Here is a 112,549-nt window from a genome sequence, read left to right as displayed (position 1 = left end):
GCGCGGAGGGACTCACCCGTGACCCCGGGGACCGCCTTCGCACTGCACGTGGCGAGGATGCCGCGGGGCATCGGCGCGAGGTTCGGCGTGAACGAGACGGAGACCCGCTCGCCGGCCGCCGCGCTGAGGTTCTGGACGATCTCCGGGGTGTGCCGGTGGCCGCCGCCGACGCCGTACGGCGACATGGACCCCATGACCTCGCTGCCCAGCAGGTGCGGTTTGGGGGACTTGCCGGCGCCCGAGGTGCCGGACGCGGCGACGATCACGGCCTCGTGCTCGGCGAGGGAGGCCGCGTAGGCCGGGAAGAGGGCCAGCGAGACGGCCGTGGGGTAGCAACCGGGCACCGCGATGCGCTTGGACCCAGTAAGCCGGGCGCGGGCGTCCGGCAGTTCGGGAAGGCCGTAGGGCCAGGTCCCGGCGTGCGGGGAGCCGTAGAACCGCTCCCAGTCGGCCGGGTCCTTCAGCCGGAAGTCGGCGCCCATGTCGACGACCAGGACGTCCGGGCCGAGCTGTTCGGCGACGGCGGCGGACTGGCCGTGGGGCAGGGCGAGGAAGACGACGTCATGTCCGGCGAGGACCTCGGCGGTGGTCTCCTGGAGCACCCGGCCGGCCAGCGGCAGCAGGTGCGGCTGGAGCGCGCCGAGCTGCTGGCCGGCGTTGGAGTTGCCGGTCAGGGCCCCGATCTCGATCTCGGGGTGCGCGAGCAGCAGACGCAGGAGCTCACCGCCCGCGTATCCGCTCGCTCCGGCCACCGCCGCACGTACCGCCATGTCATCCTCCTCCTGGATGGCATGACTATACGTTTCTCTGCACGTTTATGCAATCTGGCTGGGCCGGGCCTCCACCAGGTGCGACGGAGAATTTTAGTTGGCACATGGAGAACCCTGGTTGGCAAATCTTGGTCCCGTCACGCTGTGTTGCGGGCAGTACCGGCGAAACGCCCCCGTCGCCGGTCGAGTGGTGCTTCTCTGGATGAGTGGGCGCGGCAGCGAGAGCGAAGATCCCGTCGGATTCAAGTCAACTGGACCACCTTGTCACGGCGTACGACGGGGACATCGGACTGCGGGATCGGCTGCGGCTCGGGGACGACTGGCCGCGTCGGTGGAGTTCGACGTGGCAGGTGGGCGCTGACGAGGTCTGCTGGCCGGTCCGGGACATGGCTCACGTACCGGTGATGTCGTCCCGGCCGATGCGGGGGTTCACGTGGCGGGCGAAGCAGCGGCACCGCCCCGGCCTGGAGGCGATGGCGTCAGCGGGCGGGAAGCATGGCTTCGAGTCGCTGAAGGAAGTGAGCCTGCTGGTCGCGCTGGACTTCTTGAGGGCATCGGAAGTGCTGTCGCAGCCGTTCCGGCTGGACTTCGAGCATGCGGGCGGGCATGCCTGGCACATCCCGGACTTCCTGGCCGTGATCGGCGGTGGGATGTGGTTGCTGGACGTCCGCCCGATGGAGCTGATCAAGGAAGAGGACGCGCTGAAGTTCGCGGCGGCCAGGGAAGTGGCGGCTGCCTGCGGCTGGCGGTACTCGGTGGTCGCGGGCTGGCGACCGCATGTCTGGAGCGTCCTTGACCACCTGTCCTCGCGCCGGCGGCCGGCGAGGGACCTTCTCGGCATGCGCGAGCAGCTGCTCACCGCTATCAGCGGGCAGCAGGGGCAGGCGATGACGTTCTCCGACCTGGCGGAGGCGACCAGCGTGCCTTCCGTTGGCCGGGCGAACATCGTCCGGCTGCTCTGGCACCGCGAGCTCGGCGTAGACCTGGGCAGTCCCTTGCGCCACAGCTCACTGATCTGGGCGGTGTGATGGCAGCGAGGGGGTTCTTGCAGATCGCGCCGGGTAGGCGGGTCGCGCTCAATGGCGTCGAGTGGACGGTTGACGACGTCCACGGCCAACTCGGCCGGCTCGTCCTCGTGGATGACGACGGCCGCGCGGAGACCCGCTCGTTCCGTTGGCTCATCAACCACGCTGACCTGCGGCTTCTTCCGGCAGTCGAGTCAGGGCGCCCGCCGCCGGTCGCCCGGCAGCCGAGGACCCTGGCCGACCTGACCAAGGACCAGTTAGAGCGGGCACGGCTGCGGGCTGCGCACGTACTGGAAGCCGAGACGGGGTTCCGGGAGGGCCACCCGGCTCGGGCCCTGCCGGGTGAGCCCCGGCCGGCCTACGACCCGGACCGCACGACGTTGACTCAGCGTCGGTACGCAAAGGCTGCGGAGATAGAGGCGATACCCCGTCCGGAGGCGGTCCGGTGCGGTCTGCAGCACCTCAGCTACCGGACGCTGGTACGTCTGTCGGGACTGGTGGGCGACAGTCTCCTGCTGGCCTGCGCAGACGGGCGCTGGACGCGGCGACGCAGCGGGCACCGCACCATCACGAAGGAGGTCCGGGAGGCGATCTTCGCAGTAAAGGCCGAGTGCGGCCCACGCGCCCGCCTGAGCCAGGGTGCCAAGCACCGGTTGATGCATCAGTACATGCGTGAGCGGTTCCCGACGTTTCCCACTGAGAAGATCCCTTCCCGCTGGACGCTCGCGGCCGTCTGGAAGGAGTGGTTCGGGCCCGGCGGAGCCCGGCCGCGTTACGGGCGGACGGCGGAGGCGGCCGCGGAGGCCGGGGTCTCCGGCCGGATGGTGGTCCACCGGCCGGGCCAGGTTCTGGTGCTGGACTCGACCCCGATGCCGGTGAAGCTGCGCGAGACCGTGTTCGGCGACGCGATCACCGCGACGCTGACCCTCGCACTCGATCTCTACACGCACGGGCTGCCGGCCTTCCGGCTTACGCTCCAGTCCGACACCTCGGTCGACATCGCGATGCTGCTGCGGGACGTGATGCTGCCGCTTCCGATGCGGGACGGCTGGGGCGAGGACATGGAATGGCCCTACGCAGGGGTGCCGGCCGAGGTGATCGCCGAGTTCACCGGGCACCGGGTCGCCGCTCTGCCGTTCTTCGCCCCCGAGACGGTCACCACCGACCACGGCGGCCCCTACAAGAATCACGACCTGGTGGAAGCCGAAACGGAGATCGGCTGCCGGATCCTGCCTGCTCGCGTCCTGCGGCAGACTGACAAGTTCGCGGTCGAGCGCCAGTTCCTCACCATCCAGACCATGCTCTTCGAGCACCTGCTGGGATTCACCGGCGGTGACGTCGCGGATCGCGGGGCCGACCCGGAACGCGATGCGAGCCTCACGCTCACGCAAGCCGAGCACATCATCGCCACCTGGATCGTCCAGATCTGGCAGAACCGTAAACTAGGCGAATACGCCCCGAGTTGGGCGCCGGGTGAAGACCACAGCCCCAACACCCTGTTCGCTGCCGCGATGGAACAGGGCGGCTTCGACCTGGACTTCCCCGAACCGAGCTTCTACTACAGGGTCCTGCGCAAACACCACGTGAAGATCCATCCTCGTCGCGGGGTGAAGATCCTCGGGCTCTGGTATCACCACCCGGTCTTCGACGAACCGCGCTTCCAGCAGCCCTCCGCCCGGGGCGGCAAACACGCGGGCAAGTGGGTTGTCCGCAGTGACCGGAGGGACCGCCGGCAGGTGTTCTTCCAGGACCCTGCAGACCACGAGACCTGGCACATTCTGCGCTGGAGAGGACTGCCGCCCGAAGGTGAGATCCCTGCGTTCTCGGACAAGACTGCCGACGCCCTGCTGACACGCGTGAGGGCGAACAAGATCAGGATCCATTCCGAGAGCGAGCTCCTGGAACATCTGCTCGGAATCCTCGGCTCGGTCACCCCAGTCGACCAATGGCCCAGCCAGGCCAAGAGGAAGGCCGGAAAGAAGCAGCGCATCGCCCAAGCCCGCGAGATCACCCGCGCACAGGCTGCGGCCGCTGACCGCCCCGCCGCACCCGCCATCGCAGGTGAGCAAGCTCCGGCTGAGATGCCCGCGGCCTGGGCCGAGCACGCCCGCACGATCGACCACGCGGTCGACGCCGACCGCCGTCGACGACGCGAAGAAGCCCTCGCCGACGTCAAGCCCGTGGCCCCGGCAACGCTGCACGAGGCCCTGAACCGGCGTCCCATGTTCCGGCTTCCGCCCCCCGACGACTCGGAAGCCGATACACCTGTCCAGGAGGACGACACGTGACCCGAGCCCTCTCTCACGATGGTCCGCTGGACGGTCTGCCTTCACGAACCAGGATCGCCGAGCTGATCCTGGGCAGCCGCCCGCCCCTCGACACCTACGTCGGCTGGCAGCACTACCGCACCCACTACGACCTACTCGTCCCCGCTCCGACAATCTCCCCGCAGCGGTGGTCGATGCTCCCTGAGGGCCGCAAGTACGACTACGACCTCTACCGGGAGCTGACGAACGCGAACCTCCCGCTGCAGGACACCCCCATGCACGACAAGGTCGGCAACCTGATCCGGCGCCGGTTGAGCGGCAACACTAGGAAGAAGAACGACCCGACCCGCGCCGGCGTCATGATCAGCGGCTGGGGCAACTACGGCAAGACCGCGTCTGTCTGCTCAGCCGGAGCCGTCTTCGAAAAGCAGTGGCTGGAACTCCACAGCCACCTCAACCCTCAGACTCTGCCGGGCACCCGCGATCTCCACGCACCGGTCGTCTATGTCTCGACCCCGGTGACAGCAACCCCGAAAAGCCTTTGCACGTCGATCTTAGGCTTCTTCCGGGCCCCGACCCGCAAGTCGGCCACGCTGCCGGAACTGGTACGGCAGGTCGCCGACTCCCTTTATGACCATGGCGTCAAAGCTCTGATTCTGGACGACATCAGCCGGCTGCGGATGCACAGAGCCGACGACCAGGACGTCCTCGACCTAATGCGGGCCTTTATGAGCCTGGACGTCACTCTGATCCTGACCGGCGTCAACATCTCCGGCATCGGGCTGCTGCGTGAGGCCAAGTGGAACAAGAAGACCCGGCAATGGGAGATGCCAGCGCTGGAATCGACCCGCATCCACGGTTTGGAGGTCACCCAGACGGAACACCGATTCGAGCTCATCGAGATCGACCGGTTCCGCTACACCACCCCGACACAGATCGCGGCCTTCGTCAATCACCTGAAGGGAATCGAGAAGCACCTGCGGCTGATGAACGCGACGCAGGGCATGCTCACCGGCGGCGGTATGCCGGAGTACTTGATGCGTCGCACCGGCGGTGTCATCGGCCTGCTGGGACGCCTGCTCGAAGACGGCGCCCAGGAAGCCATGGAGTCCGGGAAGGAAATGATCGACGAGAGCCTGCTGGACGAGATCGTGCTCCGGCGGGACGAGCCCGAGCAGCCGCCGGACGAGCCCATCATCCCGGCCGCCCCGCGGACCGCCGTCAAGAAGGCCACGCAGGCGAAACGACGCCGGAACACCGTTTTCGATGACCCTGGCCCGGCTGCCCGCACAGGCGCCTGACGGATGGAGCCGTAATGCATCCACTGCCCCGGAGTCTCGAACCTGCCTCAGGAGAGTCCCTTGTCAGCTACCTGCTTCGGCTAGGGCATCGCCTCAGCCTCCCGCCTCTGCAACTGATCCGTGCGGCGGGCTGGACCGATCGCGTCCAAGCTCATCACATCCCAGGCAGTCTGCTTCTGAATCTCACCGGGCCGGAGGCCCAAGGATTCGCCCGACTGACCCGCCAGACAGCCGAGGAAGTGTCGGCACTAACACTGACACAGTGGCGAGACCGGTATCCCCCCATCGCCTTGTCCGTGCCCGGACCGGGACCGAAGAGGCCGGACCCATGGCTCTTCGTCGGCTCCCCGCGGTATTGCCCCTCCTGCCTGGCGGGCGACGGGACCCCGGCCCAGCAACTCCACGGCGGCTCCTGGCACAAGCTCTGGCACCTACCCTTTGTCTTCAGCTGCGTAGAACACCAGACCTATCTGGAAGCAGGCTGCCCGCACTGCGGGCAGCCGCGCGCCATATCAGGGCGCCTGATCGAGCGGGCCAACGATCACAGCCTGCACCCAGCACAATGCCGGTGGACGATCGACACCCCAACGCAGAAACGAAAGTCCCGCGCCTGCGGCGGCAGACTCGATCAGCGAGTTACTACGGATCCCGGCCGTCAGCCACACCCGACACCGAGCATCCTTCGCTTCCAGCAGTCCCTGCTTGCCCACCTCGAACCGCCGACTCCGGCCACGGACGCATCCGAATACTTCACGGATCTCCGGCTGGCCACCGCACTGATCGGCCTTACTTGGCCAGTAGGGCAGCATCTTCTCGACACCACCCTCTCCGGGTATGTGACCGCGTACCTCCACTCCACTTCAGAGAATTTCGGCACCAGCAACGGTCTGCAGCACCATCGCTTGCGCGATGTACCGCCCCGTGACCCGATCGCCTGTGCCGGACTCCTACGCGCCGCACACTCCTTACTCGAAACAAACGATCTGTCCGAGCACCTTTCCCAGCTCGTCCACACCCCTGGAGAGCGGCCGACACGCACGCCCTGGGTACGCATCTACGCCCGCCATGAAAACTCATGCTCGCGGCGATTCCGAGACGCGGCCGAACCATTGACACGCACCTACCGCAAAATCGGCGGCCCACAAGGACTCCGAGCACCACTGCGGGACGACTACCGACCAGAACACATCCCGGCATACCTGGAACCGGACTGGCATGAAAGATACTTCGCACCCATTGCCGGAATCGCCCCGAAGGTCTTGCGTCGAACCGCTGCGGTCCGGCTCGTCCAGTGGGCCATAGGCGGACCCCTCGATGAGGCCGCGACTTACCTCGGCATAGCCCCGGACCGCGTGCGGTTCAGATCCAACACCGACTTCCAACGCTGGGAACGCGCGGGCCGCAACCCGGCCGAGTTCGAACGGGTCCTCCGCGAGCTCAGCACCGAACTCCGAGCACCCCACCGACCACTCATCGACTACCAGCGCCGACGTGAGGCACTCAGAGACTGGGCTCTGCCTCCTGACGAATGGGACGCCCTGGTCAGCGAGTTACCACCCATCCCCGGCCCCATTCGGCCGGCAGTCGGCGACCGCAAACGTCAGGACGCCTCCGTATTCATCTGGGTACAGGTCACACAAGGCGAGCACCTCTTCGCCCCGCGCCCCATTGAGGCCGAACAGCCTCAAGACGTCCAACGCGAATGGGCTCTTCGCCGCAACACCACCTGGTACAACCTCGTCCGGCCAGATACCTTTCGGCACTACGCCGACCTACGGAAACTCCTCGCCGAATATGCCCAACAGCTCGCCCGGGACATCGACTCGGGTGCAGGCAGATAACCTACGGTCAACCAGTCGGGTGGCCCGAGGGGATCTCACCCTCGGGCTCCCACCGTCCGGCGACGCACACGACTTCCACGACGCAGGCGTTGATGCGGCCTTCAGCAGCATCCCAGACAACCACTGCGCACATGCCCGGGCCGCGGCACCGCCCAGACCTCCCACGCGCCGCGGTCCGCGCCGGCCAGGAGCAACGGCAGCCCTCTCCGAGCCAGCCGTGGACGCCGGTCAACAGCTCACGGGCCTCGACGAGACCACCGCCTCAGCGGACCGCGCCGCAGGGCGGTGCCGTCCGCCGTTACGGCTGGGCGTGCGGATACGTCGTGCCGTGTGACTGGTCGTGGTGTCGCGGTGGATGGAGCCGTTGGGCCATCGTTGTCGGCCCTCGCTCGCGTTGGTCGGCCCGCCTGTCACCGGGACTGAAGGTGTCTGCCGGTCAACAGCCCCGTGCATCCCGACGGGCCGTGCCGGCCAGGCGCCGGTGTCATCCTGCCGGTCAGGGCAGGATGACCGTCTTGCCGCGGGAGTGGCCGGAGCGGGCGCGGGCCACGGCGGCGGGGGCGTCGGCCAGGGGGATCTCGCTGTCGACGGTGATGCGGAGCTTTCCGGCGGCGGCGAGGTCGGCGAGTGCCTCCAGTTCGGCCCGGCTGGGGTTGCTGGAGAGGTTGACGCCGTGGATCTCGCGGGCCGCCAGCCCCTCGACGTCGGCGGCGTGGTTGGTGCTGATCAGTCTGCCGCCGGGCTTGAGCAGGGTCGCGAGGGCGTCTATGCCGTCGTCGCCCGGGTGGCTGACGAGGTCGAGGACGGCGTCGATGCCCTCGGGGTGGGCGGCGAGCACCTGCTCGGCGACCGGCGCGGCGGTGAAGTCGAGGGTCTCGTGGGCGCCGAGGTCGCGCAGACGGGCGGCGACGTCGGGGGCGGCGGTGGCCAGCACCCGGGCTCCCTGGTGGGCGGCGAACTGGATCGCGGACTGGCCGACGCCTCCGGAGGCGCCGTTGACGAGGACGACCTGCCCGGTGTCGAGACGGGCGGCTTCGATGGCCTGGTAGGCGGTGGCGCTCGCGGTGGGCAGGGCGGCGGCGACGGTGAACGGCAGGTCGTCCGGTATGCGGGCGATCTTGCCGTCCTCGGAGACCAGGGCGTACTCGGCGTAGGAGCCGCGTCCGCGGGCTACGTTCATGAACTGGCCGTAGACGGTGTCGCCCTGCCGGAACAGGTTCACCCCGGCTCCGACGCGCTCGACGACACCGGCGCCGTCGGAACCCATGACCAGCGGGAAGTCGTGCTCGACCGCGCCCTTGAGGGCTCCGTCGGCGACCTTCCAGTCGAAGGGGTTGAGCGCGGCGGCGCGCAGGCGGACCAGCACCTCGCGCGGTCCCGGTTCCGGAACGGGCAGATCGCTGAGGAGCGGCTCGGCTCCGAAGGCGGTGATGACGACGGCCTTCATGACTGCTCCCAGACGACCGTGAGTTCGTTGCGGCGGCCGAAGCGCTCGAGGTGGCTGCCCACGACGCTCTCGATGGCAGTGAGGGAGGACGCGTCGGGTGCGGTCACGCGGATGAGCAGGTGGTCGTCGGCGGGCTCGAGCAGGACGTCGGTCTGCTGGAAGGTGAGGCGGTGCCCGCCGTCGCGGGTCTCCTCGGTGGGGATCTTGCCGCCGAAGTGGGAGGCGAGTTGCTTGGCGTAGCGCGGGGCGGCGTCGGTGGCAACGCGGCCGAGGGATGTGGGCATGACGGAACTCCGGGGTGAGAGAGGGGTGGGGTCGGGGTCAGCCGGCCAGGGGGGCGAAGGCGGCCGTCTCGGGCAGCCGGATCGTGTGGTGGGTGTGCTCGGCCTTGGCGTGCAGATAGCGGATGTTGCTGTCGGTGGCGAAGACGCCGGTGGGCTCCACGAAGCGCACCGGGACCCCGAGGTCACGCAACTGGCGTGCCTTGTCGGGGTTGTTGGTGAGCAGGTCCAACTCGGCGAGGCCGAGCGCGGCGAGCATCTGCGCGGCGGCGGTGTAGTCGCGGCCGTCCTCGGGCAGACCGAGGGCGGTGTTGGCCTCGTACGTGTCCAGGCCCGCGTCCTGCAGGGCGTAGGCGTCCAGCTTGTTGTAGAGGCCGATGCCGCGGCCCTCCTGGCGCAGGTAGAGCAGCACCCCGCCGGTGGCCGCGATGCGCTCGACCGCCTCGCGCAGTTGCGGACCGCAGTCGCAGCGCGCCGAGCCGAACACGTCGCCCGTCAGGCACTCGGAGTGCATCCGCACCAACGGCGCCGGGGCAGCCGCGGGGTCGCCCAGGATCAGCGCGACGTGCTCCTTGCCGTCGGCCAGTCCGTGGAAGGTGACCGCCTCGGCGGTGACCTCGTAGCCGTCGGCGAAGCGCAGCGGGATGGTCACCCGGGAGCGCACCGAGGCGTCGGCGAGCAGGGTGTGCGCGGCGGAAGGCGTGGTGTCCATGGCTGCTCCTGGGGAATGATGCGAAGCGAGTGCAAGTTCAAATTTGAAGCGACATCCTGGACCATACCCTGCATGCTTCAAATTTGAAACAGGCGGCCCGGTGTGGCCTCTGTCACATCGATTCGAATTTGAACTGACGAGGTAGCGTGGATGCATGACGGACCCCGGGTTGTTGAACGAGCATGAGGCGCGAGCCTGGTACGCCTTCGTGGGCGCCGCGGTGTCGCTGGACCGGCGGCTGGATCAGCAGCTCAAGGAGGATTCGGGGATCACCCACCTGCAGTACGTGGTCCTCGTCCGCCTCGACTCCGCCCCCGACCGCGAGATGCGCATGGGCGCGCTCGCCGAGACGCTCCACACCACCAAGAGCGGACTGACGTACCAGATCGCCCAGCTGGAGAAGGCCGGTCTGGTGCGGCGGCGCGGGTGCTCCGGTGATCCGCGTGCGGTCTACGCGGTCCTCACCGACGACGGCCGGCGCATGCTGGAGCAGGCGGCCCCGGGGCACATCGCAGCCGTGCGGGAGTTCTTCCTCGAAGCCTTCACTCCGGAACAGCTCGGCGTTCTGGCCGACGGCCTGAACGAGGTCGCCCGCCGCGCACGGGGCGAGGGAGCCCCCTCTGTGACGCGGTAGTCCGGGTGTCCGGCCGAGGCGGCCGGGAGTTGGTAGTTCAAATCTGAACACTGTGCTACCTTGCGCATGTTCAAATTTGAACGCCTTCTCCCTGCCTCTCGCCGGAGTGCTCTGTGAACGTTTTTTTGTGGATTGTTCAGTCCCTGCTCACCGCCGCGTTCCTGGCCGTGGGCGCGATGAAGATCTTCACCGACAAGAAGAAGCTCGCCTCCACCTTCGGCTGGGTCGAGCAGTTCTCCGACCCGGCCGTGAAGGCGATCGGCGCCCTGGACGCGCTGGTCGGCCTCGGGCTGATCCTGCCGGGCGCCACCGACATCGCTCCGGTGCTGGTCCCGTGGGCGGCACTCGGCGGGATCGCGCTCGCCGGCGGCGGTTCCGTGGTCCATCTCCGCCGCTCCGAGACCTCGCTGGCCGCCGTGAACCTGATCTACATAGCCCTGCTCGTGCTGGTCGCCTGGGGTCGCTTCGGCCCGTACGCGTTCTGATCGGCGACGCCGACCCCGGGGGCAGGGCCTCCGCCTGTTGCCCCCGGGGTCACCCTTCGTAAGGGGCACTTGCCAGGCTGCGGCCATGGACAGGACGGCGCTGGCCCGCACGCTGCTGGAACCGATACCGGCGCATCGCACGGCCGACATCGAGGTCGTCCGCGGCGCCGACGGTGCCGCCGAGATCGCGACGCGGACGCCTCCGGAGCTGACCAACGTCATGGGCTCCCTGCACTCCAGCGGGCTCGTCGCCCTGCTCGACGCGACCGGCCTGGGCGCGATCATCGCGGCGAGCACGGTACGACGAACTGCTCACGGCCCACCTGGGACAGGTGGTCGACGAGGCTGCCGCCGGCGTCACCGGTGACGGACGCAAGACGCGGCGCGACGGTCACACCCAAAACAAGGCCCCCAACGGGGGCCGACATAAGCCACCCAACGAATTCCCCGATGGGGAATTCCCCTGCACATTCAGTCGAAAGGCTGAATGAATAAGGCCTTTCAGGCCGTCCATGTCCGCGTCGCAGGGCTTGGTCAGCCGCTTCGTTCTGCTGATCTCGTCGTACTTCGGCGGCACGGGCCAGGTCCGACCATCCCGGGATCTGGGCCAGTCGTTGGGCGATGTCGTCGAGTCTGGCGGCCACAGCAGCTGTTTCGGACAGGGCTGCGAGGGACCAGGCGGGTAGCTCTCCCGCCATGTGGCGATCCGGTGCCTGAGTGCCTCGTCCCTGCGTTTGGAGGCCACGACCTCGGCGAGGCGCTGTATACGTCGGGAGCACCGCTCCTCAACGGCCCGGTGTTCGGTTTCGGCTGCGGCGTGGTCGTACAGCGCGGGATGGAAGGGGAGAGTGAACGCGACGCCGTTCGGTTGCCCGGCCTGTAGGGATTCGAGTGCCTCGCTGGTGCCCACGGCAACGTAAGCAGTGGGCTGGGGTGTCAGCGCGGCGAGGATGTCACGGGCTTCACTCACATCACCACCAGAGTTCAGCAGGACCCCGCTGACGAGATGGGGAGCCCTGGCTGTGAACTCCTCGCGCTTGCGCTGGGGGTAGTCCGCAAGACGTTCCCAGCCCGGCCAGGCGTCGATCTGCCGGTCCCTCAGGATCCGGCAGGCTTCGGTCACGACGGCCGGCGGAGGCAGCAGCCGCCCATCGGCCAGGGCAAGCCGGGCTTGATCGTCACGGGCGTCCTCGATCCGCAGCGCAACGTGTTCCCGTTCGGCTTCGGCGATCGCTCCGGCAAGACGCTCGACCAGGAGGTGCGCGTCCTGGTCGAGGTCGACTCGTTCGCCGTCGAGGAGCTCAGTCAGCCGTGGCTCGGATTCCAGTGCCGTCTTGGGTCCCGTGGCCTGTTCCAGCCTGTCCTGGAGGCGTTCGGCAGACTGACGTGCCTCTCCCTCGTTCTCCTTCGCCTCGTCCAGGAGCCGCTGGACCTCGATGTGTTCTTGGGCGAGCGCTTCCGCCTCCTCTGTCAGCGCGTCGACCCTTTGCGTGCGGCTTCATACGTGCGCTAGGAACTGGGTCTTCTCATAGTCGATGCCCGCACGCCACGGCCGCTTCAGAGACGTCCTTCACACGGATCGCCCAACTCCAACGGGGCCGGTACTGTCTGTCGGTTCACTCCGGCCAACTGCCTTTTCTCTATGCGCTCGTTGAGCGATGGGAGGCATGGCCGAAAGGCCTCTTGGTAACTCCCGGTTGTCGAATCCAGCGAGAATCGAGAGGCCCTGGTGTTGAACTGTTGCGTGATGGTGGCAGACGGGTCCAGCCGGTCCCACTGGGGGTGCCTGTCTCGCCAAGAGGCGCCAGTGCGTCGGCGGGAGCGGGCATGCCGAGCGGCGCGCTGTATACCCGTCCGGTGTGCTTCCACGACGTCGTGGTCAGCACAACGTCTTGATCGACAGCTCAGGCTGGAGCACGAGGACTCCGGCGGATTGCAGGGCCTGAGCATAGTTGAGCAGTTCGATCGCACTGATCGCCACCCACGCAACCAGCGACACTGCGGCGCGGAACCGCCTCGGCCAGACCGAATGGATCAGTTTCCCTGAACCGTTCAAGGTCGTGGTTGACGAGACGGTACCGCGCCCACCTCGAGGCGTCTTGATTCATCCGACGTGAAATGCCTCGAGCGCAGGTGACTCCGTCCCGCTTCGATTCTGGCACCCACGGTCGATCACCCCGCGAGGAATGGGGTTCTGCAGCACCCGCAACTACATGGCGTGTACGGACACCTCTGGTCAGGCGCCCCGTGTGGACCGAGCCGCGAGCAGGTCGAGTGCTATGTCCACGATCATGTCCTCTTGGCCGCCGACCAGGCCGCGCTGGCCGACCTCCAGCAGCAACTCGCGGGCATCCACGCCATAGCGCTGGGCGGCTATCTCGGCGTGGCGCAGGAAAGAGGAGTAGACGCCACCGTAGCCGAGGGTGAGAGTCTCCCGGTCGACCTGGACGGGGCGGTCACGCAGGGGGCGTACCAGGTCGTCGGCGGCGTCCTGGAGCGCGAACAGGTCGCAGCCGTGCTTCCAGTCCTGGAGGTTGGCCACCGCGATGAAGGCTTCGATGGGGCAGTTGCCGGCGCCGGCACCCTGTCCGGCGAGGGAGGCGTCGACCCGGGTGACGCCCTCCTCGACGGCGATGACGCTGTTGGCCACCGACAGCGAGAGGTTCTCGTGCGCGTGGATGCCGATCTCGGTGGTCTCGTCGAGCACGTCCCGATAGGCGCGGACCCGCTCGCGCACCCCGTCCAGAGTGAGGCGGCCGCCTGAGTCGGTGACGTACACGCAGTGCGCGCCGTAGGACTCCATCAGCTTGGCCTGTGCGGCGAGTTCGGTCGCCGGGGCCATGTGGCTCATCATCAGAAAACCGGAGACGTCCATGCCGAGCTCGCGTGCCTTGGCGATGTGCTGGGCGGAGATGTCGGCCTCGGTGCAGTGGGTGGCGATGCGGACCGAGCGCACGCCGAGGGCGTGGGCGCGTTCCAGTTCGGCGATGGTGCCGATACCGGGCAGGAGGAGTGTGGTGAGGACCGCGTTGTCGATCGCGTCGGCCGCGGCCTCGATCCACTCCCAGTCGGTGTGGCTGCCCGGGCCGTAGTTCAGCGACCCGCCCGCCAGGCCGTCGCCGTGGGCGACCTCGATGGCGTCGACGCCGGCCGCGTCGAGGGCGGCGGCGATACGGCCGACGTCGGCGGGGTCGATGCGGTGCCGGATGGCGTGCATGCCGTCCCGCAGGGTGACGTCCTGGATGTAGATCTTGCGGTTCATCGCTTGGCCTCCGCGAAGGACTCGGCGACGCGCAGGGCGGCCGACGTCATGATGTCGAGATTCCCGGCGTAGGCCGGGAGGTAGTGGGCGGCGCCCTCGACCTCGAGGAAGACCGACACCCGGGTGGTGACCGGACCGGCTCCCTGCGGGACGAGCGTGTGCACCGGCTCGGCAGCGTCCACCGGAGTGAACTGCACCTCCTGCTTCAGGCGGTAGCCCGGCACGTACTGAGCGACCTGTTCGGCCATCTCCTTGACGGAGGTGCGGATGGCGTCCTGGTCGGCGTCGCCGATGAGGCAGAACACCGTGTCCCGCATGATCAGCGGTGGTTCGGCCGGGTTGAGGACAATGACCGCCTTGCCGCGCGCCGCGCCGCCGACGGACTCGATAGCGTGCGCCGTGGTCTCGGTGAACTCGTCGATGTTGGCGCGTGTGCCGGGGCCGGCCGACTTGGAGGCGATGGACGCCACGATCTCGGCGTAGTGCACGTCTGTGACGGCGGAGACGGCCGCGACCATGGGAATGGTGGCCTGTCCACCGCAGGTGACCATGTTGACGTTGTCCACGCCCGCGTCGAGCTGGGCGCCCAGATTGACCGGAGGCACCACGAACGGGCCGATCGCGGCGGGCGTGAGGTCGATGAGCTTCTTGCCGTACGGCCCGAGCTTGTGGGCGTTGGCAATGTGCGCCTTGGCCGACGTCGCGTCGAAGATCACCTCGATGTCGTCGAAGTGCTCCATGGCGATCAGGCCGTCGACGCCCTCGTGGGTCGTGGGCACCTTGAACCGGGCGGCACGGGCAAGGCCGTCGGAGGCCGGGTCGATACCGACCATGGCGGCGACCTCCAGCGTGTCCGACAGGCGCAGGATCTTGATCATCAGGTCGGTGCCTATGTTGCCCGAGCCGATGATGGCGACCTTGGTCTTACGGGGTGTCATGCGTCCCTCTTCTCGGAGAATGCGGCGGTGACCTCGCCGAGCGAGCTGATCTCGGCCCGGATGCGAGTGCCAGGAGGCGCCGGGACCATCGGGCCCAGAGCGCCGGAGAGGACGACCTGCCCGGCACGCAGCGGCTCGCCGAACTCCCGCGCGGTGCGGGCCAGCCAGGCCAGAGCGTTGAGCGGGTCGCCCAGGCAGGCGGCGCCTGAGCCCTCGGAGACGAGGACGTCGTCGGCGTACATCCGCATGGTGGTCTCCCGCGGCTCGAACTCGTCGAGCGTGAGCCGGCGTTCGGCGAGGACGTACAGGCCGCTGGAGGCGTTGTCGGCGACCGTGTCGGCGAGGGTGATGTCCCAGTCGGCGATGCGGCTGTCGACGATCTCCAGCGCGGCGACGGCGTAGTCGACCGCGGCCCGCACCTGCGCCGGGTCCAGGTCGCCGCCGGCCAGGTCCTCCCTGAGGACGAAGGCGATCTCCGCCTCCGCTTTGGCCTGCAGCAGCCGCGCGGACGGCACCTCCGGCTCGGCGGAGACGTCCATGTCGGCGAACAGCACACCGAAGTCCGGTTGATCGACCCCCAGTTGGCGTTGCACGGCGGGCGAGGTCAGGCCGATCTTCCGGCCAACCATCACAGCTCCTCGGCGCAGCCTGCGCCGGGTCAGTTCCTGCTGTACCGCGTAGGCGGCACCGATGTCCTGGGCGCCGAGCAGATCGCGGACCGGGGCGACAGCGCGGCCTCGTTCCGTGGCGCCGGTCAGTCGCGCGGCGGCCTGCGCGATCACTTTCGAGTCCACTGCCATGCCGGTTTCACAGTCCTTTCGCGGTAGTTGTCGCGACCCCGGCGATCCGCGCCGGGATCGCCTCGTAGAAACGGGAGGTCATCGCGTACGGTCCCGACGTCGCGGCCGCGGAGGCACAGGCGGCGATCCAGGTGCGGACCTCGTGGGCGGAGCCACTTGGACCACCCCCTCGGCGGTCCAGCCGTGGCGACAGCAGCAAGCACAAGAGCACGTTCGCCCCTGGACCGCCTTCCGTCCTAGCGGGCGTTCCGCTGGCCAGTACGCGCGTCGCGACGGTGGCCTCGCGGCCCGCTCCACGGAGGTGCGGTGGGTGCTGAGCGGCACGGGATCGCGCGCCCCGCGGGGTGCTGCCCCTTCACCGCCGAGCCGTCGTGCGGAACGCGTTGCGCTACGCCGGCCCCCTCAAGGCGCCGGACGGCGACGCCGTCCAGGGCCCTACGGCGTGCGGGCTGACGGCAGTGGCCTTGCCGTGTTGCCGTTGTAGGCGAACCTGTGGGCCACGGCGATCAGGCCCGCGAGCCAGGAAGTGCCTGCGATGAAGACGAAGCACAGAACATAGTCGTGCAGAGTCGCCGCGCTTCCACCCAGAACAGCCCCGACCGCCGCGCCGGAGATCGCTCCTCCCGCCGTGCGCACCAGGGAGTTGATCCCGCTGGCGATTCCGCTCTGGGCCAGGGGAACATGCTCGACGGCCAGGACACCGAGGGCCGCTTGGGAGATCCCGAGACCGAGCCCCTGGAGGGCCCCCTGCCCGAGGAAGTCGTAGCCATGGGTGTTCGACAGCGCGAGCCAGAGGAACGAACATCCGGAGATCACCGCGCCCACGGCGATGGTGAACGCCTGGCCGATCCGGCGGGCGAGACGACTCGCCAGGCCCGCGGCCGACAGCGTCGTCACCATCATCGGCAGCGAGTACAGGCCGACATCCAGGATGGAGCCTCCCAGGCCGTATCCGGCGCTTCGAGGCGTCTGCACCAGGTTCGCGACCAAGGTGAAGGAGGCGTACATCGAAAAGCCCAGCAGAAGCGACAGCGTGTTGGCTGACAGGGAGCGGTGACCGACGAGCAGGGACAGCCTCACCAGCGGCTGGGTGACTCTCAGTTCGGTCAGCGTCCACGCTCCGCCCAGAAGGACAGCGGCGCCGAACAGGGTGAGTACCCGGCCGGATGTCCATCCCCAGGTGTTGCCCTTGCTGATGGCCAGGAGCAGGCAGACCAGGGTCAGGGCGAGGAGGGCGGCACCCGGATAGTCCGGCTTGCCGCCATGCCGGGCGCCGCCGGACGGCACCCATCGGGCGATGAGCGTCAGGGCGGTCACGCTGAGGATGATGGCCACCCAGAACACGGGGCGGAAACCGTCCGTCACTGCGGTGACCAGTCCTGTGATGATCATTCCCAGGGTGCCGCCGACTCCCATGGTGGCGCTGACGACACCGATACCGTTCATGACACGGTCGGGTGGTAGCACCTCCCGGATCAGGCCGATGGCCAGCGGGAACAGTGCCACGCTTACCCCTTGGAGCGCCCGTCCGGCGATGAGGACGCCCAGTGAGGGGGCGAACGCGCACACGACCGAGCCCGTCAGGAGCAGACTGAGAGTCAGCTGGATCAAGGGTCTCTTCCCGTACATGTCGCCCAGGCGCGACAGCAGTGGGGTTGCGACCGCTCCGGTCAGGAGCGGCGCGGTGAAGACCCAGGAGACGGCCGTCAACGAGGTGTCGAAGTGGCGGGCGAGGTCGGGCAGCAGCGGTGTCACGGTCGTCTGGTGGACGGCCACCAGTGACCCCGCCACCGCGAGAGCGGCAAGGATCAGGCGGGAGGAGCGCTGGTCGACGGTCGAGTCCGCCGCCTGTTGGGAGGAAGTACTGGTCAACTGTGTTCCCGGAGGATGGCCCGGCCAAGGGCATACGGAGCCCGCCCGGGCGGCCCGGGCGGGCAAGGTGAACGCCTACTGTCGGCGGGGCGGGGTGCCGAAGGTGCTGATGTCGATCACCGTGCCGGTGAAGGTCCGGGCCTCCTTGGAGGCCAGCAGCACGTACGGGCTGGTGCAGTCGGCGGGTTCCGGCGCGGTGCGCAGGGCCGAGTGCTCGCGGAGGATGGTGTCGATGGGGAGTTCATCCGTGATCGATGTGTCGGCGAGCCCCAGAGCTCCGGGCCCTCGCAGATCGGTGGCCAGCCCGCCGGGGGCGACGGCGTTGACACGGACCTCCGGGGCCAGCTCGTAGGCGAGCTGGCGGACCAGTCCGAGAGCGGCATGCTTGCTGGCCGTGTAGAGCGGTCCGCCGCCGGCGGGGAAGAACGCCGCGTTGGAGAGGGTCAGGATGAGGGTTCCGTTCGACTTGCGCAACGGCTCGACGGCCGCTTTGGCACCGAGCAGGTAGCCCTTGACGTTGACGGCGAACAGTTCGTCGAAGGCGTCGGCGAGGACGTGGGCGGGTGTGTCGATCAGAGACCTGCCGAAGTCCCAGATGCCTGCGTTGCCGATGAAGGCGTCCAGTCCGCCGAACTCGCGTTCGGCGATGGCGCAGGCTCGGCTGTTGTCCTCGAACGACCGCACGTCACCGGCGATGGTGCGTACCGCGTCGCCCAGCTCTTTGGAGAGCTCATCCAGCCGCACCTTCGAGCGGTCGAGGACAACGACCCGCGCCCCCTCCGCCACGAAGCGCTCGACGATCGCGCGGCCGAGCCCGGAGGCACCACCGGTGACCACCGCGGACGTGCCGTCAAGCCGCCCCATGGTGCGCTCCTTCCCTGTGCTCTTCTTCCCTGTGCTCTGCACGCTCGCGATCGATACGGACGTAGATGTCGGTGCCTTCGACCTTGATCTCGTGGGTGGCCAGCGGCCGGGTCGCCGGCTGTGCCAGGACGGCGCCGGTGCGCAGACAGAACTTGGCCTGGTGGAGGGGGCACTCCACGGTGCAGTCCTCGACCCAGGAGTCTGCCAGCGAGTAGTCCTCGTGGGTGCAGGTGTCGTCGAGGCAGAAGAACTCGTCCCCGGAACGGAACACCGAGACCGGGGGCACGGTGTCCAGGCGGAAGGCTTCTCCGTCGTCGATGTCGTCGATGCCGCAGGCGCGGATCCAGGAGGTACTCATAGGAAGACGCTGATGCTCGGGGCGGGCAGGGTCGTGGTGTCCAGGACGATCTTGCGGCGGGCGATCTGGAATCCCAGCGGGATGCCGGCCGGACGCAGGAGGTCGGTGCGCTCGCCGGAGAAGCTGTCCTGGTGGAGTTCCAGGCGGCTGCGCAGCACGTGGAAGTTGACGCGCACCTCGAACTCGCCGGAGTCCAGTTCCGTCGCGCGGACGTTGGTCAGCAGCCGCCGGGTCCGTGACGGCGGCTCCTCCGACCAGGCCTGGCCGGAGGTGAGACGGCGTACCCGGCCCGCGAGGAACGCCTTGTCGTCGTCGAAGAACGCCGCGCCGTCGGGCCCGGCGATCTCGATGTCACGTTCGCGGACGGTGCGCGTCACACGGGTCGGCAACCAGTAGTGGACGTCGTCGGTGAACAACTCCAGCCACTCGGTGAACCGGTGGTCGTCCAGGAAGGCGGCCTCGGCGTAGAGGAACTGTTCGATCCGGTGCTGGGTCTCCACGCTGACGAGCGCGGGGACCGGGATTGTCTCTGTCGTCATGACTGCTTCGCCTCCTCCTGCTCACGCCGCCGCTTGTCCAGTTCGGCGATCTCCTGCCAGCTCAGGCCGGACATCAGGTCGGCCCAGCGCTGGTACATGCCGCGGCCGGCCATCTCGGTGAACATGTCACCGGCCGTCCGGCCTGGCATGCCGTCCAGGTCGCGCTGCTCGTGACCGAGTCCCATCTGCGCGTTGAAGGTGGTCTGCCGCGCGATGTGGCCGCGCAGGACCTGCTGGACCTCGGTCCAGTTCTCGCCGTCGTCGGTCTCGAACACTCCGGCTGGCGAAAAGGTGCGGACGGTGTTGAGCCGTGACGCCCGCTTGGCCTCTTCGGGAGCGTTCTTGGGCAGGTAGGCCCAGGACCACACCTCGATACGGCCCGGTCCGCGCGGGTGCCACACCCGCATCGTGTTGTTGGTCGCCAGCCAGGAGAAGTTGGGGAACACGGTGTTGTGCCCGTACACCGCCAGGGCGCGCTGCTCGCCGAGGCGGCGGTAGATCTCCTCCCGGCGCTCGATGAGAAAGGCGTCGAAGGCCGGGCCGGCCGGGTCGGGCACGAGGTCGGGACGGAGACCGGACCCCGAACCGTGACCGTTCCCGCTGAACTGACGGCCCGGGGCTGCCAGGGCTCCCGCCGCCAGCGCCCGGATCTCGGGGTCCTCGAACAGCGCGACGAACCCCGAGGAATGGGAGATCGGAACGTGGTACATGTCGCTGGCGAACTGTTCGGCGGCGAACTTCCAGTTGGCGTCGATGACCCACTTGGTCGCGCCCGGGACGAGTTCGAGACCGTCGTCGTAGCGGTCGGCCATGGCGTCGAAGTACCACGCCATGTCGCCCAGGTACTCCTCGAAGGAGGGGGCTTCGTCATCCCAGGTGCCGAAGTAGAAGCCCTTGTAGTTGTGGATGCGCGGCACCTGCCGCGGTCCCCACTGGGACTTGTCGATCTCGTTGTGGTAGGCGCGGTCCTCCATCGGCACGCTGACCAGCTCACCGGCGATGTTGTACGCCCAGCCGTGATAGCTGCAGGTGAATGCCTTGGCCACACCCTCGTCGGCACGGCAGATGCGCATGCCCCGGTGCCGGCACTGGTTGAGGAACGCCTTGACCGAGCCGTCCCGCTGACGGACCACCAGGACCGGGTCCTCGGCCATGTAGGTCTGCAGGAAGCTGCCCTTCTTGGGCAACTGGCTGTCGTGGGCCAGGAAGAGCCAGCTCCGGGCGAAGACGTTCGCCAGCTCGGCCTGGTAGATCTCGGGATCGGTGTAGATGCTTGGGTCGATGAGCCCCTTGTCGGGCTGGACCAGGTCGGCGATGTCGAACATGTCCCGCTCCTTTCGTTCTCAAGCGCCGGGAGCCGGAGAGGCCGCCAGGAAGTGATGGCCCCAGATGCTCGCGGCGTCGTAGTGGCCGACCGTCCACGCGTCGTCGTCGATGACGCGGCCGTTGAAGCCGTACTCGATGTCGAAACCGGAGGGCGTCACGACGTAGAAGGAGGTCATCCGGTCATTGGTGTGCTCGCCGATCGACATCCGCATCGGGATGCCCTGCTTCTGCACGAGGTCCATGGTCCGTCCGACGTCCTCCAGGCTCGTCACCTCCAGCATCAGGTGACCGATGCCGGGCGGGACTCCGGGGATGGCACCGAACGCCATCGAGTGGTGCCGCGGATTGCAGTGCAGGAACTGGGCCGCCTCCGGCCCGAGGTCGATCGTGTCGCTGAGCCGGAACCCGAGAGCGTCCTGGTAGAACTTCGCGGTCTTCGCCGGGTCGGCGACGAACATGAAGGTATGACCGACGCCGAAGTCGCCCTGGCCCATGTCGCCGGCGACGAAGGTGAGGCCGCGCGGAGAGACGAATCGCTCGTTGGCCTGAGTCGCGCCGTAATAGGCCTCGACCGTGTTCCCGGCGACGTCGGCGAAGCTGATCAGCCTCCGGACGCCGCGGCGGGCGGCGAGCTTCTCGTCCTCCCGGAAGTCGACGCCGAGCGAACGCAGATTCCCGGCCAGAACCTCCAGATCCCTGGGGGACTTGACCTCCATACCGAGCGCGACCACCGATTTCGGGCCGGCCGGCTCCCCGGCCTCCACGGCGATACGCCATGCCCTCTCGTCATTCTTGAACAGCAAGGTGTCAGGGTCGTCGGAAGCCGCGAGCTGGAGGCCCAGCACGTCGGTTCCGAAGGTCCTCCAGGCCTCGAGCGGACCGCGGAAGACGATGTAGCCCAGAGCGCTGACGAAGCTCATGTGCATGACTCCACTTCAGATCTGACCCGCGAGGAAGGCGCGGGTGACGTTGTTGAACCTGTCCGCCTGCTCGATCTGCGCCCAGTGACCGCAGTGCGGCATCAGGTAGAGCCGCGAGTTCGGGACGCGCCGGGCGAACCACTCACTGCCCTCGGGCGAGACGATGACGTCCTCCCTGCCGTGCACGAACAGAACCTCGTTCGGGATGCGCTTGAGCGCGACCTCCGGAAGGACGAGGGGGTTGGCGGGCCTCGGGGCGAAGGTCTGCAGGTGGGAACGCCGCACCTCGGGCCGTGTCGCCATGGCGACACGCTCCTCCGCGATGGCGGCGAGCCGGTCCCCGAACAGGGTCGGGTCGTACAGCATGTAGGAGATCAGCTCGGCCATGGCCCGAGGGGTGGGGTCGTCGTAGAAGGTGATCAGACGCCACATCGCCGGACTGGGAGCCCCCATGTTCCCGGCGCCCGCCGTCCCCATGGTGATGGCCTTGCCGAAGCGCTCAGGGGCGCGGGTCAGCAGGTTCAGCGCGAGCGAACCGCCCATCGAGTTGCCCACCAGGTGGACCTTGTCGAGGCCGAGTTCGTCGATCAGGGCCAGGCAGGTCTCGGCGTTCTGCCGCAGCCTGGCGCCGGGCGGGGTGTCCTCCGGGTGGCTGGAGTCGCCCCAGCCGACCTGGTCGATCACCAGACAGTCGTAGTCCTCGGCGAAGGCCTCGATGGTGCCGCCGAAGTTGGACAGGCCGGTCGCGCCGGGGCCTGATCCGTGCAGGAAGAGGATGGCTTCGCGGTTCCCCTCGCCCGCGCGGTTGAGTCGCACGCTGTACTCGCCGGCCTTGACGTCCGAGGTCGTGATCGAGACGCTCACAGCGCCTCCTTTCGGTGGAATGGTGTGTGGAGTGTCGGCCAGGTCCGCGTCCTGGACGGCGATTCGTTCCGACGGCCGGAACGGCCTCGGCCCTCAGCGGCGTGCCGTCTCCTTGACCAGGGCGCGGAGTCCGACAGAAGCGTCGGCGAGGACCTCCGCCGACACCGGTGCCGTGCGTTCGACCAGCTTCTTGGCCATGGCGAGGTCGCGAACGGCGTCCAAGCCGGCGGCGGCGACGACCAAGCCGTCCCTGAGCCAGAAGGCGGTGAAGTGTCGGGGGTCGGCGCCAGGGCGCACGACGAGCCGGTCATCCGCCCAGGGGCGGCCGACCATCTGCAGGGTGAGGCCGAACTGCTCCGACCAGAAGTAGGGAACGGCGTCGTGAACCCGGGGGGCGCCCGCCATGGTGGCGCCGACGGCGGCCCCTTGCTGCTGGGCGTTGTCCCAGTGCTCGATGCGGCCCGGCTCCGCCAGACGGGGGTGCGGCTGCACGGTCACATCGCCCGCCGCCAGAATCCAGGGATGTGTGCTCCGGCCACAGGCATCGACGACGATCCCCTGCCCGTTCCGCACCTCGGCGCCGGCGGCCGCCGCCAACTCGTCGTTGGGAACGACCCCGACACCGATGACCACGGCCGCCGCGGGCAGCCGCTCTCCATCGGACAGCAGTACTTCCTGCACCTCTTCGGTGCCGAGGAACGCCTCGATCTTCGCTCCGGTCAGGACCCGCACCCCTTCTTGGCGGTGCAGTTCGGTGACCAACCGGGCCAGGGGACGCCCAAGCGGGAGCAGCGGCATCGGCGCCGCCTCCACGACGGTCACGGCGCAGCCGGCGGTCCGCGCTGCCGCGGCGACCTCCATCCCGATGAAACCGCCGCCCACGATCACCAGCGGACCGCCCGAAGCGATCACGGCGGCGAGCTTGCGGGCGTCGTCGAAGTCCCGCAGGGTCAGCACGTTGCGCAGATCGCTGCCCGGGACGGACAGGCGCCGGGCCGACACCCCGGTCGTCAGCAGGACCCGGTCGGCGTTCATCGCCTCACCGTCCGAAAGCCTGACCAGGCCGGCTTCAGGATCGAGCGTGTCCACTTCGCTGCCGAGACGAAGTTCGATCTCGGCGGCCCGGTACTCCTCGGCGGGGACGATCGGGCGGAACATCGCCTCCTCGTCGCCGCTGAGGCCTTTCGACAGGACGGGGCGCTCGTAGGGCAGCCTCGGGCTCGCGTCGACGATCGTCACCGCGCCGTCGAAACCGGTGCGCCGCAGAGCCAGGGCGGCCGCGACTCCGGCCGCGCTGCCACCGACGATCACATGGTGTCCGACTCGGGCCATGGTTGCTCCGTGAGTAGGGGGGCGGGTTGTGCCGGGACGATAGGTCCGGGCCGGAAGCCCTGTTGCAGAACCGTCCCGGCGGCCGGAACGCCAATTCCCTGCGCCTAGATCGGACGGCCGTGACCCGAGGCGCTGATCCGCTCGCAGCCAGACAGGAGTCCTGCCATCGGAAATGTCCGGACACCGGTACGACCCGTCGAAGCAAAACAATCTTCCGCGGGCACATTGCGCGGCGGTTCATGCGGACGTAACATCCGAGCAATCGTTCTAGAATGTTCACTCTAGAGCGCTTGCTCTAAGCGATGGCAGGGAGCCGCTGTGATCGATGAGTCAGCATCCGGCGTCACGACGCCCTCCGGCGCAGCCGCACCGTCCGTGCTGTGGAAGGCCTTCGATGTTCTGAACGCGTTCAGCCACAGGCACAGAGTTCTGACCCTCGCCCAGGTCGTCCGCATCAGCGGCCTGTCGAAGTCGACCGCGCACCGGGTGTTGTCGATGCTCGTCGACCTCGGTGCGGTCGAGCAGACCCGCGAGGGATACCGCATCGGCCTTCGGATGTTCTCCCTTGGCGCGCTGCCACCCGAGGCGGCGTTGCGCGAGGCCGCGTTGGTGCATCTGGAGGAGTTGCACCGGTTCACCGGCCAGACCCTGCATTTCGCGATCTTGCGCGATGCCGATGTCGTGTACCTGGAGAAGCTGCCCAGCCGGCGTTCCGTCTCCACGCCCGCCACGGTCGGCGACCGGCTGCCCGCGAACTGCACTGCGGTGGGCAAGGCGCTGCTGGCCTTCTCCGACGAGAAGAGCACGGCCTACGCACTCGACGGGCCGCTCCGGCGCAGGACGGCCCATTCCCTGACCACGCCCGACGAGATACGCCGCCAGCTGGCCTCCGTCAAAGCGGCCGGACATGCGACCGACCGCGAAGAGGCCGCTCCCGGACTGGCGTGCGTGGCGGTGCCCGTGCTGGTCGGCGACCGTGCCGTCGCGGCGCTGTCCGTGGCGTTCCAGTCCTCTGCCGGCAGCGGTGAGGTACTCCTCAACCCGCTCCGGCAAGCCGCCGCGGCGATCTCCAAGGCGCCCGCGATGCGGGATTTCGCCGCATCAGCCCTCACAGCGACCACCGGATAGGCTCCCCGCATGGTTACCGCACGCGATACCCGCAATCAGATCATCGATGCGGCCGAGTGCCTGTTCGGGTCCAAGGGGTACGGCAGCGTCTCGATCAACCAGATCTGCGAGGAATCCGGGTTTCCGGTCGGCTCGGTCTACCACCACTTCGGTAGCAAGGCCGGCGTCCTGAGGGCTGTTCTCGAGCGAGGGTCGACCGAGTTCTTCGCCAACCTGCCTAAAGTCGACGACTCAGCCGGCTCCCCCGAAGAGCGCCTGGCCGTCTACTACGAGCGGGCAGCTGATCTCATCACGAAGCAGCGGCAGCTGTTCCGGCTGTACACCTCTCTGCGCTTGCACGAAGCCGGCAACAGGGAGACCCAGGAGATCGTGGACGTCATGGAGCAGCGCGCCGCAGCGCACCTGACCGCATACCTCGAACCGATCGCCCGCGGTTACGGCGTTCCCGACCCCGCCGCCTGCGCGAGGGAACTCACGACGATCACCATGATCTACACCTCCGGCGCCGTGTCCAACGCCGGTGACGACGAGGACCGCATCCGGGCCGAAGTGGACACTCTCCACCGGCTCGTTCGGGGAGCGATCCTCCAGCGCACCATGCGCTCACCCGTCCCCAACTGATCACCGAGACCACATAGCGTCCGAAGATCGGATACGCGTCGATCGGCGCGAGCAGGCCCAAGACGCACGACAGCACGTCTGACGAGTCAAGTCACCCCCGCCGGCCGTTCCCGCCTCTCACGGTCGGCAAGGGGTTGCCGGTCTTCGCCTCGGCGCTAGCGTCCAGTGCACGTCGCCTGAATCCGGGCAGATCCACCACCCTTCCAAAACGCCGTTCGCGGTCAGATGGCTGAGCACACCGTGGAACCCTTGATCGCGCAGGCCACAGTCACGGATGATCCGGTCGCGCTCACTCAGCCCTTCCCCCGAGGACGGATCGCTGCGCGCGCCGCCTCTCAGGAGAACGAGAGTGGTTGACGCCGCAGACATCGAAGGCAGCCAGATCCCGAGCCCGTCCACGACCAGGGCGGCCGAGTGGTGGCCTAGCCAGTCGACTCGGTCATCTCGCAAGCCTTGTGCAGCACACTCAACCTCTCGCTGGTGTCGTCGCAGGTAGAGCTACCTATAGTTACAGAGAGTCAACGACGGCAAGCATGATTTGCCAACTATCCTTCTCATGATTTGCCAACAAGGATTCTCCACCCGCTCCCGACCTGCGCGTCTCAGTCCATGATTCGCCAACCAAAGTTCTCGGTCACACCAGGGCGGTCTCCGCCTTCGGCAGCATGATCCAGCGGGAGACGACGAAGGTCAGCGGGATCGCCACCAGGGACGCGAGCAGGGGGGCGTACCGGCTGCCGAAGTGCAGGAGGTCCACGAGGACGTAGACACCTGCGGTGGTGACGATGAAATTCGCCGCGTTCGTCAGCGGGAACAGCAGGAATTTCCGCAGCGTGGGCCGCGTGCGATAGGTGAACCTGGCGTTCAGGAAAAAGGATCCGGTCATGCTGATGACGGTCGCGAGAACATGAGCCACGAGATAAGGGAAACGCGGCAGGAACAGCAGGTAAAAACCGTAGTACGTGCCGGTGTTCACGACGCCTATGACGGCGAAGGTCAGCATCTGCCGAGAGATCACGGGATGAGGTCTTTCGCTCGTTTCACGTTGGTCGCCTTCACCAGGAAGTGCGGTCGCCCCTTGACCTCGTAGTAGATCCGGCCGGTGTACTCCCCGATCACGCCCAGCATGATCATCTGCACCCCGGCCAGTCCGGTGAGGGCCGTGATGATGGTGACATAGCCGGGTGTCTGCACGCCGTTGATGAGCGCGGCGCCCACGATCCACGCGGTGTACGCGGCCGCGCACAGCAGCAGGGTGAAGCCGAGGTGCAGGGCCGCGCGCAGCGGACGGTTGTTGAAGGAGATCAGCCCGTCGAGGCCGTAGTTGAGCAGGCTGCGCATGCTCCAGGAGCTGCGGCCCGCCTCCCGGACGGCGTTCTCGTACTCGAAGGTGGTGCTGGGGAAACCGACCCAGGCGAACAGGCCCTTGGAGAAGCGGTTGTACTCGGTGAGGTCGACCACGGCGTCCACCACGCGGCGCGACAGCAGCCGGAAGTCGCCGACGCCGTCCTTGAGCTCGACGTCCACGAGCCGGTTGACGAGCCGGTAGTAGAGGCGGGCGGTGAGGGTGCGGGTGAACCGGTCGCCGGTGCGGGTGCGGCGGGCGATGACCTGGTCGTAGCCCTCGCCGCGCAGCTCGACCATGCGCTTGATGAGCTCCGGCGGGTGCTGGAGGTCGGAGTCCATGACGACCACGCAGTCGCCGGAGGCGTGGCGCAGCCCGGCGAGCAGGGCCGACTCCTTGCCGAAGTTGCGGCTGAAGGACACGTACCGCACGCGCGCGTCGAGGTCGGCGAGCTGCTGCAGGACGTGGAGCGTGCGGTCCCGGCTGCCGTCGTCGACGTACACGAACTCCATGTCGTGGCCGAGCGGGAGCAGGTCCTCCGCGACCTTCTGGACGGCTTCGTGGAAGCGTTCTATGACGTCTTCCTCGTTGTAGCAGGGTGCGACGATCGAGATGAGCATGGGATTCCCCTGGGGACGTGTCAGAGTGCGCCGGCCACGCGCTCGCGCGGCCGGGTGGTGGTGGGCGGCTGGGGAGCGGGGGTCCGCCGGCGGCGGACGGCGGACAGGACGGCGAGCAAAGCCAGGGTCAGCAGCGAGGCGGCCCCGACGGCGGTGCCGAGCCGCAGCCCGGGCGGGTGGAAGGTGCAGGTCAGACTGGTCGATGTGCCGTCGAGCGGGACCGCGATCAGGCCGTGGAAGTCCTTGGCCGGTACGGCGTCGGCGGAGCCGGCGGCACACCGCCAGCCGGCGATGCGAGGTGCGGCGACGACGGCGGTTCCCGTGCTGCCCGCGGGCAGCTGGGCGTGGAGGGTGCCGCCGGAGACGGTGACCCGGGTGGCACCGGTGACCCGGAGCCGGTCGACGGCCGTCTGCAGCCGGCCGGTGTCGAGGCAGCCGACGGCGCCCTGCGGGACCAGGCCGGGCCTGGCGGGGCTGAGCGTGATACGCAGCCGCCCGGACGCCGGGACGGGCCCGAGCGGCTCCATGGCGGCGCGGTTGCGGGTGGACAGGGACCGGAAGCGCGCGGTGTCCCCGTCCCCGGCCAGCCGTGCGGTACCGGAGAAGTCGGGTGCCCAGAGGTAGGCCCGGCTGCCGGCGGGGCAGCGGGCCGTGATGACCGGCTTGCCCGCGGCGCCCACCTGGCCGCCCCGGACCGGCGCCCCCGAGGCCTCGCGGACGGCGATCCGCGGCACGGTGTAGACGCGGGTGCCCAGCAGCAGCTCCTGGTTGCGGTACGGCGACGGGCCGAAGGAGCCGGCGGCCGCGCCGGACGGCCGTACCGTCACCAGGGGCGGCACGGCCTCCCGGGAGACGGTCGGCGCGGTGCCGTCGTGCGGGTACCACTTCTGGTGCGGGTCCGGCGGGGAGTGCACCCGGGCGCCGACCGAGAAGATCGCGTCGGTGACGGCGTTGTCGAGGCTCTGCACGCTGCGGCCGCGGGAGGTCCAGCCGCCGCCGAGGGCGGTGAGGGTGCGGCTGAGGACGTCCGCGGTGAGGCTGCTGTAGTACTGGGCGCCCTGGCCGCCGACCATCAGCGGGTCGTTGCCGACGGTCTGCTCGCGACCGGGGTCGGTGCGGTACCGGGGCCAGCCGTCAGCCTGCGACATCAGCTCCGACTGGCGTTCCTGCCGCTGTCCCCAGGGCGCGTAGGAGTCCATGTGCCGCGTCCGCATCCGGGAGGCCTGGACCGAGGTGGCCATGGCCTCGCCGAACTGGCCGCCGAACAGGAGGGCGACGGCGAGCGCGGTGAACGCGGTACGTCGGCGATGCCCGGCGTCCGCGAGGCGCAGGAGGGCCAGCCCGCCCAGGGCGCCGGCCACGGCCAGCGCCAGCACCAGCCAGGTGAGACCGCCGACCAGGGCGCTGCGGCTCGCGACGGCGACGATCAGCGCCAGCAGTCCGCTCGCCGCACCCAGGGCGCGCCGGTCCGGCGGGCCGTACGACAGCGCCTGCCAGGCACCCAGCACCACCAGGGCGCACAGGACGAAGGCCTGGCGGTACGGGCTGCCCTGCGGCGTGGCGAAGGCGTGCCACACCAGGTGGGTCGGCTCCCACTGCAGCGACAGCGTCACCGCCACGGCCAGCACCGTCCAGCCGATGCGTACCCGCGGCGGGACGCTCCGGTGGAAGGGCAGGGCGAGGGCGAGGAGGAGGGCCGCGGTGCCCGCGTAGACGGCCGGGCTGCCGAAGGTGTATGTCGTCGGCAGGAAGCGGGCCAGCAGGTCCTCGGTCGACACGGGCGTGAAGTGCACGACCCTGCCCGGGTAGGCGTGCTTGGTGCCGAAGTAGACGACCGCGACCAGCGGCGCCGCCAGGCCCACGCCCAGCGCGACGGTGACGGCGGCGCGGCCGGCAGCCCGCAGCCGCTGCCGGCGCGTGAGGTCGCTGAGCCACAGCCGGAGCAGCAGCACCAGACCGGCGGCGAGGGTCGCCATGTACGCGGTGTAGAAGTTGGCGATCCAGGCCTCCGTCACCACGAGCACGCCCACCAGTGGGCGCCGGCCTCGCAGCACCCACTCGACGACCAGGCAGAACAACGGCAGCGCGATCAGTCCGTCGAGCCACATCGGGTTGTACGAGGCGACGGCGAGGCTCCAGCCGCACAGCGCGTACGAGGTGCCCAGCAGGCCCGCCGCCCACCAGCGTCCGGGGCGCACGCTCAGCAGCAGCCAGGCCATGGCGGCACCGGCGGTCGCCGTCTTCAGCACCGTGATCACGTACACCGCGAGGTCGATCTCGTGCCGGGGGAAGACCCCGACGAGCAGGGCGAACGGGCTGCTGAGGTAGGTGCCGAGGTCGGGCAGGAAGCTGGAGCCGAAGCCGGACTGCCAGTTGACGAGGAGGCCACCGTCGGCCTGGCCGTGCAGCAGGTCCCACAGGTGGGCGTGGAAGGGCACGTACTGGTTGCCCAGGTCGTTGACGTCACGCGTGCGCGGGCCGAAGGGGTGGAGGCCGGCCACCGCGTCGGACACGCAGAACACCGCCGCGGTGAGGGCGGCCGCGAGCAGCGCGGCGGCCCCCCTGGACCGGTGAGGGCCGCTCGAAACGGCTTCGAACAGGGTCGAGCGACTCATTCCTACATACTCCCCGCGGGTAATCGATTCGACGGCTTAGACGGTCCGCGAATCCGTTCGGTTGTGCCGTCCGCGGAGAGTAATTATGCCGTTGCCGAATACCTGTGAGGTTTACGCGAGAAATGGTGAACGGCGGGGAAACAGGAATTTCCCCGCACGTAATTTGGCGATGAATTCAATGGTGACATAGGATCGGGGCCGTGGAAGGACGCGGCGGGTTGTGGCCCGTGGACGACACACTGGGGTACCTGGCCGGGCGGTGGGGAGTGACGCGTGCCGTGCGGGATCTCGCGAGCGGGGAGGCGGGACGCTTCGAGGGCAGCACCGCGTTCGAGCCGCTGGAGGGCGGCGGGCTGCTGCACGTCGAGTCCGGGACGTTCGTCTGGCAGGGGGTCGCCCGGCCCGCCGAGCGCACCCTGCGCTTTCTGCCGGGGAGCTCGCCGGGGACGGCCGACGTGCGCTTCGCCGACGGGCGCCCCTTCCACCACCTGGATCTGACCTCCGGCCGTCATGTCGCCGACCACCCGTGTGCGGCGGACCTCTACCGGGGCGAGTTCAGCGTCCTGGACGCGGACCACTGGCGCACGGTGTGGCGAGTGGGCGGCCCGGCGAAGGACCTCGTGCTGACGACCGACTACGCGCGCGTGGGCTGAGCGGGCACCGCGTCGAAGCGGAGGTTCCACCGTCCGGCGCGGCCCGTCACGCTGGTGGTCGACAGGGGGCGGACGTCGATGTTCCAGTACGTCGGCGGCGGGGCCTTCAGGACGTACACCAGGGCGGCCCGGATGACCGACGGCTCGGCCACGGCGACGATCCGGCCGCCGTCCTCGACGGGCCGGGTGTCGAGCCAGTTGCCGACGCGGGCGATGAACTCCAGCAGCGACTCGCCGCCGTGCGGTGTGGCGCGCGGGTCGGCGAGCCACAGGTCCACGGCCTCGGGCTCGCGGGCCATCGCCTCCCCGAGGGTCAGCCCGCGCCAGCGGCCCATGCCGCAGTCCCGCAGGGCGAGTTGGACCAGCGGGGTGTAGCCGAGGGCGTCCCCGGTCGCGCGGCTGCGCGGGGTGGGCGAGCAGTAGCGCAGCTCGGCCGCCGCCAGCGGGATCAGGTCGTGGGCGACGCGCTGCACCTCGTCCCAGCCGGCCTGGTCGAGCGGACGGTCGTCCTCGAAGCGCTCGGCGAGCAGCGGGGAGCTGCGCGCGGCGGCGACGAACGTGACCCGAAGTTGCATGCGGCGATGGTGAGTCGCCGAAGTAGGCAGGTCAAGGGCTGGTGCGCGCGAGTGACCCAGGGTGGCCGAGAACTTACTTCGCGGTCAGGACCTGTCGGACACATCACTCGAAGAGGAGCGCCATCCAGCGGTCCGGGTCGGCGAGCGGCGCGAAGCCGAGCTTGGCGTAGACGCCGTGCGCGTCGGCGGTGGCGAGCAGGACACGGCGCACACCGAAGGCCTCCAGGTGGTCGCGGACCACGCCCACCATCGCCGTCCCGATGTTCTTGCCACGCACGGACCGGTCCACGTAGACGTCGCACAGCCAGGCGAAGGTCGCCCGGTCGGTGATGACCCGGGCGTACGCCACCTGATCGCCCGAAACCTTGTCGTACACCCCGAAGTTGAGCGAACCGGCGATGGCCTGTTCCTGCTTCTCGAGCGGGCGGCCCTGCGCCCAGTACGCGTCGGTGGACAGCCACTGGTGGACCCGGTCCACGTCGAGACGGTCGGGGTCGGTGGAGATCTCGTAGCCCTCGGGGAGGCTCGCGGTGTCGGTCATGGCCGGATGCTCGCAGGACGGACCGGCCGGAGTCGAACAGTTATCCCAGCACCTCGTCACAGGCCGCCCGCAGGCGCCGCACCCCTTCCGTGATCTCGCCGATCCCCGCGACGGCCGCGAAGCTCAACCGGACGTGCGGGGCCGGGGGTTCGGCGCTGAAGTACGGGCGGCCGGGGGTGATGGCGACGCCCGCGCGCAGGGCGGCGGAGGTCAGGGCCGCGTCGTCGGCACCGTCAGGGAGGCGGAGCCAGAGGTGGTAGCCGCCGGACGGGACGTGCGGGAGGGCGAGTTCGGGCAGATGGAGGCGGAGGGCCGCCGTCATGGTGTCGCGGCGGGTTCTGAGCTGGGCCGAGATCGCGCGGAGATGGCGGGGCCAGGCCGGGGAGCCGACGAGTTCCAGGGCCGCCTCCTGGAGCGGGCGGGGGACGAAGAAGGTATCGACGACCTGGATGGCGCGCAGGCGTTCGAGGACCGGGCCGCGGGCGGCGAGCGCGCTGACCCGGAAGCTCGGCGATGTCGCCTTGGTCAGCGACCCGACGTGGACCACGACCCCGTCGGGATCGTCGGCGACCAGCGGGCTCGGCAGCGGTGCCGCGTCCTCGTGGACGAGCCGTCGTACGAAGTCGTCCTCCACGACGAAGGCGCCGGCCTCGCGGGCGATGCGAAGCACCTCGGCACGGCGGTCGGGGGCGAGCACCGCGCCGGTCGGGTTCTGGAACAGGGGCTGGCAGACGACGACGCGGGCGCCGGTCGCGCGGAACGCGTCGGCGAGGAGGGACGGCCGGACGCCGTCGGGGTCCACGGGGACCGGCAAGGGACGCAGCCCTGCCGATCTGGCGATCGCCAACATGCCCGGGTACGTGGGGGATTCGACGAGCACCGGGGCTCCCGGCGGGGCGAGGGCGCGCAGGGACGTGGTGAGCGCGGACTGCCCGCCCGCCGTGACCAGCACCTCCGCCGCCCGGACCCCGCCGCCGATACCGCGTGCGAACCATTCGCGCAGCTCCGGCAGCCCCTCCATCGGCGGCCGGCCCCAGGCGCCGGGCCGGCGTCCGGCGCGCGCCAGCGCGGCCGCCATCGCCCGCTCCGGCTGCAGCGAGGGGTGCAGATAGCCGCCGTTGAACTCGATGACACCGGGCGGCGGCGCGGCGAGCGACACGACGACGCCGGAGGCGTCCACCGTGCGCGGCACGAGGTCGGCGGCGCCGTCCGCGCTCAGGGCGACCTCCTGCCAGGAGGTGTCACCGGCGGGCGCTGCGGTGGCGCGCGGCTCGGCACGGTACGCGCCGGCCCCGGGCCGGGTGACGACCAGCCCGTCGGCGGCCAACTGGGCCAGGGCGCGGGAGACGGTCACCGGGCTCACCCGGAACCGCTCGACCAGGACACGGCTCGACGGGAGCTTCCCACCCGGAGAGTAGCGGTCAAGCTCCCGTTTCAACTGTTCCGCCAGTTCCGCGACACTGCTACGCTCTTGCATGAGAACAGAGAGTAGCGCTACCGCACCGACCCCGATAGCGGTGGGCGTCCCGCCGAGGGTGAGCACCGGCGGAACGCTCCAGGCCGCCCTCGGCGTCGTCGCCTTCTCGCTCACCTTCCCGGCCACCGCCTGGGGGCTGGAGGGGTTCGGGCCCTGGTCGCTGGTCGCGGTGCGCGGTGTGCTGGCCGCGGTCATCGCGGGCGGGTGTCTGCTCGCGTCGCGGGTGCCGGTGCCCGAGCGGCGGCACCGGACGGGGCTCGCCGTGGTGGCCGCCGGAGTCGTGGTCGGGTTTCCCCTGCTCACCACGCTCGCCTTGCGGACGTCCACCACCGCGCACGCCGCCGTCGTGGTCGGCCTGCTCCCCCTCACGACCGCGCTGTTGTCCGCCCTGCGCACGGGCACCCGGCCCTCCCGCACGTTCTGGACGGCGGCCCTCGCGGGTGCGGCCGCGGTCGTCGCCTTCACCGTGCAGCAGAGCGGCGGGGCGCTGACGACCGCCGATCTCTACCTGTTCGGCGCGCTGCTGGTGTGCGCGGCCGGCTACACCGAGGGCGGCCGGCTGGCCCGGGTGATGCCGGGCTGGCAGGTGATCGGCTGGGCCCTGGTGCTGTGTCTGCCGGTGTCCGTGCCGGCCGCGGCGCTGGCGCTGTCGTACGAACCCGTGCAGCTCACCGCGCACAGCGTGGCCGGGCTGCTGTGGGTGGCGGCGGGCTCGCAGTTCCTCGGCCTGGTCGTCTGGTACCGGGGCATGGCGGCGATCGGCGTCCCCAAGGCCAGCCAGTTGCAGCTTGCGCAGCCCCTGCTCACACTGGTGTGGTCGGTGCTGCTGCTGGGCGAGCACCTGACGGTGGCCGCCCCGCTGACGGCCGCGGCGGTACTCGTCTGCATCGCCGTCACGCAGCGGGCGCGGGGTTGACCCCCCGCCGTAGACTCAAGGCCACGGACCGCTGCTCCCGCATGTGGTGAGGAGGCATCGCAGATGCGTGCAACCGTGGGCGACCAGCTTGTCCAGCACGGCAGGGTGGTAGGCCAACACGACAAGGTCGGCGAGATCGTCGAGATCCTCGGCCAGGAGGGCAACCCCCCGTACCGCGTCCGCTTCGAGGACGGGCACACGGGCATCTGCTCTCCCGGACCCGACACGGAGATCCGCCACAGGGAAACGGAAGCCCGGTAGTCGTCTGCGGCTCAGGCGTGGATCAGCGCGGAGGTCTTGCCGGCTGCTGGTAGTGGTCGGCGACAACACGTGCCATCGCGCCGATCGGGTCCGTCGCCACATCCTTCGCGGCGAAGAAGGCGTGGCCCCGGACCTGCGGGTACCTCGCTGCCAGGGTGAGGTGGTCGGAGAGTTCGGCGGGGTTCTGCCAGGCAGCCGACTGGGCGGGGTCACCGGCCTTGTAGAGGGCCTCGCCGATGTAGAGCTTCGTCGGTGTGCCCTTGGCGACCTCCGCCCACCAGGGCACGAGCTTGGCGTAGTCGGCGGCGGCGAAGCCGATGTTCCAGTAGATCTGCGGGCAGATGTAGTCGATCCAGTGCTCGCGCACCCACTTGCGGGTGTCCGCGTGCAGGTCGTCGTACGTCTGGACGCCCGCCCTGGTGTCCGAGCCGAGCGGGTCGGTGGCGGAGTTGCGCCACACGCCGAACGGGCTGATGCCGAACTGAGTACCTGGCCGGGTCCGCCTGATCCTGGCCGCCGTCTCGCGCACCAGCTTGTCGATGTTGTCCCGGCGCCAGGCGGCCCGGTCCGAGAAGGCGCCGCCGTAGCGGTCGTAGGCCTCGTCGTCGTCGAAGGTCTGGCCGGCCACCGGGTACGGGTAGAAGTAGTCGTCGAAGTGCACGGCGTCGACCGGGTACTTGCGTACCGCGTCGAGGATCGCGTCCTCGACCAAGGCCCGCACCCGTGGCAGGCCCGGGTTGTAGTACATCTTCCCGCCGTAGGTCACCACCCAGTCCGGGTGCCTGCGCGCGGGGTGCGAGGCGACGAGCTTCGTCGGGTCCGTGTGGTTGGCGATCCGGTACGGGTTGAACCAGGCGTGCAGTTCCAGGCCGCGGGCGTGCGCCTCCCTCACCGCCGTGCCCAGCGGGTCCCAGCCCGGCGCCTGGCCCTGCGTGCCGGTGAGGACGTTCGACCAGGGTTCGTAGGGGGAGGGCCACAGTGCGTCGGCCGTCGGGCGGACCTGGAGGATCACGGCATTGAGGCGGTCCTTGACGGCCTGGTCGAGGATCAAGGTCAGCTCGGCCTTCTGCCGGTCCACGCTCAGGCCCGGCTTGGACGGCCAGTCCCGGTTCGTCACGGTCGCCACCCACACGCCCCGCAGCTGCCTCGGCACCTTCCGCCGACCCGAGTCGCCCGCGCCGTCCGGGCCGCCCGCCATCGCCGCACCGGCCGCCATCGCGCCGCCCCCCGCCACGAGGGCCGACAGGGCCGTCACCGCGAACGCACGCCGCGACAGCCGAGTCCTGCGGTGCTGCATTCCCCTACCTCCGTGTGCTGCGTGTACGTGCCCGGGCGATTCTCGACCCGGGCCGGGTCCCGCGCCAGACTGCCACGCGGTACCCGAACGATCGATCAACGATCGCCGGAGGTAACGTGCAGGTTTGGAGCAGGCGCCGAACCAGCGGGTAACCTGCCCGATTCACAGATCAGCGAAGGGGACGATGTGACCGACATCGAGCGCGTCGGAGTGGTCGGCTGCGGCCAGATGGGAGCGGGCATCGCCGAGGTGTGCGCCCGGGCCGGACTGGACGTGAAGGTCGCCGAGACCACCGGCGAGGCCCTGGAGATCGGCCGGACCCGGCTGTTCAACTCCCTGTCCAAGGCGGCCGAGCGCGGCAAGATCAGCGCGGAGGAGCTGGCGGCCACGCAGGCGCGGCTGAGCTTCACCACCGACTTGGGCGAGTTCGCCGACCGGGACCTGGTGATCGAGGCCGTCGTCGAGAACGAGCAGGTCAAGACGGAGATCTTCCAGGTGCTCGACCAGGTCGTCACCCGGCCCGACGCGATCCTGGCCTCCAACACCTCCTCCATTCCGCTGGTGCGGCTCGCGGTCGCCACCTCGCGGCCCGACCAGGTCATCGGCGTCCACTTCTTCAACCCGGCCCCGGTGCAGAAGCTGGTCGAGCTGATCCCGGCGCTCACCACCTCGGAGGGCACGCTCGGCCGGGCCCAGCTGTTCGCGGAGAAGGTCCTCGGCAAGCACGCGATCCGCGCCCAGGACCGCTCCGGCTTCGTGGTCAACGCGCTGCTGATTCCGTACCTGCTCTCCGCGATCCGGATGTTCGAGTCGGGCATCGCCAGCCGCGAGGACATCGACAACGGCATGGAACTCGGCTGCGCCCACCCGATGGGCCCGCTGAAGCTGTCCGACCTCATCGGCCTGGACACGGTGGCCTCGGTGGCCTTCTCCATGTACGAGGAGTACAAGGAACCCCTGTACGCCGCTCCCCCGCTGCTACAGCGCATGGTCGACGCGGGCCGACTGGGTCGCAAGTCCGGCTCGGGCTTCTACACCTACGGCGGCTGACCCGCCGCGACTCGGTGCACCGTGCCCGTTCCAGGGTGCTGGTCACACAGTGCAACCGGCACGGGCCCGGCACTCTTCGTGGTGCCGGGCCCGTGCCATTCACACGGCGTGTGCGCGCCGGGCCCGCATATGCCGTTCGCACACTCTCCCCACACGTCCACCAGGCGAGTTGACTCCTCATGCGCATGCAAGGGATGTGACGACTACGGAAAGGAGCGGACCCGTGACCGCCGACCCGGAGCATCCCGTGGTCCATGGAGAACTCGCAGAGTTACGCCGTCGCCTCGACGTCGCCTACGCGCGCGTCGAAGGAGGGCTGGCCCTGCTCACCCATCGCACGGAGGAGACGGACAAGGAGGTCGACGACCTGAGCGCACGTGTCGTCGCCCTCGAGCACGCCCGCTGGCCACTGCCCGCGATTGCGACACTGACCGCGGTGGGCGCGCTCGTGGCGACCATCTGGCAGGCCCTGGGCCGCTGAGACGGGGCACTAGCCGTCCTGTCCGAGCCTCAGGTGGTGCAGGAGGAGTAACGCGGCCGCCATGTTGGCGGCCGGGACCTCGCCGCGGGCGACCATGTCGGGGACGAGCTTGAGGGGGACCCATTCCCGGCGGTCAGACTCGAAGTCGTCCACGGGGTGTCCGACGTACTCGCCCTCGTCCGCCCAGAAGACGTGGTGCCGGGCGTCGGTGAGGCCGTTGGACGGCTCCACGCTCATCAGGTGGTGCAGGGGCCCCGGCCGCCAGCCGGTCTCCTCCTCGAGTTCCCTGGCGGCCGCGCGGACGACGTCCTCGCCGTCCTCGACCACCCCCGCGGCGAGTTCCCAGCCCCAGCTGTCGGTGATGAAGCGGTGGCGCCACAGGAGCAGGACCTCATTGGCCTGGTTAACCACCGTGGCCACGGCCACCGGGCGCAGCCGTATGAGGAAGTGGTCGAGATGCCGGCCGTCCGGCAGCTCGACGTCCGCGAGGTTGACCCTGAACCAGCGGTTTGAGTACACAGTTTGTTCGTTCTGTTTCGTCCACTGCACGGTTCTGCCACCTTCCGTCGAGTAAGTGGCAATATCGCAGCAGGGACCAGCGGATGGCGGTGCTCGGGAACAGGCCTACAGCGGTACGCGCAGTGCCCCGTCGATGAGTTCGGCCGCCTCGGCGGTGCCCGCACAGCCGCTGCGCACCAGGTGCTCGCGCACCGCGCGGAGTCTGTCGCGCAGGCGCTGGGACTCCATTCCCCGGGCCTGTTCGGCCATCTGCACGGCGGTGGCCACCGCCTTGTCGGCGTTCCCCCGACGCAGTTCGATCGTGCTGAGCATGGCCAGCCGGTGCACCCGCCCGCGGTCGTGCGCGGGGTTGTCCACGGCGGCCGCCGCGTGCTCCCCCGCGGCCACGAGCTCGCCCAGGCTCAGCAGTGCCTCCGCCACCTGGACGTTGACCAGCCCCGGCTGGACATAGCCGGTCTCGTCGGGTTCGTATCCGCGCCGGATGCGTTCGGCGGCCTGCTCCGCCCGCCGGATGCAGGACAGCGCGGTCGTACCGTCGCCGAGGTGGGCGTACGCCTTGGCCTGCATCGCGTAGAGGTCGCAGGCCAGGGCCGGCGTGATGTGCTTGCCGGCGGCGCGCAGCGCGGCCTCCGCGAAGGCGACCGCCTGCCGGTACTCCCGCATGAACAGGGCCTGGTTGACCAGCAGGGCGATCACGTACGCGCCAAGTCCCCGGTCCCCGCTGGCCTTGGCGAGCCGGAGCGCCTGGTGGAAGTAGCGCTGGGCGAGGCCGTGCGCGTCGGAGTCGTAGGCGCAGATGCCGGCGATCGCCACCAGTCCGCCCGTGGCCCGGTGCAGTTGACGCCCCGTGGCGTCGGTGTAGCTGCCGCGCAGCAGCGGGGCCGCCTCCGCGTTGAGGAAGCCGACTATCCGGGTGCGGGTCGCTATGCCGCCCGCCTTGCGGTACATCTGCTCGTAGTGCGTGCGGGCGGCCCGCAGCATCTCCAGGTCGGCGGGCGTGACCCGGTGCCGGCCGCCGCGCGAGACGTCGACGTCCTCGGGCGGGTTCTCCCACTCCCACACGGGCATGACCGCGGGCGTGCCGGTGACCGCGGGCGCGCCCAGGATGTGCGGGCGCTGCTGCTCGTCGGAGCGCCACAGGGCGGTGGCCCGCTCGACGAAGCCGGAGAGGGAGGTCGCGTGCGGGGTGGAGGGCTCGCCCGGGACGCCGAGGCCGATGTCGTCCAGCGTCACCGGCCGGTGCAGTCGGCCCGCGAGCACCTCGCAGATCAGGTCCGGCACCTGCCCCCGGGGGCGCTGGCCCTTCAACCACCGTGCCACGGCGGTGTGTTCGTACCGCAACGCGAGACCGCGGGCCCGCCCCGCCTGGTTGACGTGTGCCGCCAGCCCGGCGTGCGAGATCCCGGCCTCGTCCAGGATCGCGTCGAGCAGTGTGTTGGGCTGCATGGATGCCCCCCGGGAGCCTCGGTGTCGGACAGAGTAGTGCCGGTGGGTTCGCACGGGGTGTGAACGGAGTGCCCGAATCCGTAGCGTGCGCGCACTGTCGCGGAGAGTTTCCGGCCGGTTGACTGAAATGCCTCGCAAGAGGCCGGCCGGGCCGCCGGCTCCCCCTCGTACAGTGCGGCGGCCCGCTTCCGCGCCGTCCGCCCAGCTGCCTGCCCGACACTCCGTGGCGGGGCGGACGGTCGCCGGCGGAGGCTTGGCGGGGCGACCAAGCGGGGGGTTCTCAAAGGTGGTTTGTCGACTGCGGGTGAGTCGTGGCTGATCGCGCCCGCGCGGCCGAGCCGCTGATGTCATCGCCCCGCGCACCTAGGGGGCGCCTCGGCTGGCGGTCGTTTGTCAGTACGAGTATTGCTACGTCGTCCGTCGGGGTTCCTGATGTGTGGCGGAGCAACGCGGTGAAGACAGTGCCCAGGACCCCTTGAGGGGTGGCCGTCGGGGTGCTCCTCATGCACTGGGTCAGGACCTCGCTCAGCGGGAAGAACCGGCCACGGGCGTCCCGGGCATCCTCCGCGCCGTCCGTGTGAAGGAACAGGGTCTCGCCTGGGAGCAGGGTTCCGTAGGGGGCCGCGTCCAGTTCGGGTGGGAGGGGGAAGAGGCCGAGGGGAGGGTGGGGGTCTGTTCGGGTCAGGGGTTCCACGCGGGTTCCGCTGAGCAGGTACGGCCAGGGGTGACCGCAGTTGAGGGCGCGCAGTTCGCCGTCCGGGCGGATCTCCAGCAGGAGTACGGTGACGAACTCCTCGGCGAGGTCGGCGCGGGCCCGGTCCCTCAGGTGCCGGGACAGTGCTCGCTCCAGCCTGCGCAGCACGCTGCCCAGCTCCGGCTCGTCGTGGACGGCCTCGCGGAAGCTGCCGAGGACGGCGGCGGCCGTACCGATCGCGTCGAGCCCGTGCCCGCGTACGTCGCCCATGACGACCCGCACTCCGTGCTCGGTGGCGATGACCTCGTACAGGTCACCGCCGATGGCCGCGCGCCGGTCGGCGGAGAGTTGTGCGGCGGCCAGGTGCAGGCCCTCCACGCGCGGCGGCAACGGCCGTAGCAGCACGCTCTGGGCGACGCCCGCGACCTTGCGCACCTCTTTCAGCTCGCGCAGCAGGGAGTGCCGGACGTGCAGGACGAGGCCGGTGCCGACGGCGAAGAACACGGCGCTGCTGGCGACGCGCGCCCCCAGCGTGTTGTGCTGGGCGACCGGGCAGGTCAGCTTGTAGGTGACGGCCACGCCACCCCACACCAGGGGCAGCCCCAGTGCGAGCAAGCGCTTGCGAAAGAAGGAAACCCCAGCCCTGACGCGAATCATGCCGATGGCCCCCCAAACAGGCCCCGAAAGCACAGCCGGACCGGCCTCGAAAGGCCGGTCCGATTCTGTCCACCCCATGGTCCGCGAGGACCAGTTCGCCCGGGATTGTCACCCAAATGAGTGACCACCCGTCAGCTACCCGCATTTATGCAGGTGGGGGCATGTCCGCACGGGGTAAGTGGTCCAGGGGCGCGGGGCTGTATTGCACGGCGGCTGCCGCCGCGGGGCGCGACAAGCCACGACAAACCCGCAGCCGCCAGCAGACGGCAATTCCCCGCCCCTTGGGCGAACTAGGCCGCCCTTCGGGCGACGACGCCACTTTCGCAACAGGCCCTAGGCCCGCAGAACGGCCCCGGTGCGCTCGCCCGCGAGGGCGACCGCCGCGTCACGGGCCGCCGTGGCCTCGTCGACGGTCAGGGTCCGGTCCGGCGCGCGGAACCGCAGTGCGTACGCCAGCGACTTCTTTCCGTCGCCCAGCTGCTCCGCGTTCTCGTACACGTCGAACAGCCGGATGCCCTCGAGGAGTTCACCGGCCCCGTCCCGCAGCGCGGCCTCCACGTCGGCGTGCGGTACGAACTGGTCGACGACCAGGGCGACGTCCTGGGTCGCCACCGGGAACGTGGAGATGCGAGGCGCCTCGGGCCGGTCGTTGCCGACCGCCTCCACGGCGTCCAGGTTCAGCTCCATCGCGGAGACCCGCGCGGGCAGGCCCAGGGCCTTCAGCACCCGGGGGTGCAGCTCGCCGGCATGCCCGACCACCGTCTCCGTGCCGTCCGCGACGACGACGAACTCGGCGCAGCGACCGGGGTGCCAGGGCCCGTACTGTCCCTTGCGGACGACCAGTTCGGCACCGGCCTCCCGGGCCACGGACCGCGCCGCCTCGACGGCGTCGGCCCAGCCGGCCGGACGGCCCTCGCCCCACCAGCCGGCCTGCTCACGCGCACCGGCGAGCACGGCGGCCACATGGCGGGGCTGCTCCGGCAGAGCGGCGTTCAGCCCGGCGATCTCCTCGTCGGTGGGACGCCGGTCCACCGGCAGCGCGGCGGCGGCCTTCCACTCCTCGCGCGGGTGGAACACCAGCCCGGTCTCGAACAGGGCGAGGTCGTGGGACCCCCGGCCGGCGTTGCGCCGCAGCGCTCCGAGCAGGCCGGGCAGCAGCGACGTGCGCAGCGCGGGCTCCTCGTCGCTGAGCGGGTTCGTCAGCCGGACGACGCGGCGATTCGGGTCGTCCGCCGCCAGCAGGAGCTGGTCGAAGACCTGCTCGCTGATGAACGGGTAGTTGGGTGCCTCGACATAGCCCGCCCCGGCCAGCGCCCGGCCGACGCGGCGGTGCAGCCGCTGCCGGTGGGTCAGCCCGCGGCCCGAGGGGAGCTTGGGCAGCGTGGAGGGCAGGTTCTCGTAGCCCTCGAGGCGGATGACCTCCTCGGCGAGGTCGTTGACCTCGGTGAGGTCCGGCCGCCAGGACGGCACGGTGACGATCAGCTCGTCCTGCCCGTAGACGTCGCAGCCGATCTCCTGCAGCCGCCGTACGACGCTCTCGCGGCCGTAGTCGACGCCCGCCACCCGGTCGGGGTGGTTGGCCGGGAGGGTGATGGTGTGCGGCGCGGACGGCGCGACGACCTCGGTGACCCCGGCCTCGGCGGTGCCGCCCGCGAGGAGGACCAGCAGGTCGACCGTGCGCTGCGCGGCAGCGGCGGCGGCCTGCGGGTCGACACCGCGCTCGAAGCGGCGGGAGGCCTCCGAGGACAGCTTGTGGCGGCGGGCCGTGCGCGCGATCGACACCGCGTTGAAGTGGGCGGCCTCGATCACCACGTCGGTGGTGGCGTTCTCCACGTCCTCGTGGTCGGCGATCTCGGTGTTGGCTCCGCCCATCACGCCCGCGAGGCCGATGGGGCCGCGGTCGTCGGTGATGACCAGGTCCTCGGCGTCCAGCTTGCGCTCCACGCCGTCCAGCGTCACGAGCTTCTCGCCCGCCTCCGCCCGGCGCACGCCGATGGTGCCCTGGACCAGCGAACGGTCGTAGGCGTGCAGCGGCTGACCGAGCTCCATCATCACGTAGTTGGTGACGTCGACGGCGAGCGAGATCGGGCGCATGCCGACCTTCTGCAGCCGGCGCTGCAGCCAGATCGGGGAGCGGGCCTCGGGGCTGAGGCCGGTCACCGTGCGGGCGGTGAAGCGGTCGCAGCCGGCCGGGTCGGTGACCTGCACCGGGTAGCCGAAGGCGTTCGGGCCCGGTACGTCGATCAGGGCCGGGTCGCGCAGCGGCAGGCCGTAGGCGATCGCGGTCTCGCGGGCGACGCCCCGGATGGACAGGCAGTCGCCGCGGTTGGCGGTGACGGCGATGTCCAGCACCTCGTCGACCAGCTCCAGCAGCTCGATGGCGTCCTTGCCGACCTCGGTCTCCGGGGGCAGCACGATGATGCCGTGGGTGCCGTCGTCGCCCATGCCCAGCTCGTCGCTGGAGCAGATCATGCCGTGGGAGGTCTTGCCGTACGTCTTGCGCGCGGAGATCGAGAAGCCGCCGGGGAGGGTGGCGCCGGGCAGCACGACGACGACCTTGTCGCCGACGGCGAAGTTCCGGGCGCCGCAGACGATCTCCTGGGGCTCGCCCGTGCCGTTGGCCTGGCCGACGTTCACCGTGCAGAAGCGGATCGGCTTCTTGAAGCCCTCCAGCTCCTCGATGGTCAGCACCTGGCCGACGACCAGGGGACCCTTGAGGTCCTGGCCGAGCTGTTCGACCGTCTCGACCTCCAGACCGGCCGAAATGAGCTTGGCCTGGACGTCACGACCGGTCTCGGTGGCCGGCAGGTCGACGTACTCCCGCAGCCAAGAAAGCGGGACCCGCATCAGATCTCCATCCCGAACGGCCGGGTGAACCGGACGTCACCCTCGACCATGTCTCGCATGTCCTCGACGTTGTGGCGGAACATCAGCATCCGCTCGATGCCGAACCCGAAGGCGAAGCCGCTGTACTTCTCCGGGTCGACGCCGCAGGCGGTGAGCACCCGCGGGTTGACCATGCCGCAGCCGCCGAGCTCGATCCAGCCTTCGGAGGAGCAGGTGCGGCAGGGCCGGTCGGGGTTGCCTACGGACTCGCCCTTGCAGACGTAGCAGAGCATGTCCATCTCGGCGCTGGGCTCGGTGAAGGGGAAGAAGTTGGGCCGCAGCCGGGTCTTCATGCCTTCGCCGAACAGGGACTGGACCATGTGGTCCAGGGTCCCCTTGAGGTCCGACATGGTCAGGCCCTCGTCGACCGCGAGCAGCTCGACCTGGCGGAAGACGGGGGTGTGCGTCGCGTCCAGCTCGTCGGTGCGGTAGACGACGCCGGGGCAGATCACGTACACCGGCAGCTCGCGCTCCAGCAACGAGCGGATCTGCACGGGCGAGGTGTGGGTGCGCAGCACGACGCCGGACTCGGTGCCGCCCTCTGGGCCCTGCACGAAGAAGGTGTCGGCCTCACCACGGGCCGGGTGGTCCGGGCCGATGTTCAGGGCGTCGAAGTTGAACCACTCGGCCTCGGCCTGCGGGCCCTCGGCGACCTCGTAGCCCATGGCCACGAAGACGTCCTCGATGCGCTCGGAGAGCGTGGTGAGGGGGTGGCGGGCGCCGGCCGGTACGCGGTCGTACGGCAGCGTGACGTCCACCGACTCCTCGACCAGCACGCGCGCGTCGCGCTCGGCCTCGAGCTCGCTCTGGCGGGCCGCGAGGGCCTTGTTCACCGCGCCCCGGGCCTGGCCGACCAGCTTGCCGGCGGCGGCCTTGGCGTGCGGGGGCAGGGCGCCGATCTCGCGGTTGGCGAGGGCCAGCGGGGAGGTACCCCCGGTGTGGGCGACCTTGGCCTCCTGGAGCGCGTCGAGGGAGCTCGCTGCGGCGAAGGCGGCGAGCGCCTCTTCCCGCATGCGCTCGATCTCTTCCGGTTTCAACGCCTCGACCTCGACAGGGTCGTACGACTTATTCGGTGCCGACATCTCTTCCCGTGCTTCCGGTTGGCTGGCGGATGGTCCCCGTGACCGGCGCTCTAAGCCGTGTGCAGGACACAAAGGTGCCAAAGGCCGAGTCTAACGGGGTGGAGGGTCGGGGGGGGGGCCGGGGGGCGCGGGCGGGGGGGGGGGGCCGCGGGGGGGGCGAGACGCGGGGGGGGGGCCGCCCGCCGCCGGGGGGTGCGATCCCACTTGGGCGCCCCCGCGCGTTTTTTGGGGGGGGGGGGGGCCCCCCCGGCCCGGCCCCCGGGCCGGGGCCCCGACCCTCAGGTGTGCCAATGTGCCCGTGGGCCGCTCCACGGCTCTCAGGTGAGATACGCCGGGGCCGCCACGGGCAACGTAAATCGGAACTCGGCGCCGCCCTGGGGTGCGCGGCCGACCGTGATGGTGCCGCCGTGGGCCTCGACGATGCCCTTGACGATGTAGAGCCCGAGGCCTGTGCCGCCGCGCTTGCTGCCCCGCCAGAAGCGGGTGAAGACGCGGTTCATGGACTCCTCCGGGATGCCGGGCCCCTCGTCGCTCACCGTGACCGAGGTGGCTGCTGCTTCATGGCCTTCGCCCTCGCGGGGGGACGCCGTGGCCGTGATGTCGATGGTGACGGTTCCCTCGCCGTGGCGCACGGCGTTTTCCAGCAGGTTGCTGAGTACCTGGTCGATCTTGTCGGGGTCGGCCCACAGGCCGGGCAGCGGCTGCTCGATCCGGAGCAGGAACCGGTCTGCGGGCTGTCCGGCGGCGACGTAGGCCTGGATGTGCCGTCCCACGGCCGCGCCGATGTCGACGGGCTGCCGGCGCACCTCCAGCCGCCCGCTGTCGATCCGCGAGATGTCGAGCAGCTCGGCGATGAGCCGGGTGACCCGGTCGGCGTCGGCGTCGACGGTCTCGAGCATCAGCCGCTTCTGGTCGTCCGTGAAGCGTTCCCACTTGGCCAGCAGGGTGGCGGTGAAGCCCTTCACCGAGGTGAGCGGGGAGCGCAGTTCATGGGCGACGGTGGCTATCAGCTCGGCGTGGCTGCGCTCGGTGCGGCGGCGGGCCTCGGTGTCGCGCAGCGAGACGACCACGCGGCGGACGGGCCCGGTGGGCTCACCGCGGACGTACCGCGCGGAGACGAGGACCTCACGGCCGCCGGGCAGGAGGAGGTTCCGCTCGGGCTGCCGCTGCCGGATGGCGAGCCCGCCGTACGGGTCGGTCAGCTGCCACCAGCGGCGCCCTTCCAGGTCCTCTAAGGGGAGGGCCTTCTCCAGCAGCTGTCCGAGGGCGTCCTGGGCGGGGACGGCGGTGATGCGCTCGGCGGCGGCGTTGAAACAGATCACGCGGCCGTCCTCGTCGGCGACGACCAGGCCGTCGGGCAACTGGTCGGGGTCGAGGCCGAGTCCGGTGAGGTCGCCGTGCCGGGGCGCGGGCGCGCGGGGCACGTCGCCCGCGCGCGGTGCCCTGTCCGCACCGCTCGTGCCGACACCCATCCCCGTACCCCACCTCTCAGACGGCGCAGGTGGCCCCGAGCTGGTCACCCTACTGGTTGCCGGTGACGGAACGGCACCCTCCGGAGGCGCGCTGTGCACGGGCCGACGCATACAGACATACGGCGGCCGCGGTGGCGAGGTTCAGGCTCTCGGCCCTCCCGTGGATCGGGACGCGCACCACGGCGTCCGTGAGCGCGCGGGTCTCCTCCGGGAGCCCCCACGCCTCGTTCCCGAACACCCACGCCGTCGGCCCGCCCATGGTGCCCTTGTCCAGCTCGTCGTCGAGGTCGTCGCTCCCGGCCCCGTCGGCGGCGAGGATGCGCACGCCCGCCCCCTTGAGCCCGGCGACGGCTTCCTCGACCGGGACGCCGACGGCGACGGGCAGATGGAACAGGGAGCCCACCGAGGCCCGTACGGCCTTCGGGTTGTACAGGTCGACGGACGCGTCGGTCAGGACGACGGCCTCGGCGCCCGCGGCGTCGGCGCACCGCAGCACGGTCCCCGCGTTCCCGGGGTCCCGGACGTTGGCGAGGACGGCGACGAGCTTCGGCCGGGCGGCCAGGATCTTTTCGAAGGAGGTGTCCAGGAACCGGCAGATCCCGACCAGCCCCTGCGGGGTGACGGTCGTGGAGATGTCGGCGATGACCTGTTCGGAGGCGAGGTGCACCCGGGCGCCGACGTCCCGGGCCTCGCCCACGATGTCGGCGTACCTCTCGGCGGCCTCGACGGTGGCGAACAGCTCCACCAGCCCGTGCCCGGCGGCCTCCCGCACGGCCTGCGGCCCCTCGGCCAGGAACAGCCGCTCCTTGCTCCGGAAGTTCCGCCGGGCGAGCCGGCGCGCGGCCGAGACGCGGGGGGAACGGGGGGAGATCAGCTCGGGGGTGGCAGTCATCGCCTTCACTCTCAGGATTCTCAACGCAACGGACCCGCAGGCAGAAACCCACGGGTCCGTACAGTCACGTCGGCTCGAGTCGGCGCGGCGAGTCGCGTCAGGCCGCCTTGGGGGCGTTGACGTCGGCCGGCAGCGCCTTCTGCGCGACCTCGACCAGCGCGGCGAACGCGGTGGCGTCGTTGACGGCCAGCTCGGCGAGGATCTTGCGGTCGACCTCGACGTTCGCGGCCTTCAGGCCCTGGATGAAGCGGTTGTACGTGATGCCGTTGGCGCGGGCAGCGGCGTTGATGCGCTGGATCCACAGCTGGCGGAAGTCACCCTTGCGCTTCTTGCGGTCGTTGTAGTTGTAGACCAGCGAGTGGGTGACCTGCTCCTTGGCCTTGCGGTACAGGCGCGAACGCTGACCGCGGTAGCCGGAGGCCTGCTCGAGGATCGCCCGGCGCTTCTTGTGGGCGTTGACTGCCCGCTTGACGCGTGCCACTTGTTAACTCCTTGTAGCGGGGCCGTGGTTGGACTCACACGGCCCGGAATCGATGGGGTCCCGGTCCTGACGTACGGCGCGGCCGATCAGCGGATCGGGCGCCGGGTACGTCACTTGCCGAGAAGCTTCTTGATCTTCTTGGTGTCGCCCGGGGCCATCTCGGCGTTGCCGGTGAGGCGGCGCGTCAGACGCGACGACTTGTGCTCGAGCAGGTGGCGCTTGCCGGCGCGCTCACGGAGCACCTTGCCGGAGCCGGTGACCTTGAAGCGCTTGCTGGCACCGCTGTGCGACTTGTTCTTCGGCATGGCGCCGTTCTCTCCTCGTCGGTGGCGCTCCGGTGCCCGGTCACGAAAACCGGGCACGTCGGAACGTCGCTCTTGTATCGGTTACTGCGTCCTGGGACTCACGCCCCCGGGATCACGCCTCGGCGGAAGCCTCGGCAGGAGCCTCGACGTCGGCCTGGGCGTGGTCGGCGTCCGCGGCGTTCTGCGACTTGCCGGGGTTGGCCTTCGCTTCTGCCTTGCGGGCTTCCTGCGCCTGGCGGGCCTCGGCCATCGCCTCGGTCTTCTTCTTGTGCGGACCGAGGACCATGATCATGTTCCGGCCGTCCTGCTTCGGGTTCGACTCGACGAATCCGAGGTCCTGGACGTCCTCCGCGAGCCGCTGCAGCAGTCGGTAGCCGAGTTCCGGCCGGGACTGCTCGCGACCACGGAACATGATCGTGATCTTGACCTTGTCGCCCTGCTTGAGGAACCGGACGACGTGACCCTTCTTGGTGTCATAGTCGTGCGGGTCGATCTTCGGCCGGAGCTTCATCTCCTTGATGACCGTGTGCGCCTGGTTCTTGCGCGCCTCACGGGCCTTCATGGCCGACTCGTACTTGAACTTCCCGTAGTCCATGAGCTTGCACACGGGCGGACGGGCGTTCGCCGCCACCTCGACGAGGTCGAGGTCGTACTCCTGGGCAAGCTCCAGTGCCTTGGCCAGCGGGACGATGCCCACCTGCTCGCCACTGGGACCGACAAGTCGCACCTCGGGAACGCGAATCCGGTCGTTGATGCGGGGCTCGGCGCTGATGGATCCTCCTCGGTTAGCACCACACGGCGGTCTGGCGGACAGCCGCGTACGTCTCTTTCCTAGACCTAACCGCGCCGAAGCATGAAAAATGCCCCGGACGATCACAGGCGGGGCTCCAAATACACTACCGGAGCACCGCCGCGATGCCGCGGGGCGCGCTTTCGGGCGACTCCATCGTCCGTACGGAACGATGGCGGCCGCCTGACCGGGTGACCCGCCGTCCCGGGGGACGGTCAGGTGGGAGATCGGAGCCTCCACTTGTGGGCCGGGCACATGTGTCCGGCCGGTCGTCACACAAGGTTAGCAGCTGCGCGGGGGTGGTGCGAACCGGCGTGCACCGGGCCCTATCGTGTGGGGCATGAGTGACACCCCTCCTGAGTCTTCCGAGTCCCCCGCCGACTTCGACGCCATGACCCGCGACATCGCCGAGGTCCCGGCCGTCGAGGTGATCGTGACGGTCGCCGTCAACCTGATGAGCGCCGCCGCGGTGAAGCTGGGCCTGACCGAGGAGGGCGACAAGTACAAGGACCTGGACGAGGCCCGCAAGCTGGTCACCGCCCTCGCCGGTCTGCTGGACGCGAGCGCGACCGAGATCAGCTCCTTCCACGCGGCCCCTCTGCGCGACGGCCTGAAGTCGCTCCAACTGGCCTTCCGCGAGGCCTCACTCGTCCCGGACGAGCCGGGCCAGGGGCCGGGTGAGAAGTACACCGGGCCGATCTACGGCTGAGGGATCACCGCACGTACAGGGGCTCGCCCGGAGGCGTGGCCGCGGCCGGCAGCACTGCCAGGTCGAGGCCGCGCACCAGGCGGGCCCTCAGTGTCTCGTCGGCGGCGAGGCGCTCGGCCACGGCACGGGCAGCCTCGGCGGGGGCGGCGGACTCGTCGAGCACCAGGGCGAGGGTGCCGTCGGCCTGGCCGGGCCCGAGGTGCGCGCGCAGCACCGCGGACTCGGCGGCCACCGCGGCCCGTACCGCCTCTCGAACGGCGGGGTCGGCGAGCGGGTCGGTGGACGTACGCCCCTCGGCGAGCGCCAGCAGCGCGGGCCCGGCGAGCTCGAACGGCACCGGCCCGGCCAGGTCCAGCACCACGGTGTCCGCCCTCTCGTGGGCGGCGGCCTGCAACGCCTGGTGCAGGGGTACGGCCACGGGCCGCGCCGCCGGGTCCCAGCGGGCCAGCGAGTCGGTGGAGGTGAAGGCGGGCAGGGCGGTCCGGGATCCGGCCTTGAGGGTCGGTACGGCCATGTCGCTGGTCTTCTCGCGGCGCAACCCGTTCTCGTCCTCCTCGACCTCGCCGAGCACCGCGACGACGGGGACCAGCAGCCGGGCGCCCCGCAGCGCCTCCAGGACCGGGCCCACGGCGGTGCGGTCCTCGGCCCAGGCGGCGAGGGCGGCGCTCAGCCGGGGGTCGGCCGAGCCGTCGTCGTCGGAGAAGCCGGGGTCGGGGATGTTCTTGTTCGCCACGGTCACCGACCCTATAGGGCGCCTCGGAGGCGGGCGCCGTATGGTCGGCCTCGTCGACGGGTTCCGCGTCGGCGGACCGGGAGGAGCCGGTGGAACCGGTGACGCAGCCCACGGTGGCCCCTGACGCACGGCTGGCCCGGGCGATGCGGTCGGTGCCCGTCGAGGGCGACGCTGAGGTCTCGGTCGCGGTGCTGGACCTGGACTCCGGCGAGAGCGCGGCCCACGGCGGCGGCGCCTTCGACACGGCGAGCATCGTCAAGGTCGACATCCTGGCGACGCTGCTGCTGCAGGCGCAGGACGCGGACCGGCGGCTCACGGCGGCCGAGAAGTCGCACGCGACCACGATGATCGAGAACAGCGACAACACCGCGGCCTCCGCGCTGTGGGACGTCATCGGGCGGGCCGACGGGCTGGACGCGGCGAACAGGACGTTCGGGCTCACCGGCACGCAGGGCGGTGACGGCACGCTGTGGGGGCTGACCCGGACCACGGCCGCCGATCAACTCGCCCTGCTCCAGCAGGTGTTCGGGGACGGCTCGAAGCTGAGCGAGTCCTCGCGATCGTATCTGCGGGGTCTGATGGGGCGGATCGAGGCCGACCAGCGCTGGGGAGTCTCCGCGGCCGGCGACGGTTCAGCTTGCGCGCTGAAGAACGGGTGGCTGCCGCGCAGTACGACCGGGCTGTGGGTCGTCAACAGCATCGGGCGGGTGACGGTCGACGGCCGCGCCTGTCTGGTGACGGTGCTGTCGAGGGGCAACACGACACAGGCGAAGGGGATCGCGCTGGTGGAGTCGGCGGCGAAGGCCGCGGTGTCGGTGTTCACCGACACCGGGTCCTCGGCCGCGGCCTCCTAGGTGCTGTGCGGGGCTTTCAAAACACCCCCTGGCGTCCCTGGAGGTCGTGGCGGCGGGGGCGGCCGCGCCACAGCACCACCGCGGCGACGAGCAGGACGCCGCCGAGACCGCCCGCGAGCGGGGCGGCCCAGTCGCTGGTGTCGCTGTCGGACGTGGCGGCGTCCGGTCCCGAGCCGAAGTACTTCTTGCCGTACACGGCGGCCCGCAGGCCCGACGGCTTCAGGCGGCCCGCGGCCGCGAGGGCGGCGGCCGGGTCGACCATGCCGAAGCCGCGGGAGTCGTCGCGGCCCCCGGCCGGGGCGTCCCGGGCCGTGTTTTCGAGGAGCTGCTTGATCTGGGCGGGGGTCAGACCGGGACGGGCGGCCTTGATCAGTGCCACGGCCCCGGAGACGTAGGCGGAGGCCGCGCTGGTCCCCCACCCCTCGTAGTACCGGTGGTCCGGGTCGGCGATGACGATGTCGACGCCCGGGGCACTGACCGTGGCGTACCAGCGGCGGGTGGAGAAGTCGGCGCGGGTGCCGAAGCGGTCCACGGCGGTGGCGGCGATCACGCCCGGGTAGGCGGCCGGGTAGGAGGTGTGGTCGCCCTTCTTGCCGCCGTTGCCCGCGGAGGCGACGACGGTGACGTTCTTCTTCAGGGCGTACTGGACGGCCTCGTCCTCGGCGGGTTCGGGGTGGGCGGAGGCCGAGTCGTCGCCGAGGGAGAGGTTGATGACGTCGGCGCCGTGGTCGGCGGCCCAGCGGATGCCTTCGGCGAGGGCGTTGCCGCGGGTGGAGCGGGCCTGGCCGCGCGCCGCGTCACCGTCCTCGAGGATGACGCGGACCGGCAGGATCTTGGCCTCGGGGGCGACGCCCATGACGCCGTCGGAGTCACCGGGGCCGTGGCCGTGTCCGGCGATGATGCCCGCCATGGCGGTCCCGTGCCGGGCCCAGTCCCGGTCGCCCTGGCTCGCCCCGAACCCGATCATGTCCTTGGCCGGCAGCACGTTGCCGACGAGGTCGGGGTGGTCGGCCTCGACGCCGGTGTCGAGGACGGCCACGGTGACGCCCTTGCCCTTGGTGGTGCGCCAGGCCTGCTGGGTGTGCATGGCGTCCAGGCCCCACTGCTGGGCGCGTATGCCGTCGGCGTGGGCGACGGTGGACGGGACGAGGGCGAGGGAGCCGGCCAGGAACAGGCTCAGTGCCGCGACCCTGCGACGGGGGTGTCTCATGAGGGCCGCTCCGTGGGCGGGGTGGTGACGTCCTTGCGCAGGGCGCGTCCGATGCGGTCGGCGAGACCCTTGGCCTCGTTGCCGAGGCCGGCCTGGGCCGGGGCGGAGGTGGCGCCGGACTGCATGGCCTGGGCGGCGGGCTGGGGGGTGTCGACGGCACGGCCGTCGGCCCAGCCGGAGACGGCGTAGACGACGACCGGCGCGTCGGTGAGGACGGAGAGCGTCCAGGAGGCGCGCTGCGCCGGGCCGAAGCGGGCGGCGGGGGTGCCCTTGGCGGCGTAGGGGCGGGGCATGAGGTCGGTGCGGTTGCCGAGGCCCTGGCTCTGGAACTGTTTCGCCAGGGACGTCATGCCGGGGGCGTCGGCCTCGGTGAACAGCAGACCGACGGTGGTGACGAAGCTCTGCGTGGCGTCGGTGTAGGTGGCCCGCAGCAGCCGCTGGCACCCGGCGGGCGCCAGCGCCTTGGCGAGCAGCGGGTCGAAGGCACCCTTGCAGCCGCTGTCCGGCGCCACGGCGATCCGTGTCCAGGTCCGGTCGGCGCCGCCGGGCCCGGCGCCCCGCCCTTGCACGGTGGGCGGGAACAGCTGGTCGACGGGCACGCTGTGCCACAGGCCCGCGGCCGCGGCGAACGTGCTCTGCCCGCCGTCCCCGCCGGAGTCCCCCACCAGCCAACTCCCGGTGGCGGCACCCCCGATGAGCCCGAACCCGAGCACCAGACACAGGGCGACCTGAGCGGTCCGCCCGCGCATCCGCCCGGCGAGCGGCCTGGGCCGGACCCGCTCGTCGTACCCCTCGGGTTCACCGAAGGACACGACGGGCCGACTCCCACCCGCGGACATGGGGGCACTCCAGGAAAGGGCGGGATCAGGACCGACGCCGCCTCGGCCTCCGTCGGCCGTGGCGGGGTCGGCCGTCACCGCGGGGCGGTCAACGGGGGGCGCTGGCTCGGCAGTTACGGCGGCTGAGCCTCCCGCGGAGTGAGCCGACGCCGGACGAGTGGGCGGCACGAGGGGCTTGGGGGGCGTGGTTGCCCTCTCGGCGCCGCTGTCCGGGGACTCGGCGGAACCGGGGGTGGGGCGACCGGCGTTCGGCTGTGACGGGTCGCGGGGTGCCGTCGGAGGGTGCGTGGGGCGTGGAGGGACGGGCACGGCCGGTGGCGTGGTGTCGGCGGCGGACCGGGGCGGCCGCTGGGCGTTCGACGGAGGGGCGTCCGGGAAGCGGGCCGAGGCCTGCGGCGGGGGCTCGGTCCTGGAACCTCCGTCCCGCGCCACGGGCTCCCGCAGGCGAGGGAAGCGGAACTGGGACGCGTTCTCGGCGCCCGGAGTCGTGCCTGCGCCGGCGCCCTTCTCGTCCCGCGACCCCGCCGGGCGGGTACGGCGGCCGAAGGCCTCGAAGGGTTCGGACTCCCGCCACGGCGACCACGCACCACCGGAACCGCCCGTGGCCGTGTGACCCCACGAGTCCCCGCCCCGACCGCTGCCCGGCGTCCACACATCCGTCCCGCTCGCCGCGGATCCGTCACGGCGGGACTCCGTGCCCTCGGTACGACGCGCCCCGGAATCCCGATCGTCCGGACCCTCTGGCGCCTTTGCCCGGGCATCGGGTCCTGATGTGCTCGCCTCGGGGGCTGGAGCGCCGTCCCGACCGGCCGTCGGGGGCTCTGCCGGACGTGGGGGCGTGGTCGGCCGGTGTGGGAAAGAGGCGTGCTGGGCTTCCGTGCTCATGCACCCCCCGTTTCCTCGTGCCCGGGCCGTCTACTGTTACGCAAGCCGTCGTCTGTTACGCGAGCCGTCGTCCTCGCGCTCAACCGCTCGGCGCCGGACCCGGCACGAGCGGTGGGCCGTCCCGGGCACGCATACATACCCGTACGGCCGGACCGGCATCCCGCGGCGGGCGCCCGACCTCCGTACGTGCGCGTCACTCTACGGGTTGCCCCACCCGGAACGGGAACCAGTCCGCGCCCCCGGGGCATCTGCCCGGAACGTCCCCCTACCCTGCGGTAATCCTGTCTGGCAGGCTTCGTTCATGACTGCGCGCGCCGCCGACCGGGCCCGGTACGACCGGGCCACCGCCCACCTCGACGCCCCCCTCGCCCTCGTGGACCTGGATGCCTTCGACGCGAACGCGGATGACCTCGTCCGACGGGCGCAGGGCAAGCCGGTCCGGGTGGCGAGCAAGTCCGTCCGCTGCCGGGCCCTGCTGGAAAGGGTGCTGGCTAAGGACGGGTTCGCGGGGATCATGTCCTTCACCCTGGCCGAGTCGCTGTGGCTGGCACGCAGCGGGTTCGAGGACGTGCTGCTCGCCTATCCCTCCGCCGACCGTGCCGCCTTCGCCGAGCTCGCCGCCGACCCCAAGCTCGCCGCCGCCGTCACCGTGATGGTCGACGACCCCGCGCAGCTGAGGCTCATCGACGAGGCCCGCGACGGCGGTCGTGAAATCATCCGTGTCTGCCTGGAGTTGGACACCGCGCTGAAGCTGTTCGGGGGGCGGGTACGGGTCGGGGCCCGCCGTTCGCCGTTGCACTCGCCCGCCCAGGTCGCGGACATGGCCCGCGCCGTGGCCCGCCGGCCCGGCTTCAGGGTCGTCGGGATCATGGCCTACGAGGGTCACATCGCCGGTGTCGGGGACGCCGTCGCGGGCCACCCGGTGCGCTCGCGCGCGGTACGGCTCATGCAGGCCACCGCCCGCCGGGAACTCGCCGAGCGACGCGGCGAGGTCGTGCGGGCGGTGCGGGCGGTCGTCCCCGATCTGGAGTTCGTGAACGGCGGCGGCACCGGCAGTGTGCAGCACACGGCCGCCGAGGACGCCGTGACCGAGATCGCCGCCGGGTCCGGGCTGTACGTGCCGCGGCTGTTCGACAACTACACCTCGTTCAGCGGGCGTCCGGCGGCACTGTTCGCGCAGCCCGTCGTACGGCGGCCGGGCGTCGGGGTGGTGACGGTGCTCGGGGGTGGGTACCCCGCTTCCGGTGCGCCGGGGCGGGACCGGCTCCCGGTGCCGTATCTGCCGGAGGGGCTGCGCTACGACCCCCAGGAAGGCGCCGGCGAGGTGCAGACCCCGCTGCTCGGCGCGCCCGCGGACGACCTGCTGATCGGCGACAAAGTGTGGTTCCGGCACGCCAAGGCCGGCGAGCTGTGCGAGCGCTTCGACGTGCTGCATCTCGTGGAGGGGGACGCGGTCACGGCGACCGTGCCCACCTACCGCGGGGAGGGTCACACCTTCCTCTGACCCGGGAGAGGGGCGTCGGTGAGGGCGGCCGCCAGGGTGGCGGCCGCTGCCAGGGGCCACGCGAGAAGCTGTCGCCCCACGCGTGGACCGTACCGATTCGCCCCTAGAGGGGCGTGACGTACGCGCCCGAGATCCCGCCGTCCACCAGGAAGTCGGTGGCGTTGACGAAGGAGGAGTCGTCGCTGGCCAGGAAGGCCACGGCGGCGGCGATCTCCTCGGCCTCGGCGAACCGGCCGACCGGGATGTGGACGAGGCGGCGCGCGGCGCGCTCGGGGTCCTTGGCGAACAGTTCCTGCAGAAGCGGGGTGTTGACCGGGCCCGGGCACAGGGCGTTGACCCGGATGCCCTCGCGGGCGAACTGCACGCCGAGTTCGCGGGACATGGCGAGGACACCGCCCTTGGAGGCCGTGTACGAGATCTGGGAGGTCGCCGCGCCCATGCGGGCCACGAAGGACGCCGTGTTGATGATGGAGCCCTTGCCCTGGCGCCGCATGTAGGGGATGGCGGCCTTGCAGCACAGGTAGACGGAGGTCAGGTTGACCTCCTGGACGCGCTTCCAGGCCTCGAGGCCGGTCTCCAGGATGGAGTCGTCGTCGGGCGGGGAGATGCCGGCGTTGTTGAAGGCGATGTCGACGCTGCCGTAGGTGTCGTACGCCGTCCTGAACAGCGCCTCCACCTGCTCGGGGTCGGTGACGTCGACCTTCACGAAGATCCCGCCGACCTCGTCGGCGGCGGCCTTGCCGCGGCCCTCGTCGACGTCGCCGCAGACGACGTGCGCACCCTCGGCGGCGAGCCGGCGCGCGGTGGCGAGGCCGATGCCGCTGCCGGCTCCGGTGATGACGGCGGTGCGGCCGACGAGCCGACGGCAGATGATGTCGGTGTCCTGAGAGGTCACTGTGCGGGGCCTTCCGTGCTGATGAAGACGTTCTTGGTTTCGGTGAAGGCGGTCAGGGCGTCGGGGCCCAGTTCGCGGCCCACTCCGGACTGCTTGAAGCCGCCGAAGGGCGTCGAGTAGCGCACGCTGGAGTGGGAGTTGACGGAGAGGTTGCCGGCCCGGACGCCCTGCGAGACGCGCAGGGCGCGGCCGACGTCGCGGGTCCAGATGGAGCCGGAGAGGCCGTAAGGCGTCTCGTTGGCGAGGCGGATCGCGTCCTGCTCGTCGGTGAAGGGCAGCAGGACGGCGACGGGGCCGAAGATCTCCTCGCGGGCGGCGGCCGAGTCGGGCCGTTCGCCGGTGAGGACGGTCGGCGGGAACCAGAAGCCGGGGCCCTCGGGCGCGCTGCCGCGCAGGGCGGGGGCGCTCTCGGGGACGTACCCCCGGACCCGGTCCAGTTGCCGGCGCGAGATCAGCGGGCCCATCTGGGTCTTCTCGTCGGCCGGGTCGCCCACCACGACGGCCGCGAGGGCGTCGGCGAGGAGGGCGGACACCTCCTCGTACACCGGCTCCTGGACCAGGATGCGGGTGCGGGCGCAGCAGTCCTGGCCGGAGTTGTCGAGGAAGGAGAAGGGGTCGACGGCGGCTGCGAGGTCGGCGTCGGCGAAGACGATGTTCGGGCTCTTGCCGCCGAGTTCGAGGGTGACACGCTTGAGCAGGGCGGAGCCCTTCGCCAGCACCTGTTTGCCGACGGCCGTCGACCCGGTGAAGACGATCTTCGCGACGCCCGGGTGCTCGACGAGTGCGTCGCCCGCGACCGGTCCGTGCCCGGGGAGCACCTGGAAGAGGCCTTCGGGCAGGCCCGCCTGCAGGGCGAGTTCGGCGAGGCGCAGGGCGGTCAGCGGGGTCGTCTCGGCGGGCTTGAGCAGGACGGCGTTGCCGGCCGCCAGCGCCGGGGCGGTGCCCCAGGCGGCGATCGGCATCGGGAAGTTCCAGGGCGCGATGACGCCCACGACACCCAGCGGCTCCAGGATGGTGACGTCGAGCCCGCCCGCCACCGGGATCTGCCGGCCCGTCAGGCGTTCCACTCCGCCGGCCGCGTACTCCAGCAGATCGCGCACGTTGCCCGCCTCCCAGCGGGCGTTGCCGATGGTGTGACCGGCCTCGCGGACCTCCAGCCGGGCCAGTTCCTCGAGGTGTTCGTCGACGGTGACCGCGAACCGGCGCAACAGCCGGGCCCGGTCGGCGGGCGGGAGCGCGGCCCACCGCGCCTGTGCCGCCGTCGCCCGTACGACGGCCGCGTCCACGTCGGCCGCGGTGGCCCCCGGGACGGTGGCGATGACCTCCTCGGTCGCGGGGTTCAGTACTTCGAGTTCGTACTCGGCAGACAAGAAGGGCCTCACAGGCGTTCGAAGGAGCGGCGCAGCTCCCAGTCGGTGACCACGGCGTCGAAGGCCTCCAGCTCGACGCGGGCCATGTTGCGGTAGTGGGCGACGACCTCGTCGCCGAAGGCGGCCCGGGCGATCGGGCTGTTCTCCCAGAGCTCGGCGGCCTCCCGCAGGGTGGTCGGAACGTGCTCGAACTCCGCGGTGTAGGCGTTGCCCGGGCAGGGCTCGGGCAGCTCCAGTTTCTGCTCGATGCCGTACAGCCCGGCCGCGACCAGTCCGGCGACGGCGAGGTGCGGGTTGACGTCACCGCCCGGCAGCCGGTTCTCGAAGCGCAGGGAACGGCCGTGGCCGACGACCCGGAGGGCGCAGGTGCGGTTGTCGTGGCCCCAGGCGACGGCGGTCGGGGCGAAGGAGCCCGGCTGGAACCGCTTGTAGGAGTTGATGTTGGGGGCGTACAGAAGGGAGAACTCGCGCAGGGCGGCGAGCTGTCCGGCGAGGAAGTGCCGCATCACGTCGGACATCCCGTCGGGACCGGCCATCGCGTTGTTGCCGGCCGCGTCCGCCAGGGACAGGTGGATGTGGCAGGAGTTGCCCTCGCGCTCGTTGTACTTGGCCATGAAGGTGATCGACACGCCCTCCTGGGCGGCGATCTCCTTGGTGCCGGTCTTGTAGATGGCGTGCTGGTCGCAGGTGCGCAGGGCGTCGTCGTAGCGGAAGGCGATCTCGTGCTGGCCCGGGTTGCATTCGCCCTTGGCGGACTCGACGGTCAGTCCCGCGCCCGCCATCTCGTTGCGGATGCGCCGCAGCAGCGGCTCGATCCGCCCGGTCCCCAGCACCGAGTAGTCGATGTTGTACTGGTTCGCCGGGGTCAGCCCCCGGTAGTTCGCGTCCCAGGCCTGCTCGTAGGTGTCCTTGAAGACGATGAACTCCAGCTCGGTGCCGACCTGGGCGGTGTAGCCGAGCTCGGCCAGCCGCTCCAGTTGGCGGCGCAGGATCTGGCGCGGGGCGGCGACCACGGGCGAGCCGTCGTTCCAGGCGAGGTCGGCGATGAGCATGGCCGTACCGGAGTTCCAGGGCACACGGCGCAGGGTGGACAGGTCGGGGTGCATGGCGAAGTCCCCGTAGCCGCGGTCCCAGGAGGACATCGCGTACCCGTCCACGGTGTTCATCTCGGTGTCGACGGCGAGGAGGTAGTTGCAGCCCTCGGTGCCGTGGTGGAGGACCTCGTCGAGGAAGAAGCGGGCGGCGAACCGCTTGCCCTGGAGGCGCCCTTGCATGTCGGGGAAGGCCAGGACGACAGTGTCGATCTCGCCGCTCGCGACGAGGGCGTGCAGCTCCTCGACGCTGAGCGGGGGTGTGCGGTCTGCCACGGGAGAGCTCCTTCGGCTGCTGCGCGTTTTTCCGACCGGGCCGGGAGCCATAAGGTATTGCGGAGAACCATTGCTTGGGAAGGGGGTGCGGCGTGTCGCCGGATCAGGACGGCAGCCTGGAGGACCGCTTGACGCCGGTGCTGCGGCCGGTGCGGGCGGGCAACGGCTTCGAGGAGGCACTGGAGCAGATCCTGCAGGTGGTACGGCTTGGCCTGGTGCCGGGCGGCGAACGGCTGCCCGCCGAGCGGGAGTTGGCGGAACGCCTGGGGATCAGCCGGGTCACGCTGCGCGAGGTGCTGAAGGTGCTGCAGGACCAGGGTCTGGTGGAGTCGCGGCGCGGGCGCTACGGCGGCACCTTCGTACTGCCCCGCCCGGACGCGGGCGGCGAGGACGAGCTGCGGCGGCGCAGCACCGAGGTCGACATCGAGGACGTCCTGCGCTTCCGGGAGGTCCTGGAGGTGGGCGCGGCGGGCCTGTGCGCGGCGCACGGCCTGTCCGACGAGCAGGCGGACCGGCTGCGCGAGGCGCTGGCCCGCACGCACGACGCGCCGCTCGCCGACTACCGCCGCCTGGACACGCTGCTGCACCTCACCCTGGCCGAACTGTGCGGCTCCCCCACCCTCACCGCCCAGTACGCGGCGGTGCGGGCCACGGTGAACGACCTGCTCGACTGCATCCCGCTCCTGGTCCGCAACCTCGAGCACTCGCAGCGCCAGCACATCGCCCTGGTGGAGGCGGTCCTGGACGGCGACGCGGACGGAGCACGGGAGATGATGCGCGAGCACTGCGCGGGCACGGCGGCGCTGCTCAGAGGCTTCCTGACCTGACCTTGCCCTGCACGCCCCCCTTCGGCAAAGGTATGCACGGGATCCATTTACTCCGGGTGGGAGGTCGCATGACAGCCAGACCGCTGATCGGCATCAGCACGTACCTGGAGGCCGGGGCGCGCTGGGGGGTCTGGGAGCTGGAGGCCGCGCTGCTGCCGGCGGGCTATCCGCGCCTGGTCCAGCGGGCCGGCGGCCTCGCCGCCATGCTGCCGCCGGACGATCCCGCACAGGCGGCGGCGACCGTCGCACGTCTCGACGGCCTGGTGATCGCCGGCGGCCCCGACGTCGAGCCGGCCCGCTACGGCGCCGAGCCGCACCCCCGCACCGGCCCGCCCGCCCGTGCCCGGGACGCCTGGGAGCTGGCGCTGATCGACGCCGCCCTGGCCGCCCGTGTCCCCCTGCTCGGCATCTGCCGGGGCATGCAACTCCTGAACGTCACCCTGGGCGGCACGCTGGTCCAGCACATCGAGGGCCACGCACAGGTACCCGGAGCCTTCGGCCACCATCCGGTGAAGCCGGTCCCGGGCACCCGGTACGCCGAGGTGGCCCCCGAGGAAACCTCCGTACCGACCTACCATCACCAGTCCGTCGACCGCCTGGGCACCGGCCTGCTCCCCTCGGCCTACGCGGAGGACGGCACGGTGGAGGCCGTGGAACTCCCGACCGAGGCGCCCTGGGCCCTGGGCGTGCAGTGGCACCCGGAGATGGGCGAGGACCTACGGGTCATGCAGGCCTTGGTCCAAGCAGCTGCCGGTGTATCCAGCCCGTCTGGGGGTCCCCCCTCTGGGGGAGTCTGAGGACGAGGCCCTTCGGGCCGATCGGGGTCCGGGGCGAAGCCCCGGGCGGGCCGAAGGGGCAGCAGCCCCTGGTGACGGGACGGGTAGGGGCGGCGGGGGCGAAAAACCTACCCCCGGGTCAGCGACAACAGATCCCGCGCCGGCCCGGCAGGCCGATGCCCGGTAGGCCACACCGCCCGCAACTCCCGCCCCAACCCGACCCCCTCCACCGGCACCCGCACCAACCGCCGCATCCCCAACTCCTCCCCCACGGCAAGCTCACTCAGCACCGCCGGCCCCGCCCCACTCACCGCGGCCGCCTTCACCGCCGTCGTCGAGGACAGCTCGATCAGCGGCCGAGCCAGCCCGCCCAGCGCGGCGTCCAGCACCTGCCGGGTCCCCGACCCCTTCTCCCGCAGGATCAACGGGGTCCGGGCCAGTTCGTCGGCCGCCACCGCGCGCCCCCGCCGCGCCCACGGGTGCCCGGGCGCCGTGACCACGATCAGCCGGTCATGGGCGACGACCGCCGAGTCCAGCCCGGCCGGCACACTCACCCCCTCCACGAACCCCAGATCCGCCTCCCCCGCCAGCAACCGCTCCGCCACCGCCGCGGAGTTCCCCGCCAGCAGCGACACCGCGGTGTCCGGCCGCCCCGCCCGCAGGGCGAGCAGCCACCCCGGCAACAGGTACTCCGCGATCGTCATGCTCGCCGCCACCCGCAGCCGTGAGTCCCGGCGGTCCCGCAGGGCCTGGGCACCCGCGTCGAAGGCCTCCGCCGCGTCCACGATCCGCCGCGCCCAGTCGGTCACCAGCGCACCGGCGTCGGTCAGCCGCGACCCGCGTGGCGACCGGTCCACCAGGGCCACCCCGAGCTGCCGCTCCATGGACCGGATCCGGCTGCTGGCCGCCGGCTGGGTGATCCCCACCTCTCGCGCGGCCGCCCCCAGACTCCCGAGCCGCGCCACGGCCAGCAACAGCTCCAGCGCCCCGAGATCGGGCACCCGATGGGCCAGCGACCCGCTGCTCGCCCCCGCCGACGCCCGCTGCTCCACCTCACCCATAATCCCAGCTTATGCCCTGACAGGGACATACCGCCCGCTCAGCGACCAGCCGCCCGCAAGGCCTCCCCCAGCACCCACGGCGCCTCGGCCAACGACGGCCCATACCAGGTCAGATGGCGTCCGCTGACCAGCGCGCAGGGCAGTCCGGGGAAGGCCTCGGGGCCGTCGTCGGCGGTGAAGCGGTAGGGCTCGTCGGGGAGGACGACGAGGTCGGGGGCGGCCGCCCGCAGCTCGTCGAGCGGGACGCGCGGATACCGCTCCCCGTGGTCCGTGTACAGATGGTCGACGCCGAGGCGGGCCAGGACGTCCCCCGCGAAGGTGTCCCGGCCCAGCACCATCCAGGGGCGGCGCCAGACCGGTACGACCGCCGTCCTCCGCTCCCGCGGTGCCGGCAGCGACGACCAGGCGTCCTCGGCCCGGGCCAGCCAGCTCGACCGGGAGGACGCACCGCACGCCTCCACCACTCGGGCCAGTTCCCGGAAGGCCTGCGGCACGTCCCGCACCTCGGTCACCAGGACTTCGACGCCCGCCTCGCGCAGGGCGGTCAGGTCGGGCTCGCGGTTCTCCTCCTCGTTGGCGATCACCAGGTCGGGCGCGAGGGCGAGAACGCGGTCCAACTTCGGGTTCTTTGTGCCACCGACGCGGGCGACGTCCAGGCCGGCGGGGTGCGAGCACCAGTCGGTGACGCCGACCAGGGCGCCCGGAGCGGACACCGCCACCGCTTCGGTCAGCGAGGGGACGAGCGAGACGATCCGTGGGAGCACTAGCGCGACCGGTCCCGGACCGCCTCGATGTGCTCGGCCACCGCGACGACGATCACACGGGTGTCGGACACGGTCGCCCGCCAGCGGTGGCGCACCCCGCCCGTGAGGTACAGGGTGTCGCCCCGGCCCAGCCGGTAGGCGCGGCCCTCCGCCTCGATCTCCACGGCGCCGTCGGCGACGTACATCAACTGGTCGTTGCGGTACTGGAATTCACGGCCCGGGTCATGGTCGCCGGTGAACTCGGAGGCGTGCATCTGGTGGTGCCCTCGCACCAGGGACCGCATCCGGGGTGCCGGCAGGGGTTCGGTGCCCTCGGCCCGTACGACGTCGACGCTGCACGCCGGGTCGGCTGCCGCGAGGAGTTCGACGGCCGTCGTCCGCAGCGCGTCGGCGACCTTCTCCAGGGACGTCCGGCTGGGGCGCGCCCTGTCGTTCTCGACCTGGCTCAGGAAGGGGACGGACAGGCCGCTGCGCTCGGCCACGACGGCGAGGGTGAGCTGCAGCGCACGGCGGCGACGGCGCACGGCCGCGCCGACTCGTAGGGGCTGTTCTTTGTGGTCGCCCATCGCTCCGGCTCCCTCCTTCGCTCGTCGGTGTTGCCTGAGGAGTTCTCTGCACCCTACGCAGGTTCGGCAAACCGTTTCATGCGCCCGTCACACACCCGTAAACAGCGTGTGGGGTCAATCCGCCAACTCTCGCCAGTAGACCAGTTCCTCTCGCTCACCGGGGGCGGATTCCTCCTTCGGGACGAAGACGCTGGCCGACGGGGCCGAACGGCTGTCCGGCGGACGCGACGGAGGGGCGAGGTCCGGCCGGCCGCGGCCTGTCGCCATCCGTCGCGTCCGGTGACGGGGGCGACCGCACGGCGTCAGGCCGGCCCTCGCTCAGCACGAGAGTCCCTCCTCTCGTTCCAATGCGTGCGCAGCCGCCCGTGTTCCCGGTCGCAGTGACGTTTTCGGGCGGCGATCAGGCATGTGATCAGGCGTTGTCCGGGTGGGGGTGAAGTTCCGCGTCGGGGCGCGGAGTTGGGACCGGTCCGGCGGCGGGCGGCCGTTTCGACAGCGCCGCCGGGCGCCCCGTGAAGTCCGGGGCGCCCGGCGGTGGGGCCCGACCGCGGCGGTGCTCGGAGCCCGCGCCACGCCCGGGCTTGGGTGAGGGCGTAGCGCTATGTGGTTGGCTGGATCCTTTTCGTGTGCGGAGGCCTTTATTGCGGGGTCATCCGGGCGACCATGTCCGGGTGGGCCTTCAGCCAGGCGGCCACCGCCTGCTCCTCGTGGCCCTTGCCGTACTGGTTGATCTCGGCCTCCAGGCTGCCGAGCTCGCCCTCGCTCATGTGGAACCCCTTGATCCACCTGGTGAGCTGCGGATACCGCTCGGGGAACCTGTCGTTAGTGATCGTCCGGATCGTGTTGCCCTCACCGAAGAGCTTCTTGTCGTCCTTCAGCTTGGTCAGGTCGTACCGGCTGTAGGCCCAGTGCGGCGACCACAGGACGACGGCGACCGGCTGCTTCTTCGCGTAGGCCCGCTTCAGCTCGGCGAGCATGGCCGGGGTGGAGCCGTCGACGACCTGGTACTCCTTGTCCAGGCCGTAGCCCGGCAGCACCTTGGTCTTGAGGAGGTTCATCTCGCCGGTGCCCGGCTCAATCCCGATGATCTTTCCGCCGAAGGTGCCCGCCTTCCCCTTCAGGTCCTCGTAGGACCTGACACCCTTGACGTAGGAGGGCACGGCGACCTCCAGCGAGGTCGGCCGGTACCAGGTGCCGAGGTCCTTGAGTCTGTCCTTGCTCTTGTCCCAGTAGTTCTTCTGCGCGTACGGCAACCAGGCGTCGAAGTTGACGTCGAGATCGCCGGAGGCGAGGCCGGTGTAGACGGGGCCCACGTCCATCTGCTTGAGGTCGAGCCGGTAGCCGCGCCGTTCGAGGACGTTCTTCCACAGGTACGTGACGGCGATGTCCTCGTCCCACGGGAACCAGGCCACGTTGACGGGCCTCTTGGTCTCGGCGGCGGCCTGGGTGCTCGGCACGGGGGCCAGCTTGTCGACGAGGCCCGGGTTCTGCTTCAGCCAGGCGCGCACGGCGTCCTGCTGTCTGCCCTTGCCCGCCTTGTTGATCTCGGCCTCGAGGCCGGTGAGCTGCTGCTCGCTCAGCCGGAAGTCCTTCAGCCACTTGGCGACCTCGGGATGGTCGCCCGCGAAGCCCTTGCGGGCGACCGTGTGCACGCCGTCGCCCGTGCCCCAGGCGCCCTTGGGGTCCTTGAGCTTCTTCAGCCGGTAGTCGCTGTACGCCCAGTGCGGCGACCAGAGAGTGACCACGATCGGCTGCTTGTGGCTGTACGCCCGCTTCAGTTCGGCCAGCATCGCGGGCGTGGAGCTGTCGACGACGCGGTACTCCTTGTCCAGGCCGTACGCCCCCAGCACCTTGTTCTTGAGCAGCGCCGTCTCCCCGGCGCTGGACTCGATGCCGGTGATCCTCCCGCCGAAGGTGGACGCCCTGCCCTTGAGGTCGGCGAGGGAGTCGATGCCCTTCATGTACGACGGCACGCTCAGCTCCAGCGAGGTCCGTGCGTACCAGGCGCCGAGGTCGTCGAGGCTGCCGCCGTACTTCTTCCAGTACTGCTCGTGGGTGGTGGGGAGCCAGGCGTCGGTCTGGAAGTCGACGTCGCCCGCGGCCAGGGAGGTGTAGAGCGGGCCGGCCTCGAACTGCTTGGCGTCCACCTGGAAGCCGCGTTGCTCGAGGATCTCCTTCCACAGGTAGGTGGAGGCGACGCCCTCGTCCCACGGGATGTAGCCGATGCTGATCTTCTTGCCCTGGCCGACGTCCTTGCCGTCGGCGACCGCGGTGGAGCCGCCGCCGTTTCCTCCGAAGACGCCCATGCCGCCCGCGACCAGCGCGAGGACGACGACACCGACCACGGCGATCTGCGGGCTGGGCCGGTACGACCAGATCCTCGGGCCCCGTGCGGCGCGGGCCTTGGCGGCGGCGCGGCGGCCGAGCGGGGAGACCTGGGTGCCCAGTGCGCCGGTCATGCGGTCGAGGTAGATCGCGAGGATGACGATGGCGACGCCCGCCTCCGAGCCGAGGCCGACGTCGAGCTGACCGATGGCCTCGTTGACGTCGCCGCCGAGGCCGCCGGTGCCGACCATGCCGGCGATCGCGGCCATGGACAGGCCGAGCATGATCACCTGGTTGACGCCGGCCATGACGGTCGGCAGCGCGAGCGGCAGCTGGACGCGCAACAGGGTGTCGCGGGGGGTGGTGCCGAACGCCTCGGCCGCCTCCACCAGTTCCCTGTCGACCTGGCGGATGCCCAGTTCGGTCATCCGGACGCCGGGGGCGAGCGCGAAGATCAGGGTGGCGACGATGCCGGCGGAGGCGCCGGTGCCGAAGAAGAGGATCGCCGGGATGAGGTAGATCATCGCGGGCAGCGTCTGCATGAAGTCCAGGACCGGCCGGACCAGGCCGCTGACCCGGTCGGAGCGGGCGGCCCAGATGCCGACGGGCACGGAGACGACCAGCGCGATGATCGTGGCGACGAGGACCAGCGACAGGGTCACCATCGCGTCGCCCCACAGTCCCAGGGAGTCGATGAACGCGAATCCCAGGAAGGTGAGGACACCGGCGAGCGTGCCGCGCAGCCAGAACGCGAGCACGGCGAGGATGCCGGCGAGGAGCAGCGGTTCGGGGGCCTGCAGGACGGCGTCGATGGCGTCGTAGGTGCCCGTGAAGACGGCCTTGAGGAAGTCGAAGAGCCACGACGCGTGGCCCAGCAGCCAGTCGACCGTGGAGTTGACCCAGTCGCCGAGCGGGATCCTAGGCACGGGCGACCTCCTTGTCGCCGAGACCGTCCCTCTCCCCGAGGAAGCCGACCAGGCGCCGTTGCGGGACCACTCCGACGACCTTGCGGTGGTCGTCGAGGACAGCGACGGGGTGCGTCAAGCGGGCGCTGATCGCGCACAGTTCGGTGAACGGCGTGTCGGGGCTGGCGGTGGTGCAGCCGCTCTCGCAGCCGCAGTCGGCCTCGTCGCCGCGCACGTCGGTGTCCATGACGGCCGAGGCGGTCAGCACGCGGGAGCGGTCGACGTCCTTGGTGAAGGAGGCGACGTAGTCGTCGGCGGGCCGGACGAGGATGTCCTCGGCGGTGCCGGTCTGCACGATGCGGCCGTCGCGCATCACTGCGATGCGGTCACCGAGGCGCATCGCCTCGTTGAGGTCGTGGGTGATGAAGACGATGGTCTTCTTCAGGGTGTGCTGCAGCTGGAGCAGTTGGTCCTGCATGTCCCGGCGGATCAGCGGGTCGAGGGCGCTGAAGGACTCGTCCATCAGCAGCAGGTCGGCGTCGGTCGCGAGGGCACGGGCGAGGCCGACGCGCTGCTGCATGCCGCCGGAGAGCTCGTCCGGCCAGGACTTCTCCCAGCCGGCCAGTCCGCACAGGGCCAGCGCCTCGCCGGCGCGCCGCTCGCGCTCGGCGCGGGGCACGCCCTGCACGGCCAGGCCGTAGGCGGCGTTCTCCAGCACGCTGCGGTGCGGGAAGAGCGCGAAGTGCTGGAAGACCATGCTGATCTTCCGTGCGCGGACCTCGCGCAGTTCCCGGGCGCCGAGCGCGGTCAGGTCCTGCCCGTCGAAGCGGACGTGTCCGGCGGTCGGCTCCAGCAGGCCGTTGAGCATCCGCAGCAGGGTGGACTTGCCCGAGCCGGACAGGCCCATGACCACGAAGATCTGGCCCGGCTCCACGGTGAAGGAGGCGTCGATGACGGCGGCGGTGGTGCCCTCGGCCCGGAGTTCCTCGCGGTCGGCGCCTTTGCGCAGCCGTTCCACCGTGTGGTCTGGTCGTCTGCCGAACACCTTGTAGAGCTGCTCGGCCTCAAGCCTGGAAGACACGCACGCGTACCTCTCGTCGGGGCAGGGGAGGCGGCGCCTGCCCTCGCGCGACCAGGTCAAACGCGATGGTGGCCCGGTTCACAGCGGGTGCGTAGGATCACCGCCGATGCTTCACATCGGTCTTGGGGGGACGACTGTGGAACGACCGGACGACACCGTCCCGTCCGCGGTGCGCTTCGCGACGGAGCTCGTGGCCTGGGTCGCGACGCCCTGGGCGCTGTGGTCGCACTCCTGGCTGCTCTCGCTGCTCTCGCTGGTGGTGCTGATCGGCCTGCCGGCGGTCTTCGCGACGCCGGGCGACAAGGACAAGGTGATCGTGGCGGTGCCCGGCTGGGTGACGATCGTGTTCGTGCTGCTGGAGCTGGGCTCGGCCGTGGCGTCGGCGTGGTGGCTGTGGCCGGTGTGGGCGGCCGTCCCGGTGACGCTCCTGGCGGCGACCGCGCTGGTCACCGAGCGTCCTCGCTGGCGTTGGCTGCTCGCCGGCGGGTGACTGTCGGTCCCGTGCGGCATGATGCGAGCGTGACCGGACGACTGATGCTTCTCGACACCGCCTCGCTCTACTTCCGCGCCTACTTCGGCGTCCCGGAGTCCGTGAAGGCCCCGGACGGGACGCCGGTGAACGCCGTGCGCGGGCTGCTGGAGTTCATCGACCGCCTGGTCAAGGACCACCGTCCCGACCACCTGGTGGCCTGCATGGACGCCGACTGGCGCCCGGCGTGGCGGGTCGAGCTCATCCCGTCCTACAAGGCGCACCGCGTCGCCGAGGAGCACGCGGCGGGCCCGGACGAGGAGGAGGTGCCGGACACGTTGTCGCCGCAGGTGCCGGTCATCGAGGCGGTCCTGGACGCGCTCGGTATCGCCCGCGTGGGCGTGGAGCCGTACGAGGCGGACGACGTGATCGGCACGTTCACGGCGCGGGCGAAGGGCCCCGTCGACATCGTCACCGGCGACCGGGACCTGTACCAGCTCGTGGACGACGCGCGAGGGGTGCGGGTGCTGTACCCGCTCAAGGGCGTGGGCACGCTGCAGCTGACCGACGAGGCGTGGCTGCGCGAGAAGTATGGGGTGGACGGGCCGGGGTACGCGGATCTGGCGCTGCTGCGCGGCGACCCGAGCGACGGGCTGCCGGGCGTGCCGGGCATCGGTGAGAAGACGGCCGCGAAATTGCTCGCCGAGTTCGGGGACCTGGCCGGCATCATGGCGGCGGTCGACGACCCGAGGGCGAAGCTCACGCCGTCGCAGCGCAAGCGGCTCGATGAGGCCCGGCCGTACGTCGCCGTCGCCCCGACGGTCGTCAAGGTCGCCGACGACGTGCCGCTGCCGGACGTCGACACGGCGCTGCCGCGCGCCCCGCGCGACCCGGCGGCACTGGAGGAACTGGCGGTGCGGTGGGGGCTTGGCGGGTCACTTCGGCGCCTGCTGGCCACTCTCGACGCGTGAACAGGCTGCTCGCTCAGGTATTTGAGACTCTCATTAACGTGCGACGAGGGACAGGGGTGCTAACTTAGGTAAGCCTAAGCAGATACGCATGGGAGGCCGTCATGGCAGAACGTCCGGCTCGGAGGCCGCGGAAGCCCCATACCGCGCAGGTCGTCCGCACAGAACGGCTGACCCCGCACATGCAGCGCGTGGTCCTCGGTGGCGAGGGGCTGGCCGGTTTCGCAGCCGACACCTGCACCGACCACTATGTGAAGCTGCTGTTCCCGCCGGCCGAGGGCGTGACCTATCCCGAGCCGTTCGACCTGGAGCGCCTGCGCGAGGAACTGCCGCGCGAGCAGTGGCCGGTGACGCGGACGTACACCGTGCGGGCCTTCGACCCGGAGGCCAACGAGCTGACGCTGGACTTCGTCATCCACGGCGACGAGGGCCTGGCCGGTCCCTGGGCGATGCGCGTCCAGCCGGGCGAGACCGTCCGCTTCATGGGCCCCGGCGGCGCGTACGCCCCGGACGTGAGCGCCGACTGGCATCTGCTCGTCGGCGACGAGAGCGCGCTGCCGGCGATCGCCCGTGCCCTGGAGTCGCTGCCGGACGGCGTCACCGCCCATGCCTTCGTGGAGGTCGCCGGCCCCGAGGAGGAGCAGAAGATCGACTCCGACGTGGAGGTGGTCTGGCTGCACCGCGGCGACCGGCCGGTCGGCGAGCTGCTCTGTGAGGCCGTGAGCGCGCTGGAGTTCCCGGCGGGCCGGCCGCACGCGTTCGTGCACGGCGAGGCGCACTTCGTGAAGGAGCTGCGGCAGTTGCTGCGGGTCGAACTGCAGATCCCGCGCGAGGACCTGTCGATCTCCGGTTACTGGCGCCTGGGTCACAACGAGGACGGCTGGCAGGCCTCCAAGCGCGAGTGGAACGCCCGCATCGAGGCGGAGCAGGAGGGCGCGGCGCCGGCCGCGTGAAACGTCTTGGGGGGCGGCACCTGTGCCGCGTGCCGCCCCTTCGGGTCACACCGAGCGCTGGTACGACCGGAACGTCCGGATCGACAGCCACACGGCCACCACCGCCAGCGCCAGCAGTCCCCCGCCGCGGCTGAGCACCGCACCCCAGTCGGGCTGCGCCGAGAGGGCGGAACGGCCTGCCACCATCGCCCAGTTGAGCGGGTTGAAGTCGGCGACGTACCGCATCCAGGCGGGCATCTGGGAGGGCGCCATGAAGGCGCTCGACAGGAACGTCAGCGGCAGCAGCAGGAAGGTGTTGATGCCGATGATCGATTCCCGCTCCCGCACCAGCATGCCGAGCGCGTTGGACAGCGCCCCGAAGACGGTGCCGAGCAGCACGGAGGCGAGGACCAGAACCGCCACGCCGCCCACCCCGCCCGGGTAGTCGGCGCCGCCGGCCAGCGCGAGCAGCACGATGACGACCGACTGGAACGCGGTGACCAGCCCGTTGTTGACGACGTTGCCGTTCATCAGCGCGGCCCGGCTGACCGGTGTGGTCAGGAAGCGGTTGAGGGTGCCGCGCTGGATCTCCTCCAAGGTGCCCATGCCGGCCCACATGTTGGAGCTGAGGGCGCTCATCACGACCACGCCCGGGACGAGGTAGTCGAGGTAGGTGGTGGTGCCGAAGCCGCCCAGCTCGACGACCTTCTTGAAGAGGCCGCCGAAGAGGAACAGCCAGATCACCGGCTGGATCAGCGTGATGATCGCGTAGGCGGGCTGCCGGGTGAACACCATGAGCTGGCGCTGCGTCATGTACCAGGTCTGGGAGACGGCCGTGCTCATCGCGCACCTCCGGTGAGGACGAGGTTGTCGGTGGCTTCGGCGCCGGCCTCGGAGAAACGGCGGCCGGCGTAACGGAGGTACACGTCGTCGAGGGAGGGCCGGGCCACGGTGGCGGCGGCGACGGTGACACCGGCCCGCTCCAGCGCGGCGAGCAGCGCGGGTACGGCGGCCGCTCCGTCGTCGGCGCGGACGCTGATGCGGCGGCCCTCGACGAGGACCTCGTGCACGCCGGGCAGCCCGTGCAGGGCGCCGTCGAGGAGCGTGCGACCGGCTTCCCCGACCGCCTCGCGCAGCTGCAAGTGGACGGCGTCCCCCCGCAGTTCACCCTTGAGGGAGTCGGGGGTGCCCTCGACGACGACGCGCCCGCGGTCGACGATCGCGACGCGCTCGGCGAGCCGGTCGGCCTCGTCCAGGTAGTGCGTGGTGAGCAGGATCGTCAGCCCCTCCTCTCCCGCCAGCCGGTCGATCTCGTCCCACATCGCGGTGCGGGCCTCGGGGTCGAGGCCGGTGGTGGGCTCGTCGAGGAAGAGGACCTCGGGCCGGTGCACCAGGCCGAGGGCGACGTCGAGGCGGCGCCGCATACCGCCGGAGTAGCCCTTGACCGGGCGCCGCGCGGCGTCGGCGAGGCTGAAGCGGTCCAGCAGCTCGTCCACCCGCGTGTCGAGGGCGGCGCCCCGCAACCCGTAGAGCCTGCCCTGGAGTTGGAGGTTCTCCCGGCCGGTGGCCACCGGGTCGGCGCCGGAGCCCTGCGCGACCACGCCGATGGCGCGGCGCACCCGGTCGGGGTGGCGCAGCACGTCATGGCCGGCGACGGTCGCCGCGCCCGAGTCGGGCTGGGCGAGGGTGGTGAGGATCTTGACGGTGGTGGACTTGCCGGCGCCGTTCGGGCCGAGGAGGCCGAAGACGGTGCCCTGTTCGACGGTGATGTCCATGCCGCTGAGGGCGGTGACCTCGCCGGGATAGGTCTTGACCAGCTGACGCGCCTCGACCGCGGGCGCACGGGTACTGCTCGGGGTACCACTACGGGTACTGCTCATGACGACTGCTCTCCTCAGTGAGCGGATGACAGATGACAACTGATCCGCGTGAGCAGCGCCGGGCTATCCTGGGTGTGCCGCACCTCGATCGCCTGGCCTGCCGCACGGCGGAGTCGGTTCGGGGTTCGTGACCCCGGCGGAGCTGCTGCAACAGCGCTGCCGGGGTCCTCTCCTGTGCTGGGGTGTTACGTGAACTCCGGTGGCAGCTCCCCCGTTTCGTGGAAGCGGCGCCACACGTCGACGCCCGGCAGTGAGCCCGACTCGATCTCCTGAAGGAAACCGCGGATCCATTCCGCCTGCGCCTCGACCATGTGCACCTGGTACTCGGCCTCCACGAGGAAGAGCCTCGGGAGCGTCTCGTACAGCTTCTCCAGCGCCGCCCGCCCGCTCACCACCTCCACCTCGAGGCTCTGCAGCCGCTCCCTGAGGAGCCGCACCACGTCGTCGGGGGGCAGCACCGCGAGGAAGGACAGCGCGGTCTCGAAGATCGGGAACTCCTTCACCGGGACGGCCAGCAGGTCGGACAGCCAGTCCGCCGCCTCCTCCCGGCCCGCGTCGGTCAGCCCGTAGACGGTGCGCTCGGGCCGGTTGCCCGCCCGCTCGACCTCGGCGACCTCGACGAAGCCGTGCTTCTGGAGGTTCTGCACGACCGTGTAGAGGGAGCCGTACTTGATCTTCGTGGTGGCGTCCTTGCCCTGACTGCGCAGGGTCTGGGCGATCTCGTACGGGTGCATCGGCTTCTGCCAGAGGGTGACCAGCACGGCCAGCGCCAGCGGGTTGCCGAGCTTGCGGCGCTTCATCGCCATGACCATCACCTCGTCTCCGAATATCCGTGCACGAATATATCGCGACCCTTCGCGCTCGTCAACACACACGATGTATCGCGTATCGATGTGCATAGCAAGGGCGTGAGGACTTGGGCCCGCCCTGGACACGACGGCGTCATGCGGCGGAAACAGCCCGTCCCTAATTTCTGTCGCCTGACAGGAATCAGTTCGCAGGACCGCGCCCAAGGCAGGTGCCGCCGTGCCGTCAACCGACCAATCCCTCGCCGAGTTCGGCTACCGACAGGAACTGCACCGCAGCCTGGGCCGGTACGCCTCCTTCGCGGCCGGGTTCTCCTTCATCTCCGTCCTGACGACGGTCTTCCAGTTCTTCGCCTTCGGGTACGCCTTCGGCGGCCCCGTCTTCTTCTGGACCTGGCCGGCGGTGCTGGTCGGGCAGCTGCTGGTGGCCGCGTGCTTCGCGGAACTGGCGGCGCGTTATCCGATCTCGGGCGCGATCTACCAGTGGTCCTCGCGCCTGTCGAACCTCACCTTCGGCTGGTTCGCCGGCTGGATCATGGTGATCGGGCAGATCGTGGTGGTCGCCGCGGCGGCGCTGGCCCTGCAGATGGTGCTCCCGGCGATCTGGTCGGGCTTCCAACTGGTGGGCACCGATGCGGCGGTGACCTCGACGGACGGCGCGGCGAACGCGGCGGTGCTCGGGGTGATCCTGCTCGTGCTCACCACGCTCGTGAACATCGTGGACAACCGGGTGATGTCCGTGATCAACCGGGTCGGCGTGACCGCCGAGATCATCGGCGCGATCCTGATCGTCGTCCTCCTGCTCACCCACTCCAAGCGCTCACCGGGCATCACCTTCCACACCGAGGGCGCGGCCGGCTCCGGCCTGCTGGGTGCGCTGCTGATCGGCTCGTTCACCGCGGCGTACGTGATGATCGGCTTCGACAGCGCGGGCGAGATGAGCGAGGAGACGCACAACCCGAGGCGTACGGCACCCCGCACGATCCTCACCGCGCTCGGCGCCGCGGGGCTGCTCGGCGGCCTCGTCATCCTCGGCGGTCTGCTCGCCGCGCCCAGCCTGACCGACGGGCACCTGGGCGTCGACGGCCTGAGCTACGTCCTGACCAGCCGCCTCGGTGACGGGGTCGGCAAGGTGCTGCTGGCCGACGTGGTGGTGGCCATCGCGGTGGCGACCCTGGCGATCCAGACGGCGGCCTGCCGGATGCTGTTCTCCATGGCCCGCGACGGCCAGCTCCCGTTCTCCCGGCGCCTCGCACACGTCAACCCGCGCACGGGCATGCCGAGTGCCCCGGCCGTGGTCGTCGGTGTGCTGGCGGCGGCTCTGCTCCTGCTGAACTTCGTCTCCCCGGACGCCTTCCTCGCCATCGGCACCACCTGCATCGTGATGCTGTACCTGGCGTACGCGATGGTCACCGGCCCGCTGCTGGTGCGCCGCATTCGCGGCGAGTTCAGCTCGCACGGCACCGACGAGGCGGGCGGGAAGCTCTTCTCCCTCGGCCGCTGGGGCATCCCGGTCAACGCTCTCGCCCTGCTCTACGGCCTCCTGATGACCGTCAACCTCGCCTGGCCGCGGGCCGCGGTGTACGACCCGGCGGGCGGGCACTGGTACTTCCAGTGGTTCACGGTGCTCTTCCTCGCCGCCACCGTGCTGGCCGGCGCCGCCTACCGGGCCTACCGCAAGCAGGCGCTGACCCGGGTCCCGGTACCGGAGGCGGCGGTTCAGGAAGCGGCGGTCTAGGGCCGTCAGTCGTCGCAGACGCGGGCGTGCAGGTGCATGTCGTGCCAGCCGTCCTGGTGCAGGGCCGCGCTGCGCTTGGTGCCCTCCAGAGCGAAGCCGGTCTTGGTGGCGACGCGGCAGGACGCGTGGTTGGCGGTGGCGTGCAGGAGTTCGAGGCGGTGGAAGCCGATCTCGTCGAAGGCCCAGCGGGTCAGGGTGGTCGTCGCGCGGGCGGCGACGCCCTGGCCGCGGGCCGGCGCCGTGGTCCAGTACGCGACCTTGGCCACGCCCCCGGCGAGACTCATGTCGAGCAGGGCCACCCGCCCCAGCAGCCGGTCCGTCTCCGCGTCGGCGACGGCCCACTGGGCGGTCCGCTCGCCCTTCCACTCCTTGACCCACTCCGCCACCCAGCCCGCCGCCTCCTCCTCGGAATCGCTGGCCCGTATGTGCCACTGGTGCATCAGGGGGTCCTGGAACGCCTGGTGGACGGCGGGCGCGTCCTCGGCATGCCAGGGGCGCAGGACCAGTCCGTCGCCGGTGGGAAGGAGGGGCTGCGGGGCGCGCGAGAGGGCCCCCGGGGACAGGACGACGTCGGCTGTGAAGGGCATGCCCGGCATCCTGCCAAGCGCCCCACGGTTCGCCCCAACGGTTTTCCGGGCGCCGTACCCTTCATCGTGATGAGACGCAGGCCCCGCACTCCACCCTCTCCCCTGCCGCAGCGGCACGGGATCGATCCGGTGCGGGTACGGCTGCCCCTCGAGGGGCCGTGGGCCACGGTGCGGGAACACCTGGTGGAGCGGCTCAGCGGGGCGGGGGCCGGTGCCGTCGACGGGATGTTCGAGGCGGGGGCGTTCGTGGGAGCCGACGGGCGGGCCGTCGCCGCCGACGCTGCGTACGAGCCCGGCATGTTCGTGTGGTTCCACCGCGAGCTGCCCGCCGAGGTGCCGGTGCCGTTTCCGCTGGAGGTCGTGCACCGGGACGAGCACATCGTCGTCGTCGACAAGCCGCACTTCCTGGCCACCACACCGCGCGGCAGCCATGTCACCGAGACCGCGCTGGCCCGGCTGCGCCGGGAACTGGACCTGCCGGCGCTGGGCGCCGCGCACCGCCTCGACCGGCTCACCGCAGGGCTGGTGCTGTTCACGGTGCGGCCCGAGGAGCGCGGCGCCTATCAGTCGCTGTTCCACGACCGGCGGGTGAACAAGGGATACGAGGCGGTGGCCCCGTACGATCCGGGGCTCGCCCTGCCGCGGACCGTGCGCAGCCGGATCGTGAAGGAGCGCGGGGTGCTGGCCGCCTACGAGGTGGCGGGCGAGCCGAACGCGGTGAGCCGTGTGGAACTCCTCGAACACCGTGCCGACGGCCTGGCACGCTACCGCCTGCTGCCGAGCACCGGGCAGACCCACCAGCTCCGCGTGCACATGAACGCGCTGGGCATACCCATCCTCGGCGACCCGCTGTACCCCGTCGTCACCGCCCCCGAACCGACCGGCGCCTTCCGACGCCCCCTCCAACTGCTGGCGCGCATCCTGGAGTTCACCGACCCGATCACGGGGACGGAACACCGCTTCCACAGCACGCGGCTACTGCAGGCCTGGTCGGCACCCGGCGACTGGGCCGCTCAGTAGCCCCGCCACCAGCGCAGGAAGCGGTGCCAGGCGCCCGTCGGGCGGGGAGGTTCCCCGGCGGCCAGGAGGTCGGGTGCAGGGGGCGCGACGGGCTGGGCGGTCGCTGGGGTCGGGGCGGGGCGGGTGGTGCCGATCTGCCAGTCGGTGCGGCGTGGTGGTGTGGGGATCCGGTCGGGCGCGGACATGACCTCCTGCGGCGGCTTCGGTTCGAAGGTGACCGGCAGTTGCACCAGGTGTCGGTTGGAGATCGACTGCCGCCACTCCAGCTCGTCCTCGTCGCAGTCCAGTTGGACGTCGGGCAGGCGCATGAGCAGCGCGTCGACGCCGGTGTCGGCGATGGCACGGCCGATGTCCTGACCGGGGCACTCGTGCGGGCCGCCGCTGAAGGAGAGGTGGGACCGGTTGCCCTGCATGTTCGCGGCGAGGTCGGGACGCACCCGCGGGTCGACGTTGCCGGGCGCGATGCCGAGCAGCAGTCCGTCGCCCCTGCGGATGTACTGGCCGCCCAACTCCGTGTCCTGCTTGGCGAAGTAGCCGAAGATCGTGCTGAACGGCGGTTCGTCCCACAGGGACTGCTCGACCGCCTCGGGCACGGTCATCTGGCCGCCGTTGAGCTGGGCGCGGAAGCGCGGGTCGGTGAGGATCATGCGCAGCACGTTGGACAGCAGGTTGACGGTGGACTCGTAGGCGGCGAACAGGACGAGGCGCAGGTGCTCGCGGACCTCGTCGTCGGTCAGGCCCGCCGGGTGGGTGACGAGGTGGCTGGTGAAGTCGTCCTCGGGCCGGGCCCGGCGGTTGGCGGTGAGCCGGGTCAGCGCCTCCATGATGTACGTGTGGCTGGCGATGGCGGTCTCGCTGCCCTTGAGCGCGTCGCGCGCCGCCGCCACCAGCCGGTCGTTGTACTCCTCCGGCATGCCGAGGATCTCGCACAGCACGCCCATCGGCAGGTGCTCGTTGAACTGCCCGACCAGGTCGGCGTAGCCCTCCTCGCAGAACCGGTTGACCAGGCGCTGGGTGTGCCGCTTGATGTGGCGGCGCAGGCCCCGGTGGTCGATGGTCGACATGGCGCCGGTGACGGCCGCGCGCAGCCGCAGGTGTTCGTCGCCCTCGGCGTGGGCGCAGATCGGCTGCCAGGCGATGTGCGGCATCAGCGGGTGGTCGGGCTTGACCATGCCCTCGTTCAGCGGGTTCCAGATGCGACTGTCCCGGCAGAACTGCGAGGGCGAGCGCACCATGTGCAGGTTCTCGGTGTGGCCGAGCACCACCCACACCGGCACGTCGTCGTGGATCAGCGCGGGCGCCACCGGGCCGTGCTCTTCGCGGAGTTGCTCGTACAGGGAGGCGAGGTCCTCGGCCTCGGGGCCGTAGAGCCGGTGCAGGCCCCCGGGGCCCTTGCCGTGGGCGGGGCAGCCGGGCGGCGGGCCGAGCGAGGGGTCGGTACCGGTCAGGGAGTGGGATTCAGGCGTCACGGTGGTCGCTCCGAAGGGGATCGGTGGTCAGGTGAGGGCGCCGGTCATGGCGAGCGAGTGCAGGAAGCGCATCAGGGTCATCAGGACGTCCTTGCTGGAGGCCCGGCGGCGCGCGTCGCACTCGATGATCGGGATCTCCTCGGGCAGGTCGAGCGCGGTGCGCAGGTCCGCGACGGGGTAACGGGGCGCGTCCGGGAAGGAGTTGACGGCGACCACGAAGGGCACGCCGCGTTCCTCGAGCCGCCCTATGACGTCGAAGCTGACCTCGAGGCGGCGGGTGTCGATCAGCACGACCGCGCCGAGCGCGCCCTCGAACAGGCCGTTCCACAGGAACCAGAAGCGTTCCTGGCCGGGCGTGCCGAAGAGGTAGAGCACCAGTTGGTCGGTGATGCTGATGCGGCCGAAGTCCATGGCCACGGTGGTGGCCGTCTTGGTCGGGGAGCCGAAGTTGTCGTCGACCCCGACGCCGGCCTCCGTCATGGTCTCCTCGGTGGTCAGCGGCCTGATCTCGCTGACCGAGCCGACCATGGTCGTCTTGCCGACTCCGAAGCCGCCCACGATCACGATCTTCACCGCGGCCTGCGCCGTGTGCGGCAGATGATCCTCGGTCCGTGGGCCGGGGATGGTGTCAGAGCCTTTGAAGTCCATGCATCACCGCTTCGAGGATGGAACGGTCGGGGAGCGCCTGCCGCACGATGGGGGCGCGCGCCTGCACAAGCTCGGCCGTCAGCATCTCGGTGAGCAGCACGGTCACCACGCTGAACGGCAGGTTCAGATAGGCCGACAGCTCGGCCACCGAGAGGGGCGCCGCGCACAGCCGGAGCGTCGCCGACTGCTCCGGCGTGGCCGAGGGGGGCGGGTCGGCGCGCGCCACGATTAACGTGACGAGGTCGAGGTCGGCGCGCTCGCCGTCCGGTCCGGCGACGACGTACAGCCGTTCCGGGGCCTTCGCGACGCCCTCTTTGGCAGGGGGCGGGGGCGGTTCCTGCCTGGGTTGTCGCCGTCGGCGTTGCGGAGGAGTCATACGGTCTGCCCGTTGCGGCGGGGTGGGCTGGTCAGGTGGGCACCGATGCGGACGACGAGGTCGCGCATGCGGTTGCTCATCAGACCGGGTTCCGCGACCACGTCGGACAGCACCGCGAGGTAGGCGTTGGCGCCCGCGGCCATCAGGTAGAAGTAGCCGCCGTTGATCTCGATGAGGACCATCTTCATCCGGCCGTCGCTGTCCGGAATCTCGTGGGCCACGGCGGAGGCGAGGCTCTGCAGGCCCGCGCAGGCCGCGGCGACGCGGTCGGCCGCGTCCGGGTCGCCTCCGTAGCGAGCGATGCGCAGGCCGTCGGCGGAGAGCACCACGATCATCTCGATGCCCGGTACTCCGTCGGCGAGGTCCTTGAGCATCCAGTCGAAGTTGGCTCGCTGCTGGATCACTTGGGGTCCCTCTCGTCGTCGGCCTCAACGCGGGCCGGCTCGTTGGTCGGCTGGGGGATGTCGAACGGATCGGGTGTGCCCTTGAGTCCGTTCCAGAACGCCTCCACCCACAGCCCCGGTTCGGGCTCGTCCTTCTGCTCCGGCTCGGGCTCGGGTTCGGGCGTGGCCCAGGTGGGCCGGGAGGCCTGGGCCTCGCGCTCGGCGCGTTCGGCGGCGGCCTGTTCGGCGAGCCGCACGCTCAGCGGGGTCTTGACCCGGCTGCGCCGCTGCGGAAGCCCGGTGGCGGTCCATTCGGTGACCTCGGGGACCTCGTCCTCCATGGACACGCCGGCCGGGATACGGGGACTGGTGGGACGTCGACGCTTCGGGGGACGGTTGGGACCCTCGATCCCGATGTCGAGCTTGGGGGCGGAGGTGGCGCCGACGCCGTGGGCGAGGCCGGGTGCCGGGTCGCTGGTCACCATCACGCGCGGGATGACGAGCACGGCACGGACACCGCCGTACGCCGAGGAGCGCAGCGAGATCTGCATGTCGAAGGCGGTGCACAGGCGGCCCACGACGGCGAGACCGAGGCGCGGGGACTCACCGAGGTCCTGGAGGTCGACGCCGGCCTTGGCGCGCTCCAGCATGGTCTCGATCTTGGCGCGGGCCTCCTCGCTGAGGCTGACGCCGGCGTCCTCGATCTCGATGGCGATGCCGGTCTGCACCTCGGTCGCGGTGACGTGCACCTTGGTCTGCGGGGGCGAGTAGCGCGTGGCGTTGTCGAGGAGTTCGGCGCAGGCGTGGATGACCGGTTCGACGGAGATGCCGCGGATGTTGACCTTGGCGATGGACTCCAGCGAGATGCGCCGGTACTCCAGGATGCGGGACATGGCACCGCGCAGCACGCTGTACAGCGGGACGGGCTGGGGCCACTGACGGCCGGGGCGGCCGCCGCCGAGCACCGAGATGGAGTCGGCGAGGCGGCCGATCAGCGCGGTGCCGTGGTCGATGCGCAGCAGGTCGTCGAAGACCTCGGGGTTGCGGCCGTGGTCCTCCTCCATCTCCCGGAGTTCATTGGCCTGCTGGTGCACGATCGCCTGGACGCGGCGGGCGATGCTGACGAAGGAGCGCTGCGAGGAGTCCCGCAGGGCTTCCTCGGTGTCGATAATGTCGAGCAGCGTCTTGAGCAGTCGCAATTGCGACTCGGGGAGTTCGCCGTAGGCCGCATCGAGGTTGGGGAGTTGGCGAATCACCTCATGGGGGGAATTTCCCTTGCGCAGCCAGTAGATCGCGGTGGGTGCGATCTCGTGCGCGAAGCGCAGCATCTCCTGCTCGTGTCCGGCGATACGCCCTTCCAGATACGCGGTGTGACGAGCGCTCTGTTCCCTCAGGGTCCGCAGCGCCCGCCCGCGGCGTACCGCCTCCGCCGCCGTCGCGATCACCAGGAGCGTGGCGAGGGCTCCGCACCAGCCGACGGCGGCCCGGGCGGGAACGGTCACCGCGGCGACGGCGGCGCCGGTCGCCGCGGCCATCACTATCGCGGGCAGCAACAACACGCGCGCGTAAGGAAGTTCTCGGCGCCCGGGAGGGGACTGAACACTCACCATGTAGGCCCTCTGAAACGAATCGACTGGGAGTCGCACATATGGGGAACAAGCGCCCGAATACATCTCAACTCGGTGCGCTGCGGGCGAGCTTAGTCCGACCGGATCATCGCCGTGTCATATTCAGCAAGCACCTGAAACCGGGCGCGGCCGAGGAGTACTCTCGTCCACATTTACACGCTGCGCCCTCGTTCGAACACACTGCGTCACGACGCACGGGCGTACGAGACTCACTCACCGCGACGAGTGAAGATCCCCTTCCGGGGCGGTGGTTCAGATGCCGGCGATGCGCAGCGCCGCGTCGGCCGTGGCCTCGGCGAACACCGAGACCGGGCGCTCGGGGTCTGAGCGGTGCACGAGGATCACACCCTCGATCAGCCCGAACAGCAGGTCCGTCCGCAGGTCCAGCTCACTCTTGGCCAGGGCGCCGCCGGCACTGGTCGCGGCGAGCAACTGTCGGTAGGCGTCCTTGAGTTCGGCGCGCACGGCATGGAAGCCGGCGAACCGCTCGGCGCGCACCTCGGGCAGCAGATAGAGCCCGCCGAGATTGTGCGGCCCGCCGCACAGCAGCTCCACGTCGGTCCGGCACAGCTCCCACAGCCGCTCGCCGGCCGGCCGCGTGTCCTCGGCGAGCAGGCGCCGGGCGTACAGCAGCGACGGGGTGACCGTGGACTCCAGGAGATCGGCGAGGAGTTCCTCCTTGCCGGAGACGTAGTGGTACATCGAGGCCTGCCGCATGCCGGCCCGCTCGGCGACCGCCCGGGTGGTGGTGGCCGCGTAGCCCTGGGTGGTGAACAACTCCGCGGCGGCCGCGAGGAGTTCGTCGCGCGGCGAGAGCCCACTGTCCGGCCGCTGCGCGGCCCGCGGCCGGCCGACCCGGCGCCCACCCGTCGATCCCATGGGTTCGATCCTCGCACACCGCCTGCCGTGACGACGCTCCGGGCGATCTTGGTGAGGGCTCGGTAACCGACCGGCAACGCGCGGGCAATCCCGCCGACCCGACCCTCTCCTAATTTCTGTCGAGCGACAGAAATAACCCTGGAAGAGACGATCCCGGAGCCGGAGGTCCCGCGATGGCGACAGCGACCACATACGGAGCCCGCGACCACGCGCGCGCCCAGGAGGGCACCCGTGCCGAGGCGATGCCCGTCGTCCCGGCCGCCGACTGGCCCGACCCGCCCTGCGAGGCCGGCCACCTGGTGTGGGCCGAGACGGTGGCGGGCGGCAACTACACCCACCGGGTCCTGGCCCGCGGCACCGAGCTGCGCCTGACCGACCCGCACGGCGACGCCTGCGCCCATCTCCTGCTGTACGTGGCCGACCGGCCCTGGGAGCGGCTGAACGTGGCCGACACGGTCAAGGTGCAGTGGAACGCCTACCTCGGCGAGGGGCAGCTGCTGCTCTCCGACCAGGGCCGCGTCCTCGCCTCGGTCCTCGCCGACACCTCCGGCCGGCACGACGCCCTGTGCGGCACCTCCACCCTCGCCCGCAACACCGCACGCTACGGCGACGGCACCCCGCAGTCCGCCTCCCCGGCCGGCCGTGAGCTGTTCAAGCTGGCGGCCGCGAAGAACGGCCTCGAACCGCGCGACCTGCCCCCGTCGCTCTCCTTCTTCCAGGGCGTCCAGGTCCGCGAGGACGGCTCCCTCGACTTCACCGGTTCGGCCGGCCCCGGCACCAGCGTCACCCTGCGCGCGGAGCAGGACCTCACCGTGCTGATCGCCAACGTGCCCCATCCGGCCGATCCCCGCGCCGAGTACGTCAGCACGCCCCTGGAGGTCCTCGCCTGGCGGGCCGCACCGACCGCGCCGGGCGACCCGCTGTGGGAGGCCACGCCGGAAGGCCGCCGCGCCTTCCTCAACACCGCCGAATTCCTCGCCGCCAGGGGGCTCGCATGAAGACCGTCGTCCCGGCCCGGGCGGCCTGGTCGTCCGTCGTCCGCACCGGCCAGACCCTCACCATCACCGACCTGCACGGCAACCAGGCCGTCGACTTCCTCGTGTACGACGCCCACGACACCGCCGTCCGCTACAGCGCCCCGGACACCATCCACGCGCAGGGCGGCATCTTCCTGACCACCGGCAGTGTGCTGATGTCCAACGAGCACACCCCGCTGATGACCGTCGTCGACGACGAGGTGGGCCGACACGACACCGTCGGCGGCGCCTGCTCCAAGGAGTCCAACACCCTGCGCTACGGCCACCACACCTGGTCGCAGCACGCGTGCGTCGACAACTTCCTCGCCGAGGGCGCGAAGCACGGCCTGGGCAAGCGCGACCTGGTGTCCAACATCAACTGGTACATGAACGTCCCCGTCGAGAAGGACGGCACCCTCGGCATCGTCGACGGCATCTCGGCGCCCGGCCTGAAGCTGACCCTGCGCGCCGAGCGGGACGTGCTGGTGCTGGTCTCCAACTGCCCCCAGATCAACAACCCCTGCAACGGCTTCGAGCCGACGGCCGTGGAGATGACGATCGGCACCGCGGCCGCGGAGGACGAGGCATGAGCTTCGACACGCTGCTGGTCGCCAACCGCGGCGAGATCGCGGTACGGATCATCCGCACCGCCCGCGAACTGGGCCTGCGCACCATCGCCGTGTACTCCGACGCCGACCGCTCCGCACCCCACGTACGCCTCGCGGACGAGGCGGTACGGCTCGGGCCGGCGCCGGCGAAGGAGTCCTACCTCGACGCCGACCTGGTGCTGAGGGCGGCCAAGGACACGGGCGCCGGGGCCATCCACCCCGGCTACGGCTTCCTGTCCGAGGACGCCCTGTTCGCGCGGCGGTGCGAGGAGGCCGGCATCGTGTTCGTCGGCCCGGCGCCGGAGCAGCTGGAGCTGTTCGGCGCCAAGCACACCGCGCGGGCGGCGGCCGAGGCGGCGGGCGTGCCGCTGGCACCGGGGACGGGCCTGCTCGGATCGCTGGAGGAGGCCCTGGCCCAGGCGGCCGCGATCGGCTACCCGGTCATGCTCAAGGCGACCGGCGGCGGCGGCGGTATCGGTATGTCGGCATGCCGGTCGGCCGGTGAACTGGCGGACGCCTGGGATCGCGTACAGCGCGTGGCCGCCGCCTCCTTCTCCTCGGCGGGCGTCTTCCTGGAGCGCCTGGTGGAACACGCCCGCCATGTCGAGGTGCAGGTGTTCGGCGACGGCGCCGGCCGGGTCGTCACCTTCGGCGACCGCGACTGCTCCCTCCAGCGCCGCAACCAGAAGGTCGTCGAGGAGGCGCCCGCACCCGGCCTGCCGGCCCACGTCCGCGACCGGCTCGCCGCCTCGGCCCGCGACCTGTGCGCCTCGGTCGCCTACCGCTCCGCCGGAACCGTCGAGTTCGTCTACGACGCCGCCCGCGAGGAGGCCTACTTCCTGGAGGTCAACACCCGCCTCCAGGTGGAGCATCCGGTCACCGAGGAGATCTACGGCGTCGACCTGGTCGCCTGGATGCTGCGCCTGGCCCGCGGCGAGACCGACGTGGTGCGCGAGCCCGGCCCACCGCGCGGCCACGCCGTCGAGGCCCGCCTGTACGCCGAGGACCCCGCCCGCGAACACCGGCCCAGCGCCGGCCTGTTGACGCGGGTGGAGTTTCCGCCCGGGGTGCGCGTCGACGGCTGGGTGGAGACCGGCACCGAGGTGACGACGTCGTACGACCCGATGCTCGCCAAGGTCGTCGCCTACGGCCCCGACCGCGACCACGCCCTGCGCCGGCTGGACGAGGCGCTGGCCCGCACCCGCATCGACGGCATCGAGACCAACCTGGGGCTGGTCCGGGCCGCGCTGGAGAACCCGGACTTCGCCCGGGCGGCCCATTCCACGGCCACCCTCGCCGGGGTCCACGACCCGACCCCGCGCATCGAGGTCGTCGCCGCCGGCACCCTCACCACCGTCCAGGACTGGCCGGGCCGCACCGGCTACTGGCAGGTCGGCGTACCCCCCTGCGGCCCGATGGACGACCTGTCCTTCCGGCTCGGCAACCGGGCGCTCGGCAACGACGAGGGCGCCCCCGGCCTCGAATGCACCCTGCAGGGCCCGTCGTTGAGGTTCACGCACCCCGCCACCGTGTGCGTCACGGGCGCCCCCGCACCCGTGACCGTCGACGGCACGCCCGTCGAGCAGTGGGAACCGCTGACGGTACCCGCGGGCGCCGTGCTGGAGGTCGGCGCACCGGAACAACACGGCCTGCGCACCTACGTGCTGTTCGCCGGCGGGCTCGACGTCCCGGCCTTCCTGGGCAGCGCGAGCACCTTCACGCTGGGCCGCTTCGGCGGACACGGCGGACGGGCGCTGCGCACCGGCGACGTCCTGCACGGCGGCACCGTCACGGCGGGCACCCCGGTCACCGAACGCCCCGACTTCACGGCCGTCTGGCACATCGGCGCGGTCGAAGGCCCGCACGCGGCACCGGAGTTCTTCACCGAGGACGACATCCGCGAGTTCTACGCCGCCGACTGGAAGGTCCACTTCAACTCGGCCCGCACCGGCGTCCGCCTGGTCGGCCCGAAACCCCGCTGGGCCCGCACCGACGGCGGCGAGGCCGGCCTGCACCCCTCCAACATCCACGACACCCCCTACTCGGTCGGCGCCGTCGACTACACCGGCGACATGCCCGTGCTGCTCGGCCCGGACGGCCCGTCGCTCGGCGGGTTCGTGTGCCCGGCGACGGTGCTGAGCGCCGAGCGCTGGAAACTGGGCCAGTTGCGGCCCGGCGACACCGTACGCTTCGTGCCGGTGACCGTGGACGGCTCGGCCCGCCCCGAGATCGTCGACGGCGGCGTCCTCGCCCGCGACGGCGACGTGACCTACCGCCGCAGCGGCGACGACAACCTGCTCGTCGAGTTCGGCCCCATGCACCTGGACCTCGCCCTGCGCATGCGGGTGCACGCCCTGATGGAGGCGGTGGCCGCGGACGGCCCCGAGGGCATCACGGACCTCACCCCCGGCATCCGCTCCCTCCAGATCCAGACGGACCCGGCCCGCCTGCCCCAGCACGAACTCCTCACCACCGTACGGGAGATCACCGCCACGCTCCCGCCCACGGACGAACTGGTCGTGCCCTCCCGCACGGTCCACCTCCCTCTGTCCTGGGACGACCCGGCGACCCGCGAGGCGATCGCCCGCTACATGGCGGGCGTCCGCGACGACGCCCCGTGGTGCCCCTGGAACATCGAGTTCATCCGCCGGGTCAACGGCCTGGAATCGGTGAACGACGTGTACGACACCGTCTTCGACGCCGAATACCTCGTCCTCGGCCTCGGAGACGTGTACCTGGGCGCCCCCGTGGCCACCCCGCTCGACCCCCGCCACCGCCTGGTCACCACCAAGTACAACCCCGCCCGTACCTGGACCGCCGAGAACTCCGTCGGCATCGGCGGCGCCTACCTGTGCGTCTACGGCATGGAGGGCCCCGGCGGCTACCAGTTCGTGGGCCGTACGACCCAGGTGTGGTCGGGATGGCAGCAGCGCGGCGCCTTCGAGCCGGGCTCGCCCTGGCTGCTGCGCTTCTTCGACCGCGTCAAGTGGTATCCGGTGGACGCCGACGAACTCCTCGACCTGCGGGCCGACATCACGTCCGGCCGCTTCGTGCCGCGCATCGAGGAGGGCACCTTCTCCCTCGCCGCGTACCAGGCCTTCCTCGACGAGAACGCCGACTCCATACGGGAGTTCAGGGCCCGCCAGCACAGCGCCTTCGCCGCGGAACGGGACGCGTGGGAGGCGGCCGGCGAGTTCACGCGCGCCGAGGCGGCCTCCCTACCGGCCCCCGCCCCGGCCGAGGTGACGGTCCCGGCGGGCGGGCGTCTCGTGGAGGCCGAGTTCGCCGCGTCGGTCTGGCAGGTGAACGTGGCGCCGGGCGACCGGGTGACGGCCGGACAGCCGCTGCTGGCGCTCGAGGCGATGAAGATGGAGTCCAGGGTGCACGCGCCGATGACCGGCGTGGTCACGGAGATCCTGGCCAGGCCCGGCGACCAGGTGGAGGCGGGGACGGCCCTGGCCGTCCTGGCGCCGAGCACCGACTGAAAGAGGAACACGCCATGTCCGCTCTCTCCCGTGTCCGTGCCGCCTACGCCCGCATCGAGGCCGTGGACCGCCCCGAGATCTGGATCGACCTGCGCGACCAGCAGGAGGTCGAGACTCAGGCCCGCGCCGTCGACGAGCGCGTCGCCGCCGGCGCGCGGCTCCCCCTCGCCGGCCGCCTGTTCGCCGCGAAGGGCAACATCGACGTGGCCGGCCTGCCCACGACCGCCGGCTGCCCCGGGTACGCCTTCCACCCGGAGGCCGACGCCCCGGTGGTGGCACGGCTGCGCGCGGCCGGCGCGATCGTGCTGGGCACGACGAACCTGGACCAGTTCGCAACCGGCCTGGTGGGCACCCGCTCCCCCTACGGCGCCGTCCGGAACGCCCACGATCCCGCCCGCGTCAGCGGCGGCTCCAGTTCCGGCTCGGCGGTCGCGGTGGCCCTCGGCATCGTGGACCTGGCGCTCGGCACGGACACGGCGGGCTCGGGCCGGGTCCCGGCCGCCTTCAACGGCATCGTCGGCCTCAAGCCGACCCGCGGACTGGTCCCGACGGCGGGCGTGGTCCCGGCCTGCGCCTCGATCGACTGTGTGACGGTCTTCGCCCGCACCCTCCCGGAGGCCGAGCAGGCCCTGTCCTTCATGGCCTCCCCCGCGGCCCGCGACCTCCCCGCCGTCCCGCAGCGCGCCCCCGGCCCGTGGCGCGTCGCCGTCCCCACCCCCGGTCAGCTCGGCGAGCTGGACGAGGGCTGGGCGGAGGCCTACGAGGCGGCGGTGGAACAGCTCAGGTCCGCGGGCGCCGACGTACGCGTCCTGGACCTCACCCCGTTCACGGAGGCCGCCGCGATGCTGTACGAGGGCGCCTTCGTGGCCGAGCGCTATACGGCCGTAGGCAGCTTTGTCGACAAGGCGATGTCCGACGGTGTCGACGGCCTGGACCCCACGGTCACCGCCATCGTCACCGCCGCCCGAGACATCCCGGCCCACCGGCTCTACGCCGACCTGGACCGCCTGGCCACCCTCCGCACCCGCGCCCTGACCGAACTCTCCGACGCGGACGCCCTGCTCCTGCCCACCACCCCGGGCCACCCGACCCTCGCCGAGGTCGCCGCCGACCCCCTGGGCGCCAACGCCCGCCTGGGCCGCTTCACCAACTCGACGAACCTCTTCGACCTGGCGGCGGTGGCCGTCCCCGCCGGCGAGGTGAACGGCCTCCCCTTCGGCGCGATGCTGATCGGCCCGGCCTTCACAGACGAACGCCTGGCCAGGATCGCGGCCCTCCTTCAGCCGGAAACCCGGGTGGCGGTGGTGGGCGCCCACCTGACGGGCCAGCCCCTCAACCCCCAACTCCTGGCCCTGGGGGCCCGCTTGGACCGCACGACAACCACGGCACCGGTCTACCGTCTGCACGCCCTCGCGACGCAGCCCCCGAAGCCGGGTCTCGTGCACGTGGGCGAGGGCGGAGCCGAGATCGAGACGGAGGTATGGCGCCTGTCGGCAGAGGGCTTGGGCCGCCTGCTCACATCACTCCCCCGCCCCATGACCCTGGGCAAGGTGACGCTTGCGGACGGCAGTGAGGTCCCCGGCTTCCTCTGCGAACCAAGCGCCCTGACGAACGCCGAGGACATCACGCGTTATGGAAGCTGGCGCTCGTATCAAGGCTTTTGAGGGCGCGGGGAACTGCGCGACCAGCCACAACCCACCCCACACCCGCCATCCAACCCGTCACCCCACCGACGAGTAGGCCACAACCCCCCGCAGCAACAGATCAACCGCCTTGCGCGCGTTCTTCGCGACCGTGGATCCCTCGCCGCCGGAGACGGGCGCCGCCGCCGAAATCTGCCCCAGCACGTCAATCACCTGCTTGCACCACCGCACGAAGTCCCCGGCCGGCATCTCCGCCTCCCGCAGCACCTCGTCCAGCCCCTTCCCACTGGCCCACATGTACGCGGCCCAGGCGAACCCGAGATCCGGTTCCCGCTGCCCGACCCCCTCGGTCTGCGTGATCCGGAAGTCCTCCTCGAGCGCGTCCAGCCGCCCCCAGATCCGCACCATCTCCCCCAGCGCGGCCTTCGCCTTGCCGGAGGGCAGCTTCGGCGCCATCGCGTCGTCCCCGACCCGCGCCTCGTACACCAACGCGGAGACGCACGCGGCGAGTTCGGCGGGACCGAGGCCTTCCCAGACTCCGCCCCGCAGGCATTCGCTGGCCAGCAGATCCAGTTCGCCGTACAGCCGCGCGAGCCGCTTGCCGTGCTCGGTGACCTCGTCGCCCCGCAGGTAGTCCAGTTCCGTCAGCAGCGCCACGATGCGGTCGAAGGTCCGCGCGATCGTGTTCGTGCGGCCCTCGATCCGCCGCTCCAGCTGCGTGGTGTCCCGCAGCAGCCGGTGGTACCGCTCGGCCCACCGGGCGTGGTCCTCGCGGTCGTTGCACCCGTGGCAGGGATGCGCCCGGATGGCGGTCCGCAGCCGCGCGATCTCCCGGTCGTCGGCCGCCTGCGACCGCTTCTTGCGCGCCCGCTCCGGCGGGATGTGCCCGGCCTTGGTCCGCAGCGCGGAGGCGAGGTCGCGACGGGACTGCGGGGAGCGCGGGTTGAAGGACTTGGGGATCCGCATCCGCTCCAGCGCCTCGACCGGCACCGGGAAGTCCATCGACGCCAGCCGCTTGACCTGGCGTTCGGCGGTCAGCACCAGGGGCCGGGGCCCGTCGTGGTGCTCGAAGCCGCGGTGTCCGTTGGACCGCCCGGCCGGCAGCCCGGGGTCCAGCACCAGCGCCAGACCGGCGTACTTGCCCGTCGGCACATGGATGACGTCCCCCGGCTTCAGTTTCTCCAGCGCGACCGCGGCCTCGGCGCGCCGTTCCGAGGCGCCCTGCCGGGCCAGTTCGGTCTCCCGGTCCTTGAGTTCGCGCCGCAGCCGCGCGTACTCGTCGAAGTCGCCGAGGTGGCAGGTCATGGAGGCCCTGTAGCCCTCCAGGCCCTCCTCGTTGCGCTGCACCTGCCGGGAGATCCCGACGACCGACTTGTCGGCCTGGAACTGCGCGAACGACGTCTCCAGCAGCTCGCGCGAGCGGTGCCGCCCGAACTGCTCCACGAGGTTGACCGCCATGTTGTACGACGGCTTGAAGCTGGACCGCAGAGGATAGGTGCGGGTGCCCGCGAGGCCGGCCAGGTGCTCGGGGCTGATCCCGCGCTGCCACAGCACCACGGCGTGGCCCTCGACGTCGATGCCCCGCCGGCCGGCGCGGCCCGTCAGCTGGGTGTACTCGCCCGGCGTGATGTCGGCGTGCTGCTCGCCGTTCCACTTGACGAGCTTCTCCAACACGACGGACCGGGCGGGCATGTTGATGCCCAGCGCCAGCGTCTCCGTCGCGAACACGGCCTTGACCAGGCCGCGCACGAACAGTTCCTCGACGACCTCCTTGAAGGTCGGCAGCATGCCCGCGTGGTGGGCCGCTATGCCCCGCTCCAGGCCCTCCAGCCACTCGTAGTAGCCGAGGACGTGCAGGTCCTCCGTGGGGATCGAGGCGGTGCGCTCCTCGACCAGGGCGCGCACCTTGGCCCGCGCCTCCTCGTCGTTGAGTCTGAGGCCCGCGTACAGGCACTGCTGGACGGCCGCCTCGCAGGCGGCGCGGCTGAAGATGAAGGTGATGGCGGGCAGCAGGCCCTCGGCGTCGAGCCGCTCGATCACCTCGGGACGCCCGGGCGTCCACACCCGCGAGCGCTGCCGGCGCTCCCGCTCCCGGTCCGCCTCCCGCATCGCCCGGCCGCGCCTGCGGTCCTGGTACGAGGGCCTGCTCGCCTCCATGCGGGCCAACCGCGTCAGGTCCGGGTTGACGGCCTTCCTGCTGCCCTCGCCCTCCTCGAACAGGTCGTACATCCGCCGTCCGGCGAGCACGTGCTGGAACAGCGGCACGGGCCGGTGCTCGGAGACGATCACCTCGGTGTCGCCGCGCACGGTGTCCAGCCAGTCGCCGAACTCCTCGGCGTTGGAGACCGTCGCCGACAGTGAGACCAGGGTCACCGACTCGGGGAGGTGGATGATCACCTCTTCCCACACGGCTCCGCGGAAGCGGTCGGAGAGGTAGTGCACCTCGTCCATGACCACGTAGCCCAGGCCGAGGAGGGTCTGGGAGCCCGCGTACAGCATGTTCCTGAGGACCTCGGTGGTCATCACGACCACCGGCGCCTCGGAGTTGACGCTGTTGTCGCCGGTGAGCAGGCCGACCTTGTCCGCGCCGTAGCGGCGGCACAGGTCGGCGTACTTCTGGTTCGACAGCGCCTTGATGGGTGTCGTGTAGAAGCACTTCTTGCCCTGCTGCAGGGCGAGGTGGACGGCGAACTCGCCCACGATCGTCTTGCCGGAGCCGGTGGGCGCGGCGACCAGCACCCCCTTGCCCGCTTCGAGTGCCCGGCAGGCCTCGATCTGGAAGGGGTCCAGGCCGAAGTCGTACATCTCGCGGAAGGAGGCGAGCGCGGTGGCCTGCTCGGCAGCGCGCTGACGGGCAGCCGCGTACCGCTCGGCCGGTGAGAGGTCCTCTGTCATCGTGCTTTCGAGCGTACCGGGCCCCACTGACAACAGGACGATCATTATCCGGAACCCGGTCCGTCAAACGCCGGGAGGTGCCCGCGTCACCAGGGACGAGGCACCTCCGGGCGTCGTGTTCCGCGCGGGCGGTCTCAGGTCACGTCGTCGTAGCCGTTGACCCGCTCCGGGCCCGACTGCTCGGGCAGGGCCCGGGTGGCCGAGACCCTCTCGACCTCGCCGATGTCCTCGGGGGTGAGATCCAGGTCGGAGGCCTCGTCGTCGGCGGGGCCCATCTCCTCACGACGGCGCTTGCGCTTGTCGTTGAAGAGCGAGAACAAGACCGCGGCGAAGTACAGCACCCAGATCGGTCCGGCGAGCGCCAGCATCGACAGCGGGTCCGTGCTGGGCGTGGCGACCGCCGCGAAGATCGTGATGCCGAGGATCATGCCCCGCCACCAGCCGAGCATCCGCGTGCCGCTGAGCACCCCGGTGAGGTTGAGCATGATCAGCAGCAACGGCAGCTCGAAGGAGAGGCCGAAGACGATCACCATGCGCGTGACGAGCTGGAGCAGGTCGTCGAGCGGCAGCAGGTTGCTCACCCCGTGCGGGGTGAAGTCGATGAGCACCTTCGCGGTGGTCGGAAGGACCTTGTACGCGAAGAAGGCGCCGGCGAAGAACAGCGGGGCGCCGGTACCGACGAACGCGTAGGCGTACTTCTTCTCGTGCTTGTGCAACCCGGGGGCCACGAACGCCCACAGCTGGTACAGCCAGACCGGCGAGGCGAACACCACACCGGCCATGAGGGAGACCTGCAGGGCCAGCGTGAAGGGCGCGAGCAGACCGTTGATGGTGATCTGTGCGCAGGGGTGAGTGCTGGACTTGGACTTGGCCAGCTGCTCGAAGGTCTCCCCGCACCCGACCGAGTCGAGGACCGGTTTGGTGAGGAAGTTGATGATGTCGTTGTAGAAGAAGGCGGCCACGATCGTGATGACGATGACGGCCAGCATCGCCTTCGCGAGCCGGTTGCGGAGCTCACGAAGGTGATCCACCAGGGGCATCCGCCCCTCCGGATCCTTCTCCTGTTTGCGGGCAGACTTGGGCAACCCACGTCCTCATCTCGTGCGGCAGGCCGGAGGCTTCCGGCCCTGCATCAGGCCTTGGTGGAGTCCGTCGGCTCGGTGACCGGGCGCGAGCTGGTCACGTCGCCGGGGGCGGCCTGGATGGTGCGCTGGGCGGGGGGCTGCTCACCGTTGTTCGGCGGGCCGGCCGGGGTGGCCGTGCTGCTGCCCTCCTCCTTCATCGCCTTCGCCTCGCTCTTGAGGATGCGGGCGGACTTGCCGAGCGAGCGCGCCATGTCGGGAAGCTTCTTCGCGCCGAACAGCAGAATGATGACGACGAGGATGAGAATGATCTCGGGGGCGCCGAGCCTTCCGAACATAAGTCTTTACCTTCTCACCGAGGCGACTGGGGGTGGGTTGCTGTCCGACCGGTCGGACCGTTGTCCGATCGACCGTCCTGGCAGCGATCGTAACGCTCAGGGGTGAACGTGAGGCAATCCCCGTGCGTACTCCCGTCCGCGGTCCGGGCCTCGTTCTCCGGCCGCGACCAGCAGCGTACCTGCCGGGGCGGCCCCGGTGACAGGTCGAAGCGCCCCCGAGCGCCCCGGCCCCACGGCTCACACGGCCCGCACAGCGCCTCTCACAGCGAGTCGGCGGCCCGGGCCGTGCTCACCGCGGCCCGCTCGAGATCCTCGGCGGCCCGGTTGATACGGCGCGCCGCATCCGTGACCTGCCTGCCCAGACGCTGCGCCTCGAGGAACACCCGCACGGCGAACACCCCCAGGACGGCGAGACCCAGGAAACCCACAGCTACCGCGAACATCGGCCAGAACATGACGGCGAGCCTAGACCCGTCCTACGGCGTGTGCAGCCGCAAGGTCCGCACCCCGCCGCCGGTGAGGAGCTCGACGATCCGCTCCCCCGCCGGCTTGCGCACCGAGGCGCCGCAGTCCGGGCAGGTGAAGGAGTAGAAGGTGGAGCGGTTGGTGGCGCCGATGGCCAGTCTCAGGGCGCTCGCGGTGAGCTCGAAGCTGCCCCGGCAGTCCGGGCAGCCCGCCCTGAACACCACCGGGGACACGCTCCTCATCCCGGCGAACGCGGCCGCCACCGACATGTCCCGCACACCAGACACCGACGACTCGCTCAAAGCCCCTGCTCCCCTTCCATCGGTCGTTCGCCTCCGGCACGCCCCGACCGGTGTCGAGGCGGCGGCATCCCCGGCCCCCGCGGACCCCGGCACCTGCGCGCCGTGGCGGCTCACTCCTGGCCGTCGTGGACCGTGTGCACACCGTGGGCCGACACCTGCGCCTGCACCCCGTCGTAGGCAGCCAGTGCCTCGCGGGCCGCGCGGCGGGCGCTGTCGGCGAGGTCGGGCGGCGAGACGATCCGGCCGTCGCGGCCCAGGCGCAGCGCCAGGCGCCGCAGCGACGCGGGGTCGGGGGTGCGCAGGGTAATACGCAGCCCGCCGTCCGGAAGCTCATCCGCCATGTCGTGCGGGTAGTACTCGGCGACCCAGCGGCCGCCCGGGCCGACCTCGACCACGACCTCCGGGTCCTCGGCGGCCGGCTGCACCAGCGCCTCGGACAGGTCTCTGAGCTCCACCTCGGGCGGCGCCGACGGCTCGTCGAGGATCCTGATCTCCGCGACCCGGTCCAGCCGGAAGGTGCGCCGGGCCTCCGAGCGCCGGCACCAGGCCTCCACGTAGGTGTGCCCGACGCTGACCAGGCGGATGGGGTCGATCTCGCGCTCGGTCAGCTCGTCACGGGCCGGCGAGTAGTAGCGGATCCACAGCCGCCGGCGCTCGGAGATGGCCCGGTCGACGTCGGCGAAGACCCCGCCCTCCGACTCGAAGGTCACCGACAGCCGGGAACTGGCACCGGCCGCCTCGCCCGCCGCGGCCTCCACCTTGGCGGTGGCCCGCAGCAGCGCCTGCCGGTCGCCCTCACGAAGCCCCGGCAGCGTGGCCACCGCGCGAGCCGCCACCAGCAGCGCGGTCGCCTCGTCGGCGGCCAGCCTGAGCGGCTCGGCGGTCTCCTCGCCGAGGGCGGCCGGATTGTGCCACCAGATGCGCTCCCCGTCCGTGTCGATGTCGAGCAGATCGCCACCGCGGAAGCTGGTGCCGCACATGGGCAGCACGTCCAGGTCGGAGACCAGCTCGTCCTCGGTGATGCCGAAGGCACGCGCGACGTCCTCCACCCGGGCCCCGGGACGCTCCTTCAGATACGTCACCAGGGAGAGCATCCGCCGGGTCTGGTCGATGGCATTGACGGGCCTGACCGGTTTGCCTGCCACTGTCCTGCTCCGCTCCCCCTCAGCCCTTGGCCACGGCCCGCAGCCGGTCCACGACGTCGGCCCGCAGCTCGGCCGGCTCGAGGACCACCACGTCCGGACCGAACTCCACCAGCCAGGCGTCCAGCCCGTGCCCGTACGGAATCTCCAACTCGTCCCAGCCGTCCCCGAGTTCCCGCACCGAGGTGGCCTTCGCCCGAAGGGGGTAGCCCGCGTCCGCCCGCAGCCGGATCAGCGCGGAGCGGTCGGCGGTCTCACCCGCCCAGCTCGCGACGGTCTCGCGGACCGTGACGACGTCCGGCACCTCGGCGGTGAACCGCCCGCCGCGGCTGCGCACCTTGCCCGTGATCCTCGACAGCCGGAACACCCGCTCGGCACCCCGCTCCCGGTCGAAACCGGCCAGGTACCAGTGGCCGCGCCAGCACTCCAGCGCCCACGGCTCGACATGCCGGGGCTCGGGGTGGGCGGCGGTCGCCTTACGGTAGTCGAAGACGACCGGACGACGGTCGCGGCAGGCCAGCATCAGCGGCTCGAACGCCGCCTCGTGCACCGGGATGCGCGGCTCCAGCGCGCCATGGGCCTCGTACGGGTCGACGTCCTCGGGCAGACCGGCCGCGCGCAGCTTCTGCAGGGCGCCACTGGCCGCACCGGCCAGCCGGGCCTGCTGCCAGACCTTCGCGGCCAGGCCCAGCGCGGCGGCCTCCTCCGCGTCGAGCGTGATGGGCGGCAGACGGTTGCTGTCACGGCGGGCGAGATAGCCCGTCTCGCCGTCCAGGTTCTCCACCGTCTCGATGACCAGGCCGAGTTCCCGCAGGTCGTCCTTGTCCCGCTCGAACATCCGGCTGAAGGCGTCCTCCGAGTTGGCCTCCAGGTAGGCCTCGATGGACTCGCGCAGCTCGCGCTTGCTCAGCGGCCGCCGCGTCCCCAGCAGGCACAGCGCCAGGTTCATCAGCCGCTCGGCCTTGGCAATGGCCATCGACGCCCTTCGCCTCCCTATGGTCCTTTACGACGATGACCGTACCGCCCCGAAGTGGCGTGACAAAAGCCGAGGGCCCATGCCCGAGCAGGCATGGGCCCCAGGTGATCGGGTCCGGTCGGAACCCGGAATCAGACGGCGACCAGGTCGACCACGAAGATCAGGGTCTCACCGGGCTTGATCGCCGGGGTCGGGCTCTGGTTGCCGTAGGCGAGGTGCGCCGGGATGGTCAGCTGACGGCGGCCGCCGACCTTCATGCCCTGCACGCCCAGGTCCCAGCCCTTGATGACCCGGCCGCCACCGAGTGGGAAGCGGAACGGAGTACCGCGGTTCCAGCTCGCGTCGAACTCCTCACCGGTGCTGAAGGCGACACCCACGTAGTGGACGGTGACGGTCTGACCTGCCTGCGCCACCGCGCCGTCGCCCTCCCAGATGTCCTTGATCTCGAGGTCCGCCGGGGGCTCGCCGCCCGGGAAGTCGATCTCGGGCTTCTCGATGCTCACGTCTCTAGCTCCTGCTTGTCTGCGGAAAGGCAACACGCACAGTCTTACATCACCGGCGGCTCACATCTTGGCCAGGATGTCCACCGAGAAGACCAGCACCGAGTCCTTCTTCAGACCGCTGTTGGGCGGCGGGTTGTCGCCGTACCCCAGCTTCGGCGGGATCACCACGAGGACCCGGCTGCCGACCTTCTTGCCGGTCAGACCCTGTGCCCACCCCTTGACGACCTGCTGCAGCGAGAACGACTGCAGCTGCCCACGGCTGTACGTCGAGTCGAACTCCTTGCCGCTGTCCCACACCACGCCCTTGTACTGCACGAGCACCGTGTCCTTCGCGCCGACCACCTCACCGGAGCCCTCGATGACGTAGTCCGCCACCAGCTTGGTGGGCGCCGTCGTCTTCGGGATGTCGATCGAGGGGGCCTTGCCGTCGGTGTTGGTGCCGACCTTGGGCAGCTTCGCGTCGCTCTGCGCGACATCCGTGCCCTTCGCGGAGCTCGTAGCGTTGAACGCGCCCTGGATGTCCGCGACGAACACCAGCGTGTCGGTGCCCTTGATGCCCGCCTGCGAGTTGCCCGACGTGCCGTAACCCCAGGTCGGCGGCACCGAGAACAGGACACGGCTGCCGACCTTCTTGCCGGTCAGGGCATAGCGCCAGCCGTCGATGATGCTGCCCTGCGCGAGCTGGATCAACAGCGGCGTCTTACGGTCGTAGGAGTTGTCGAAGACCTTCCCCGTGTCCCAGACCTGACCCAGGTAGTGGGCCTGGATGTAGTCGTTCTCCGCGACCGTCTTCCCGGAACCCGCGATGACCGTCTTCACCGCCAGCTCCTTCGAGGGCGCGCCGCTGCCCTTGGCGACCGTCGGCTTCGTGCCGAACGCCGTACCCCCCGTGATCGCCGGCAGCGGCCCGTCCACGATCTTCGGCGGCGGCGCGGCCGAGGTCGCCTGCGCGGAGGGCGACGCGCTGCCGCTCGCCTTGCTCGAGTCGGACTTCTTGCCGTCGCCGCACCCGGCGAGCGTGACCAGTCCTGCGGGTACGGCGATGAGTAGGGAGCGTCGGCGCACGGTGAGGGCCTCGTATCGATCGATCTTGTGGATTGGCGTGCGCGCAACTCTACGGCGTGAGAAGGGCGCCGCACTGGAAACGTGCGGCGCCCGTGTCACGTTCCGGCCTTCACCGGAACGGGTTGCTCACATTCCGGCGATGAGCTTCTCCACCCGGTCGTCCACCGAACGGAACGGGTCCTTGCACAGCACCGTCCGCTGCGCCTGGTCGTTGAGCTTGAGATGCACCCAGTCGACCGTGAAGTCCCGGCGCTGCTCCTGAGCCCTGCGGATGAAGTCACCGCGTAGCCGGGCCCGAGTGGTCTGCGGCGGAACCGACTTGCCCTCGAAGATCTTCAAGTCGTTGCAGATACGCGCCGCTTGGCCCTTCCTCTCGAGCAGGTAGTACAGACCACGACGACGGTGGATGTCGTGGTAGGCGAGGTCTATCTGCGCGACCCGGGGGTGGGACATGGTCATGTTGTGCTTGGCCCGGTACCGCTCGATCAGCTGGTACTTCATGACCCAGTCGATCTCCGTGCCGATCCGGTCGAGGTCCTCCGCCTCGATCGCGTCCAGCGTGCGGCCCCACAGCTCCAGGACCTGCTCCACCGTGCCGGTACGGATGCCCCGGCGCTCACAGAAGTCCACGGCCTTCTCGTAGTACTCGCGCTGCACCTCCAGGGCGGAGGCCTCGCGGCCGCTGGCCAGGCGCACCTTGCGCCGGCCGGTGATGTCATGGCTGACCTCGCGGATCGCCCGGATCGGGTTCTCCAGGGTCAGGTCACGCATCACGGTGCCCGCCTCGATCATGCGCAGCACCAGGTCGGTCGCCCCGACCTTCAGCAGCATGGTCGTCTCGGACATGTTCGAGTCGCCCACGATGACGTGCAGACGGCGGTAACGCTCCGCGTCGGCGTGCGGTTCGTCACGCGTGTTGATGATCGGCCTCGAGCGAGTGGTCGCCGAGGAGACACCCTCCCAGATGTGCTCCGCGCGCTGACTGACGCAGTAGACGGCCCCGCGCGGGGTCTGCAGCACCTTGCCCGCGCCGCACAGCAGCTGACGCGTGACGAGGAACGGGATGAGGATGTCCGCCAGCCGCGAGAACTCCCCGTGCCGCGCCACGAGATAGTTCTCGTGGCAGCCGTAGGAGTTGCCGGCCGAGTCGGTGTTGTTCTTGAAGAGGTAGACGTCGCCCGCGATTCCTTCCTCGTGCAGGCGTCGTTCGGCGTCCACCAGGAGTCCTTCCAGAATGCGTTCGCCGGCCTTGTCGTGGGTGACCAGTTCGGTCACGTTGTCACATTCCGGTGTCGCGTATTCCGGATGTGAGCCCACGTCGAGATAGAGGCGGGCGCCGTTTCGCAGAAAGACATTGCTGCTGCGGCCCCATGACACGACACGGCGGAAGAGGTACCGCGCCACCTCGTCGGGAGACAGGCGGCGCTGTCCCCTGAACGTACATGTGACGCCGTACTCGTTCTCCAGCCCGAAAATGCGGCGGTCCATGACTGAACATTACGCCCGATCCCCTGAACTGAAACGGGGTTCGGCCGCACGGTTTGGATCATTTTCCGATGAAGCCGCAACGACCGCCCCCCCGGCGGGAGCTGCGAGGACCCGCCCCGTGGCCAGCAGAACCAGCAGCGACACCCCTCCCGCGACCCCCGGCACGGCGAAGCCCCAGAGCGCCCCGCCCGCCTCGACGACCGGACCCGCCAGGCCCGTTCCCACCGACGACCCCACCGTGAACGTCGTCACCACCCAGGAGAACGCCTCCGTCACCGTCCCGCTCAGCGCATGCCGGTCCACCAGCACGAACGCACAAGCGATGACCGGCGCAAGAAACACCCCGGCCACAACCATCAGCACCACCATGGCGACCACACCCGGCATCACCGTCAGCGGCAGATAACACACCGCCAGAAGCGCCACCAGCACCCGCAGTCGCCGCGCCGGCTCCCCCGTCCACCGCCTCGCCCCGTACGCCGTGCCCCCCACGAGCGCACCGAGCCCGACACCCGCCATCAGCCACCCGTACACGGCATCACCGCCATGCCCGTCCGCGTACGACACCGAGGCCACCGTGATCGACCCCAGAGCGATCCCCACGAACAGGAACGAGCCCAGCAGAGCGAGCAGCCCCGCCGAACGCAGCGCACCGAGCCAGTGCGCCTCCCGCGGCGCCGAACGCCACGCCCGCGAAGGCGGCGAGACCACCACCGACAGGGCCCCGAGCACACCGACCAGGCTCAGCACCACCAGCGCCACCCCGGCCGACCACAGGGACACGCAGAGCGTGACCAGCAACGGGCCCACGGTGAACATCACTTCCTGCGCGACGGCGTCCATGGCGTACGCCGTCGGCACCTGCTCCTGCCGCCCCAGCACCGACGGCCACAGAGCCCGCAGACCACCCTCCAGCGGCGGCGTGAACAGCCCGGCCGCCGCCACCCACACGTAGGCGAGCACAAGCTGACCCGTACCGGTGAACGCGAAGCCGGCCATCGCCAGCGCCGAGGCGAGCGCAGCCGGCAACTGCACGCGCGGCTGCCCGTGCAGATCCACCAGCCGCCCCAGCACCGGCTGACCCACCGCGTTCGCGACCCCGTACACCGCCGCGAGCCCCCCGGCCAGACCGTACGTGCCAGCGTCGGCACGCACGAACAACACGATCGCGATCGCGGCCGTGGCGTTCGGCAAACGCCCCACCAGCGTGCCCGCGAGCAGCCGCGCGGCATGCCGCGCCCTGAGGATCTCCCCGTATCCCGCGGCCATGCCCGCCTCCAAGTGTTACGTATAACCTCGTCGGTCATACGTACCATGTGCGCTGTCCACACGTCCACACGTCCCCACAGAAGGAGCCGGCTCACGGTGGCACGCAACACCACGCGCCCGACCAGCCGTGACGTCGCACAGGCAGCCGGAGTGTCCCAGGCAGCCGTATCTCTCGTCCTCGGCGACAAATGGCGCGGACGCGTCTCCGAAACCACCGCCCAACGCGTACGCGAAGCCGCCCGCGAACTCGGCTACCGACCCAACCTCGCCGCCCGCAACCTCCGCCTCGGCCGCACCCGCACCGTCCTCCTCGTCGTCCCCGCCCTCACCAACGAGTTCTTCGCCGGCGTCTACACCGGCGCCGCCCGCGTCGCCGCCCGCCACGGCTTCGGCGTCGTCCTCTACCCCTCCCCCGCCGGCATCGGCCCCGCCCGCGACCCCTTCGCCTCCGCCCAAGCCGCCCTCGACGGCGTCATCGCCTCCTCCATGGCCGCCGATGCCCTCGACGAGATCCGCGGCGACCAGCTCCCCCTCGTCATGCTCGACAGCGACCCCAAAGGCAGCCCCGGCGCCGCCACCGTCAACCTCGACATCGCCGACGGAGTGCGCCAGATCGCCGACCACCTCCTCACCCTCGGCCACCGCCGCTACCTCCACCTCGCCGCCGACGTCGCCTCCTGGACCTTCGAAGTACGCGCCCGCGAACTCGCCACCCGCCTCCACACCGTCCCCGGCACCACCATCCGCACCGTCCACGCCCCCCTCACCATCGAAGACGCCCTCACCACCACCGAGACCGCCCTCACCACCCCCGGCCCCCGCCCCACCGCCCTCGTCTGCGACGACGACAAACTCGCCGCCGGCGCCTACAAAGCCATCCGCCGCCTCGGCCTCACCGTCCCCGACGACATCTCCGTCACCGGACTCGACGACCTCGCACTCGCCACCGCCATCGACCCCGAACTCACCACCGTCCGCCTCGACGCCGAACGAGTCGGCGAACGCGGCATGCAAGCCCTCCTCGCCGTCCTGGACGGCCGCACACCCGACGCCGGAGACATCCCCGTCGAACTCGTCGTACGAGGCTCCACGGCCCCACCGAACCCCTCCTGAACACACCTGTGCCCCGGCCGTCACGACAGCCGGGGCACACAAGGGGTAAAACGGTGGCGGACTACTCGTCGTCCGAGTCGTCCCCGCTCTCCGCCTCGGTGCTCGCCCCACCGGCCTCCAGCAGACGGGACAGCTGCCGACCGACGATCCGCTTGAACTTACGCGCCTGCGGACGCGTACGATCCAGCACCGCGACCTCCAGGCGCTCCGCCGGGATCTCCCGCTCACTGCCGTTCGTGTCCCGCGACAGCGCCTGCACCGCCAGCTTCAGCGCCTCAGCCAGACTCATACCGTCCTGATGACGCTGATCCAGATAACTGCTGATCTGCTCGGCATTGCCACCGACCGCCACCGAACCGTGCTCGTCCACGATCGAACCGTCATGCGGCAGCCGGTAGATCTGGTCACCGTCCGGGGTCTCCCCCACCTCGGCCACCACCAGCTCCACCTCGTACGGCTTCTCACCCGCCGAAGAGAAGATCGTGCCCAACGTCTGCGCATAGACGTTGGCCAGACCCCGCGCCGTCACATCGTCACGGTCATAGGTGTAACCCCGCAGATCGGCATAGCGCACACCACCGATCCGCAGGTTCTCGTACTCGTTGTACTTACCGGCGGCCGCGAAACCGATCCGGTCATAGATCTCACTGAACTTGTGCAGCGCACGGGACGGGTTCTCGCCGACGAACACGATGCCGTCGGCATACTGCAGCACGACCAGGCTGCGACCACGGGCGATGCCCTTACGGGCATACTCCGCCCGGTCGGCCATGGCCTGCTGGGGGGAGACATAGAACGGCGTCGACACCGGTTATCCGTCCCTTTCTGTCGAGGTCAACTGGATCACCTTCACAACAACCCGTCGCCGACTACAGCAGCGCGGCCCGCGGGCCGTCAGGCTGCTCCAGCCGCCGCTCCAGCACGGAACGGGCGATCTCGGAGGACTCGTCCTCCGTCAGCCGACGGAAACCGTCCTCGGTGATCACGGTGACGATCGGATAGATCCGGCGGGCGACATCGGGACCACCGGTCGCCGAGTCGTCGTCAGCCGCGTCGTACAGAGCCTGCACCACCAAGGTGGTCGCCTGCTCCTCGGTCAGGTCACCACGGAACAGCTTCTTCATCGCACCACGAGCGAAGATCGACCCCGAACCGGTCGCCGCGAAGTTGTGCTCCTCCGACCGGCCACCCGTGACGTCGTAGGAGAAGATCCGACCCTTCTCGCGGTCCACGTCATAACCGGCGAACAGCGGCACCACCGCCAGACCCTGCATGGCCATACCAAGGTTCGACCGGATCATGGTCGACAACCGGTTCGCCTTGCCCTCCAGTGACAGCTGCGCGCCCTCGACCTTCTCGAAGTGCTCCAGCTCCAGCTGGAACAGCTTCACCATCTCGACGGCGAGACCAGCGGTGCCGGCGATACCCACGGCCGAGTACTCGTCGGCCGGGAACACCTTCTCGATGTCGCGCTGGGCGATCACATTCCCCATCGTCGCCCGCCGGTCACCGGCCAGCACGACACCGCCCGGGAACGTCACGGCCACGATGGTCGTCCCGTGCGGCGCCTCGATCACACCCTGCGTCGGAGGCAGCTGCCGGTTGCCCGGAAGCATCTCCGGCTGGTGCTCGGACAGGAAGTCCATGAAGGACGAGGACCCAGGCGTCAGGAAGGCAGCTGGTAGACGCCCGGTGCTACGAGTGTTGGCTTCCACGCGATTCCTTCCAGATAAGCGGCGGCCCGGCGTGCGGCGTCGGGATCGTCACCCAACCTGCCGATGGCCGAATTGCAGTTGAAGCACAGTACGCCTCGGACCCTACCCGTCTTGTGGCAGTGATCCACATGCACGGCCGGAGCCTTCAGACAGATCACACAGAGCCCCATCTGAGAGGCGATCATCGCGTCACGCTCAGCCACTGTCATGCCGTACTGGCGCTTGAGATGACGATCGCGCCCCTCAATGGCGCGGCACGCTTTGCAAGCAGTCGACAGGCCGTCGCTAGCTGTTCTGTTTCGGTCCCACTCGGAGTGCGGCTTGATCTTCGCGCAGCGTTGGCAGTACTTGTGCCCCTTCGGGGCCTCGACCCTAGGGCGCGGCTTCCCGCCCCGAGCATCCTGACGTTGCCGGTAGTAAGCAGCGGAGCATGCACGGCAGTAGGCCTGTAGGCCGTCACGCATGCCCTTGTTGCCAGCAAAGGCTGCTCGCGGCTTGTGTTCCTTACACCGCGAGCAGCGCTTCACATCTTCACCGTCGATCAACCCCGCACCCCCGTCGCAACCTTCGAATCGAAGGTGAAATCACTCTCCACCCTTCTGAACGAAGGAACGCACGAAGTCCTCGGCATTTTCTTCGAGCACATCATCGATTTCGTCGAGGACGGAGTCCACGTCGTCGCTCAGCTTCTCGTGGCGCTCCTTGAGGTCCTCGGAGCCCTGTGCCTCTGTTGTCTGCTCCTCGACCTCTTCCGTGGAGCGCGTCGCCTTCTGCTGGCCGCCGCCGGTGTCCTTGGTCGCCATAACCCTCACCCCGCTCGGTTCGACGTTCTTGATCAGACCCTACAAGCAGGGTCTGACATCGGCCCCGCATTCCCTCAACGTACGGGGACCACCTCGATGATTCCCGTGCGCCGACTTTTCCACCCTGTCGGGCGGAGACGGCCCGGGTACCCGTTCAGCCGCCCGACAGCACCCTGACCAGGTCTTCCGCGGTGCGGCACCGGTCGAGGAGCTCCTTGACGTGATTTCGCGTTCCGCGAAGCGGTTCGAGGGTTGGGACGCGCTGGAGCGAGTCCCGGCCCGGGAGGTCGAAGATCACGGAGTCCCAGGAGGCCGCGGCGACGTCGTCGGCGTACTGCTCGAGGCAGCGTCCGCGGAAGTAGGCGCGGGTGTCCTCGGGGGGCTTCGTGCGGGCGCGCTCGACCTCGTTCTCGTCCAGGAGGCGCTTGATGCGGCCGCGGGCCGCGAGGCGGTTGTAGAGGCCTTTCTCGGCCCGTACGTCGGCGTACTGGAGGTCGAGGAGGTGGAGCTTGGCGGCGTCCCAGTCGAGGCCGTCGCGGCGTCGGTAGCCCTCCATGAGTTCTCGTTTGGCGACCCAGTCGAGTTCGCCGGCGAGGCTCATGGGGTCGTTCTCGAGACGGTTGAGGGTGTCCTCCCAGCGGGCGAGGACGTCCTTGGTCTGGTCGTCCGCGTCGGCGCCGAAGCGTTCTTCGACGTATTTGCGGGAGAGTTCGTAGTACTCCATCTGCAGTTGGACCGCGGTCAGTGTGCGGCCGCTGCGGAGGGTGACCAGGCGCTGGAGTGTGGGGTCGTGGGAGACCTGGTGGAGGGTCCGGACGGGCTGGTCGACGGCGAGGTCGACGGCGATGAAGCCGTCCTCGATCATGGACAGGACCAGGGCCGTGGTGCCGAGCTTGAGGTAGGTGGAGATCTCGGAGAGGTTGGCGTCGCCGATGATCACGTGGAGGCGACGGTATTTCTCGGCGTCGGCGTGGGGTTCGTCCCGGGTGTTGATGATGGGGCGTTTCAGGGTCGTCTCGAGGCCGACCTCGACTTCGAAGTAGTCGGCGCGCTGGCTGAGCTGGAAGCCGTGTTCGTGACCGTCCTGGCCGATGCCGACGCGGCCGGCGCCGGTGACGACCTGGCGGGAGACGAAGAAGGGTGTGAGGTGGCGCACGATGTCCGAGAAGGGGGTTTCCCGTTTCATCAGGTAGTTCTCGTGCGTGCCGTAGGAGGCGCCCTTGTTGTCGGTGTTGTTCTTGTAGAGGTGGATGGGTTGGGCGCCGGGGAGTGCGGCGGCGCGTTCGGCGGCTTCGGCCATGATGCGTTCGCCGGCTTTGTCCCAGAGGACGGCGTCGCGGGGGTTGGTGACCTCGGGGGCGCTGTATTCGGGGTGTGCGTGGTCGACGTAGAGTCGTGCGCCGTTGGTGAGGATCACGTTGGCGAGGCCGATGTCCTCGTCGGTGAGCTGGCTGGCGTCGGCGGCTTCGCGTGCGAGGTCGAAGCCCCGTGCGTCGCGCAGCGGGTTCTCCTCCTCGAAGTCCCAGCGGGCCCGGCGGGCCCGGTGCATCGCCGCCGCGTAGGCGTTGACGATCTGGGACGAGGTGAGCATGGCATTGGCGTTGGGGTGGCCGGGGACGGAGATGCCGTACTCCGTCTCGATGCCCATTACTCGCCGTACGGTCATGCGGCCCTCCTTGCCCGGCGGCGCCCTCGGTCGGGGACGCTGCTCAAGTACCGCTGGCGCTCCGGTGCGTGTGCGGTGCCCGTCCCCGCACTGCGCGACTCGGCGGTACCGAAGAGCCTAGAACGGCTTTGCGCTGGTGGGGAGATCATTTGCGTCATTGCCTTGCTCGCCTTTGCCTCCGAGCGTCCGCCTGAAAACAGTCGGCTGCGGGTACCCCGTGGAGGGCACCCGCAGCCGCCCTGTGTTTACAGGTACTGACCGGTGTTCGCCACCGTGTCGATGGAGCGTCCGGTGTCGGCGCCCTGCTTTCCGGTGATGAGGGTGCGGATGTAGACGATCCGTTCGCCCTTCTTTCCGGAGATGCGGGCCCAGTCGTCGGGGTTGGTGGTGTTGGGCAGGTCTTCGTTCTCCTTGAACTCGTCCACGCAGGCCTGGAGGAGGTGGGAGACGCGGAGTCCCTTCTGGTTGTGGTCGAGGAAGTCCTTGATCGCCATCTTCTTGGCGCGGCCGACGATGTTCTCGATCATGGCGCCGGAGTTGAAGTCCTTGAAGTAGAGGACTTCCTTGTCACCGTTGGCGTAGGTGACCTCCAGGAAGCGGTTTTCCTCGGATTCCGCGTACATGTGTTCGACGGCCGTCTGGATCATGCTTTCGACGGTGGTCGACTTGCTTCCGCCGTGTTCGCCGAGGTCGTCGGCGTGCAGGGGGAGGCGTTCTGTGAGGTACTTGCCGAAGATGTCCTTGGCGGCTTCGGCGTCGGGGCGCTCGATCTTGATCTTCACGTCGAGGCGGCCGGGGCGCAGGATGGCGGGGTCGATCATGTCCTCGCGGTTGGAGGCGCCGATGACGACCACGTTCTGCAGGCCTTCGACTCCGTCGATCTCGGCGAGCAGCTGGGGGACGATGGTGTTCTCCACGTCCGAGCTGACTCCGGAGCCGCGGGTGCGGAAGAGGGATTCCATCTCGTCGAAGAAGACGATGACGGGGGTTCCCTCGCTGGCCTTCTCCCTCGCACGCTGGAAGACGAGGCGGATCTGCCGCTCGGTCTCGCCGACGTACTTGTTGAGGAGCTCCGGGCCCTTGATGTTCAGGAAGAAGCTCTTGCCCTGGGCCTGGCCGGTGACTTCGGCGACCTTCTTGGCCAGCGAGTTGGCGACGGCCTTGGCGATGAGTGTCTTGCCGCATCCGGGGGGTCCGTAGAGCAGGACGCCCTTGGGTGGGCGCAGTTCGTGCTCCTTGAACAGGTCGGGGTAGAGGTACGGGAGCTCGACCGCGTCGCGGATGGCTTCGATCTGGCCGCCGAGGCCGCCGATCTGCTCGTAGCCGATGTCGGGTACTTCTTCGAGGACGAGTTCTTCGACCTCGCTCTTGGGGACGATCTCGTAGACGTAGCCGGAGCGGGGTTCGAGCAGCAGGGCGTCGCCGGGGCGGATGGTGACGTCCAGCAGCGGCTCGGCGAGCCGTACCACCCGTTCCTCGTCGGTGTGCCCGAGCACCAGGGCGCGCTCGCCGTCCTCGAGGATCTCCTTGAGGGTGACGATGTCCCCGACGCGCTCGAACTCCATGGCTTCGACCACGTTGAGTGCTTCGTTGAGCATCAGTTCCTGGCCGCGCCGGAGCTCTTCGAGGTCGACGCTGGGGCTGACGTTCACGCGGAGTTTGCGCCCTCCGGTGAAGATGTCGGCGGTGCCGTCCTCGTTGGCCTGCAGGAAGACGCCGAAGCCGGCGGGCGGCTGGGCGAGCCGGTCGACTTCTTCCTTGAGGGCCACGATCTGGTCGCGTGCCTCACGGAGCGTGTTGGCGAGTCGCTCGTTCTGGGCGGACACGCCGGCCAGGTTGGTCTGCAGCTCGACGATCCGCTCTTCGAGAATCCTCGTGTGTCGCGGAGAGTCGGCGAGCTTGCGTCGCAGGACGGCGATCTCCTGCTCAAGGTAGGCAATCTGCCCGGCCGGGTCGTCGGACCCTCGTCCCGGGCGGATGCCGCGGTTCATGTCGTCGTCGTGGGCTGCCACGGTCCTCACCTCCTCCAAGGGGAGCTGGACGCTTCCAGACCCTACCTGGGTGGGTGTCGATTGAAACCCCTAGATCACAAAGACGGTCGGGGTGTGTCCGATCTTCACCCTTGCGCTCTCCCTCACGCCAGGGGAATACCCACCGAACATGATTGGAAAGCTGCCGCGGGTAGGGTCGAAGTGTTCAACACCCGTCAGAGCTGGCCGGATTCCCGTCGGCTCGACTTGTAAACGGCAGGAGGCAGGGGCGTGCAGCAGGAGGTCGTGGCCGACGGTGAGGAGCTGGAGGTCTGGATCGATCAGGATCTGTGTACCGGCGACGGCATCTGTGCGCAGTACGCGCCGGAGGTGTTCGAGCTGGACATCGATGGTCTGGCGTATGTGAAGGGCGCGGACGAGGAGTTGCTGCAGGTCCCGGGTGCCGCGGCGCGGGTGCCGTTGCCGCTGCTGGTGGACGTGGTCGATTCGGCGAGGGAGTGTCCGGGCGAGTGCATTCATGTGCGCCGGGTGTCGGACCGGGCCGAGGTGTACGGGCCGGACGCGGAGTGACGTAACGGGTGCGTGCCGTTACGACTGTCTGATTTCTCACATGTCCGGTGGGGGCGGCTCAGACGGTGTGTGTGCCGGCGGCTGTCGAGCGTACGAACGCGCCATTCTTCCACTGCCACTTCGCGTGGTCGGTGGTGTCGGGGCAGCAGCGGGGGACGTCGCTCGAGGAGTAGCCGAGGAGGGTCGCGGTGACGGCTCCGTCGTGGACGGCGAAGTCGGTGATCGTGTGGTCGGTTCTGGGGTCGAGCAGGGTGGCGACGACGCGGGGTGTGCCGTCGGAGGCGCGGGTGATGACGTAGACGCCGTCGGGCGGGGTGCCCATGGCGGCGTCGCAGTGGACGACGGCGACTGTCTCGGGGTTGCCGTCGCCGTCGAGGTCTCCGCTGGCCTTTTTCTGTACGACGGGCTTCACCGGGCCGCAGGTGATCGGGAAGTCGAGGCCCGCCGTGCCGGGCGCGGTGGCCGGGTGGGCGGCCTTGGTGCGGGGTGCGGCGCTCTGGGCGGCGGTGGCCGGGTTGGGCTGCAGGAGCGAGGAGAGGGCCATCACCCCGGCGACGGCTGTGGCGGTGGCGACCCAGTGGATGGGGCGGGTGTGCGGGTGCGCGAGTTCCGGGACGGCGGATGGCTGCACTAGGAGTGTCTCCTGTGAGGGCTGTGCCGGTGGGGGTGGCCTGCATCGTGCCACAGGTCACAGTGGGGTGGAACGGCGGGGTCCGAGGTGGCGAACGGGGGCTGCCCGGATGGTGCGGTTTGTGGGGGTGTGTCAACACAAGGACGCTGCGGCCGAGTTCCGTGTTGTGTACGGGAACTCGGCCGCAGCGCCGTTGTTTTGGGTGCCGTGTGGGGCCGGGTCAGCGGCCGCCGCCTTCGGCGTTGGGTCCGGCGTAGTCCTCGCCGTAGGCGCCCTTGGCGGGGCGGCGGCGGCGCATGGGGGGTTCGACGCCGTCGGCGAGGCGGCGGGCGGTGAGGAGGAAGCCGGTGTGGCCGATCATGCGGTGGTCGGGGCGGACGGCGAGGCCCTCGATGTGCCAGTTGCGGATCATCGTCTCCCAGGCGGTCGGCTCGTTGAAGCAGCCGATCTCGCGGATGGACTCGACGGTGCGGGCGAGCTGGGTGGTGGTGGCGACGTAGCAGCACAGGATGCCGCCGGGGACGAGGGCCTTGGAGACGGCCTCGAGGCATTCCCAGGGGGCGAGCATGTCGAGGATGACGCGGTCGACGTCGGTGTCGGACAGGTTGTCCTGGAGGTCGCCGACGGTGAGCTGCCAGGAGGGGTGGGGGCCGCCGAAGTAGCGCTCGACGTTCTGCTGGGCGATCTCGGCGAAGTCCTCGCGGCGCTCGTAGCTGTGCAGCATGCCCTGGTCGCCGATGGCGCGCAGCAGGAAGCTGCTGAGCGAGCCGGAGCCGACGCCGGCCTCGACGACGCGGGCGCCGGGGAAGATGTCGGCGAAGGCGAGGATCTGTCCCGCGTCCTTGGGGTAGACGACGGCTGCCCCGCGGGGCATGGACAGGACGTAGTCGGGGAGCAGGGGGCGCAGCGCGAGGTAGGCGACGTTACCGGTGGTGCGGACAACGCTGCCCTCGGGTGCGCCGATCAGTTCGTCGTGCGGGAAGGAACCCTTGTGGGTGTGGAAGTTCTTCCCGGCCTCGAGCGTGAACGTGTAGTGGCGGCCCTTGGGGTCGGTCAGCTGTACCTGGTCCCCGACCTTGAAGGGCCCGCGCCTGCGGGCGGCACCGGTCGGTTCGGACATGTGAACAGACTACCGGGGTTTGTGGGGGCCGCCGACCATCAGGAGGGTCTGGCCATCGCCTTGACGAAGGCGCGTTCGACGTCCGCGGCGGACAGGACGCCGTAGATCTCGCCGGTCTCCTCCACGACCAGGTACTCGGTGGCGGGCGTCGCGCGCAGGGCGTCGAGGAGGTCCTCGCCGGCGAGTTCCGCGGAGACGCGCATGCCGTCGGTGAGGTCCTGGGCGAGGCCGCTGACGGGGACCCAGGGGCGGCGGTGTTCGGGTACGCCGACGATGGCGGCCTCGCGCACCAGGGAGAGGGGGGCGCCGTCGGCGTCGACGACGACGAGGGCGCGGGCGCCGGCGGCGTTGGCGCGGCGCAGGGCCTCCGAGAGGGGGGTGTCGGTCTCGACGGGGACGGCGCGCCGGGTGAGGTTGCGGGCGCGCAGCTCGGGGAGGTGCTCGCGGAGGCGGGCCATGCGGAGGCTGTTGCCGGCGCCGGTCCAGATGATCGCGGCGAGGATCGCGGCGAGCAGGGCGTCGGTGACGGTGTCCATGCCGACGCTGTCCTCGGCGGTGGAGCCGAGGGCGCCGGACTGGGTGAGCAGCGGGAGGCCGATCAGTACGGAGACGGCGAGGGCGCGGCCGACCCAGGCGGCGGCGATGGTGCCGCTCATGGGCTTGCCGGTGATCTTCCAGACGACGGCGCGGAGCATGCGGCCGCCGTCGAGGGGGAGGCCGGGCAGGAGGTTGAAGGCGGCCACGATGAGGTTGGAGATCATGAGGCCGGCCAGCAGGACGCCGGGGACGGTGCCGGGTTCGACGGGCAGGAGGGCGAGGTAGAAGAGGCCGGCGAGGACGAGGGAGAGCAGCGGGCCGACGAAGGCCAGCACGAACTCCCGGCCGGGGGTCTCTGCCTCCTTCTCGATCTCGGAGACGCCGCCGAAGAACTGGAGCTGGATGCGGCGGACGGGGAGTTTGAAGCGGAGGGCGGCGATGGTGTGGGCGAGTTCGTGCACGAGCACGGAGGCGTAGAAGGCGACGGCGAAGAAGAGGGCGACGAGGTAGCGGGCGATGCCGAGTCCGGGCAGGACGCGGTCGAGTTGACCGCCGAAGACCCAGGTGATCAGCGCGGCGACGAGGAACCAGCTGGGGGCGACGTAGACGGGCACGCCGAAGGGGCGCCCCATGAGGAGTCCGCCGCGGGGTGACTCGGGCCGCTGCGGCGGGGGTTTGCTGGTGCCGGAGTGGGCGAGGGCGCGGTCGGGGTGGGTGTCGGACGACCGGTCGGCCGCGTCGTTCTCCTCGGGCTGGGGAGGCGGCGCTTCGCTGTCGGCGGGCCCGGGCTTGTCGCCCGGCTCGTGCTGCGGGGCGTTGCCGTCGGTCTCGTGGTGTTCGCCGGTGGCCGGCGGGTGCGGGCTGTCGCCCGTGTCGGGGGCCTCGTCGGCGGTGTTTCCCGGCGTGGTGGACCGGGACGGGTCCGCGGGGTGCCGGTCGGCCGGGGTGGATGAGGGGGTGGCCGGGGCCGCAGGCCCTGCGTGGTGCTCGGCCGGCTCGTCGGTGCCGGGCCGCGGCTGGCCGCTCCCGCCGCTCTGGTCCACGGTGTCCCCTCGTTAGAAGCGTCTTCCGCGCCTGCCGGCGGAAGGGTCTCGGGTCGATGGTATGCGGCCGCCGTGGTGCGTTCCGCCCCGGCACCCCTTGTGTTTCCCGACCGGTCGCCGTGGTCACGGGCGCGGCTGGGTCACTGTCAGTGGTGGGCCGTATGGTCTGGGGTCATGGAGACGAGTACGGAGGGTACGGCGGAGGCCGACGACGCCGGTTCCGCGACGGCGGAGCAGCAGGCGGCGGCTACCGCGAGGGACGCGGCGGGGGTGGCGGTCGAACCGGTCGTCGAGACCGCCGGCACGGGTTCGGCTGAGCGCGCCGCCATAGCCCCCGCGAGTCTCTCCCCCTCCCGGGCCAGTGACTTCATGCAGTGCCCGCTGCTCTACCGCTTCCGGGTCATCGACCGGCTGCCCGAGAAGCCGAGCGAGGCGGCCACCCGGGGGACCCTGGTGCACGCGGTGCTGGAGCGGCTGTTCGACGCGCCGGCGGCGGAGCGGACCGCGCCGCGGGCCAAGTCGTTGATCCCCGGGCAGTGGGACCGGCTGCGGGAGCACCGGCCGGAGGTCGTGGAGCTGTTCGAGGACGATCCCGAGGGGGAGCGGCTGGCGCGCTGGCTGGGTGAGGCGGAGGCGCTCGTCGAGCGGTGGTTCTCCCTGGAGGACCCGACCCGGCTGGAGCCCGCTGAGCGGGAGCTGTTCGTGGAGGCGGAGCTGGACTCGGGGCTGAGGCTGCGCGGGATCATCGACCGGGTGGACGTGGCGCCCACGGGTGAGGTGCGGATCGTCGACTACAAGACCGGCAAGGCACCGAGGCCCGAGTACGCCGAAGGCGCCCTGTTCCAGATGAAGTTCTACGCGTTGGTGGTGTGGCGGCTGAAGAAGGTGGTGCCGCGCCGCCTGCAGCTGGTGTATCTCGGCAGCGGGGACGTGCTGACGTACGACCCGGTCCTCGCCGACCTGGAGCGGGTCGAGCGCAAGTTGCTGGCGCTGTGGGAGGCGATCCGGCAGGCGACCGAGTCCGGTGACTGGCGGCCGCGGCCCACCAAGCTGTGCGGCTGGTGCGACCACCAGGCGAACTGTCCGGAGTTCGGTGGTACTCCCCCGCCCTATCCGTTGCCGGTGAGGGCGGTCGGGTCCGGTGAGGTCACGCAGGGCAGAATGGGGCCGGACTAGCGAAGGAGAGTCACGTGGCCATCCGCGTCCTACTGGTCGACGACCAGCCGCTGCTGCGTACCGGCTTCCGGATGATTCTGGAGGCGGAGCAGGACCTCGCGGTCGTCGGCGAGGCCGGAGACGGCCTTCAGGCCCTCGACCAGGTGCGGGCGCTGCAGCCCGACGTGGTTCTGATGGACATCCGGATGCCCCGCATGGACGGTGTGGAGGCGACCCGGCAGATCACCGGCCCCGGGCGGGACGGCCCGGCGAAGGTGCTGGTGCTGACCACCTTCGATCTCGACGAGTACGTGGTGGAGGCGCTGCGGGCGGGGGCGAGCGGGTTCCTGCTGAAGGACGCGCCGGCGAACGAGCTGGTCCAGGCGATCCGGGTGGTGGCGGCGGGTGAGGCGATGCTGGCGCCGAGCATCACGCGCCGGCTGCTCGACAAGTACGCCACGCATCTGCCCTCCGGGGACGAGCTGGTGCCGGACACGCTGCACACGCTCACGGAGCGCGAGGTGGAGGTGCTGAAGCTGGTGGCGCGGGGGCTGTCGAACGCGGAGATCGCGGCGGACCTGTTCGTCAGCGAGACGACGGTGAAGACGCATGTGGGTCACGTGCTGACGAAGCTGGGGCTGCGGGACCGGGTGCAGGCCGCGGTGTACGCGTACGAGAGCGGCCTGGTGCGCCCCGGCGCGCAGTAAGGCCGTAGAAGGACGCGGAGGGGGGCCCCCCGGGGGGGGGGGGGCCCCCCGCCGTAAAGGTGCCCGCCCGGGAGCAGGCCAGCCCCCGGCCCCGCGCCCACACGGGGCGGGGGGGGGGCGAGTTT

The 112,549-nt window shown here is 70.5% G+C and carries 106 protein-coding genes and 2 pseudogenes (1 of these 108 only partly in view); 34 read left to right on the top strand and 74 right to left on the bottom strand.

The window, feature by feature from the left end; translation table 11 throughout:
- Positions 1 to 770: the 5' portion of an N-acetyl-gamma-glutamyl-phosphate reductase gene (gene argC, locus ACIRVK_RS08720; protein WP_404244714.1), read on the bottom strand. 259 nt of this gene lie to the left of the window's left edge; only the first 770 of its 1,029 coding nucleotides appear in the window; its start codon is at positions 768 to 770; its stop codon lies off the left edge, out of view.
- A gap of 350 nt (positions 771 to 1,120) precedes the next feature.
- Here argC and ACIRVK_RS08715 point away from each other — a divergent pair, with 350 nt between their 5' ends.
- The 5 genes and pseudogenes from ACIRVK_RS08715 (at position 1,121) to ACIRVK_RS08695 (ending at position 7,204) form a co-directional block, all read left to right on the top strand.
- Entirely contained in the window at positions 1,121 to 1,798 is a 678-nt protein-coding gene (locus ACIRVK_RS08715) for a TnsA-like heteromeric transposase endonuclease subunit (protein WP_404244713.1), read from the top strand.
- Positions 1,798 to 4,083, top strand: coding sequence for a transposase (locus tag ACIRVK_RS08710; RefSeq protein WP_404244712.1), 2,286 nt, complete (start codon positions 1,798 to 1,800; stop codon positions 4,081 to 4,083). The genes ACIRVK_RS08715 and ACIRVK_RS08710 overlap by 1 nt, the downstream gene beginning before the upstream one ends.
- A 173-nt stretch (positions 4,084 to 4,256) precedes the next feature.
- On the top strand, positions 4,257 to 5,363 hold the full coding sequence (locus ACIRVK_RS08705; RefSeq protein ID WP_404244711.1) for a TniB family NTP-binding protein: 1,107 nt from the start codon (positions 4,257 to 4,259) through the stop codon (positions 5,361 to 5,363).
- 14 nt (positions 5,364 to 5,377) lie between these two features.
- Positions 5,378 to 5,824, top strand: a pseudogene (locus ACIRVK_RS08700) (TniQ family protein); the annotation flags it as partial.
- Between the two features lie 375 nt (positions 5,825 to 6,199).
- Positions 6,200 to 7,204 carry a hypothetical protein gene (locus tag ACIRVK_RS08695; protein WP_404244951.1) on the top strand — a complete coding sequence of 335 codons (1,005 nt, stop codon included), beginning with the start codon at positions 6,200 to 6,202 and terminating at the stop codon, positions 7,202 to 7,204.
- A 496-nt stretch (positions 7,205 to 7,700) separates the two neighbouring features.
- Here the strand turns inward: ACIRVK_RS08695 and ACIRVK_RS08690 are convergent, their stop codons facing one another.
- The 3 genes from ACIRVK_RS08690 to ribA are packed head-to-tail and all read right to left on the bottom strand — an operon-like array spanning position 7,701 to position 9,644.
- Positions 7,701 to 8,651 (bottom strand): NADP-dependent oxidoreductase, encoded by a 951-nt coding sequence (locus ACIRVK_RS08690; protein WP_404244710.1) that lies wholly within the window; start codon positions 8,649 to 8,651, stop codon positions 7,701 to 7,703.
- Positions 8,648 to 8,935, bottom strand: a complete 288-nt coding sequence (locus ACIRVK_RS08685) for a DUF2218 domain-containing protein (RefSeq protein WP_356357702.1) — start codon at positions 8,933 to 8,935, stop codon at positions 8,648 to 8,650. Before ACIRVK_RS08685 ends, ACIRVK_RS08690 begins: the two co-directional genes overlap by 4 nt.
- A gap of 37 nt (positions 8,936 to 8,972) precedes the next feature.
- Positions 8,973 to 9,644: a GTP cyclohydrolase II gene (gene ribA, locus ACIRVK_RS08680; RefSeq protein WP_387782130.1), complete on the bottom strand. Its 672-nt coding sequence runs from the start codon at positions 9,642 to 9,644 to the stop codon at positions 8,973 to 8,975.
- 154 nt (positions 9,645 to 9,798) lie between these two features.
- On the opposite strand from ribA, the gene ACIRVK_RS08675 reads away from it, so the two are divergent.
- From ACIRVK_RS08675 to ACIRVK_RS08665, 3 genes are all read left to right on the top strand, one after another.
- On the top strand, positions 9,799 to 10,278 hold the full coding sequence (locus tag ACIRVK_RS08675) for a MarR family winged helix-turn-helix transcriptional regulator (protein ID WP_404244709.1): 480 nt from the start codon (positions 9,799 to 9,801) through the stop codon (positions 10,276 to 10,278).
- Between the two features lie 113 nt (positions 10,279 to 10,391).
- A complete protein-coding gene (locus ACIRVK_RS08670; protein ID WP_365218631.1) occupies positions 10,392 to 10,763 on the top strand; it encodes a DoxX family protein in 372 nt (123 codons plus the stop codon).
- Positions 10,764 to 10,848: 85 nt separating this feature from the next.
- Positions 10,849 to 11,130 (top strand): hypothetical protein, encoded by a 282-nt coding sequence (locus ACIRVK_RS08665; protein ID WP_404244708.1) that lies wholly within the window; start codon positions 10,849 to 10,851, stop codon positions 11,128 to 11,130.
- Positions 11,131 to 11,154: 24 nt separating this feature from the next.
- Here ACIRVK_RS08665 and ACIRVK_RS08660 read toward each other — a convergent pair whose 3' ends face one another.
- Positions 11,155 to 11,886, bottom strand: a complete 732-nt coding sequence (locus ACIRVK_RS08660) for a hypothetical protein (RefSeq protein ID WP_404244707.1) — start codon at positions 11,884 to 11,886, stop codon at positions 11,155 to 11,157.
- A 48-nt stretch (positions 11,887 to 11,934) separates the two neighbouring features.
- On the opposite strand from ACIRVK_RS08660, the gene ACIRVK_RS08655 reads away from it, so the two are divergent.
- Entirely contained in the window at positions 11,935 to 12,276 is a 342-nt protein-coding gene (locus ACIRVK_RS08655) for a hypothetical protein (RefSeq protein WP_404244706.1), read from the top strand.
- Between the two features lie 723 nt (positions 12,277 to 12,999).
- Here the strand turns inward: ACIRVK_RS08655 and dmpG are convergent.
- The 11 genes from dmpG to ACIRVK_RS08600 all read right to left on the bottom strand — a co-directional run bounded on the left by dmpG (position 13,000) and on the right by ACIRVK_RS08600 (position 23,838).
- Complete coding sequence (dmpG, locus tag ACIRVK_RS08650) at positions 13,000 to 14,025, bottom strand: 4-hydroxy-2-oxovalerate aldolase (protein WP_387782141.1); 1,026 nt, start codon at positions 14,023 to 14,025, stop codon at positions 13,000 to 13,002.
- A complete protein-coding gene (locus ACIRVK_RS08645; RefSeq protein ID WP_404244705.1) occupies positions 14,022 to 14,963 on the bottom strand; it encodes an acetaldehyde dehydrogenase (acetylating) in 942 nt (313 codons plus the stop codon). Before ACIRVK_RS08645 ends, dmpG begins: the two co-directional genes overlap by 4 nt.
- Positions 14,960 to 15,763 carry a 2-keto-4-pentenoate hydratase gene (locus ACIRVK_RS08640; RefSeq protein WP_404244704.1) on the bottom strand — a complete coding sequence of 268 codons (804 nt, stop codon included), beginning with the start codon at positions 15,761 to 15,763 and terminating at the stop codon, positions 14,960 to 14,962. Before ACIRVK_RS08640 ends, ACIRVK_RS08645 begins: the two co-directional genes overlap by 4 nt.
- Before the next feature lie 435 nt (positions 15,764 to 16,198).
- Complete coding sequence (locus ACIRVK_RS08635) at positions 16,199 to 17,635, bottom strand: MFS transporter (protein ID WP_404244703.1); 1,437 nt, start codon at positions 17,633 to 17,635, stop codon at positions 16,199 to 16,201.
- A 75-nt stretch (positions 17,636 to 17,710) separates the two neighbouring features.
- On the bottom strand, positions 17,711 to 18,499 hold the full coding sequence (gene hcaB / locus ACIRVK_RS08630) for a 3-(cis-5,6-dihydroxycyclohexa-1,3-dien-1-yl)propanoate dehydrogenase (RefSeq protein WP_404244702.1): 789 nt from the start codon (positions 18,497 to 18,499) through the stop codon (positions 17,711 to 17,713).
- Positions 18,486 to 18,857 (bottom strand): bifunctional 3-phenylpropionate/cinnamic acid dioxygenase ferredoxin subunit, encoded by a 372-nt coding sequence (locus ACIRVK_RS08625; protein ID WP_404244701.1) that lies wholly within the window; start codon positions 18,855 to 18,857, stop codon positions 18,486 to 18,488. The genes hcaB and ACIRVK_RS08625 overlap by 14 nt, the downstream gene beginning before the upstream one ends.
- Positions 18,854 to 19,396 (bottom strand): aromatic-ring-hydroxylating dioxygenase subunit beta, encoded by a 543-nt coding sequence (locus tag ACIRVK_RS08620; protein ID WP_404244700.1) that lies wholly within the window; start codon positions 19,394 to 19,396, stop codon positions 18,854 to 18,856. Before ACIRVK_RS08620 ends, ACIRVK_RS08625 begins: the two co-directional genes overlap by 4 nt.
- Positions 19,393 to 20,721 carry an aromatic ring-hydroxylating dioxygenase subunit alpha gene (locus ACIRVK_RS08615; RefSeq protein ID WP_356348062.1) on the bottom strand — a complete coding sequence of 443 codons (1,329 nt, stop codon included), beginning with the start codon at positions 20,719 to 20,721 and terminating at the stop codon, positions 19,393 to 19,395. The genes ACIRVK_RS08620 and ACIRVK_RS08615 overlap by 4 nt, the downstream gene beginning before the upstream one ends.
- Positions 20,722 to 20,739: 18 nt before the next feature.
- On the bottom strand, positions 20,740 to 21,642 hold the full coding sequence (locus ACIRVK_RS08610; protein ID WP_404244699.1) for a VOC family protein: 903 nt from the start codon (positions 21,640 to 21,642) through the stop codon (positions 20,740 to 20,742).
- 15 nt (positions 21,643 to 21,657) lie between these two features.
- Positions 21,658 to 22,506 carry an alpha/beta fold hydrolase gene (locus tag ACIRVK_RS08605; protein WP_404244698.1) on the bottom strand — a complete coding sequence of 283 codons (849 nt, stop codon included), beginning with the start codon at positions 22,504 to 22,506 and terminating at the stop codon, positions 21,658 to 21,660.
- A gap of 93 nt (positions 22,507 to 22,599) precedes the next feature.
- Positions 22,600 to 23,838 (bottom strand): NAD(P)/FAD-dependent oxidoreductase, encoded by a 1,239-nt coding sequence (locus ACIRVK_RS08600; protein WP_404244697.1) that lies wholly within the window; start codon positions 23,836 to 23,838, stop codon positions 22,600 to 22,602.
- A gap of 318 nt (positions 23,839 to 24,156) precedes the next feature.
- On the opposite strand from ACIRVK_RS08600, the gene ACIRVK_RS08595 reads away from it, so the two are divergent.
- Both ACIRVK_RS08595 and ACIRVK_RS08590 read left to right on the top strand, forming a co-directional pair.
- Positions 24,157 to 24,966 carry an IclR family transcriptional regulator gene (locus ACIRVK_RS08595; RefSeq protein ID WP_365218685.1) on the top strand — a complete coding sequence of 270 codons (810 nt, stop codon included), beginning with the start codon at positions 24,157 to 24,159 and terminating at the stop codon, positions 24,964 to 24,966.
- A 9-nt stretch (positions 24,967 to 24,975) separates the two neighbouring features.
- Positions 24,976 to 25,587, top strand: a complete 612-nt coding sequence (locus ACIRVK_RS08590; protein WP_404244696.1) for a TetR/AcrR family transcriptional regulator — start codon at positions 24,976 to 24,978, stop codon at positions 25,585 to 25,587.
- A 634-nt stretch (positions 25,588 to 26,221) separates the two neighbouring features.
- On the opposite strand, the gene ACIRVK_RS08585 is transcribed toward ACIRVK_RS08590, so the two are convergent.
- From ACIRVK_RS08585 to ACIRVK_RS08575, 3 genes are read right to left on the bottom strand one after another with little or no spacing between them, the layout of a single operon-like run.
- Positions 26,222 to 26,590 (bottom strand): GtrA family protein, encoded by a 369-nt coding sequence (locus ACIRVK_RS08585; protein ID WP_404244935.1) that lies wholly within the window; start codon positions 26,588 to 26,590, stop codon positions 26,222 to 26,224.
- A gap of 11 nt (positions 26,591 to 26,601) precedes the next feature.
- A complete protein-coding gene (locus ACIRVK_RS08580) occupies positions 26,602 to 27,552 on the bottom strand; it encodes a glycosyltransferase family 2 protein (RefSeq protein ID WP_404244694.1) in 951 nt (316 codons plus the stop codon).
- A gap of 20 nt (positions 27,553 to 27,572) precedes the next feature.
- Entirely contained in the window at positions 27,573 to 30,167 is a 2,595-nt protein-coding gene (locus tag ACIRVK_RS08575) for a YfhO family protein (RefSeq protein WP_404244693.1), read from the bottom strand.
- Between the two features lie 227 nt (positions 30,168 to 30,394).
- On the opposite strand from ACIRVK_RS08575, the gene ACIRVK_RS08570 reads away from it, so the two are divergent.
- Positions 30,395 to 30,820 (top strand): DUF6314 family protein, encoded by a 426-nt coding sequence (locus tag ACIRVK_RS08570; protein WP_404244692.1) that lies wholly within the window; start codon positions 30,395 to 30,397, stop codon positions 30,818 to 30,820.
- Here the strand turns inward: ACIRVK_RS08570 and ACIRVK_RS08565 are convergent.
- The 3 genes from ACIRVK_RS08565 to ACIRVK_RS08555 form a co-directional block, all read right to left on the bottom strand.
- A complete protein-coding gene (locus tag ACIRVK_RS08565; protein ID WP_404244691.1) occupies positions 30,802 to 31,395 on the bottom strand; it encodes a histidine phosphatase family protein in 594 nt (197 codons plus the stop codon). The two genes, ACIRVK_RS08570 and ACIRVK_RS08565, sit on opposite strands and share 19 nt — an antisense overlap.
- Positions 31,396 to 31,498: 103 nt before the next feature.
- Positions 31,499 to 31,936: a GNAT family N-acetyltransferase gene (locus ACIRVK_RS08560; protein WP_404244690.1), complete on the bottom strand. Its 438-nt coding sequence runs from the start codon at positions 31,934 to 31,936 to the stop codon at positions 31,499 to 31,501.
- 40 nt (positions 31,937 to 31,976) lie between these two features.
- On the bottom strand, positions 31,977 to 33,413 hold the full coding sequence (locus ACIRVK_RS08555) for a PLP-dependent aminotransferase family protein (protein WP_404244689.1): 1,437 nt from the start codon (positions 33,411 to 33,413) through the stop codon (positions 31,977 to 31,979).
- Here ACIRVK_RS08555 and ACIRVK_RS08550 point away from each other — a divergent pair.
- Both ACIRVK_RS08550 and ACIRVK_RS08545 read left to right on the top strand, forming a co-directional pair.
- Entirely contained in the window at positions 33,412 to 34,329 is a 918-nt protein-coding gene (locus ACIRVK_RS08550) for a DMT family transporter (protein WP_404244688.1), read from the top strand. The two genes, ACIRVK_RS08555 and ACIRVK_RS08550, sit on opposite strands and share 2 nt — an antisense overlap.
- Before the next feature lie 63 nt (positions 34,330 to 34,392).
- Positions 34,393 to 34,590 carry a DUF1918 domain-containing protein gene (locus ACIRVK_RS08545; protein WP_404244687.1) on the top strand — a complete coding sequence of 66 codons (198 nt, stop codon included), beginning with the start codon at positions 34,393 to 34,395 and terminating at the stop codon, positions 34,588 to 34,590.
- A 22-nt stretch (positions 34,591 to 34,612) separates the two neighbouring features.
- Here the strand turns inward: ACIRVK_RS08545 and ACIRVK_RS08540 are convergent, their stop codons facing one another.
- The gene (locus ACIRVK_RS08540) at positions 34,613 to 35,887 is read right to left on the bottom strand and encodes a glycoside hydrolase family 10 protein (RefSeq protein WP_404244686.1); all 1,275 of its coding nucleotides are present in this window, start codon (positions 35,885 to 35,887) and stop codon (positions 34,613 to 34,615) included.
- Between the two features lie 186 nt (positions 35,888 to 36,073).
- On the opposite strand from ACIRVK_RS08540, the gene ACIRVK_RS08535 reads away from it, so the two are divergent.
- Together ACIRVK_RS08535 and ACIRVK_RS08530 are read left to right on the top strand one after the other, a co-directional pair.
- Positions 36,074 to 36,937, top strand: a complete 864-nt coding sequence (locus ACIRVK_RS08535; protein WP_404244685.1) for a 3-hydroxybutyryl-CoA dehydrogenase — start codon at positions 36,074 to 36,076, stop codon at positions 36,935 to 36,937.
- A gap of 223 nt (positions 36,938 to 37,160) precedes the next feature.
- Entirely contained in the window at positions 37,161 to 37,418 is a 258-nt protein-coding gene (locus tag ACIRVK_RS08530; RefSeq protein ID WP_404244684.1) for a hypothetical protein, read from the top strand.
- A 9-nt stretch (positions 37,419 to 37,427) separates the two neighbouring features.
- Here the strand turns inward: ACIRVK_RS08530 and ACIRVK_RS08525 are convergent, their stop codons facing one another.
- The 10 genes and pseudogenes from ACIRVK_RS08525 to infC all read right to left on the bottom strand — a co-directional run bounded on the left by ACIRVK_RS08525 (position 37,428) and on the right by infC (position 48,649).
- Positions 37,428 to 37,967 carry an NUDIX hydrolase gene (locus tag ACIRVK_RS08525; protein WP_404244683.1) on the bottom strand — a complete coding sequence of 180 codons (540 nt, stop codon included), beginning with the start codon at positions 37,965 to 37,967 and terminating at the stop codon, positions 37,428 to 37,430.
- Between the two features lie 75 nt (positions 37,968 to 38,042).
- On the bottom strand, positions 38,043 to 39,383 hold the full coding sequence (locus tag ACIRVK_RS08520; protein WP_404244682.1) for a transcriptional regulator: 1,341 nt from the start codon (positions 39,381 to 39,383) through the stop codon (positions 38,043 to 38,045).
- Positions 39,384 to 39,663: 280 nt separating this feature from the next.
- Positions 39,664 to 40,734: a PP2C family protein-serine/threonine phosphatase gene (locus ACIRVK_RS08515; RefSeq protein ID WP_404244681.1), complete on the bottom strand. Its 1,071-nt coding sequence runs from the start codon at positions 40,732 to 40,734 to the stop codon at positions 39,664 to 39,666.
- Between the two features lie 333 nt (positions 40,735 to 41,067).
- Entirely contained in the window at positions 41,068 to 43,581 is a 2,514-nt protein-coding gene (gene pheT / locus ACIRVK_RS08510) for a phenylalanine--tRNA ligase subunit beta (protein WP_404244680.1), read from the bottom strand.
- Positions 43,581 to 44,702 carry a phenylalanine--tRNA ligase subunit alpha gene (gene pheS / locus ACIRVK_RS08505; RefSeq protein ID WP_404244679.1) on the bottom strand — a complete coding sequence of 374 codons (1,122 nt, stop codon included), beginning with the start codon at positions 44,700 to 44,702 and terminating at the stop codon, positions 43,581 to 43,583. The genes pheT and pheS overlap by 1 nt, the downstream gene beginning before the upstream one ends.
- 317 nt (positions 44,703 to 45,019) lie before the next feature.
- Positions 45,020 to 46,174, bottom strand: a complete 1,155-nt coding sequence (locus ACIRVK_RS08500) for an ATP-binding protein (protein WP_404244678.1) — start codon at positions 46,172 to 46,174, stop codon at positions 45,020 to 45,022.
- A 49-nt stretch (positions 46,175 to 46,223) separates the two neighbouring features.
- Complete coding sequence (locus ACIRVK_RS08495) at positions 46,224 to 47,066, bottom strand: TrmH family RNA methyltransferase (protein ID WP_404244677.1); 843 nt, start codon at positions 47,064 to 47,066, stop codon at positions 46,224 to 46,226.
- Between the two features lie 97 nt (positions 47,067 to 47,163).
- Positions 47,164 to 47,547, bottom strand: a complete 384-nt coding sequence (gene rplT / locus ACIRVK_RS08490) for a 50S ribosomal protein L20 (RefSeq protein ID WP_004933571.1) — start codon at positions 47,545 to 47,547, stop codon at positions 47,164 to 47,166.
- Between the two features lie 110 nt (positions 47,548 to 47,657).
- Positions 47,658 to 47,852 (bottom strand): 50S ribosomal protein L35, encoded by a 195-nt coding sequence (gene rpmI, locus ACIRVK_RS08485; protein WP_103845027.1) that lies wholly within the window; start codon positions 47,850 to 47,852, stop codon positions 47,658 to 47,660.
- Between the two features lie 112 nt (positions 47,853 to 47,964).
- Positions 47,965 to 48,649 (bottom strand): annotated as a pseudogene (gene infC, locus ACIRVK_RS08480) (translation initiation factor IF-3).
- A 333-nt stretch (positions 48,650 to 48,982) separates the two neighbouring features.
- Here infC and ACIRVK_RS08475 point away from each other — a divergent pair.
- A complete protein-coding gene (locus tag ACIRVK_RS08475; protein WP_404244676.1) occupies positions 48,983 to 49,351 on the top strand; it encodes a DUF1844 domain-containing protein in 369 nt (122 codons plus the stop codon).
- Positions 49,352 to 49,355: 4 nt separating this feature from the next.
- Here ACIRVK_RS08475 and ACIRVK_RS08470 read toward each other — a convergent pair whose 3' ends face one another.
- Positions 49,356 to 50,084 (bottom strand): SseB family protein, encoded by a 729-nt coding sequence (locus tag ACIRVK_RS08470; protein ID WP_404244675.1) that lies wholly within the window; start codon positions 50,082 to 50,084, stop codon positions 49,356 to 49,358.
- A 143-nt stretch (positions 50,085 to 50,227) separates the two neighbouring features.
- On the opposite strand from ACIRVK_RS08470, the gene ACIRVK_RS08465 reads away from it, so the two are divergent.
- Positions 50,228 to 50,938, top strand: coding sequence for a serine hydrolase (locus ACIRVK_RS08465; protein ID WP_404244933.1), 711 nt, complete (start codon positions 50,228 to 50,230; stop codon positions 50,936 to 50,938).
- A gap of 16 nt (positions 50,939 to 50,954) precedes the next feature.
- On the opposite strand, the gene mycP is transcribed toward ACIRVK_RS08465, so the two are convergent.
- Together mycP and ACIRVK_RS08455 are read right to left on the bottom strand one after the other, a co-directional pair.
- Positions 50,955 to 52,148, bottom strand: a complete 1,194-nt coding sequence (gene mycP / locus ACIRVK_RS08460) for a type VII secretion-associated serine protease mycosin (protein WP_404244673.1) — start codon at positions 52,146 to 52,148, stop codon at positions 50,955 to 50,957.
- Positions 52,145 to 52,960 (bottom strand): hypothetical protein, encoded by an 816-nt coding sequence (locus ACIRVK_RS08455; protein WP_404244672.1) that lies wholly within the window; start codon positions 52,958 to 52,960, stop codon positions 52,145 to 52,147. Before ACIRVK_RS08455 ends, mycP begins: the two co-directional genes overlap by 4 nt.
- A gap of 1,213 nt (positions 52,961 to 54,173) precedes the next feature.
- Here ACIRVK_RS08455 and ACIRVK_RS08450 point away from each other — a divergent pair.
- Complete coding sequence (locus tag ACIRVK_RS08450) at positions 54,174 to 55,376, top strand: amino acid deaminase/aldolase (RefSeq protein ID WP_404244671.1); 1,203 nt, start codon at positions 54,174 to 54,176, stop codon at positions 55,374 to 55,376.
- A 103-nt stretch (positions 55,377 to 55,479) separates the two neighbouring features.
- Here the strand turns inward: ACIRVK_RS08450 and ACIRVK_RS08445 are convergent, their stop codons facing one another.
- Genes ACIRVK_RS08445 through ACIRVK_RS08435 form a run of 3 tightly spaced genes read right to left on the bottom strand, consistent with a single transcriptional unit; the run spans position 55,480 to position 59,008 of the window.
- Complete coding sequence (locus tag ACIRVK_RS08445) at positions 55,480 to 56,271, bottom strand: 3-oxoacyl-ACP reductase (protein ID WP_404244670.1); 792 nt, start codon at positions 56,269 to 56,271, stop codon at positions 55,480 to 55,482.
- Positions 56,268 to 57,641, bottom strand: a complete 1,374-nt coding sequence (locus ACIRVK_RS08440) for an aldehyde dehydrogenase family protein (RefSeq protein WP_404244668.1) — start codon at positions 57,639 to 57,641, stop codon at positions 56,268 to 56,270. The genes ACIRVK_RS08445 and ACIRVK_RS08440 overlap by 4 nt, the downstream gene beginning before the upstream one ends.
- Positions 57,642 to 57,649: 8 nt before the next feature.
- Complete coding sequence (locus tag ACIRVK_RS08435; RefSeq protein WP_404244667.1) at positions 57,650 to 59,008, bottom strand: glutamine synthetase family protein; 1,359 nt, start codon at positions 59,006 to 59,008, stop codon at positions 57,650 to 57,652.
- A 92-nt stretch (positions 59,009 to 59,100) separates the two neighbouring features.
- Here ACIRVK_RS08435 and ACIRVK_RS08430 point away from each other — a divergent pair, with 92 nt between their 5' ends.
- Together ACIRVK_RS08430 and ACIRVK_RS08425 are read left to right on the top strand one after the other, a co-directional pair.
- A complete protein-coding gene (locus ACIRVK_RS08430; protein ID WP_404244666.1) occupies positions 59,101 to 59,835 on the top strand; it encodes a FadR/GntR family transcriptional regulator in 735 nt (244 codons plus the stop codon).
- A gap of 68 nt (positions 59,836 to 59,903) precedes the next feature.
- Positions 59,904 to 60,632, top strand: coding sequence for a gamma-glutamyl-gamma-aminobutyrate hydrolase family protein (locus tag ACIRVK_RS08425; RefSeq protein ID WP_404244665.1), 729 nt, complete (start codon positions 59,904 to 59,906; stop codon positions 60,630 to 60,632).
- A 107-nt stretch (positions 60,633 to 60,739) separates the two neighbouring features.
- On the opposite strand, the gene ACIRVK_RS08420 is transcribed toward ACIRVK_RS08425, so the two are convergent.
- The 5 genes from ACIRVK_RS08420 to ACIRVK_RS08400 form a co-directional block, all read right to left on the bottom strand.
- Positions 60,740 to 61,672 carry a LysR family transcriptional regulator gene (locus tag ACIRVK_RS08420; RefSeq protein WP_404244664.1) on the bottom strand — a complete coding sequence of 311 codons (933 nt, stop codon included), beginning with the start codon at positions 61,670 to 61,672 and terminating at the stop codon, positions 60,740 to 60,742.
- A 38-nt stretch (positions 61,673 to 61,710) separates the two neighbouring features.
- Entirely contained in the window at positions 61,711 to 62,436 is a 726-nt protein-coding gene (locus ACIRVK_RS08415) for a helical backbone metal receptor (RefSeq protein ID WP_404244663.1), read from the bottom strand.
- Positions 62,436 to 63,002, bottom strand: coding sequence for a helix-turn-helix domain-containing protein (locus ACIRVK_RS08410; RefSeq protein WP_404244662.1), 567 nt, complete (start codon positions 63,000 to 63,002; stop codon positions 62,436 to 62,438). Before ACIRVK_RS08410 ends, ACIRVK_RS08415 begins: the two co-directional genes overlap by 1 nt.
- A 638-nt stretch (positions 63,003 to 63,640) precedes the next feature.
- The gene (locus ACIRVK_RS08405; protein ID WP_404244661.1) at positions 63,641 to 66,253 is read right to left on the bottom strand and encodes an ABC transporter permease/substrate binding protein; all 2,613 of its coding nucleotides are present in this window, start codon (positions 66,251 to 66,253) and stop codon (positions 63,641 to 63,643) included.
- Complete coding sequence (locus ACIRVK_RS08400) at positions 66,246 to 67,313, bottom strand: glycine betaine/L-proline ABC transporter ATP-binding protein (protein ID WP_404244660.1); 1,068 nt, start codon at positions 67,311 to 67,313, stop codon at positions 66,246 to 66,248. The genes ACIRVK_RS08405 and ACIRVK_RS08400 overlap by 8 nt, the downstream gene beginning before the upstream one ends.
- A gap of 136 nt (positions 67,314 to 67,449) precedes the next feature.
- Between ACIRVK_RS08400 and ACIRVK_RS08395 the strand changes: the two genes are divergently transcribed.
- The 3 genes from ACIRVK_RS08395 (at position 67,450) to ACIRVK_RS08385 (ending at position 69,703) form a co-directional block, all read left to right on the top strand.
- Positions 67,450 to 67,803 (top strand): hypothetical protein, encoded by a 354-nt coding sequence (locus tag ACIRVK_RS08395; RefSeq protein ID WP_404244659.1) that lies wholly within the window; start codon positions 67,450 to 67,452, stop codon positions 67,801 to 67,803.
- Between the two features lie 44 nt (positions 67,804 to 67,847).
- Positions 67,848 to 68,753: a 5'-3' exonuclease H3TH domain-containing protein gene (locus tag ACIRVK_RS08390; protein ID WP_404244931.1), complete on the top strand. Its 906-nt coding sequence runs from the start codon at positions 67,848 to 67,850 to the stop codon at positions 68,751 to 68,753.
- A gap of 101 nt (positions 68,754 to 68,854) precedes the next feature.
- Positions 68,855 to 69,703 carry a siderophore-interacting protein gene (locus ACIRVK_RS08385; protein ID WP_404244658.1) on the top strand — a complete coding sequence of 283 codons (849 nt, stop codon included), beginning with the start codon at positions 68,855 to 68,857 and terminating at the stop codon, positions 69,701 to 69,703.
- 45 nt (positions 69,704 to 69,748) lie between these two features.
- On the opposite strand, the gene ACIRVK_RS08380 is transcribed toward ACIRVK_RS08385, so the two are convergent.
- The 3 genes from ACIRVK_RS08380 to ACIRVK_RS08370 all read right to left on the bottom strand — a co-directional run bounded on the left by ACIRVK_RS08380 (position 69,749) and on the right by ACIRVK_RS08370 (position 72,368).
- Positions 69,749 to 70,525 (bottom strand): ABC transporter permease, encoded by a 777-nt coding sequence (locus ACIRVK_RS08380; protein ID WP_404244657.1) that lies wholly within the window; start codon positions 70,523 to 70,525, stop codon positions 69,749 to 69,751.
- Complete coding sequence (locus tag ACIRVK_RS08375) at positions 70,522 to 71,562, bottom strand: ATP-binding cassette domain-containing protein (RefSeq protein WP_404244656.1); 1,041 nt, start codon at positions 71,560 to 71,562, stop codon at positions 70,522 to 70,524. The genes ACIRVK_RS08380 and ACIRVK_RS08375 overlap by 4 nt, the downstream gene beginning before the upstream one ends.
- A 185-nt stretch (positions 71,563 to 71,747) precedes the next feature.
- Entirely contained in the window at positions 71,748 to 72,368 is a 621-nt protein-coding gene (locus ACIRVK_RS08370; RefSeq protein ID WP_404244655.1) for a helix-turn-helix transcriptional regulator, read from the bottom strand.
- Between the two features lie 220 nt (positions 72,369 to 72,588).
- Here ACIRVK_RS08370 and ACIRVK_RS08365 point away from each other — a divergent pair, with 220 nt between their 5' ends.
- A complete protein-coding gene (locus ACIRVK_RS08365; RefSeq protein ID WP_404244654.1) occupies positions 72,589 to 74,106 on the top strand; it encodes an amino acid permease in 1,518 nt (505 codons plus the stop codon).
- 5 nt (positions 74,107 to 74,111) lie between these two features.
- Here ACIRVK_RS08365 and ACIRVK_RS08360 read toward each other — a convergent pair whose 3' ends face one another.
- Entirely contained in the window at positions 74,112 to 74,693 is a 582-nt protein-coding gene (locus tag ACIRVK_RS08360) for a GNAT family N-acetyltransferase (RefSeq protein WP_404244653.1), read from the bottom strand.
- Between the two features lie 69 nt (positions 74,694 to 74,762).
- Between ACIRVK_RS08360 and ACIRVK_RS08355 the strand changes: the two genes are divergently transcribed.
- Positions 74,763 to 75,713 carry an RluA family pseudouridine synthase gene (locus tag ACIRVK_RS08355; protein ID WP_404244652.1) on the top strand — a complete coding sequence of 317 codons (951 nt, stop codon included), beginning with the start codon at positions 74,763 to 74,765 and terminating at the stop codon, positions 75,711 to 75,713.
- Here the strand turns inward: ACIRVK_RS08355 and ACIRVK_RS08350 are convergent.
- The 6 genes from ACIRVK_RS08350 to ACIRVK_RS08325 form a co-directional block, all read right to left on the bottom strand.
- Positions 75,707 to 77,182, bottom strand: a complete 1,476-nt coding sequence (locus ACIRVK_RS08350; RefSeq protein WP_404244651.1) for a cytochrome P450 — start codon at positions 77,180 to 77,182, stop codon at positions 75,707 to 75,709. The genes ACIRVK_RS08355 and ACIRVK_RS08350 overlap by 7 nt on opposite strands.
- 27 nt (positions 77,183 to 77,209) lie before the next feature.
- Positions 77,210 to 77,830, bottom strand: coding sequence for a GTP-binding protein (locus ACIRVK_RS08345; protein ID WP_404244650.1), 621 nt, complete (start codon positions 77,828 to 77,830; stop codon positions 77,210 to 77,212).
- Positions 77,811 to 78,206, bottom strand: coding sequence for a DUF742 domain-containing protein (locus ACIRVK_RS08340; protein ID WP_404244649.1), 396 nt, complete (start codon positions 78,204 to 78,206; stop codon positions 77,811 to 77,813). Before ACIRVK_RS08340 ends, ACIRVK_RS08345 begins: the two co-directional genes overlap by 20 nt.
- Positions 78,203 to 78,610, bottom strand: coding sequence for a roadblock/LC7 domain-containing protein (locus tag ACIRVK_RS08335; RefSeq protein ID WP_404244648.1), 408 nt, complete (start codon positions 78,608 to 78,610; stop codon positions 78,203 to 78,205). The genes ACIRVK_RS08340 and ACIRVK_RS08335 overlap by 4 nt, the downstream gene beginning before the upstream one ends.
- The gene (locus tag ACIRVK_RS08330) at positions 78,607 to 80,199 is read right to left on the bottom strand and encodes a sensor histidine kinase (RefSeq protein WP_404244647.1); all 1,593 of its coding nucleotides are present in this window, start codon (positions 80,197 to 80,199) and stop codon (positions 78,607 to 78,609) included. The genes ACIRVK_RS08335 and ACIRVK_RS08330 overlap by 4 nt, the downstream gene beginning before the upstream one ends.
- Positions 80,200 to 80,469: 270 nt before the next feature.
- Positions 80,470 to 81,096: a TetR/AcrR family transcriptional regulator gene (locus tag ACIRVK_RS08325; protein WP_404244646.1), complete on the bottom strand. Its 627-nt coding sequence runs from the start codon at positions 81,094 to 81,096 to the stop codon at positions 80,470 to 80,472.
- A gap of 173 nt (positions 81,097 to 81,269) precedes the next feature.
- Here ACIRVK_RS08325 and ACIRVK_RS08320 point away from each other — a divergent pair, with 173 nt between their 5' ends.
- From ACIRVK_RS08320 to atzF, 4 genes are read left to right on the top strand one after another with little or no spacing between them, the layout of a single operon-like run.
- Positions 81,270 to 82,094, top strand: coding sequence for an urea amidolyase associated protein UAAP1 (locus tag ACIRVK_RS08320; RefSeq protein WP_404244644.1), 825 nt, complete (start codon positions 81,270 to 81,272; stop codon positions 82,092 to 82,094).
- Positions 82,091 to 82,702: an urea amidolyase associated protein UAAP2 gene (locus ACIRVK_RS08315; protein WP_404244643.1), complete on the top strand. Its 612-nt coding sequence runs from the start codon at positions 82,091 to 82,093 to the stop codon at positions 82,700 to 82,702. Before ACIRVK_RS08320 ends, ACIRVK_RS08315 begins: the two co-directional genes overlap by 4 nt.
- Positions 82,699 to 86,205, top strand: coding sequence for a 5-oxoprolinase/urea amidolyase family protein (locus tag ACIRVK_RS08310; RefSeq protein ID WP_404244642.1), 3,507 nt, complete (start codon positions 82,699 to 82,701; stop codon positions 86,203 to 86,205). The genes ACIRVK_RS08315 and ACIRVK_RS08310 overlap by 4 nt, the downstream gene beginning before the upstream one ends.
- A 14-nt stretch (positions 86,206 to 86,219) precedes the next feature.
- Positions 86,220 to 87,869: an allophanate hydrolase gene (gene atzF / locus ACIRVK_RS08305; RefSeq protein ID WP_404244641.1), complete on the top strand. Its 1,650-nt coding sequence runs from the start codon at positions 86,220 to 86,222 to the stop codon at positions 87,867 to 87,869.
- 57 nt (positions 87,870 to 87,926) lie between these two features.
- Here the strand turns inward: atzF and ACIRVK_RS08300 are convergent, their stop codons facing one another.
- From ACIRVK_RS08300 to ACIRVK_RS08250, 11 genes are all read right to left on the bottom strand, one after another.
- Positions 87,927 to 90,788 (bottom strand): DEAD/DEAH box helicase, encoded by a 2,862-nt coding sequence (locus ACIRVK_RS08300; protein WP_404244640.1) that lies wholly within the window; start codon positions 90,786 to 90,788, stop codon positions 87,927 to 87,929.
- 89 nt (positions 90,789 to 90,877) lie between these two features.
- Positions 90,878 to 91,828 (bottom strand): twin-arginine translocase subunit TatC, encoded by a 951-nt coding sequence (tatC, locus tag ACIRVK_RS08295; RefSeq protein WP_404244639.1) that lies wholly within the window; start codon positions 91,826 to 91,828, stop codon positions 90,878 to 90,880.
- Between the two features lie 47 nt (positions 91,829 to 91,875).
- Positions 91,876 to 92,163, bottom strand: coding sequence for a Sec-independent protein translocase subunit TatA (gene tatA, locus ACIRVK_RS08290; protein WP_404244637.1), 288 nt, complete (start codon positions 92,161 to 92,163; stop codon positions 91,876 to 91,878).
- Between the two features lie 260 nt (positions 92,164 to 92,423).
- Entirely contained in the window at positions 92,424 to 92,618 is a 195-nt protein-coding gene (locus ACIRVK_RS08285; protein ID WP_404244636.1) for a hypothetical protein, read from the bottom strand.
- Between the two features lie 21 nt (positions 92,619 to 92,639).
- A complete protein-coding gene (locus ACIRVK_RS08280) occupies positions 92,640 to 92,930 on the bottom strand; it encodes a hypothetical protein (protein WP_404244635.1) in 291 nt (96 codons plus the stop codon).
- Between the two features lie 110 nt (positions 92,931 to 93,040).
- Positions 93,041 to 94,075, bottom strand: a complete 1,035-nt coding sequence (locus ACIRVK_RS08275) for a helix-turn-helix transcriptional regulator (protein ID WP_404244634.1) — start codon at positions 94,073 to 94,075, stop codon at positions 93,041 to 93,043.
- Between the two features lie 19 nt (positions 94,076 to 94,094).
- Entirely contained in the window at positions 94,095 to 95,048 is a 954-nt protein-coding gene (locus ACIRVK_RS08270; protein WP_404244633.1) for a helix-turn-helix transcriptional regulator, read from the bottom strand.
- Positions 95,049 to 95,179: 131 nt separating this feature from the next.
- Positions 95,180 to 95,551 (bottom strand): FKBP-type peptidyl-prolyl cis-trans isomerase, encoded by a 372-nt coding sequence (locus ACIRVK_RS08265; RefSeq protein ID WP_030945962.1) that lies wholly within the window; start codon positions 95,549 to 95,551, stop codon positions 95,180 to 95,182.
- A gap of 60 nt (positions 95,552 to 95,611) precedes the next feature.
- Entirely contained in the window at positions 95,612 to 96,616 is a 1,005-nt protein-coding gene (locus tag ACIRVK_RS08260) for an FKBP-type peptidyl-prolyl cis-trans isomerase (protein WP_404244632.1), read from the bottom strand.
- 126 nt (positions 96,617 to 96,742) lie between these two features.
- Positions 96,743 to 98,104 (bottom strand): Pup--protein ligase, encoded by a 1,362-nt coding sequence (gene pafA / locus ACIRVK_RS08255; RefSeq protein ID WP_007499792.1) that lies wholly within the window; start codon positions 98,102 to 98,104, stop codon positions 96,743 to 96,745.
- 9 nt (positions 98,105 to 98,113) lie between these two features.
- Positions 98,114 to 99,373 carry an MFS transporter gene (locus tag ACIRVK_RS08250; protein WP_404244631.1) on the bottom strand — a complete coding sequence of 420 codons (1,260 nt, stop codon included), beginning with the start codon at positions 99,371 to 99,373 and terminating at the stop codon, positions 98,114 to 98,116.
- A gap of 96 nt (positions 99,374 to 99,469) precedes the next feature.
- Between ACIRVK_RS08250 and ACIRVK_RS08245 the strand changes: the two genes are divergently transcribed.
- The gene (locus tag ACIRVK_RS08245) at positions 99,470 to 100,486 is read left to right on the top strand and encodes a LacI family DNA-binding transcriptional regulator (protein ID WP_404244630.1); all 1,017 of its coding nucleotides are present in this window, start codon (positions 99,470 to 99,472) and stop codon (positions 100,484 to 100,486) included.
- 61 nt (positions 100,487 to 100,547) lie between these two features.
- Here the strand turns inward: ACIRVK_RS08245 and prcA are convergent, their stop codons facing one another.
- The 6 genes from prcA to arc all read right to left on the bottom strand — a co-directional run bounded on the left by prcA (position 100,548) and on the right by arc (position 106,682).
- Entirely contained in the window at positions 100,548 to 101,294 is a 747-nt protein-coding gene (gene prcA / locus ACIRVK_RS08240; protein WP_404244629.1) for a proteasome subunit alpha, read from the bottom strand.
- Between the two features lie 61 nt (positions 101,295 to 101,355).
- Positions 101,356 to 102,201: a proteasome subunit beta gene (gene prcB, locus ACIRVK_RS08235; RefSeq protein ID WP_404244628.1), complete on the bottom strand. Its 846-nt coding sequence runs from the start codon at positions 102,199 to 102,201 to the stop codon at positions 101,356 to 101,358.
- On the bottom strand, positions 102,153 to 102,746 hold the full coding sequence (locus tag ACIRVK_RS08230; protein WP_404244627.1) for an endonuclease VII domain-containing protein: 594 nt from the start codon (positions 102,744 to 102,746) through the stop codon (positions 102,153 to 102,155). The genes prcB and ACIRVK_RS08230 overlap by 49 nt, the downstream gene beginning before the upstream one ends.
- Positions 102,747 to 102,785: 39 nt before the next feature.
- Positions 102,786 to 103,004 carry a ubiquitin-like protein Pup gene (locus ACIRVK_RS08225; protein WP_404244626.1) on the bottom strand — a complete coding sequence of 73 codons (219 nt, stop codon included), beginning with the start codon at positions 103,002 to 103,004 and terminating at the stop codon, positions 102,786 to 102,788.
- Between the two features lie 154 nt (positions 103,005 to 103,158).
- Positions 103,159 to 104,670, bottom strand: coding sequence for a depupylase/deamidase Dop (gene dop, locus ACIRVK_RS08220; protein ID WP_404244624.1), 1,512 nt, complete (start codon positions 104,668 to 104,670; stop codon positions 103,159 to 103,161).
- Positions 104,671 to 104,915: 245 nt separating this feature from the next.
- Entirely contained in the window at positions 104,916 to 106,682 is a 1,767-nt protein-coding gene (arc, locus tag ACIRVK_RS08215; protein ID WP_404244623.1) for a proteasome ATPase, read from the bottom strand.
- A 249-nt stretch (positions 106,683 to 106,931) separates the two neighbouring features.
- On the opposite strand from arc, the gene ACIRVK_RS08210 reads away from it, so the two are divergent.
- Entirely contained in the window at positions 106,932 to 107,231 is a 300-nt protein-coding gene (locus ACIRVK_RS08210; RefSeq protein ID WP_404244622.1) for a ferredoxin, read from the top strand.
- Between the two features lie 58 nt (positions 107,232 to 107,289).
- Here the strand turns inward: ACIRVK_RS08210 and ACIRVK_RS08205 are convergent, their stop codons facing one another.
- From ACIRVK_RS08205 to ACIRVK_RS08195, 3 genes are all read right to left on the bottom strand, one after another.
- The gene (locus ACIRVK_RS08205; protein WP_404244621.1) at positions 107,290 to 107,862 is read right to left on the bottom strand and encodes a hypothetical protein; all 573 of its coding nucleotides are present in this window, start codon (positions 107,860 to 107,862) and stop codon (positions 107,290 to 107,292) included.
- Between the two features lie 220 nt (positions 107,863 to 108,082).
- Entirely contained in the window at positions 108,083 to 108,982 is a 900-nt protein-coding gene (locus tag ACIRVK_RS08200) for a tRNA (adenine-N1)-methyltransferase (protein ID WP_404244620.1), read from the bottom strand.
- A 38-nt stretch (positions 108,983 to 109,020) separates the two neighbouring features.
- Positions 109,021 to 110,562, bottom strand: a complete 1,542-nt coding sequence (locus ACIRVK_RS08195; protein WP_404244619.1) for a site-2 protease family protein — start codon at positions 110,560 to 110,562, stop codon at positions 109,021 to 109,023.
- A gap of 174 nt (positions 110,563 to 110,736) precedes the next feature.
- Between ACIRVK_RS08195 and ACIRVK_RS08190 the strand changes: the two genes are divergently transcribed.
- A complete protein-coding gene (locus ACIRVK_RS08190) occupies positions 110,737 to 111,738 on the top strand; it encodes a RecB family exonuclease (protein WP_404244618.1) in 1,002 nt (333 codons plus the stop codon).
- A gap of 14 nt (positions 111,739 to 111,752) precedes the next feature.
- Complete coding sequence (locus ACIRVK_RS08185) at positions 111,753 to 112,424, top strand: response regulator (RefSeq protein ID WP_404244617.1); 672 nt, start codon at positions 111,753 to 111,755, stop codon at positions 112,422 to 112,424.
- The last annotated feature ends 125 nt before the right edge of the window (positions 112,425 to 112,549 follow it).

This window comes from Streptomyces sp. NPDC101152 (assembly GCF_044768275.1).
Taxonomy (GTDB): Bacteria; Actinomycetota; Actinomycetes; order Streptomycetales; family Streptomycetaceae; genus Streptomyces.
Note: the sequence above shows the minus strand (reverse complement) of the source record. Positions and strands in the feature narration are given on the sequence as shown.

Bases quoted from the DNA above. Each gene is read 5' to 3' on its own strand.
- rpmI (WP_103845027.1), bottom strand. From the start codon at position 47,852: ATGCCGAAGAACAAGTCGCACAGCGGTGCCAGCAAGCGCTTCAAGGTC.
- ACIRVK_RS08640 (WP_404244704.1), bottom strand. From the start codon at position 15,763: ATGGCAGTGGACTCGAAAGTGATCGCGCAGGCCGCCGCGCGACTGACC.
- ACIRVK_RS08675 (WP_404244709.1), top strand. From the start codon at position 9,799: ATGACGGACCCCGGGTTGTTGAACGAGCATGAGGCGCGAGCCTGGTAC.
- ACIRVK_RS08310 (WP_404244642.1), top strand. From the start codon at position 82,699: ATGAGCTTCGACACGCTGCTGGTCGCCAACCGCGGCGAGATCGCGGTA.
- pheS (WP_404244679.1), bottom strand. From the start codon at position 44,702: ATGTCGGCACCGAATAAGTCGTACGACCCTGTCGAGGTCGAGGCGTTG.
- ACIRVK_RS08665 (WP_404244708.1), top strand. From the start codon at position 10,849: ATGGACAGGACGGCGCTGGCCCGCACGCTGCTGGAACCGATACCGGCG.
- ACIRVK_RS08545 (WP_404244687.1), top strand. From the start codon at position 34,393: ATGCGTGCAACCGTGGGCGACCAGCTTGTCCAGCACGGCAGGGTGGTA.
- ACIRVK_RS08560 (WP_404244690.1), bottom strand. From the start codon at position 31,936: ATGACCGACACCGCGAGCCTCCCCGAGGGCTACGAGATCTCCACCGAC.
- ribA (WP_387782130.1), bottom strand. From the start codon at position 9,644: ATGGACACCACGCCTTCCGCCGCGCACACCCTGCTCGCCGACGCCTCG.
- ACIRVK_RS08465 (WP_404244933.1), top strand. From the start codon at position 50,228: ATGCGGTCGGTGCCCGTCGAGGGCGACGCTGAGGTCTCGGTCGCGGTG.
- ACIRVK_RS08615 (WP_356348062.1), bottom strand. From the start codon at position 20,721: ATGTTCGACATCGCCGACCTGGTCCAGCCCGACAAGGGGCTCATCGAC.
- ACIRVK_RS08375 (WP_404244656.1), bottom strand. From the start codon at position 71,562: ATGAGCAGTACCCGTAGTGGTACCCCGAGCAGTACCCGTGCGCCCGCG.
- ACIRVK_RS08300 (WP_404244640.1), bottom strand. From the start codon at position 90,788: ATGATCGTCCTGTTGTCAGTGGGGCCCGGTACGCTCGAAAGCACGATG.
- ACIRVK_RS08225 (WP_404244626.1), bottom strand. From the start codon at position 103,004: ATGGCGACCAAGGACACCGGCGGCGGCCAGCAGAAGGCGACGCGCTCC.
- ACIRVK_RS08625 (WP_404244701.1), bottom strand. From the start codon at position 18,857: ATGAGTACCTCCTGGATCCGCGCCTGCGGCATCGACGACATCGACGAC.
- dmpG (WP_387782141.1), bottom strand. From the start codon at position 14,025: ATGAACCGCAAGATCTACATCCAGGACGTCACCCTGCGGGACGGCATG.
- ACIRVK_RS08385 (WP_404244658.1), top strand. From the start codon at position 68,855: ATGGCAGAACGTCCGGCTCGGAGGCCGCGGAAGCCCCATACCGCGCAG.
- ACIRVK_RS08475 (WP_404244676.1), top strand. From the start codon at position 48,983: ATGAGTGACACCCCTCCTGAGTCTTCCGAGTCCCCCGCCGACTTCGAC.
- ACIRVK_RS08550 (WP_404244688.1), top strand. From the start codon at position 33,412: ATGAGAACAGAGAGTAGCGCTACCGCACCGACCCCGATAGCGGTGGGC.
- ACIRVK_RS08270 (WP_404244633.1), bottom strand. From the start codon at position 95,048: ATGGCCATTGCCAAGGCCGAGCGGCTGATGAACCTGGCGCTGTGCCTG.
- hcaB (WP_404244702.1), bottom strand. From the start codon at position 18,499: ATGGGGCGGCTTGACGGCACGTCCGCGGTGGTCACCGGTGGTGCCTCC.
- ACIRVK_RS08325 (WP_404244646.1), bottom strand. From the start codon at position 81,096: ATGGGATCGACGGGTGGGCGCCGGGTCGGCCGGCCGCGGGCCGCGCAG.
- pafA (WP_007499792.1), bottom strand. From the start codon at position 98,104: ATGGACCGCCGCATTTTCGGGCTGGAGAACGAGTACGGCGTCACATGT.
- ACIRVK_RS08410 (WP_404244662.1), bottom strand. From the start codon at position 63,002: ATGGGCGACCACAAAGAACAGCCCCTACGAGTCGGCGCGGCCGTGCGC.
- ACIRVK_RS08580 (WP_404244694.1), bottom strand. From the start codon at position 27,552: ATGCTCATCTCGATCGTCGCACCCTGCTACAACGAGGAAGACGTCATA.
- ACIRVK_RS08420 (WP_404244664.1), bottom strand. From the start codon at position 61,672: ATGGGTGAGGTGGAGCAGCGGGCGTCGGCGGGGGCGAGCAGCGGGTCG.
- ACIRVK_RS08360 (WP_404244653.1), bottom strand. From the start codon at position 74,693: ATGCCCTTCACAGCCGACGTCGTCCTGTCCCCGGGGGCCCTCTCGCGC.
- ACIRVK_RS08330 (WP_404244647.1), bottom strand. From the start codon at position 80,199: ATGGTGAGTGTTCAGTCCCCTCCCGGGCGCCGAGAACTTCCTTACGCG.
- ACIRVK_RS08340 (WP_404244649.1), bottom strand. From the start codon at position 78,206: ATGACTCCTCCGCAACGCCGACGGCGACAACCCAGGCAGGAACCGCCC.
- ACIRVK_RS08500 (WP_404244678.1), bottom strand. From the start codon at position 46,174: ATGGGTGTCGGCACGAGCGGTGCGGACAGGGCACCGCGCGCGGGCGAC.
- ACIRVK_RS08380 (WP_404244657.1), bottom strand. From the start codon at position 70,525: ATGAGCACGGCCGTCTCCCAGACCTGGTACATGACGCAGCGCCAGCTC.
- ACIRVK_RS08250 (WP_404244631.1), bottom strand. From the start codon at position 99,373: ATGGCCGCGGGATACGGGGAGATCCTCAGGGCGCGGCATGCCGCGCGG.
- ACIRVK_RS08450 (WP_404244671.1), top strand. From the start codon at position 54,174: ATGACTGCGCGCGCCGCCGACCGGGCCCGGTACGACCGGGCCACCGCC.
- ACIRVK_RS08555 (WP_404244689.1), bottom strand. From the start codon at position 33,413: ATGCAAGAGCGTAGCAGTGTCGCGGAACTGGCGGAACAGTTGAAACGG.
- ACIRVK_RS08540 (WP_404244686.1), bottom strand. From the start codon at position 35,887: ATGCAGCACCGCAGGACTCGGCTGTCGCGGCGTGCGTTCGCGGTGACG.
- ACIRVK_RS08200 (WP_404244620.1), bottom strand. From the start codon at position 108,982: ATGTCCGAACCGACCGGTGCCGCCCGCAGGCGCGGGCCCTTCAAGGTC.
- ACIRVK_RS08575 (WP_404244693.1), bottom strand. From the start codon at position 30,167: ATGAGTCGCTCGACCCTGTTCGAAGCCGTTTCGAGCGGCCCTCACCGG.
- mycP (WP_404244673.1), bottom strand. From the start codon at position 52,148: ATGAGACACCCCCGTCGCAGGGTCGCGGCACTGAGCCTGTTCCTGGCC.
- ACIRVK_RS08390 (WP_404244931.1), top strand. From the start codon at position 67,848: ATGCTTCTCGACACCGCCTCGCTCTACTTCCGCGCCTACTTCGGCGTC.
- ACIRVK_RS08645 (WP_404244705.1), bottom strand. From the start codon at position 14,963: ATGACACCCCGTAAGACCAAGGTCGCCATCATCGGCTCGGGCAACATA.
- ACIRVK_RS08495 (WP_404244677.1), bottom strand. From the start codon at position 47,066: ATGACTGCCACCCCCGAGCTGATCTCCCCCCGTTCCCCCCGCGTCTCG.
- atzF (WP_404244641.1), top strand. From the start codon at position 86,220: ATGTCCGCTCTCTCCCGTGTCCGTGCCGCCTACGCCCGCATCGAGGCC.
- ACIRVK_RS08345 (WP_404244650.1), bottom strand. From the start codon at position 77,830: ATGGACTTCAAAGGCTCTGACACCATCCCCGGCCCACGGACCGAGGAT.
- ACIRVK_RS08315 (WP_404244643.1), top strand. From the start codon at position 82,091: ATGAAGACCGTCGTCCCGGCCCGGGCGGCCTGGTCGTCCGTCGTCCGC.
- ACIRVK_RS08190 (WP_404244618.1), top strand. From the start codon at position 110,737: ATGGAGACGAGTACGGAGGGTACGGCGGAGGCCGACGACGCCGGTTCC.
- ACIRVK_RS08585 (WP_404244935.1), bottom strand. From the start codon at position 26,590: ATGCTGACCTTCGCCGTCATAGGCGTCGTGAACACCGGCACGTACTAC.
- ACIRVK_RS08710 (WP_404244712.1), top strand. From the start codon at position 1,798: ATGGCAGCGAGGGGGTTCTTGCAGATCGCGCCGGGTAGGCGGGTCGCG.
- ACIRVK_RS08370 (WP_404244655.1), bottom strand. From the start codon at position 72,368: ATGGCGATGAAGCGCCGCAAGCTCGGCAACCCGCTGGCGCTGGCCGTG.
- dop (WP_404244624.1), bottom strand. From the start codon at position 104,670: ATGACCGTACGGCGAGTAATGGGCATCGAGACGGAGTACGGCATCTCC.
- ACIRVK_RS08565 (WP_404244691.1), bottom strand. From the start codon at position 31,395: ATGCAACTTCGGGTCACGTTCGTCGCCGCCGCGCGCAGCTCCCCGCTG.
- ACIRVK_RS08620 (WP_404244700.1), bottom strand. From the start codon at position 19,396: ATGACGACAGAGACAATCCCGGTCCCCGCGCTCGTCAGCGTGGAGACC.
- ACIRVK_RS08285 (WP_404244636.1), bottom strand. From the start codon at position 92,618: ATGTTCTGGCCGATGTTCGCGGTAGCTGTGGGTTTCCTGGGTCTCGCC.
- ACIRVK_RS08600 (WP_404244697.1), bottom strand. From the start codon at position 23,838: ATGGCCCGAGTCGGACACCATGTGATCGTCGGTGGCAGCGCGGCCGGA.
- ACIRVK_RS08685 (WP_356357702.1), bottom strand. From the start codon at position 8,935: ATGCCCACATCCCTCGGCCGCGTTGCCACCGACGCCGCCCCGCGCTAC.
- ACIRVK_RS08515 (WP_404244681.1), bottom strand. From the start codon at position 40,734: ATGATTCGCGTCAGGGCTGGGGTTTCCTTCTTTCGCAAGCGCTTGCTC.
- tatA (WP_404244637.1), bottom strand. From the start codon at position 92,163: ATGTTCGGAAGGCTCGGCGCCCCCGAGATCATTCTCATCCTCGTCGTC.
- ACIRVK_RS08690 (WP_404244710.1), bottom strand. From the start codon at position 8,651: ATGAAGGCCGTCGTCATCACCGCCTTCGGAGCCGAGCCGCTCCTCAGC.
- ACIRVK_RS08520 (WP_404244682.1), bottom strand. From the start codon at position 39,383: ATGCAGCCCAACACACTGCTCGACGCGATCCTGGACGAGGCCGGGATC.
- ACIRVK_RS08425 (WP_404244665.1), top strand. From the start codon at position 59,904: ATGACAGCCAGACCGCTGATCGGCATCAGCACGTACCTGGAGGCCGGG.
- pheT (WP_404244680.1), bottom strand. From the start codon at position 43,581: ATGCGGGTCCCGCTTTCTTGGCTGCGGGAGTACGTCGACCTGCCGGCC.
- ACIRVK_RS08320 (WP_404244644.1), top strand. From the start codon at position 81,270: ATGGCGACAGCGACCACATACGGAGCCCGCGACCACGCGCGCGCCCAG.
- ACIRVK_RS08355 (WP_404244652.1), top strand. From the start codon at position 74,763: ATGAGACGCAGGCCCCGCACTCCACCCTCTCCCCTGCCGCAGCGGCAC.
- ACIRVK_RS08610 (WP_404244699.1), bottom strand. From the start codon at position 21,642: ATGAGCTTCGTCAGCGCTCTGGGCTACATCGTCTTCCGCGGTCCGCTC.
- ACIRVK_RS08705 (WP_404244711.1), top strand. From the start codon at position 4,257: ATGCTCCCTGAGGGCCGCAAGTACGACTACGACCTCTACCGGGAGCTG.
- ACIRVK_RS08590 (WP_404244696.1), top strand. From the start codon at position 24,976: ATGGTTACCGCACGCGATACCCGCAATCAGATCATCGATGCGGCCGAG.